The sequence below is a fragment of the Amycolatopsis balhimycina FH 1894 genome (genome assembly GCF_000384295.1).
Taxonomy (GTDB): Bacteria; Actinomycetota; Actinomycetes; order Mycobacteriales; family Pseudonocardiaceae; genus Amycolatopsis; species Amycolatopsis balhimycina.
The window spans coordinates 3678365-3792222 of the sequence record NZ_KB913037.1 but is presented as its reverse complement, the minus strand read 5'-3'; the positions used below and the strand labels follow the sequence as shown (position 1 = coordinate 3792222).

Annotated in this window: 104 protein-coding genes and 1 pseudogene (1 of these 105 cut by a window edge); 67 read left to right on the top strand and 38 right to left on the bottom strand. The window is 70.7% G+C overall.

What is annotated here, in order from left to right; all coding sequences use genetic code 11:
* The first annotated feature begins 110 nt into the window (after positions 1 to 110).
* From typA to A3CE_RS0116375, 6 genes are all read left to right on the top strand, one after another.
* On the top strand, positions 111 to 2036 hold the full coding sequence (gene typA, locus A3CE_RS0116400; protein ID WP_020641185.1) for a translational GTPase TypA: 1926 nt from the start codon (positions 111 to 113) through the stop codon (positions 2034 to 2036).
* A gap of 382 nt (positions 2037 to 2418) precedes the next feature.
* The gene (locus tag A3CE_RS0116395; RefSeq protein ID WP_020641184.1) at positions 2419 to 4155 is read left to right on the top strand and encodes an ABC transporter family substrate-binding protein; all 1737 of its coding nucleotides are present in this window, start codon (positions 2419 to 2421) and stop codon (positions 4153 to 4155) included.
* A gap of 285 nt (positions 4156 to 4440) precedes the next feature.
* On the top strand, positions 4441 to 6249 hold the full coding sequence (locus tag A3CE_RS0116390; RefSeq protein ID WP_020641183.1) for an ABC transporter family substrate-binding protein: 1809 nt from the start codon (positions 4441 to 4443) through the stop codon (positions 6247 to 6249).
* A gap of 189 nt (positions 6250 to 6438) precedes the next feature.
* Positions 6439 to 7455, top strand: coding sequence for an ABC transporter permease (locus A3CE_RS0116385; protein ID WP_020641182.1), 1017 nt, complete (start codon positions 6439 to 6441; stop codon positions 7453 to 7455).
* The gene (locus A3CE_RS0116380; protein WP_020641181.1) at positions 7448 to 8377 is read left to right on the top strand and encodes an ABC transporter permease; all 930 of its coding nucleotides are present in this window, start codon (positions 7448 to 7450) and stop codon (positions 8375 to 8377) included. The genes A3CE_RS0116385 and A3CE_RS0116380 overlap by 8 nt, the downstream gene beginning before the upstream one ends.
* Positions 8378 to 8456: 79 nt before the next feature.
* Positions 8457 to 9473, top strand: coding sequence for an ABC transporter permease (locus tag A3CE_RS0116375; protein WP_020641180.1), 1017 nt, complete (start codon positions 8457 to 8459; stop codon positions 9471 to 9473).
* Positions 9474 to 9577: 104 nt separating this feature from the next.
* Here A3CE_RS0116375 and A3CE_RS0116370 read toward each other — a convergent pair whose 3' ends face one another.
* Positions 9578 to 11359, bottom strand: a complete 1782-nt coding sequence (locus tag A3CE_RS0116370) for an ABC transporter ATP-binding protein (RefSeq protein ID WP_020641179.1) — start codon at positions 11357 to 11359, stop codon at positions 9578 to 9580.
* Between the two features lie 114 nt (positions 11360 to 11473).
* Between A3CE_RS0116370 and mshB the strand changes: the two genes are divergently transcribed.
* Genes mshB through A3CE_RS0116355 form a run of 3 tightly spaced genes read left to right on the top strand, consistent with a single transcriptional unit; the run spans position 11474 to position 13477 of the window.
* Entirely contained in the window at positions 11474 to 12316 is an 843-nt protein-coding gene (gene mshB, locus A3CE_RS0116365; protein WP_020641178.1) for an N-acetyl-1-D-myo-inositol-2-amino-2-deoxy-alpha-D-glucopyranoside deacetylase, read from the top strand.
* A complete protein-coding gene (locus A3CE_RS0116360) occupies positions 12313 to 12705 on the top strand; it encodes a hypothetical protein (RefSeq protein ID WP_020641177.1) in 393 nt (130 codons plus the stop codon). Before mshB ends, A3CE_RS0116360 begins: the two co-directional genes overlap by 4 nt.
* The gene (locus A3CE_RS0116355) at positions 12698 to 13477 is read left to right on the top strand and encodes a hypothetical protein (protein WP_026468548.1); all 780 of its coding nucleotides are present in this window, start codon (positions 12698 to 12700) and stop codon (positions 13475 to 13477) included. The genes A3CE_RS0116360 and A3CE_RS0116355 overlap by 8 nt, the downstream gene beginning before the upstream one ends.
* A gap of 28 nt (positions 13478 to 13505) precedes the next feature.
* Here the strand turns inward: A3CE_RS0116355 and A3CE_RS0116350 are convergent, their stop codons facing one another.
* Positions 13506 to 14267 (bottom strand): site-2 protease family protein, encoded by a 762-nt coding sequence (locus A3CE_RS0116350; RefSeq protein ID WP_020641175.1) that lies wholly within the window; start codon positions 14265 to 14267, stop codon positions 13506 to 13508.
* A gap of 264 nt (positions 14268 to 14531) precedes the next feature.
* Here A3CE_RS0116350 and A3CE_RS0116345 point away from each other — a divergent pair, with 264 nt between their 5' ends.
* Together A3CE_RS0116345 and A3CE_RS0116340 are read left to right on the top strand one after the other, a co-directional pair.
* A complete protein-coding gene (locus tag A3CE_RS0116345) occupies positions 14532 to 14819 on the top strand; it encodes a WhiB family transcriptional regulator (protein ID WP_167379630.1) in 288 nt (95 codons plus the stop codon).
* 292 nt (positions 14820 to 15111) lie between these two features.
* Positions 15112 to 18390, top strand: coding sequence for a glycosyltransferase family 2 protein (locus A3CE_RS0116340; RefSeq protein WP_020641173.1), 3279 nt, complete (start codon positions 15112 to 15114; stop codon positions 18388 to 18390).
* 67 nt (positions 18391 to 18457) lie between these two features.
* On the opposite strand, the gene A3CE_RS0116335 is transcribed toward A3CE_RS0116340, so the two are convergent.
* Complete coding sequence (locus A3CE_RS0116335; RefSeq protein ID WP_020641172.1) at positions 18458 to 18922, bottom strand: metallopeptidase family protein; 465 nt, start codon at positions 18920 to 18922, stop codon at positions 18458 to 18460.
* A 79-nt stretch (positions 18923 to 19001) separates the two neighbouring features.
* Between A3CE_RS0116335 and A3CE_RS0116330 the strand changes: the two genes are divergently transcribed.
* The 5 genes from A3CE_RS0116330 to manA all read left to right on the top strand — a co-directional run bounded on the left by A3CE_RS0116330 (position 19002) and on the right by manA (position 23455).
* Entirely contained in the window at positions 19002 to 19355 is a 354-nt protein-coding gene (locus tag A3CE_RS0116330; protein WP_026468546.1) for a DUF3499 domain-containing protein, read from the top strand.
* Between the two features lie 79 nt (positions 19356 to 19434).
* The gene (locus A3CE_RS0116325; RefSeq protein ID WP_026468545.1) at positions 19435 to 20790 is read left to right on the top strand and encodes a phosphomannomutase/phosphoglucomutase; all 1356 of its coding nucleotides are present in this window, start codon (positions 19435 to 19437) and stop codon (positions 20788 to 20790) included.
* An 84-nt stretch (positions 20791 to 20874) separates the two neighbouring features.
* Positions 20875 to 21096 carry a Trm112 family protein gene (locus A3CE_RS0116320; protein ID WP_020641170.1) on the top strand — a complete coding sequence of 74 codons (222 nt, stop codon included), beginning with the start codon at positions 20875 to 20877 and terminating at the stop codon, positions 21094 to 21096.
* Positions 21080 to 22174: a hypothetical protein gene (locus A3CE_RS0116315; protein ID WP_043790882.1), complete on the top strand. Its 1095-nt coding sequence runs from the start codon at positions 21080 to 21082 to the stop codon at positions 22172 to 22174. The genes A3CE_RS0116320 and A3CE_RS0116315 overlap by 17 nt, the downstream gene beginning before the upstream one ends.
* Before the next feature lie 54 nt (positions 22175 to 22228).
* The gene (gene manA / locus A3CE_RS0116310; RefSeq protein ID WP_020641168.1) at positions 22229 to 23455 is read left to right on the top strand and encodes a mannose-6-phosphate isomerase, class I; all 1227 of its coding nucleotides are present in this window, start codon (positions 22229 to 22231) and stop codon (positions 23453 to 23455) included.
* A gap of 256 nt (positions 23456 to 23711) precedes the next feature.
* On the opposite strand, the gene A3CE_RS0116305 is transcribed toward manA, so the two are convergent.
* Positions 23712 to 26642 (bottom strand): AfsR/SARP family transcriptional regulator, encoded by a 2931-nt coding sequence (locus A3CE_RS0116305; protein WP_020641167.1) that lies wholly within the window; start codon positions 26640 to 26642, stop codon positions 23712 to 23714.
* 133 nt (positions 26643 to 26775) lie between these two features.
* On the opposite strand from A3CE_RS0116305, the gene A3CE_RS0116300 reads away from it, so the two are divergent.
* The 5 genes from A3CE_RS0116300 (at position 26776) to A3CE_RS0116280 (ending at position 31014) form a co-directional block, all read left to right on the top strand.
* The gene (locus A3CE_RS0116300; protein ID WP_020641166.1) at positions 26776 to 27138 is read left to right on the top strand and encodes a type II toxin-antitoxin system RelE/ParE family toxin; all 363 of its coding nucleotides are present in this window, start codon (positions 26776 to 26778) and stop codon (positions 27136 to 27138) included.
* Positions 27135 to 27452 (top strand): helix-turn-helix domain-containing protein, encoded by a 318-nt coding sequence (locus A3CE_RS0116295; protein ID WP_020641165.1) that lies wholly within the window; start codon positions 27135 to 27137, stop codon positions 27450 to 27452. The genes A3CE_RS0116300 and A3CE_RS0116295 overlap by 4 nt, the downstream gene beginning before the upstream one ends.
* 83 nt (positions 27453 to 27535) lie before the next feature.
* A complete protein-coding gene (locus A3CE_RS0116290; protein ID WP_020641164.1) occupies positions 27536 to 28453 on the top strand; it encodes a cation diffusion facilitator family transporter in 918 nt (305 codons plus the stop codon).
* A gap of 98 nt (positions 28454 to 28551) precedes the next feature.
* Positions 28552 to 30069: an amino acid permease gene (locus A3CE_RS0116285; RefSeq protein WP_026468544.1), complete on the top strand. Its 1518-nt coding sequence runs from the start codon at positions 28552 to 28554 to the stop codon at positions 30067 to 30069.
* Between the two features lie 270 nt (positions 30070 to 30339).
* Positions 30340 to 31014 (top strand): LPXTG cell wall anchor domain-containing protein, encoded by a 675-nt coding sequence (locus tag A3CE_RS0116280; RefSeq protein WP_020641162.1) that lies wholly within the window; start codon positions 30340 to 30342, stop codon positions 31012 to 31014.
* A 51-nt stretch (positions 31015 to 31065) separates the two neighbouring features.
* Here the strand turns inward: A3CE_RS0116280 and A3CE_RS0116275 are convergent, their stop codons facing one another.
* Positions 31066 to 33336, bottom strand: a complete 2271-nt coding sequence (locus tag A3CE_RS0116275) for a hypothetical protein (protein ID WP_020641161.1) — start codon at positions 33334 to 33336, stop codon at positions 31066 to 31068.
* 92 nt (positions 33337 to 33428) lie between these two features.
* Between A3CE_RS0116275 and ahcY the strand changes: the two genes are divergently transcribed.
* From ahcY to A3CE_RS0116250, 5 genes are all read left to right on the top strand, one after another.
* Positions 33429 to 34901 carry an adenosylhomocysteinase gene (gene ahcY, locus A3CE_RS0116270; RefSeq protein ID WP_020641160.1) on the top strand — a complete coding sequence of 491 codons (1473 nt, stop codon included), beginning with the start codon at positions 33429 to 33431 and terminating at the stop codon, positions 34899 to 34901.
* A 110-nt stretch (positions 34902 to 35011) separates the two neighbouring features.
* Positions 35012 to 35299, top strand: coding sequence for a FitA-like ribbon-helix-helix domain-containing protein (locus A3CE_RS0116265; protein WP_020641159.1), 288 nt, complete (start codon positions 35012 to 35014; stop codon positions 35297 to 35299).
* The gene (locus A3CE_RS0116260) at positions 35293 to 35742 is read left to right on the top strand and encodes a type II toxin-antitoxin system VapC family toxin (RefSeq protein WP_020641158.1); all 450 of its coding nucleotides are present in this window, start codon (positions 35293 to 35295) and stop codon (positions 35740 to 35742) included. Before A3CE_RS0116265 ends, A3CE_RS0116260 begins: the two co-directional genes overlap by 7 nt.
* The gene (locus A3CE_RS0116255) at positions 35742 to 36083 is read left to right on the top strand and encodes a VOC family protein (RefSeq protein WP_020641157.1); all 342 of its coding nucleotides are present in this window, start codon (positions 35742 to 35744) and stop codon (positions 36081 to 36083) included. Before A3CE_RS0116260 ends, A3CE_RS0116255 begins: the two co-directional genes overlap by 1 nt.
* A 131-nt stretch (positions 36084 to 36214) precedes the next feature.
* Positions 36215 to 36640 carry a DUF2992 family protein gene (locus A3CE_RS0116250; protein ID WP_020641156.1) on the top strand — a complete coding sequence of 142 codons (426 nt, stop codon included), beginning with the start codon at positions 36215 to 36217 and terminating at the stop codon, positions 36638 to 36640.
* A gap of 173 nt (positions 36641 to 36813) precedes the next feature.
* On the opposite strand, the gene A3CE_RS0116245 is transcribed toward A3CE_RS0116250, so the two are convergent.
* Positions 36814 to 37812: a hypothetical protein gene (locus A3CE_RS0116245; RefSeq protein WP_020641155.1), complete on the bottom strand. Its 999-nt coding sequence runs from the start codon at positions 37810 to 37812 to the stop codon at positions 36814 to 36816.
* 247 nt (positions 37813 to 38059) lie between these two features.
* Here A3CE_RS0116245 and A3CE_RS0116240 point away from each other — a divergent pair, with 247 nt between their 5' ends.
* The 3 genes from A3CE_RS0116240 to A3CE_RS0116230 are packed head-to-tail and all read left to right on the top strand — an operon-like array spanning position 38060 to position 40098.
* Positions 38060 to 38635 (top strand): papain-like cysteine protease family protein, encoded by a 576-nt coding sequence (locus A3CE_RS0116240; RefSeq protein WP_020641154.1) that lies wholly within the window; start codon positions 38060 to 38062, stop codon positions 38633 to 38635.
* Complete coding sequence (locus A3CE_RS0116235) at positions 38632 to 39387, top strand: hypothetical protein (RefSeq protein WP_020641153.1); 756 nt, start codon at positions 38632 to 38634, stop codon at positions 39385 to 39387. The genes A3CE_RS0116240 and A3CE_RS0116235 overlap by 4 nt, the downstream gene beginning before the upstream one ends.
* Before the next feature lie 60 nt (positions 39388 to 39447).
* Positions 39448 to 40098, top strand: coding sequence for a dTMP kinase (locus A3CE_RS0116230; RefSeq protein ID WP_043790876.1), 651 nt, complete (start codon positions 39448 to 39450; stop codon positions 40096 to 40098).
* A 4-nt stretch (positions 40099 to 40102) separates the two neighbouring features.
* Here A3CE_RS0116230 and A3CE_RS0116225 read toward each other — a convergent pair whose 3' ends face one another.
* On the bottom strand, positions 40103 to 42172 hold the full coding sequence (locus A3CE_RS0116225; RefSeq protein WP_026468542.1) for an FAD-dependent oxidoreductase: 2070 nt from the start codon (positions 42170 to 42172) through the stop codon (positions 40103 to 40105).
* Between the two features lie 86 nt (positions 42173 to 42258).
* Complete coding sequence (locus A3CE_RS0116220; protein WP_051183769.1) at positions 42259 to 43083, bottom strand: IclR family transcriptional regulator; 825 nt, start codon at positions 43081 to 43083, stop codon at positions 42259 to 42261.
* 164 nt (positions 43084 to 43247) lie between these two features.
* Between A3CE_RS0116220 and A3CE_RS0116215 the strand changes: the two genes are divergently transcribed.
* The 8 genes and pseudogenes from A3CE_RS0116215 to A3CE_RS0116180 all read left to right on the top strand — a co-directional run bounded on the left by A3CE_RS0116215 (position 43248) and on the right by A3CE_RS0116180 (position 54903).
* Positions 43248 to 43562 (top strand): bifunctional 3-phenylpropionate/cinnamic acid dioxygenase ferredoxin subunit, encoded by a 315-nt coding sequence (locus A3CE_RS0116215; RefSeq protein WP_020641149.1) that lies wholly within the window; start codon positions 43248 to 43250, stop codon positions 43560 to 43562.
* 190 nt (positions 43563 to 43752) lie between these two features.
* Positions 43753 to 44430 carry an MtrAB system response regulator MtrA gene (gene mtrA / locus A3CE_RS0116210; protein WP_005150760.1) on the top strand — a complete coding sequence of 226 codons (678 nt, stop codon included), beginning with the start codon at positions 43753 to 43755 and terminating at the stop codon, positions 44428 to 44430.
* Between the two features lie 7 nt (positions 44431 to 44437).
* Entirely contained in the window at positions 44438 to 46162 is a 1725-nt protein-coding gene (mtrB, locus tag A3CE_RS0116205) for an MtrAB system histidine kinase MtrB (protein WP_020641147.1), read from the top strand.
* Positions 46159 to 47907 carry an LpqB family beta-propeller domain-containing protein gene (locus A3CE_RS0116200; protein ID WP_063714208.1) on the top strand — a complete coding sequence of 583 codons (1749 nt, stop codon included), beginning with the start codon at positions 46159 to 46161 and terminating at the stop codon, positions 47905 to 47907. Before mtrB ends, A3CE_RS0116200 begins: the two co-directional genes overlap by 4 nt.
* A gap of 168 nt (positions 47908 to 48075) precedes the next feature.
* The gene (locus A3CE_RS0116195; protein WP_020641145.1) at positions 48076 to 48759 is read left to right on the top strand and encodes a ComF family protein; all 684 of its coding nucleotides are present in this window, start codon (positions 48076 to 48078) and stop codon (positions 48757 to 48759) included.
* Positions 48760 to 49746: 987 nt separating this feature from the next.
* Entirely contained in the window at positions 49747 to 50433 is a 687-nt protein-coding gene (gene hpf, locus A3CE_RS0116190) for a ribosome hibernation-promoting factor, HPF/YfiA family (RefSeq protein WP_020641144.1), read from the top strand.
* 205 nt (positions 50434 to 50638) lie between these two features.
* Positions 50639 to 53191 (top strand): annotated as a pseudogene (gene secA / locus A3CE_RS0116185) (preprotein translocase subunit SecA); the annotation flags it as partial.
* A 497-nt stretch (positions 53192 to 53688) separates the two neighbouring features.
* Entirely contained in the window at positions 53689 to 54903 is a 1215-nt protein-coding gene (locus A3CE_RS0116180; protein ID WP_020641142.1) for a cytochrome P450, read from the top strand.
* A gap of 286 nt (positions 54904 to 55189) precedes the next feature.
* Here A3CE_RS0116180 and A3CE_RS0116175 read toward each other — a convergent pair whose 3' ends face one another.
* On the bottom strand, positions 55190 to 55630 hold the full coding sequence (locus A3CE_RS0116175) for an Rv3235 family protein (RefSeq protein WP_245589536.1): 441 nt from the start codon (positions 55628 to 55630) through the stop codon (positions 55190 to 55192).
* Positions 55631 to 55857: 227 nt separating this feature from the next.
* On the opposite strand from A3CE_RS0116175, the gene A3CE_RS0116170 reads away from it, so the two are divergent.
* Positions 55858 to 56232, top strand: a complete 375-nt coding sequence (locus A3CE_RS0116170; RefSeq protein WP_020641140.1) for an HAD-IA family hydrolase — start codon at positions 55858 to 55860, stop codon at positions 56230 to 56232.
* Between the two features lie 3 nt (positions 56233 to 56235).
* Here the strand turns inward: A3CE_RS0116170 and A3CE_RS0116165 are convergent, their stop codons facing one another.
* Positions 56236 to 56994: a TrmH family RNA methyltransferase gene (locus A3CE_RS0116165; protein WP_020641139.1), complete on the bottom strand. Its 759-nt coding sequence runs from the start codon at positions 56992 to 56994 to the stop codon at positions 56236 to 56238.
* Between the two features lie 34 nt (positions 56995 to 57028).
* On the opposite strand from A3CE_RS0116165, the gene A3CE_RS0116160 reads away from it, so the two are divergent.
* On the top strand, positions 57029 to 58435 hold the full coding sequence (locus A3CE_RS0116160; RefSeq protein ID WP_020641138.1) for a WS/DGAT/MGAT family O-acyltransferase: 1407 nt from the start codon (positions 57029 to 57031) through the stop codon (positions 58433 to 58435).
* A complete protein-coding gene (locus A3CE_RS58640; protein WP_020641137.1) occupies positions 58432 to 58923 on the top strand; it encodes a DUF6912 family protein in 492 nt (163 codons plus the stop codon). The genes A3CE_RS0116160 and A3CE_RS58640 overlap by 4 nt, the downstream gene beginning before the upstream one ends.
* A 166-nt stretch (positions 58924 to 59089) precedes the next feature.
* On the opposite strand, the gene A3CE_RS0116150 is transcribed toward A3CE_RS58640, so the two are convergent.
* From A3CE_RS0116150 to rsgA, 3 genes are all read right to left on the bottom strand, one after another.
* Entirely contained in the window at positions 59090 to 59842 is a 753-nt protein-coding gene (locus A3CE_RS0116150; protein WP_020641136.1) for an SCO4651 family lipoprotein, read from the bottom strand.
* Positions 59843 to 59911: 69 nt separating this feature from the next.
* Positions 59912 to 60808, bottom strand: a complete 897-nt coding sequence (locus A3CE_RS0116145; RefSeq protein ID WP_020641135.1) for an SCO4651 family lipoprotein — start codon at positions 60806 to 60808, stop codon at positions 59912 to 59914.
* Positions 60809 to 60909: 101 nt separating this feature from the next.
* Positions 60910 to 61932: a ribosome small subunit-dependent GTPase A gene (gene rsgA, locus A3CE_RS0116140; protein ID WP_020641134.1), complete on the bottom strand. Its 1023-nt coding sequence runs from the start codon at positions 61930 to 61932 to the stop codon at positions 60910 to 60912.
* Positions 61933 to 62048: 116 nt separating this feature from the next.
* Between rsgA and A3CE_RS0116135 the strand changes: the two genes are divergently transcribed.
* The gene (locus A3CE_RS0116135) at positions 62049 to 62807 is read left to right on the top strand and encodes an SOS response-associated peptidase (protein ID WP_020641133.1); all 759 of its coding nucleotides are present in this window, start codon (positions 62049 to 62051) and stop codon (positions 62805 to 62807) included.
* A complete protein-coding gene (locus A3CE_RS0116130) occupies positions 62804 to 63412 on the top strand; it encodes an alpha/beta hydrolase family protein (RefSeq protein WP_020641132.1) in 609 nt (202 codons plus the stop codon). Before A3CE_RS0116135 ends, A3CE_RS0116130 begins: the two co-directional genes overlap by 4 nt.
* Before the next feature lie 7 nt (positions 63413 to 63419).
* Here A3CE_RS0116130 and ybaK read toward each other — a convergent pair whose 3' ends face one another.
* Positions 63420 to 63896 carry a Cys-tRNA(Pro) deacylase gene (ybaK, locus tag A3CE_RS0116125; protein ID WP_020641131.1) on the bottom strand — a complete coding sequence of 159 codons (477 nt, stop codon included), beginning with the start codon at positions 63894 to 63896 and terminating at the stop codon, positions 63420 to 63422.
* Between the two features lie 192 nt (positions 63897 to 64088).
* Between ybaK and A3CE_RS0116120 the strand changes: the two genes are divergently transcribed.
* A complete protein-coding gene (locus tag A3CE_RS0116120; RefSeq protein ID WP_020641130.1) occupies positions 64089 to 64712 on the top strand; it encodes a sigma-70 family RNA polymerase sigma factor in 624 nt (207 codons plus the stop codon).
* Positions 64709 to 65029 (top strand): mycothiol system anti-sigma-R factor, encoded by a 321-nt coding sequence (gene rsrA, locus A3CE_RS0116115; RefSeq protein ID WP_020641129.1) that lies wholly within the window; start codon positions 64709 to 64711, stop codon positions 65027 to 65029. The genes A3CE_RS0116120 and rsrA overlap by 4 nt, the downstream gene beginning before the upstream one ends.
* Before the next feature lie 62 nt (positions 65030 to 65091).
* Here rsrA and A3CE_RS59890 read toward each other — a convergent pair whose 3' ends face one another.
* The gene (locus A3CE_RS59890; protein ID WP_371827656.1) at positions 65092 to 65166 is read right to left on the bottom strand and encodes a 50S ribosomal protein bL37; all 75 of its coding nucleotides are present in this window, start codon (positions 65164 to 65166) and stop codon (positions 65092 to 65094) included.
* A gap of 74 nt (positions 65167 to 65240) precedes the next feature.
* Here A3CE_RS59890 and A3CE_RS0116110 point away from each other — a divergent pair, with 74 nt between their 5' ends.
* Positions 65241 to 66761 (top strand): sensor histidine kinase, encoded by a 1521-nt coding sequence (locus A3CE_RS0116110; protein WP_020641128.1) that lies wholly within the window; start codon positions 65241 to 65243, stop codon positions 66759 to 66761.
* 488 nt (positions 66762 to 67249) lie between these two features.
* Here the strand turns inward: A3CE_RS0116110 and A3CE_RS0116105 are convergent, their stop codons facing one another.
* Together A3CE_RS0116105 and A3CE_RS0116100 are read right to left on the bottom strand one after the other, a co-directional pair.
* A complete protein-coding gene (locus tag A3CE_RS0116105) occupies positions 67250 to 67504 on the bottom strand; it encodes a WhiB family transcriptional regulator (protein WP_003059797.1) in 255 nt (84 codons plus the stop codon).
* A 274-nt stretch (positions 67505 to 67778) separates the two neighbouring features.
* Positions 67779 to 68765 (bottom strand): diacylglycerol/lipid kinase family protein, encoded by a 987-nt coding sequence (locus A3CE_RS0116100; RefSeq protein WP_020641126.1) that lies wholly within the window; start codon positions 68763 to 68765, stop codon positions 67779 to 67781.
* Positions 68766 to 69123: 358 nt separating this feature from the next.
* Between A3CE_RS0116100 and A3CE_RS0116095 the strand changes: the two genes are divergently transcribed.
* A complete protein-coding gene (locus A3CE_RS0116095; protein ID WP_020641125.1) occupies positions 69124 to 69594 on the top strand; it encodes a hypothetical protein in 471 nt (156 codons plus the stop codon).
* Between the two features lie 100 nt (positions 69595 to 69694).
* On the opposite strand, the gene A3CE_RS0116090 is transcribed toward A3CE_RS0116095, so the two are convergent.
* Complete coding sequence (locus tag A3CE_RS0116090) at positions 69695 to 70177, bottom strand: GNAT family N-acetyltransferase (RefSeq protein ID WP_020641124.1); 483 nt, start codon at positions 70175 to 70177, stop codon at positions 69695 to 69697.
* Position 70178: 1 nt separating this feature from the next.
* Positions 70179 to 70769 (bottom strand): acid phosphatase, encoded by a 591-nt coding sequence (locus A3CE_RS0116085; protein WP_020641123.1) that lies wholly within the window; start codon positions 70767 to 70769, stop codon positions 70179 to 70181.
* 83 nt (positions 70770 to 70852) lie between these two features.
* On the opposite strand from A3CE_RS0116085, the gene A3CE_RS0116080 reads away from it, so the two are divergent.
* Positions 70853 to 71326 carry a hotdog fold domain-containing protein gene (locus tag A3CE_RS0116080; protein WP_020641122.1) on the top strand — a complete coding sequence of 158 codons (474 nt, stop codon included), beginning with the start codon at positions 70853 to 70855 and terminating at the stop codon, positions 71324 to 71326.
* Here the strand turns inward: A3CE_RS0116080 and A3CE_RS0116075 are convergent.
* The 5 genes from A3CE_RS0116075 to rfbC all read right to left on the bottom strand — a co-directional run bounded on the left by A3CE_RS0116075 (position 71323) and on the right by rfbC (position 73637).
* A complete protein-coding gene (locus A3CE_RS0116075; RefSeq protein WP_026468539.1) occupies positions 71323 to 71991 on the bottom strand; it encodes a hypothetical protein in 669 nt (222 codons plus the stop codon). The two genes, A3CE_RS0116080 and A3CE_RS0116075, sit on opposite strands and share 4 nt — an antisense overlap.
* A gap of 70 nt (positions 71992 to 72061) precedes the next feature.
* Positions 72062 to 72496 carry a MarR family winged helix-turn-helix transcriptional regulator gene (locus tag A3CE_RS0116070; protein WP_020641120.1) on the bottom strand — a complete coding sequence of 145 codons (435 nt, stop codon included), beginning with the start codon at positions 72494 to 72496 and terminating at the stop codon, positions 72062 to 72064.
* Positions 72493 to 72813: an SRPBCC family protein gene (locus tag A3CE_RS53510; protein ID WP_020641119.1), complete on the bottom strand. Its 321-nt coding sequence runs from the start codon at positions 72811 to 72813 to the stop codon at positions 72493 to 72495. The genes A3CE_RS0116070 and A3CE_RS53510 overlap by 4 nt, the downstream gene beginning before the upstream one ends.
* Entirely contained in the window at positions 72810 to 72968 is a 159-nt protein-coding gene (locus A3CE_RS58635) for an SRPBCC family protein (protein WP_020641118.1), read from the bottom strand. The genes A3CE_RS53510 and A3CE_RS58635 overlap by 4 nt, the downstream gene beginning before the upstream one ends.
* A gap of 63 nt (positions 72969 to 73031) precedes the next feature.
* Complete coding sequence (gene rfbC / locus A3CE_RS0116060) at positions 73032 to 73637, bottom strand: dTDP-4-dehydrorhamnose 3,5-epimerase (protein WP_020641117.1); 606 nt, start codon at positions 73635 to 73637, stop codon at positions 73032 to 73034.
* 384 nt (positions 73638 to 74021) lie between these two features.
* Between rfbC and A3CE_RS0116055 the strand changes: the two genes are divergently transcribed.
* Positions 74022 to 75203, top strand: coding sequence for an NAD(P)-dependent malic enzyme (locus A3CE_RS0116055; RefSeq protein WP_020641116.1), 1182 nt, complete (start codon positions 74022 to 74024; stop codon positions 75201 to 75203).
* Positions 75204 to 75284: 81 nt separating this feature from the next.
* Here the strand turns inward: A3CE_RS0116055 and A3CE_RS0116050 are convergent, their stop codons facing one another.
* Complete coding sequence (locus tag A3CE_RS0116050) at positions 75285 to 76694, bottom strand: bis-aminopropyl spermidine synthase family protein (protein ID WP_020641115.1); 1410 nt, start codon at positions 76692 to 76694, stop codon at positions 75285 to 75287.
* 92 nt (positions 76695 to 76786) lie between these two features.
* Here A3CE_RS0116050 and A3CE_RS0116045 point away from each other — a divergent pair, with 92 nt between their 5' ends.
* Genes A3CE_RS0116045 through A3CE_RS0116030 form a run of 4 tightly spaced genes read left to right on the top strand, consistent with a single transcriptional unit; the run spans position 76787 to position 80095 of the window.
* Positions 76787 to 77872, top strand: a complete 1086-nt coding sequence (locus tag A3CE_RS0116045; RefSeq protein ID WP_020641114.1) for an ABC transporter ATP-binding protein — start codon at positions 76787 to 76789, stop codon at positions 77870 to 77872.
* Entirely contained in the window at positions 77869 to 78534 is a 666-nt protein-coding gene (locus tag A3CE_RS0116040; protein ID WP_020641113.1) for an ABC transporter permease, read from the top strand. The genes A3CE_RS0116045 and A3CE_RS0116040 overlap by 4 nt, the downstream gene beginning before the upstream one ends.
* Positions 78531 to 79214, top strand: coding sequence for an ABC transporter permease (locus A3CE_RS0116035; RefSeq protein ID WP_026468538.1), 684 nt, complete (start codon positions 78531 to 78533; stop codon positions 79212 to 79214). The genes A3CE_RS0116040 and A3CE_RS0116035 overlap by 4 nt, the downstream gene beginning before the upstream one ends.
* Positions 79211 to 80095, top strand: coding sequence for an ABC transporter substrate-binding protein (locus tag A3CE_RS0116030; RefSeq protein WP_020641111.1), 885 nt, complete (start codon positions 79211 to 79213; stop codon positions 80093 to 80095). Before A3CE_RS0116035 ends, A3CE_RS0116030 begins: the two co-directional genes overlap by 4 nt.
* 8 nt (positions 80096 to 80103) lie before the next feature.
* Here the strand turns inward: A3CE_RS0116030 and A3CE_RS0116025 are convergent, their stop codons facing one another.
* The 3 genes from A3CE_RS0116025 to A3CE_RS0116015 all read right to left on the bottom strand — a co-directional run bounded on the left by A3CE_RS0116025 (position 80104) and on the right by A3CE_RS0116015 (position 85496).
* Positions 80104 to 81084, bottom strand: coding sequence for an LLM class flavin-dependent oxidoreductase (locus tag A3CE_RS0116025; RefSeq protein WP_020641110.1), 981 nt, complete (start codon positions 81082 to 81084; stop codon positions 80104 to 80106).
* Between the two features lie 13 nt (positions 81085 to 81097).
* Positions 81098 to 81616, bottom strand: coding sequence for a GNAT family N-acetyltransferase (locus A3CE_RS0116020; protein ID WP_020641109.1), 519 nt, complete (start codon positions 81614 to 81616; stop codon positions 81098 to 81100).
* A 157-nt stretch (positions 81617 to 81773) separates the two neighbouring features.
* Entirely contained in the window at positions 81774 to 85496 is a 3723-nt protein-coding gene (locus A3CE_RS0116015; RefSeq protein ID WP_020641108.1) for a multifunctional oxoglutarate decarboxylase/oxoglutarate dehydrogenase thiamine pyrophosphate-binding subunit/dihydrolipoyllysine-residue succinyltransferase subunit, read from the bottom strand.
* A gap of 258 nt (positions 85497 to 85754) precedes the next feature.
* Here A3CE_RS0116015 and A3CE_RS0116010 point away from each other — a divergent pair, with 258 nt between their 5' ends.
* Positions 85755 to 86027, top strand: a complete 273-nt coding sequence (locus A3CE_RS0116010) for a hypothetical protein (RefSeq protein ID WP_020641107.1) — start codon at positions 85755 to 85757, stop codon at positions 86025 to 86027.
* On the opposite strand, the gene A3CE_RS0116005 is transcribed toward A3CE_RS0116010, so the two are convergent.
* From A3CE_RS0116005 to A3CE_RS0115990, 4 genes are all read right to left on the bottom strand, one after another.
* The gene (locus A3CE_RS0116005; RefSeq protein WP_020641106.1) at positions 86024 to 86500 is read right to left on the bottom strand and encodes a DUF4291 family protein; all 477 of its coding nucleotides are present in this window, start codon (positions 86498 to 86500) and stop codon (positions 86024 to 86026) included. The two genes, A3CE_RS0116010 and A3CE_RS0116005, sit on opposite strands and share 4 nt — an antisense overlap.
* 149 nt (positions 86501 to 86649) lie before the next feature.
* Positions 86650 to 90402 carry an ABC transporter ATP-binding protein gene (locus tag A3CE_RS0116000; protein ID WP_026468536.1) on the bottom strand — a complete coding sequence of 1251 codons (3753 nt, stop codon included), beginning with the start codon at positions 90400 to 90402 and terminating at the stop codon, positions 86650 to 86652.
* 96 nt (positions 90403 to 90498) lie between these two features.
* A complete protein-coding gene (locus A3CE_RS0115995; protein ID WP_020641104.1) occupies positions 90499 to 91386 on the bottom strand; it encodes an ABC transporter permease subunit in 888 nt (295 codons plus the stop codon).
* Positions 91386 to 92453: an ABC transporter ATP-binding protein gene (locus tag A3CE_RS0115990; protein WP_020641103.1), complete on the bottom strand. Its 1068-nt coding sequence runs from the start codon at positions 92451 to 92453 to the stop codon at positions 91386 to 91388. Before A3CE_RS0115990 ends, A3CE_RS0115995 begins: the two co-directional genes overlap by 1 nt.
* A gap of 335 nt (positions 92454 to 92788) precedes the next feature.
* On the opposite strand from A3CE_RS0115990, the gene A3CE_RS0115985 reads away from it, so the two are divergent.
* A complete protein-coding gene (locus A3CE_RS0115985; protein WP_020641102.1) occupies positions 92789 to 93466 on the top strand; it encodes a response regulator transcription factor in 678 nt (225 codons plus the stop codon).
* A 73-nt stretch (positions 93467 to 93539) separates the two neighbouring features.
* Here the strand turns inward: A3CE_RS0115985 and ald are convergent, their stop codons facing one another.
* Positions 93540 to 94655 carry an alanine dehydrogenase gene (gene ald / locus A3CE_RS0115980; RefSeq protein ID WP_020641101.1) on the bottom strand — a complete coding sequence of 372 codons (1116 nt, stop codon included), beginning with the start codon at positions 94653 to 94655 and terminating at the stop codon, positions 93540 to 93542.
* Between the two features lie 172 nt (positions 94656 to 94827).
* Between ald and A3CE_RS0115975 the strand changes: the two genes are divergently transcribed.
* Positions 94828 to 95763: a zinc-binding dehydrogenase gene (locus A3CE_RS0115975; RefSeq protein WP_020641100.1), complete on the top strand. Its 936-nt coding sequence runs from the start codon at positions 94828 to 94830 to the stop codon at positions 95761 to 95763.
* Positions 95764 to 95862: 99 nt separating this feature from the next.
* Here the strand turns inward: A3CE_RS0115975 and A3CE_RS0115970 are convergent, their stop codons facing one another.
* Positions 95863 to 96783, bottom strand: a complete 921-nt coding sequence (locus tag A3CE_RS0115970) for a zinc metalloprotease (protein WP_020641099.1) — start codon at positions 96781 to 96783, stop codon at positions 95863 to 95865.
* A 164-nt stretch (positions 96784 to 96947) separates the two neighbouring features.
* Positions 96948 to 98504 (bottom strand): PucR family transcriptional regulator, encoded by a 1557-nt coding sequence (locus tag A3CE_RS0115965; protein ID WP_020641098.1) that lies wholly within the window; start codon positions 98502 to 98504, stop codon positions 96948 to 96950.
* Between the two features lie 50 nt (positions 98505 to 98554).
* Between A3CE_RS0115965 and A3CE_RS55195 the strand changes: the two genes are divergently transcribed.
* Positions 98555 to 98728 carry a hypothetical protein gene (locus tag A3CE_RS55195; RefSeq protein WP_245589535.1) on the top strand — a complete coding sequence of 58 codons (174 nt, stop codon included), beginning with the start codon at positions 98555 to 98557 and terminating at the stop codon, positions 98726 to 98728.
* A gap of 396 nt (positions 98729 to 99124) precedes the next feature.
* Complete coding sequence (locus A3CE_RS0115955) at positions 99125 to 99526, top strand: hypothetical protein (RefSeq protein ID WP_245589534.1); 402 nt, start codon at positions 99125 to 99127, stop codon at positions 99524 to 99526.
* A gap of 67 nt (positions 99527 to 99593) precedes the next feature.
* Here A3CE_RS0115955 and rdmE read toward each other — a convergent pair whose 3' ends face one another.
* Positions 99594 to 101144 (bottom strand): aklavinone 12-hydroxylase RdmE, encoded by a 1551-nt coding sequence (rdmE, locus tag A3CE_RS0115950; RefSeq protein ID WP_020641095.1) that lies wholly within the window; start codon positions 101142 to 101144, stop codon positions 99594 to 99596.
* A 168-nt stretch (positions 101145 to 101312) separates the two neighbouring features.
* On the opposite strand from rdmE, the gene A3CE_RS0115945 reads away from it, so the two are divergent.
* On the top strand, positions 101313 to 102626 hold the full coding sequence (locus A3CE_RS0115945; RefSeq protein WP_020641094.1) for a bifunctional o-acetylhomoserine/o-acetylserine sulfhydrylase: 1314 nt from the start codon (positions 101313 to 101315) through the stop codon (positions 102624 to 102626).
* Positions 102623 to 103732, top strand: coding sequence for a homoserine O-acetyltransferase MetX (metX, locus tag A3CE_RS0115940; protein ID WP_020641093.1), 1110 nt, complete (start codon positions 102623 to 102625; stop codon positions 103730 to 103732). The genes A3CE_RS0115945 and metX overlap by 4 nt, the downstream gene beginning before the upstream one ends.
* A gap of 28 nt (positions 103733 to 103760) precedes the next feature.
* Here metX and A3CE_RS0115935 read toward each other — a convergent pair whose 3' ends face one another.
* Together A3CE_RS0115935 and A3CE_RS0115930 are read right to left on the bottom strand one after the other, a co-directional pair.
* Positions 103761 to 104261 (bottom strand): hypothetical protein, encoded by a 501-nt coding sequence (locus A3CE_RS0115935; protein WP_020641092.1) that lies wholly within the window; start codon positions 104259 to 104261, stop codon positions 103761 to 103763.
* Between the two features lie 46 nt (positions 104262 to 104307).
* A complete protein-coding gene (locus A3CE_RS0115930; protein ID WP_020641091.1) occupies positions 104308 to 104898 on the bottom strand; it encodes an SACE_7040 family transcriptional regulator in 591 nt (196 codons plus the stop codon).
* Between the two features lie 154 nt (positions 104899 to 105052).
* Between A3CE_RS0115930 and A3CE_RS0115925 the strand changes: the two genes are divergently transcribed.
* The 8 genes from A3CE_RS0115925 to A3CE_RS0115890 form a co-directional block, all read left to right on the top strand.
* A complete protein-coding gene (locus A3CE_RS0115925) occupies positions 105053 to 105865 on the top strand; it encodes an SGNH/GDSL hydrolase family protein (RefSeq protein ID WP_026468534.1) in 813 nt (270 codons plus the stop codon).
* Between the two features lie 139 nt (positions 105866 to 106004).
* Positions 106005 to 107618, top strand: coding sequence for a carboxyl transferase domain-containing protein (locus A3CE_RS0115920; protein WP_020641089.1), 1614 nt, complete (start codon positions 106005 to 106007; stop codon positions 107616 to 107618).
* Between the two features lie 2 nt (positions 107619 to 107620).
* Positions 107621 to 109615, top strand: coding sequence for an acetyl-CoA carboxylase biotin carboxylase subunit (locus A3CE_RS0115915; RefSeq protein WP_026468533.1), 1995 nt, complete (start codon positions 107621 to 107623; stop codon positions 109613 to 109615).
* A 52-nt stretch (positions 109616 to 109667) separates the two neighbouring features.
* On the top strand, positions 109668 to 110822 hold the full coding sequence (locus tag A3CE_RS0115910) for an acyl-CoA dehydrogenase family protein (RefSeq protein ID WP_020641087.1): 1155 nt from the start codon (positions 109668 to 109670) through the stop codon (positions 110820 to 110822).
* Between the two features lie 54 nt (positions 110823 to 110876).
* The gene (map, locus tag A3CE_RS0115905; RefSeq protein WP_020641086.1) at positions 110877 to 111644 is read left to right on the top strand and encodes a type I methionyl aminopeptidase; all 768 of its coding nucleotides are present in this window, start codon (positions 110877 to 110879) and stop codon (positions 111642 to 111644) included.
* Positions 111645 to 111653: 9 nt separating this feature from the next.
* On the top strand, positions 111654 to 112166 hold the full coding sequence (locus A3CE_RS0115900) for a GNAT family N-acetyltransferase (RefSeq protein WP_020641085.1): 513 nt from the start codon (positions 111654 to 111656) through the stop codon (positions 112164 to 112166).
* 59 nt (positions 112167 to 112225) lie between these two features.
* A complete protein-coding gene (locus tag A3CE_RS0115895) occupies positions 112226 to 113074 on the top strand; it encodes an SDR family oxidoreductase (RefSeq protein WP_020641084.1) in 849 nt (282 codons plus the stop codon).
* A 112-nt stretch (positions 113075 to 113186) separates the two neighbouring features.
* On the top strand, positions 113187 to 113858 hold the 5' portion of the coding sequence (locus A3CE_RS0115890) for an alpha/beta hydrolase (RefSeq protein ID WP_020641083.1). The gene runs 390 nt beyond the window's last position; only the first 672 of its 1062 coding nucleotides appear in the window; its start codon is at positions 113187 to 113189; its stop codon lies beyond the right edge, outside the window.

Below are 113858 nucleotides of genomic sequence, written 5' to 3'. Positions count from 1 at the left end.
AATGGGGCGGGAGGTATCCTTGGTGAGGTCCGCGTGTGACCAGAGCCGGTCACGAGACCCCCTGACGGGCTGACGCGGCCATCCAACCCTTGAAGTTCAGGAGTTCTCGCGTGCCCGCAGCCAGCGCTACCGTCGAAACCGGCCGGGCGACCGGTAAGACCCGGCCCGACCTGCGCAACGTCGCGATCGTCGCCCACGTCGACCACGGCAAGACCACGCTGGTGGACGCGATGCTCCGCCAGTCCGGCGCTTTCGCCGAGCGCGCCGAGCTCGTCGACCGGGTCATGGACTCGGGTGAGCTCGAGCGCGAAAAGGGCATCACGATCCTCGCGAAGAACACCTCGATCCACCGCCAGACGCCCGAGGGCTCGGTGACGATCAACGTCATCGACACCCCCGGCCACGCCGACTTCGGCGGCGAGGTCGAGCGCGGCCTGGCCATGGTCGACGGCGTCGTCCTGCTGGTCGACGCGTCCGAGGGCCCGCTCCCGCAGACCCGGTTCGTGCTGCGCAAGACCCTCGAAGCCGGCCTGCCGGTGATCCTGCTGGTCAACAAGACCGACCGCCCGGACGCCCGGATCGCCGAGGTCGTCGAGGAGACCCACGACCTGCTGCTCGAGCTGGCCAGCGACATCGAGGACGCCGACCACGACGCGATCCTCGACCTCCCGGTCGTCTACGCCTCCGCGCGCGCCGGCAAGGCGAGCCTGGAGCAGCCCGCCGACGGTGAGATTCCCGACAGCGAGAACCTCGACCCGCTGTTCGACACCCTGCTCCGGCACGTGCCGCCGCCCGCCGCCGACCTCGACGCGCCGCTGCAGGCGCTGGTCACCAACCTCGACGCGTCCAACTTCCTCGGCCGCATCGCGCTGATCCGCATCCACGCCGGCAAGCTGCGCAAGGGCCAGACCGTGGCCTGGATGCGCGAAGACGGCACCGTGCAGAACGTCCGGATCTCCGAGCTGCTGGTCACCGAGGCGCTCACCCGCGTCCCGGCGACCGAGGCCAGCGCGGGCGAGCTGGTCGCCATCGCCGGTATCCCGGACATCACCATCGGCGACACCCTCGCCGACTCCGACAACCCGGTGGCGCTGCCCCGGATCACCGTCGACGAGCCCGCCATCTCGATGACCATCGGCGTCAACACCTCGCCGCTGGCCGGGCGCAACGGCGGCGACAAGGTCACCGCGCGGCTGGTCAAGGCCCGCCTCGACCAGGAGCTGATCGGCAACGTCTCGATCCGCGTGCTGCCGACCGAGCGCCCCGACACCTGGGAGGTCCAGGGCCGTGGCGAGCTGGCGCTGGCGATCCTCGTCGAGCAGATGCGGCGCGAGGGCTTCGAGCTGACCGTCGGCAAGCCGCAGGTGGTCACGCGCATCATCGACGGCAAGGTGCACGAGCCGTTCGAGCGCCTGTCGATCGACTCGCCGGAAGAGCACCTCGGCGCGATCACCCAGCTCCTGGCCTCGCGCAAGGGCCGCATGGAGCACATGGGCGGGCACGGCTCCGGCCGGCTCAAGCTCGACTACGTCCTCCCGGCGCGCGGGCTGATCGGCTTCCGCACCGACTTCCTCACCGAGACCCGCGGCACCGGCATCGCGAACCACGTGTTCGAGGGCTACTTCCCGTGGGCAGGCGAGATCCGCACCCGCCACAGTGGCTCGTTGGTCGCCGACCGCACCGGCCCGGTCACCGCGTACGCGATGATCCAGCTGGCCGACCGCGGCACGTTCTTCGTCGAGCCGGGCGCGGAGGTCTACGAGGGCATGGTCGTGGGCGAGAACCCGCGGTTCGAGGACCTCGACATCAACATCACCAAGGAGAAGAAGCTGACCAACATGCGTCAGTCCTCCGCCGACGTGATGGAGACGCTGGCCCGCCCGCGCAAGATGGGCCTGGAAGAGGCCCTGGAGTTCTGCTCGGTCGACGAATGCGTCGAGGTCGCGCCCGAGGTCGTCCGGGTCCGCAAGGTCACCCTGGACGTCAACACCCGCGCGAAGGAGCGTTCGCGCGCCAAGAGCCGCGACAACGGCTGATCTTCCCGAAAGCCGAAAGGGCCTCCCGGTGTCTTCCGCCGGGAGGTTCTTTCGTTCCCGGTTCGCCACGCTGGGTAGACTGACGCCGAACCCGGCGTCACGAATTCCGCTGTCCTTCTCCTTATATCTTTATAGGGGCTCCGACGGACTCGGAGCCTGGTGCTCACCACCGACATGAACCTTTCTCGTGTCCGGCCCGTGTTCGTTCCGCCGTTCCGGAACAGTCCGGGAACCCGGACGGTGGTCCGCGCGTCCTTCCCCATAGCGGCACCACGGGGGCCCGCGCCCGGGTGATCCGGGTATGGGAATCTCGGTTCCGGCGGCGGAGGTGGTCGTGGGAGCATGGCTGCCCCGATCGGGGAGAATCTGGGAGGAACAGGGCGTGCGGGTGAATCGCAAAGCGGTGCCGGTACTGGCACTCGCGGCCGTGCTGCTCACCGCCTGTTCCAACACCCCGCCGCCCCCGGTCGTCTCGTCGTCGGTCGCGCCCGCGTCCACCACCGGCAAGACGCCGTCGCAGATCGTCGTCGGCGTCGACGACGTGCTCGGCGGGTACAACCCGCACAACCTCGCGGACTCGTCCCAGGTGACCTCCGCGCTGTCGCAGCTGCTGCTGCCCTCGGTGTTCCGCCAGAAGGACGACGGCAGCACCGAGCTCGACAAGAACCTGATGAAGGCCGCGCAGGTGATCTCGCAGCAGCCGTTCGTGGTCGCCTACGACATCCGGGCCGACGCGTCCTGGTCCGACGGCGCGCCCATCGCCGCCGAGGACTTCGACTACCTGCGCACCCAGATGCGCGACCAGCCCGGCGTGATCGAGCCCGCCGGCTACCGGCAGATCACCGACCTGCAGTCCCGCGAAGGCGGCAAGCGCGTCGAGGTCACCTTCGCCAAGCCGTACCCCGGCTGGCGGACGCTGTTCTCGGACCTGCTCCCCGCCCACCTGCTCAAGGACGCGCCCGACGGCTGGCGGGGCGCGCTCGCGTCGAACTTCCCCGCCATCGCCGGGCCGTTCTCGATCAAGAGCATCGACACCGCCCGCGGCGAGGTCATCCTCGAGCGCAACGAGCGCTACTGGGAGAAGCCCGCGGCGATCGACCGGATCGTCCTGCGCCGGGCGGACCAGAACACCCTGCTGCCCGCGCTGCAGAGCGGCAACGACCAGTTCGCGCTGGCCAGGACCGCCGGTGACGGGCTCAAGCGGCTCGGCGACCTCGGCCCGGCCGTGAAGCTGCACACCGTGGCCAGGCCGGTGGTGGCCGGCGTGTTGCTGCGCCCGGTCAGCGCCACGCTGCGGGACAGCCAGGTCCGGGCCGGCGTCGCCGCGCTGATCGACCGCGGCAAGCTGGTCGCCGAAGGCGTCAACGGCGGCCCGTCGTCGACGCTCCACGCCGACGCCCAGGTGAAGGCGCCGTCGGAGGCCGGGTACGCGGCGACCATCCCGCCCGGCCCGCCCACCGCGCCCGACGTCGCGAAGGCCGAAGAGTCGCTGAAGGCGGCCGGCTACGCCAAGACCGCGGGTACCTGGCGCAAGAACGGCAAGGCCCTTTCGCTGGTCATCGCCTCGCCGGCCACCCAGGAGCCGTACGCGACGATCGCGAAGGAGCTCGCCGCCGAGCTCGTCGCGCAGGGCATCGAGGTCAACGCGATCACGCCGCCGCCGCGAGACCTGTTCAGCGGCCTGCTCGCGATGCCGGTCGTCGACGGGGTCCAGCAGCCGTCCGGTGACTCGGCGGGCAACGTCGGGATCGACATCGCCGTCGTCCCGCAGGCAGTCGGCGGCGACACGGCGTCGGTGCTCGCGTCGACCTTCGGCTGCCGGCCGGAGCAGACCGCCTCGGGAACGGACAAGACCAAGCCGATCGTTCCGGGCAATTCCGCCGGGCTCTGCGTCCCGGCGCTGCAGCCGTCGATCGACACGGCGCTATCCGGATCGACGCCGATCGCCGAAGCTCTCACCACTCTTGAGCCTGAACTTTGGCGTCAGAACGTGGTAATCCCGTTGTTCCAATTGGCTGACACCCTGGCGATCGGATCGGGCATCTCGGGCGTTACCCCCGGTCCTCCGATGGTGGGCCCGTTCGGGTCCGCGGTGAACTGGACTCGCGGCCCGAAGTAATCACTTGGCTACGCATTCAGTACTACCGGGTGATCTTCACCAACGCGTTCGAGTGGGAGCTAGTGAATCCATGAGGTAACCGTCGTATTTCCGGATGTCGACTGGAAGTCACCCTTTGGTCACGATCGACCCTGAACTGGTGACTGTCGGTGCTTTTCCTTTCTAGCGTGCACCCGCAGTGCGCCAGTTGAGTGTCACTTGGCGTGTCGTAGGCTCCGGCATCAAACCGGAGCGGTGTGGGTCCTTGTCACAATTCAAGGGCTCAGTGCTAGGAGGGCACACTTCATGAGGAGAACCAAAGCAGTCTCCGCCTTTGCGCTCGTCGCAGGCGCCTCGCTGCTGCTGAGCGCCTGTACCAGTGGCGACTCGGGCTCGGGCAGCACCGACCAGAACGGATCGTCGACCGACGTCAAGTCGATGGCGGTCGGCAAGGCCGAGCAGGGCGACACGTTCAAGCTCGCGGACGTCAAGGGCTGGGACGGCACGGTCACGGTCGGGATCGACGACGGGTACTCCGGGTACAACAACACCACCCCGGACACCAACAGCTCGTACAACACCTACATCTTGACCGCCGTCCTCGAAGACGCGTTCGTCCTCGACGGCAACAACAAGATCCTGCTCAACAAGGACATCCTCGACTCGGTCGACGTGACCTCCAAGGATCCGCAGGTCATCACGTACAAGATCAAGCCGAACGTGAAGTGGTCGGATGGCGCGCCCTTCGACTGCAAGGACTTCTACCTGAGCTGGCTGTCGCAGAGCGGGCTGGCCAAGGGCGCGGACGGCAAGAACCCGTTCGACGCGGCCTCGACCACCGGTTACGACAAGATCAAGACCGCCACCTGCAAGGACAACCTGACCCTCGAGACGGACTTCAGCGAGCCGTACCTCGACTACAAGGGCCTGTTCAGCGGTGTGCAGATCCTGCCGGCGCACATCCTCGAGCAGAAGACCGGCATCGCGGACATCACCAAGCTCGCGCCGACCGGTGACCCGGCCCAGGTGGCCAAGGCCGGTGACTTCTGGACGAACAAGTGGAAGGGCTTCGACAAGGCGATCATGCCCGCGTCCGGCCCGTACATGATCACGGCGTTCGACGCCAACCAGAAGGCCGTCACGCTCGAGAAGAACCCGATGTGGGCCGGCGGCAAGGGCGGCCCGTCGAAGATCGTCGTCCGCGCCATGGAAGACACCAAGGCCATGGCGACCGCGCTGCAGAACGGTGAGATCGACGTCGCGGCGTCGACCCAGCCGGACGCCACCGCGGCCAACACGATGAAGGGCCTCGCGGCTCAGGGCGTCACCTACGGGTCGGCCTCGCAGCTGACCTACGAGCACCTTGACCTGCAGTTCAACCGCATGTTCAAGGACGACGCGCTGCGCAAGGCGTTCTTCGAGGTGGTCGACCGCAAGGCCATCACCGACAAGCTGCTCAAGGAAGTCCAGGCCGACGCGGCCCCGCTGAACTCGATCGTGTTCTTCCAGGGTGAAGAGGGCTACACCGACCTGTACGGCAGCAAGGCCGGCCTGGGTGCCGAGGCCGCGGCCAAGACCCTGACCGACGCCGGCTGGGTCAAGGGTGGCGACGGCATCTTCGCCAAGGGTGGCCAGCGCGCTTCGTTCAAGATCACGCACAACTCGAACGCCCGCCGCAGCCAGACCGTCGAGATCATCATCTCGCAGGCCAAGGCGGCCGGCATCGAGGTCAAGGACGAGACCGACGCCAACTTCCTCAAGGGTGGCCGCGTCTCGACCGGTGACTACGACATCGCGCTGTTCGGCTGGTCCTCGCCGCCGTTCAAGTCGCAGTCGCGCTCGATCTACGTCTGCCCGAACGCCGGTGGTGACCAGAACTACCAGAACCTCTGCGACCCGAAGATCGACGAGGCGTTCAAGACCGCGGTAGGCGCGACCGACGAGCAGGTCAAGCTGCAGGCCTACCAGGCTGCGGACAAGGCCATCGCGGACAAGTACGCGACCGTGCCGCTGTTCCAGACGCCGAGCATGTGGGCGTTCAAGGGCATCGACCGCGTGTACATGCAGTCCTACAACGGTGTCCTGTGGAACGCCGGCGAGTGGGAGAAGAAGTAGCAGGGCTAGCCCCGGCTCTTCTTTTCCCTCGTTCCAAATGACCTGGGAGGTACCGGGGCCCGGCCACGAGCCGGGCCCCGGTGCCCACCGGAAGTAGCTGTTGACCGTAGGGTCACCCCCACTACGGTAGACAACCGGGTAGCGGTCCAGCGCACTTCTGAAGACCAGGCCCGGATGAGGAGCAGTTCGTTGAACCTGGTGATCTACATCCTTCGCCGTTTGGCGATATCGATCCCCGTCCTGTTGGTCGGGACCTTTTTGTCGTTCGCGATGGTCGCCGCCACCGGTGACCCGCTCGGCGAGCTCCGGCACAACCCGAACATCAGCAAGGAAGCGCTGGCCTCGCTCTCCCACAAGCTGGGGCTGGACCAGGGCATCGTGCCGCGGTACTTCACGTGGCTCAAGGACTTCCTGTCGGGTGACTGGGGCACGTCCATCGCGCAGGGCAACGCGCTGCAGCCGGTCGCGCCGAAGGTGCTGGCCGCGTTCGGCGTCACCTTCAAGCTGGTCGTCGGAGCCGAGATCCTCGCGCTGATCATCGGGATCATCGTCGGCGTGCTCGCCGCCGTGAAGCAGTATTCGATCATCGACTACCTCGCCACCACGCTGGCCTTCCTGCTGTTCTCCATGCCGATCTTCTGCGTGGCGATCGTGCTGAAGAGCTACGCGATCGAGATCAACGGGTGGGTGCGCGACCTCGGCCTCCAGGACATCCTCGGCAATCCATGGCTACGCACGACGAGCCCGGAGCAGCTGAAAACCAGTGGCGTCGGCGACTTCATAGCCAGCACCATCGGCGCTTACCTGCTGCCGACCCTGTCGATCATGGCCATCAGCTTCGCGGCGTACAGCCGGTTCCAGCGGGCCTCGATGCTCGAGGTGATGAACTCGGACTACGTGCGCACCGCGCGGGCCAAGGGCCTCGGGAACGGCCGGGTCATCTTCCGGCACGCGTTCCGCAACGCCCTGATCCCCGTGACGACCCTGTTCTCGGTGAACTTCGGCTCGGTGCTCGCCGGCGCCATCATCACCGAAACGGTGTTCAACTGGCACGGTATGGGCACATTGCTGGTGGAAGCCGTCAACAAGAACGACACTCAGGTGATGATGGGCTGGCTCGTGGTCATCGCCACCAGCGTGATCGTCGCCAACCTGATCGCCGACCTGGTGTACGGCATCCTGGACCCGAGGATTCGCGTTGGCTGACTTGAACTCCCTCATCGCGAGCGAGACCGCGACCCTGGACGGAACGCTCCCCCCGGAAGCCCTGCCCGAACCCCGGAGCCAGGGCAAGCTGGTACTCCGGAAGTTCCTGCACCACAAGCTGGCCATGGCGTCGACCGCGGTGCTGGTGCTGATCATCCTGCTCAGCATCATCCTGCCGATCGTCTGGAAGCACGGCTACGAGGACAGCTCGTTCCCGTCGTTCGCCAAGCCGAGCGGCGACTTCCCGCTGGGTACCACGCAGGTCGGCAAGGACATGGTGTCGCAGATCCTGCGCGGCACCCAGTTCTCGCTGCTGATCGCACTGACGGTGTCGATCCTCTCCACCGTGGTCGGTGTGGTCCTCGGTGCACTGGCGGGCTACCTGCGCCAGTTCACCGACTCGGCGATCTCGCGGGTGACGGACCTGTTCCTGATCATCCCGCAGATTGCCGCGGCGGCCATCCTGGCGAAGGTGTTCGGGAGCGGCTCCTGGTACATCGTCGCGCTCGTGCTCGCGGCGTTCGGCTGGATGCAGATCGCGCGGATCACCCGTGCCGAAGCGATGTCGCTGGCCCAGCGCGAGTTCGTCGACGCGGCTCGCGCGTCGGGCGCCGGGACGTTCCGGATCATCTTCAAGCACCTGGTGCCGAACATGGTCGGCAGCATCACGGTCAACGCGACCCTCGCGGTCGCGCAGGCCGTGCTGGCGGAAGCCGCGCTGTCGTTCATCGGCCTCGGTGTCCAGCTGCCGGACACCTCGCTCGGCCGCGTCATCCTGGAGAACTACGCCCAGCTGCAGACGCGGCCGGCGCTGTTCTTCGGGCCGTTCATCGTGCTCGTGCTGATTTCACTGACGATCAACTTCATCGGTGACGGTCTTCGCGACGCCTTCGACCCGCGCCAGCGGAGAATGAAGGCTTGAACGCGCGACGCGGGGGTGACCGGTTCCGGTCGCCCCCGCGTCCGTTTCGCTCGAAGATCGCCGGACCTGGGGGTTTCGGATGCATCTCGTGCTCTACGTGCTCCGCCGGCTGGCCATCTCGGTGCCGGTCCTGCTGGTCGGCACGTTCCTCTGCTTCGTCATGGTGGCCAACACGGGCGACCCGCTCGGGGAGCTGCGGAGCAAACCCGGGATCAACGCCGAGGCCATCGCCGCCACCGAGCACAAACTGGGCCTGGACCAGAGCGTTTTCGCGCGCTACTTCACCTGGCTCGGCCACTTCCTGAGCGGCGACTGGGGCATCTCCATCGCCCAGGGCAACGCTCTCCAGCCGGTCGCGCCGAAGGTGATGGCGGCGTTCCGGGTGACGCTCGAACTGGTGCTGGCGGCCTCGGTGCTGGCCCTGGTGTTCGGCGTGCTGGTCGGCGTCCTCGCCGCCGTGAAGCAGTACTCGATCTGGGACTACGTCGCGACGACGCTGGCGTTCCTGATGTTCTCGATGCCGATCTTCTGCGTCGCCATCGTTCTCAAGAGCTACGCGATCCGCGCCAACGTCTGGGTGCGCGACCTGGGCCTCTCCGACGTCCTGGGCGACCCGTGGCTGCGGACGACGAGCCCGGAGAGCCTCTCGGCGACCGGCGTCGGCGACGCGCTCGCGAAGTACGTCGGCGCGTTCCTGCTGCCGACGCTGTCCATCATGGCGATCACGTTCGCCGCCTACAGCCGGTTCCAGCGGGCGTCGATGCTGGAGGTCCTGGGCGCCGACTACGTCCGCACAGCGCGCGCGAAGGGCGTCTCGAACAGCAGGGTGATCTGGCGCCACGCGTTCCGCAACGCGCTGATCCCGGTGATGACGCTGTTCTCGGTCAACTTCGGCGCCACGGTGACGGGCGCGATCATCACGGAGACGGTGTTCAACTGGCACGGCATGGGCACGCTGCTGGTGGAGGCGGTCAACAAGAACGACCCCCAGGTGCTGATGGGCTGGCTGGTGGTCATCGCGGCGAGCGTCATCGTGGCGAACCTGCTCGCGGACCTGATGTACGGCATCCTCGACCCTCGTATCCGGGTGGGCTGACGCCGGTTCTCAAACGCCCCAATGTGGCATTGGGGCGTTTGGGCCCGTGAGACGCCGAAGGCCGCCACCTGAGCCAGGTGGCGGCCTTCCGGGTGTTCAGGGGCTCAGTCGGCCACCGGGGCCAGCTTGCCGGCCTCCCAGGCCGCGCGGCGCTCGGCCTGCAGGATCGGGTCGGCGACCGGCGCCGCCGACAGCAGGCGCCGCGTGTAGTCCTGCTGCGGCGAGTGCAGCACCTGGTCACGCGTACCGACCTCGACCAGCTTGCCGTGCTGCATCACCGCGACTCGGTCGGCGAGCAGGTCGACCACCGCCAGGTCGTGGCTGATGAACAGGCACGCGAACTGCAGCGACTGCTGCAGGTCCAGGAACAGGTCCAGCACGCGGGCCTGCACCGACACGTCCAGCGCCGACGTCGGCTCGTCCGCGATGAGCAGCGCCGGGTCGAGCGACAGCGCGCGGGCGATCGCCACGCGCTGGCGCTGGCCGCCCGACAGCTCGTGCGGGTAGCGGTTCATGTAGTGGCCACCCAGCTCGACCTTGTCGAGCAGCGACCGCACGCGCGCCGACAGCTCCTTGCCGGCGAGCACCTTGTGCAGCACCATCGGCTCGGCGATCGACTCGCCGATCGTCATCTTCGGGTCCAGCGTCGACGCCGGGTCCTGGAACACGATCGAGAAGAACCGGCGCAGCGGGCGGATCTCCTTCGCCGACATCTTCGTGATGTCCTTGCCCGCGATCGCGATCGTGCCCTCGGTCGCGCGCAGCAGGCCGACGGCGCAGCGGCCGACCGTCGACTTGCCCGAACCGGACTCGCCGACCAGGCCGACGATCTCGCCCTTGGCGATGGTCAGCGAGACGTCGTCGACCGCGCGGTTCTTGCCCTGGCCGCGGCGGCCGGGGTATTCGAGCACCAGGTTCTTGATCTCGAGGGCCGGGGCGGCCTCCTCGATCACGGCCTCCAGCTCGGCGTCGGCCAGCCGGATCTCCTCGGCGATCTTGGCCGCTTCGGTGCTGTCGGCGTCGATGCCCGCGTCGTCGAGCAGGCGACGGCCCTCCGGGCGCTGGCCGAGGACCGGCACCGCGGCGAGCAGCCGCCGGGTGTAGTCCTCCTTCGGCGACGCGAACAGCTCGCGCACCGGGGCCTCTTCGACGATCTCGCCCTGGTACATCACGATGACGCGGTCGGCCATGTCGGCGACGACGCCCATGTCGTGGGTGATCAGCACGATCGCCGTGTCGAGGGTGTCGCGCAGCTTGCGCAGCAGGCCGAGGATCTCGGCCTGGACCGTGACGTCGAGCGCCGTGGTCGGCTCGTCGGCGATGATGACCTTCGGGTCGCAGGCGATCGCCATGGCGATGACGACGCGCTGGCGCAGGCCGCCCGAGAGCTGGTGCGGGTACTGCTTGAACCGCAGGTCCGGGTTCGGGATGCCGACCATGTCGAGCAGCTCGACGGCGCGCTTGTCGGCGGCGTCCTTGGAGATCTCGAGGTGCGAGCGCAGGGCCTCGCGCAGCTGCCAGCCGACCGTGTAGACCGGGTTCAGCGCCGTCATCGGCTCCTGGAAGATCATCGCGACCTGGTTGCCGCGGATCTTCTGCATGTCCTTCTCTTTGAGATCCGCCAGGTTGCGCTCGCCGAGGCGCAGCTCGCCGGCGATCCGGCTGGTCTTGGGCAGCAGGCCCAGCACCGACATCGACGTGACGGACTTGCCGGACCCGGACTCCCCGACCACGGCGACGATCTCGCCGGGCTTGACGTCGAACCCGATGCCCTTGACGGCGTCCACGACGCCGTCCTCGGTCTGGAACGACACGCTCAGGTCGGAGATGGACAGGACGGATCCCGACACGTCGGCGACGTTCGCCGAAGTTGCTTCAGTGCTCACCAAGATGGCCCTTCGTGGGGGTACAGACGGTCACGACGCGGCGGTCGCGACTCGCGCGAGGATAACCGAGGGTGTCCCCGACGAAGGTCGGAGCACGGGAATTACGCTCAACCCGTGATCTCCCCGGTATCGCGCAGGCTGCTGTTCGTCCACGCCCATCCCGACGACGAAAGCATCACCACCGGCGCCACGATCGCACGATACGCCGCCGAGGGGGCCGAGGTGGCCGTGGTGACCTGCACGCTGGGTGAAGAGGGCGAGGTCATGGCCGGCCTCCACGAGCTGGAGGGCCTGCGCGCCCATGGCGCCGACCAGCTGGGCGGCTACCGCGTCGCCGAGCTGAAGGCCGCCTGCGCCGCGCTGGGGGTGTCGAGGCACCGTTACCTGGGCGGAATCGGCCGGTGGCGGGACTCGGGCATGGCGGGCACGCCGTCGGCGTCGCACCCGCGGGCCTTCACCGGGGGTTCCGCCGGCGAGCAGGCCGCGCAGCTGGCGGAAATCCTCGACGAGTTCCAGCCCCAGGTCGTCGTCACCTACGACGCGTTCGGCGGCTACGGCCACCCCGACCACGTCCGCGCCCACGAGATCACGATGGCCGCGGCGTCGCGCGCGAAGCCGGTCGAGCGGGTGTTCCACACGGTGGCGTCGAGGAACGCGGTGCGCACCGGGCTGACCGCGTTGCGTGCCCACGATCCGATCTTCGACGTGCCCGCGGACGACGAGGTGCCGACGACGCCCGACGAAGAGATCACGACGGTGCTCGACGTCGCCGCGTATGTCCCCGCGAAGCTGGCCGCACTGCGCGCGCACGCGACGCAGCTCGCCGTGGTCGACGACGGCGTCCCGTACTTCGCGCTGACGAACGAGCTCGCCCAGCCGATCCTGGCGAAGGACTACTTCGTGCTGGCCCACGGCCCGGCCGAGGGTGCCGCGGACGACCTCTTCGGCGGGCTGTGACCGTGCCGCCACCGCTCACCTGGGACCAGCGGCTGCTTCTGCTGCTGCTCGCGTTCGACACGGTGCTGCTCGCCGTGCTGGAGCTGTTCTTCCTGCCGCTGCGGATCGGGGTGGTCCCGGTGCCGGTGATGGTCCTCGTCGGCGCGGTCACCACGCCGTGGCTGGTGTCGACGACGGCCAAGCTGGTGCGGCCCGGGCTTTCGTGGGTACCCCTGGCGGTGTGGGTGCTCGTGGTGTTCGGCGTCGGCATGCTCGGCCCGGGCGGTGACCTGGTGCTGATCCAGGACTGGCGGGCCCTGCTGCTGCTCGGCGCGAGCGCGCTGCCGGGCGCCATGGTGCTCGGCGGTGGGCTGGGCCGTACTGCGGGAAGGGGACCGGGACGTGGCTGAGGCGATCTCCGACCGGCAGGTCGTGGCCGTACTGCGGCCGTTCGTGCGGGCGTGCGGGCCGATGCTCGACGCGCTGCGCGAGTCCGACCCGTTCGGGCTGCAGGCGCGGGCGGAGACCGACCTGGCCGGCGTCGAATCGGGGCTGAAGGCGAAGCTGATCCACGGCGTCACGTCGGTGAAGGTCCCCGGCACGGCGGCGTGGGCGCGGATGACCGGCTACGACCGGTCGAGCTGGTGGATGAACCGCGTCGGCCGGTTCACGGCGCTGCTGACGTCCATCCCGGGCCTCGGCGGCGCACTCGCCGACCGGCTGCCGGTGCAGGACGCGCTGGGGTCGGCGTCGCAGGGCCTGCTGCTGTGCGCGATCGCCGGCGAGTACGGCGTCACCGACGTCGGCACGCGGGTGCGGCTCATCGCGTGGGTGCTCTTCGAGCGCGACATCGACCCCGACCTCGCGGCGGGCCGGCACGCGGAGCACGACGAAGCCGCGGAGGCGGACGAAGCGGCGAAGCTGACCGAAGAACTGACGGCGTCGGAGAAGAAGCACGGCAAGGCGACGGTGAAAGCGGCGGCGGGCACGCTCTGGCGGCTCGGCCGTGGCCTGCTCGCGATCACCGGAGAACTCGAGAAGCGGCCGCGCGGCAACATCCTGCACCGGGCGATCGGCATGTTGCCGGTCGTCGGCGCGGCGGGGGACTACTTCGGCGAGCGCTCGGGGTTGCGGGTCGTCTGGAAACGCGCGCACGTCTGGCTGACCGAGCGCCGCACCTGATCTTCCCGCGCGGCGCCCGGCCCAAACCTCACTTCCAGAACTGGAAGACGCTGAACCCGATCTGCGCACCGTCCACATAGCCCCCGAAGGCGCCGAAGAGCGCGTACGAGCCCTTCCACAGGGCCGCGTTCGCCGGCTGGACGAACCACAGGATCGCGAACAGGATGATCGGTGCCCACGGGCGGACCTGCGCGCCGATTTCCCGGGCCCGCGGGGGCAGGTACGGCTCGATCGCACCCCAGCCGTCGAGGCCCGGGATCGGCAGGATGTTGAGGATGAAGGTCACGATCTGAAGCAGCGCGAGGTAGGACATCGCGATCACCAGGCCGCCGGACATCGGGACCAGCGCGACCACCAGCGCCACCGCCGCGCCGACCGCGAGGTTGCTCAGCGGGCCGGCCAGCGACACCCACGACGACGTCCCGCGCGAGCGGAGCGCGCCGCGGTTGATCCAGACCGCGCCACCCGGCAGCGGGATGCCGCCGATGATCAGGAAGACCAGCGGCAGGATGATCGACAGGACGGGGTCGGTGTACTTCCGCACGTCCAGGGTCAGGTAACCCTTGTGGGCGACGCTGTAGTCACCGCCGCGGTAAGCGACCATCGCGTGGCCGAACTCGTGCAGCGACAGCGACGCCACCCAGCCGGCGGCGACGAAGATCACGACACCGGCGATGAGCAGCGGGTCGCGGTCGCGGACGAAAATCGTGTTGATGTCACCGAACGCGGCCATGACACCACCGGCGGCGGTGAGCGCGAGGATGCCGAGGAAGACCGGGCTGGGACGCACTGCTGACTTCTGCACGTGCTCCAGTCTTCCGTATGCCCGGTGTGAAGTTACCGGCGTGTCCCCTTGCGCGATCGGGCGCGGACGTCCCCCGAACTCGCTACTCCGCTTGACCTGACCGCACTACACGGGTGTAATCACAGTGATGTCATTCGCCGCCGAGAGGGGACGGCGAGTGTCGTTTCACCACCGCCAGCCTGGGGAGTGCTAGGGAGCGAGGAGGCGGACGTGCGGTTGGAAGCCGATGGGAAGGAATGGGGGCACGTCATGAGTTGGGGCGAGATCCCGGAGCAGGCTCTGGGAGATCTCACCGAGCTCATCGATGCCACCGAAGAAGAGCAGGATTGGCAGGAGCGCGCCCTGTGCGCGCAGACGGACCCGGAGGCGTTCTTCCCCGAGAAGGGCGGTTCCACCCGCGAAGCCAAGCGGATCTGCCTGGGTTGCGAGGTCAAGGACGAGTGCCTTGAGTACGCGCTGGCCCACGACGAGCGCTTCGGCATCTGGGGCGGTCTGTCCGAGCGGGAGCGCCGCAAGCTGAAGAAACGAGCTATCTAGGGAGAGGTGTGTTCGCGGAACGCGCGAACCATGCTCGCTCGTTTCAGCGTCTTCTGGGGGTGCAACCCCCAGACCCCGCCCGGGGGCAAGCCCCCGGACCCCCGCGCGTGGTCGAGTCCGCGTTGAACTCGTGTCTACGTCGCGTCCGCACAGTGGAACTGCGGAAATCGCCGGTGATGCTTGCGTCGCCGGCGATCTCCCTTTGGGGAAGTCTCGGCGTGGGTTCACCATCGGGTGACGGACCGGGGCCGTAGGGTGGCCGCACCGACTGCCGCCTGATCAGGAGCGTTCGTTGCCCCGCACCGCCGCGCCGCCCGCCCTGCGCACCGCCCCCGTTCTGGCCATTGTGGTCTGTCACAACGGCGAAAACTGGCTGCCGCTGGCGCTTTCCGCGTTGCGCCGCAGCACTGTCCGGCCCCGGCACGTCCTCGCCGTGGACACCGGTTCCACCGACGCGACCCCGCGGCTGCTCGCCGAAGCGGCCGAGGATCCCGGTCCCGGCTCGGCCCCCGTGCTTTCCGGTGTTGTCACGCTTTCGAGTGATGCCGGCTTCGCCGCCGCGGTCGCCGAAGCCGTCGAGCACGCCGCCGAGCGGTGGGGCGACGACCCGGGTTCGTGGCTGTGGCTGCTGCACGACGACTGCGCGCCCGAGCCGGACTGCCTCGCGGAACTGCTGGACGTCGCCACCAAGACGCCGTCGGCGACCGTGCTCGGCGCGCTCGGGCTCGACTGGACGGATCCGCGGCTGATCGTCGAAGCCGGCCTGTCCACCGACGCCTCGGGACACCGCCAGCAGGTCGCCGCGACCGGGGAGGACCCGCTGAAGGTGCTCGCCGTACCCAGCGCGGGCTCGCTCGTGCGCCGCGACACCTGGGACGCCCTCGGCGGGTTCGACCCGGATTTCCCGTTGCTGCGCGAAGATCTCGACTTCGGCTGGCGCGCGAACGCCGCCGGCGGCATCGTCCTGTCCGTGCCGGCCGCGCGGGTGCGGCACGCGCGTGCCCTCACCACCGGTCGCCGGACGGCGGACGCGGTCGCCGGGCCCCTGCCCACCGCGAACCGCGCCCACGGGCTGCGGGTGTTCCTGGTGAACTGCTCGCCGTTTTCCTTCTGGCTGGGCATGATCCGGCTCCCGCTCCTGTCGGTGCTGCGCGCGCTGGCCTTCGTCCTGCTGCGCCGCACCGGGGAAGCGCGGGCCGAGTTCGCCGCCGCCGCGTACCTCCTCAGTGGACGCGGCCGATTGCGTGCCGCGCGGGCCCATCGACGGCGGAATCCGCGGCCGGGCACGGTTCGCGGGCTCTTCACCGGCCGCTGGACGCGGTTGCGCAACGCCGTCCGCGCCGGCGTCATCGGCCTGGTGCGCCGCGGCGTCGAGAACGACGTCGCGCTCGGCCGGGTGCCCGAGACCGTCGAAACCGAATCGGCGTGGGTGACGCCGGAGGCGCTCGATGCCCGCGAGAACCGTCCCGTCGGGCCGGACGCGCTGCCCGCGGGCGCCCTGCGCGGGCTCAGCTCACGCGGGTCCGGGCTGCGCCGGCCGGGCACGCTCGTCGCCGTCGCGCTGCCGGAAACCCCGGCACCGGTTGCCGAAGAGACGCTCGAAGCCGGAGAGCCCGAAGCGGCGCCGGAGCCCGAACTCGTCTTCGTCGAGGTGAACCGCCGTCGCGTGCTCGCGGCCACGATCTTCGCGCCGCCGGTGGTGCTGCTCGTCGTGATGACCGCGCTCGGGCTGGTCGTCAACCGGGCCCGGCTCGGCCTCGACCTCTTCGGCGGCAAGCTGCTCCCCGTCGGCGGGCTGGGGGAGATCTGGTCGTCCTACCTCACGCCGTGGCACGCGATCGCGGGCGGCACCGGCGCCCCCGCGTCGGCGACGCTGCCGGTGCTCGGCACGCTCGGCGCGGCGTTCGCCCCGATCGGCGGTCCGGCGGCGCTGGTCGCCGTGCTGCTCCTCGGCGACATTCCCCTCTCCGCGCTGAGCGCGTATGCGGCGACGCGGCGGCTTCGCGTGCGTCGCTGGGTACGCGCTGTCGTCGCCGCGACCTACGCGCTGCTGCCGGCCGCGACCGCCGGGGTGGCCCAGGGCCGCCTCGACGTCGTCGTGGTGCACCTCGTGCTGCCGCTGGTGGCCGCGGGTATCGCCGGGCTGCTCACGCACGCGGACACGCGCTGGCTGCACGTGTCCGCGCTGTCGGCGTTCGGCGTCGCGCTGCTCGGCGCGTTCTCCCCGCTCGCGCACGGCCTCGCGCTGGCCGGGCTGCTGATCGGCTTCGTCGTGCTGCCCGCGCCGACCGGGCTGGCGCGGCGGATCGCGTCGGTCGGCATCGTGGTGCTGCTGCCACTGGCGCTGGTGCTGCCGTGGCCGACCGTGCTGCTGCGGCACCCGGAACTGCTGGTGCAGGGCCTGGGCGGCGCGGCTTCGGCGGTTTCCGGCACCGATCTGGCCGGGCTCGACCCGGGCGGGCCGGGCGCCTGGCCGATCGGGGTGGCCGTGATCGCCGCGGCGCTGGTGGCGCTGGTCGTGCGGCCGACGAAACTCGCCGCGGGCGGGCTCGCGCTGGCCGCGCTGGGCGCGGGCGGGCTGGTCCTGGTGCGGCTGGTGACCGCGACGCCGATGCAGGGCGGCACCGCGGCGCACGGCTACGCGGGCGTGCCGCTGCTGATCGTCGGCGCGGGGCTGCTGTGGGTCGTGCTGGGTTCGTGGCACCGCGGCGGCTCGGCCGGGATCCCGGCGACGTGGCTGCCGAAGGTGTTCGCGGTCGCCGGGGTCGTGGTGTTCCTCGCCTTGGCGGCCGGTGCGGTGGTCGTCGGCTCCCAGGGACCTCTTCGCGCGGGTGACCGGCCTTCGCTCGCGCCGGAGGTGGCGGCCGAGCTGGCCGCGTCCGGCCGGTCGGTGCTCGACCTGGCACCCGACGCGACCCGCCAGTCCGGGGGCCGCCTGCCCCACTACGGCGACGACGAGCTGGCCCCGACGCCCGGAACGCCCACCCGGCTGGCTTCGTGGCGCCGGGACCTCGGCCAGGGTGACGCGGCGGCCGTCCAGCGCGGGTTCGCTTCGGCCGCCGTGGCCGGCGTGCAGTACGTGGTGCTGCCGCCGGGCGTCGACCCGCAGGTGTACCTGCCGCTCGCGAAGGACATGGTTTCGGTGGCCGCCCCGACGTCGGACGGCCGCGGCGTGCTGCGCCTGCTGCCCCCGGCCGGTCAGGTGATCTTGATCTCGCCGGAGCAGGCGAAGGCGGCGGTCACGGGCGGCGGCGCGCCGGGCAACGCGCCGGGCGTGGCACCGGTGCGGGCGAGCCTGCCGGACGTCCGGGTGCGCGTGTCGGACGGCCCCACCGGGCGGCTGCTGGTGCTGGCCGCGGAGCAGGAGGCGGGCTGGAAGGCTTCGGTGGGCGGCAAGAGCGTGCCGATCGTGCCGGCGTGGGGCCACCAGGTGGCGGTGTCGGTGCCGCCGACGTCGTCGGAGGTGACGGTCGAGTACCCGGGCACGGAACGGAACCTGCTGCTGCTGGCCCAGCTGGCGGCGGTGCTGTTCACGCTCCTGACGGCGGTCCCGGCCCGGCGGCGCCCCTGAACCGCCATGAACGACTCGTTCATGTCGTCGGATGTCATGAACGAGTCGTTCACGACATCCGGTCGCGCTACTCGCCTTCGATGACGTCCGGTTCCACGCCGAGGTAGCCCGCGACCTGCTCCACCAGCACGTCGTGCACCAGTTCGGCCAGCTCCGACGGGTCCTTCGCCCGCGCCTCCAGCGGCCGCCGGTAGAGGACGATCCGGGCCCGCGTCGGCAGGCCCGTGCGGTCGACGCCCGCGGGGACCAGCCGCGACAGCGGCACCGCGCCGTCGTGCAGGACACCGTCCGCCGGGGTGTTGCCGTTTTCGCGGACCTCCGGCACGTCGTCGACCGCCACGTCGAGCTTCGTCAGCTCGTGGCGCCAGCGGGCCTCGATCGGCTCCAGCGCGTCGAGCACCAGGGCGTCGAACCGTTCCGCGCGGCTCGCGGCGGCGGGCAGGGTCGCCGGATACAGCGTCCCGCGCAGGCCCCGGCCGTGCCGGTCCCGTCGCGAGCGCCGCCGCTGTCGGTAATCACGAGCCGTCGCCACTCCGGAAGTCTATGCGGTCGGCGGGTCGCAGCGCGTGTCGCTCCTCCGACCTTGCGGCGACGCGCTATCGTTTCGACTCGTGCGGAGCGTACGGAAGTGTTCGCGTACTGGCTGTCTCGAGCCAGCAGTGGCCACGCTGACGTATGCCTACAGTGACTCCACCGCCGTCGTCGGCCCGCTGGCCACCGCCTCCGAGCCGCATTCGTACGACCTCTGCGAAGCACACGCGCTGCGGCTGACCGTCCCCAAGGGCTGGGAAGTCGTCCGGCACGAAGGCGCCTTCGCCGCACCGGACCCGTCGGCCGACGAGCTGACCGCGCTGGCCGAGGCCGTACGCGAGGCCGGCCGCCCCGGGAAACCCGCGCCCGCTCCCGAGCCGGAGGGCCCGTCCGGGCGCCGCGGCCACCTGCGGGTGCTGCCGGGCCGCGCCTGAACGCGTAACCCGCTCACACCGCCGGTAGGCTTTCCGCGCGGCGCAGCGGGCGCCAGGACGACTATTCGCGGGAGACGGCGTGCCAGACCTTTCGAGCATCGTTAAGGCCTACGACATTCGCGGCGTGGTCGGCGAGCAGCTCGATGCGGACCTCGTCCGCGACTTCGGCGCGGCGTTCGCCCTGCTCATCAAGCCGGAGGCGCCGTCGGTGGTGATCGGCCACGACATGCGCGACTCGTCGCCGGCCCTGTCCGCGGCGTTCGCCGAGGGCGTCACCTCGCAGGGCCTCGACGTCGTGAGCATCGGGCTGGCCAGCACCGACCAGCTGTACTTCGCGTCGGGCTCGCTGAACATGCCGGGCGCGATGTTCACCGCCAGCCACAACCCGGCCAAGTACAACGGCATCAAGCTGTGCCGCGCCGGCGCGTCCCCGGTCGGCCAGGACACCGGGCTCGCCGAGATCCGCGACACCGTCGAGCAGGGCGTGCCCGGGTTCGAGGGCCAGCGCGGCTCGGTGACCGAGCGGGACGTCCTCGCCGGCTACGCGGCCTACCTGAACAACCTCGTCGACCTGTCCGGCAGCCGTCCGCTGAAGATCGTCGTCGACGCCGGCAACGGCATGGGCGGGCACACGGTTCCGACCGTGTTCGCCGGGCTTCCGATCGAGGTCGTGCCGATGTACTTCGAGCTCGACGGCAGCTTCCCGAACCACGAGGCCAACCCGCTCGACCCGGCGAACATCGTCGACCTGCAGGCGAAGGTGCGCGAGGTCGGCGCGGACGCCGGGGTCGCCTTCGACGGCGACGCCGACCGCTGCTTCATCGTCGACGAGCGCGGCGAGCCGGTTTCGCCGAGCGCGATCACCGCGCTGGTCGCCGTCCGCGAGCTGGCGAAGGACCCCGGCGGCACGATCATCCACAACCTGATCACGTCCAAGGGTGTGCCGGAGATCGTCTCCGAGCACGGCGGCAAGCCGGTCCGCACCCGCGTCGGCCACTCGTTCATCAAGGCCGAGATGGCCCGCACCGGCGCCATCTTCGGCGGCGAGCACTCCGCGCACTACTACTTCCGCGACTTCTGGCGTGCCGACACCGGCATGCTGGCGGCGCTGCACGTCCTCGCCGCGCTCGGCGAGCAGAACGGCCCGCTGTCGGAGCTGACCAGCGCGTACTCGCGCTATGCGGCTTCGGGTGAGATCAACTCCACAGTCGACGACCAGGTCGCGAAGATGATGGCCGTCAAGGACGCCTTCGGTGCCCGTACCGGCGTCGAGATCGACGAGCTGGACGGCCTCACCGTGCAGCTGCCGGGCGGCGCCTGGTTCAACCTGCGCCCGTCGAACACCGAACCACTGCTCCGGCTGAACGTCGAGGCCGCGAACACCGACGCCGTGCGAGGGCTGGTGGACGAAGTACTCGCGCTCATCCGCAGCTGACCCGTCCACCGATGAGGGGCGGCCAGGACGAACTGTGTCCTGAAGTGCCCTTCATCACACCTCGCCGCGTGGTATGGAGGAACCATGGCCTTCACGCTCGACGCCCAGCTCCTCGAGATCTTGGCGTGCCCGTCGCCCGATCACGCCCCCCTTCGGCCGGGCGCGCCGGACGACCCCGAGGCCGACGCCTTGACCTGCACCGAATGTGGTCGCGTGTACCCCGTCCGTGATGGGATCCCGGTGCTGCTCCTCGACGAGGCGACGTTGCCCGGGGACCACGGAAAAACCGATGCCGACAGTGCTTGACGACTCGCTGCTCGACGATCCCGCGCGGCTGGCCGAGGCCGACAGCGCGGGGTTGCTCCGTGCCGCCGCGATGGCCGGCGCCCAGGTACGGGCGGCCGCCGAGCTGGCCGCGGAGCTGGGGCTGTCCGAGCGGCTCGACATGGGCCGCCCGCGCGCCGTCGTGCTGATCGACCGGCCGGGGGTGAGCCGTACGCTCACGCGGCTGCTGGCCGCCCTGCTCGCGCCGTCGTGCCCGGTCCCGGTGGTCGTCGCCGAGGTGGTGCCGAGCTGGATCGGCGCGCTCGACGTCGTGTTCGCGCACACCGACGACCCCGGTGACCGCGAGCTCGCCGCGTCTCTGGAGCGCGCCGCGCGCTACGGCGCATCGGTGGTGCTGTCGGCGCCGTCCGAAGGGCCGGTGGCGGCCGCCGTGGCGGGCAAGGGCCTGCTGCTGGCGCCGCGCATCCCGGTGCCGCCGGAGCTGGCGTTCCCGCGCGGCCTGGCCGCCGGGCTGCTCACCGCCAACGCGCTGGGTCTGCTGATCTCCGACGTCGAGTTGCTCGCCGACCAGCTGGACCTCGAAGCCGAGAAGGACTACCTGGCCCGGGACTCGTTCGAGAACCCGGCCAAGGCGCTCGCCCTGCGGGTCGCCGACCACGTGCCGCTGCTGTGGGGGCTGGACCCGGTCGCGGTGGCCGTCGGCGAACACGCTGCGCACGCGTTCGCGGCCCACGCGGCCACGGTGTGCGACGTCGAGGACTATCGTCAGGCCCTGGCGCGCCCCGCATTGCGGCGGGCAGCGCAATCGGGGGGCCGGGAGCGTGACATCTTCGCCGATCCGGACGATCCCTCTGGTGACATCCCCACCCGGGTGCTGCTCCTCTCGGTGCGGACCGGTCCGGCGACGGACGCGGCGCGCTACCAGGCCGAGGATCTGCTGCCGGGTGCGGACGTCATCGCCCCTGCCGAGGAGATCGAGGCCGACGAAATCGTGCGGGCCGCGGTGCTGGCACTGCGGTTCGAACTGGCGGCGGTCTATCTCGGGCTGGCGGCGGGCAGCATCGGCGGCGCGGGTCGCTTCGCGCCCGCGACGGCGTGAGACCCGCCGAGCACCGGCCGTGGCCGGTGCCGAAGGAGTGGAGTTGAGGTGACAGTGGAGCTGCTGCGCAACGCGGTGCGGCCCTACGCCTGGGGATCGCGAACGGCGATCCCCGAGCTGCTGGGCCGTCCGGTACCCGCGCCGCACCCCGAGGCCGAGCTGTGGATGGGCGCCCACCCGGGTGACCCTTCCCACGTCATCGGCCCGGACGGGACCGAGCGGAGCCTGCTGGAACTGGTGGACGCCGACCCGGTGACGCAGCTCGGCGAGCGGTGCGCGACGCGGTGGGGTGGGCGGCTACCGTTCCTGCTGAAGATCCTCGCGGCGGAGGAGCCCCTGTCGATGCAGGCGCACCCGTCGGCGGCGCAGGCGGCGGAGGGGCACGCCCGTGAGGAGCGGCTGGGCATCCCGCGGGACGCGTCGAACCGCAACTACCCGGACCCGACGGCGAAGCCCGAGCTGGTCTGCGCGTTGACGGAGTTCCACGCGCTGGCGGGGTTCCGGGCGCCGGACCGCACGGTCAAGCTGCTCAAGGCGATCGAGACGCCGGGGCTGGCGAAGTACACCGGGCTGATCGAGGCGCAGCCGGACCCGTCGGGGCTGCGGGCGCTGTTCACGACGTGGATCACGCTGCCGCAGCCGTCGCTGGACGCCCTGTTGCCGGAGGTGCTGGACGCCTGCATCCGGCACGTCCAGGAACACGGCGAGTTCGCGGCCGAGTGCCGGACGATCCTGGAGCTGGGCGAGGCACACCCGCGGGACGCGGGCGTGCTGGCGGCGCTGCTGCTGAACCGCCTGACGCTGCGCGCGGGCGAGGCGATCTACCTGCCGGCCGGCAACCTGCACCTGTACCTGCACGGCACCGCCGTGGAGATCCTGGCGAACTCGGACAACATCCTGCGCTGCGGCCTGACGCCGAAGCACGTGGACGTGCCGGAGCTGCTGCGGGTGGTGGACTTCGCGTGCGGCGAGATGCCGGTGCAGTGCGGTGACGTCGGTGACCGGATGGCGGTGTACCGCACGGACGCGCCGGAGTTCGAGCTGTCGCGGGTCGAGTGGGCCGAGGGCCAGGACGACGAGATTTCCGTGGACAGCGTGGGCCCGCAGATCCTGCTGTGCACGGCGGGCGCCCTGCTGGTGACGGCGGACGACGGCGAGCAGGTCGAGCTGCGCCGCGGCCAGTCGGTGTGGCTGCCGGCGGCGGACCCGCCGGTGAAGATCCGCGCCCGGGGCGGCGCGCGCTCCCAGCTCTTCCGCGCCACGGCGGGTACCTGCGACTGACCAGCCGCGGCAGATCGATCAGCTGCCGGGCCGGCCGTACTGGTGCGCGGCCGGCGGTTGTGTGCTGCGTTGGGGGTGGCGGTTTCTGTGTGCGTTCCGTGTGGTGGCTTCCGCCACGATCTACACCCGAGGGGATGACCCTGGTGCGCTGATGCGCGCCGCCGGCTCCCTGGGGGTGGCGCCGGTCGGGTTCGCCCGGCGTCCGTGGGGCTTGAGGTGGTGCCGCGAGGGGGCGGCACCACCTCGCGGCACCACCTCAAGCCGGTTCGGTGAGGGCGAACAGGACGCGCCGGACGGCGGCCGCGCTGGCGTCACGCGGGTCGGCCAGGCGCGCGGCCTCGGCGGCGGCTTCCGACGCCGCGGCCTCGTCGCCGACGGCCGCGTGGGCTCGGTGGAGGACGAACCAGGTGAGGCCGGTCGCGGCTTTGCCGCCCATTTCGCGGAATTCGTCGAGGCAGGCGCGGAGCACCGGGATCGCCTGCGCCGCCCGGCCTTCGCCGACCCAGCTCGCGGCGATCGCGCGGGTGCAGGAGAGCTCGCGCGGACGTTCGTCCAGCTCCCTGGCGATGCCGCGGGCCTCCTCGAACGCGGCCGTCGCACGGTCACGGGAGCCCGTCGCCGCCGAGATCGCGCCCAGCGTGCGCAACGACTTCGCCAGCGCCGAACGCGCCACCGTCTCGCGCAGCAGGTCCACCGACTCCGCGATGGCCGCCGCCGCTTCCGCGTGGTCGCCCGTGAGCAGCGACGACCACGCGAACTCGTGCAGCGCCGTGCCGATCTGCCGCGGGTCGCCGGTTTCCCGCGCCGACGCGCACGCGGCCCGGTCGACGTCCCGTGCTTCGGCCACCCGGCCGAGCCGGAGCAGCGCCGCCGACTCCGCGGCCCGGACTCCGGGCGCCTCCGGTTGACCGTCCACAGTGAACAGTTCGCGGGCCTCGGCCGCGGTCTGCAGTGCTTCTTCGGCGCGGCCCAGCCCGATCAGGCAGTGCGCCAGGTTCGCCGAAACCCACGCGTGGGTGCGGCGGTCGCCGTGGGATTCCAGCTCCTTCGCGCATTCGCGATACGAAGCGGCGGCCTCCTCGTACTGCCCCCGCGCGTGCTGCAGCAGCGCCAAGTGCGCCTCGGCGAGCACGGCCCGCCGTCGGTCGTCCGCCGTCGCCAGCACGGTCTCGTAGGCCGCGCGCAGGTCGGCGTAGTGCCCGTGCAGGTACAAGTACACGCCGAGCTTGTCCAGCAGCAGCAACGCTTCCCGCGTGCCCAGCGACCCGATGAGCCGCACGAGGTTCGCGCGCTCGGCCGCGAACCACTCGTCCGGACGTCCCAGCAGCCGGGCCACCAGCGCGTCCGGCAACGGCTGCGCGAGCGGCTCGTGGGCCATGGCCGGCATCGGCACCGTGCGCGGCAGGCGAGCCGCGGCCGCGTCGGCGAGCGCGAAGGTCGCGGCCAGCACAGTGTCGGCGCCCCCTTCTTCCGGCGGGCCTTCCGCGGCGTACAGCCGGACGAGGTCGTGCATCCGGTACCGGCCCTCGCCGGTCCGGTCGACCCCGTGCGCCTCCAGCAGGCTCGCCTCGACGAGCTCTTCGACCGCCTCGTCGGCGGCCGGGTCGCCGACGAGCGTCGTGACCGCCCAGGCCGGCAGGTCGGCCAGGCGGCACCGGCCGAGCAGCCGGAACGCGCGCCGCGCGGGTGGCCGCAGGCCTTCGTAGCTCAGCGCGATGCTGCTCCGGACGGCCAGGTCGCTCACCGTCAGCTCGTCGAGGCGGCGGACCTCGTCTTCGAGCCGGTCGGCCAGCTCGGCGAGCCGCAGGTGCGGGCGGATGGCCAGCCTGCTGCCCGCGATCCGCAGGGCCAGCGGCAGCCGAGCGCACGCCGCGACGATCCGTTCGGCGTCGGCGCCCTCCCGGGCCGCCCGCGTCCCGGCGAGCCGGTTCAGCAGCTCGGTGGCGTCGGCGCCGGAGAGCGGGCCGAGGGCCAGCCGGTGCGCGCCGGCGAGCCCGCTCAACCGGCGACGGCTCGTCACGAGCACCGCGCACCCCGGCGTGCCGGGCAGCAGGGTGCGGACGTGCTCGGGGTCGACGGCGTCGTCGAGCACCACCAGGACCCGCCGGTCGGTGAGGCGGCCGCGGAACACCGCCGCGCGGGCGCGCACGTCGTCCGGGACCGCCGGGCCGGGCACGCCCAGCGCGCGCAGGAGGTCGGCCAGCACGTCGCCGACGTCGCGGTCCGCCAGCGGCACGTACAGCTGGCCGTCCGGGAACCGCGCCCGCAGCCGGTGCGCCGCGCGCACGGCGAGGGTGCTCTTGCCCGCGCCCGGCTCGCCGCTGAGCACCGCGACCGGGACACCGGCGCCGCTGCCGAGCACGCCGGTCAGCTCCGCTAGCTCGGCGTCGCGGCCGGTGAAGTCCCCGATGTCCGGCGGCAGCTGGCACACCGGCCAGACGGGAGGCGGCAGCCGCGGCACGGGGTCTTCGCCACGCAGGACGGCGGCGTGCACCCGGCGGGCTTCCGCACCGGGCTCGACGCCGAGCTCGTCGACCAGCGTGGCCCGCAGCCGCCGGTAGACCTCCAGCGCGTCACCCTGCCGCCCGGCCCGGTGCAGCGCGGTCATCAGCTGCGCGGCCGGCCGTTCGCGCAGCGGGTGCTCGCCGGCGACGGCCTGAAGCTCCCCGATCAGCTCCCCGTGCCGCCCGGCGGCGAGTTCGGCGTCGACGCAGTCTTCGAACACGGCGAGCCGCTCGGACTCCAGCCGCGCGACATCGGCGTCGAGCCGGGGGACGTGCAACCCGGCCAGCACGGGCCCCCGCCACTGCGCGAGTGCCCGCCGGTAGTGCCGCGACGCCTCGACGGCGTCCCCGGCCTGCTGCGCTTCGGCGACGGCGGACCGGAACACGAGCAGGTCCAGCTCGTCCGGCTCGACGCGCAGCCGGTACCCCAGCGGCTCGTGCTCGATCCGGAGGCCGTCGATCTTCTCGCGCAGCCGCGAGAGGTAGGTGTGCAGGTTGGAGGCGTGCGACTTCGGCGGGCCGCCCGGCCACAGCGCCTCGACCAGCACGTCCACGTGGACGGGCCGGCCGGCGTGGAGCAGCAGCACGGCCAGCAGGGTGCGCTGGTGGTCCCCGCGCAGCGCGAGCCACCGCCCGGGCGGGCTCTCGACGGCGAGCGGCCCGAGCACGCCGAAGTGCGCCATGTCACCTTCTCCGGAGTGGTCGACTGGGAAAGCCACGGTAGCGAAGGGGTACGACAGAAACGGCGGCCGGGAAGGACAGCCGTGCTTGGCGTTCGCTCGTTGGGGTGAGTATAGTGATAGCTATACTCGCGCGATGGCGGGTCAGGACTGGGACATCTATGTCGTCGACGAAGTCCTCGAGTGGATCGAGCAATTGGACGACACGACGCACGCCCGTGTCGTCCAGGCGATCGATGCGTTGTCCGAAGGCGGCCCCGGTCTCGGGAGACCGCTGGTCGACAGCATTGTCGGGTCGAAGATCCAAAACCTGAAGGAGCTGCGGCCAGGCACCGTGCGCATCCTGTTCGTCTTCGACCCCTGGCGGTCGAGCGTCCTGCTCGTCGCCGGGGACAAGGCGGGCCAGTGGAACGCCTGGTATCGGGAAGCGATCCCGCTGGCCGAGGACAGATATGACCGTTATCTGAAGGAACGTCAGGCAGAGGAGGACCGACCATGACCGGGTACGCGCGCTGGAAGGACGTCCGCGCGGCGCACGTCGAACGAGCCGGTGGCGAGGCGGCGGTCGAGGCGGGCAAGCAGGAGCTTCTTGCCACGGTCCAGGGCCACCGCCTCGCCGAAATCCGCCGGAGCCGCGGCCTGACCCAGCAGCAGCTGGCGGAGCGGATGGGCGTGACGAAGGGCCGGGTGTCCCAGATCGAGCAGGGAAGGATCTCCGGTTTCGAAGTGCTCGCCCGCTACGCCGCGGCTTTGGGCGGCCGCCTGCATCAGGCGATCTACTTCGAGGACGGTGACATCGCCGCCATCGCCTGAGCGAAATCCCGGCCGGGGCGGTCCCAGGAGCGCGTTCCTATTAGGCTCCACCCGGACATTCAGGACCTACCAGGGGAGCGGTCGTGTCAGCTGGAGGCGGAACCAAGGCGATCATCGCGGCACTCGCGGCCAACGCCGGGATCGCGGTGGCGAAGTTCGCCGGCTTCCTCGTCACCGGGTCGTCGTCGATGCTGGCGGAGTCCGTGCACTCGCTGGCCGACACGTCCAACCAGGGGTTGCTGCTGCTCGGCCAGAAGACGTCGCGGCGGGAGGCGGACAAGGAGCACCCCTTCGGCTACGGCCGGGACCGGTACTTCTACTCCTTCATCGTCGCGCTCATGCTTTTCACCCTGGGCGCGGCCTTCGCCATCTACGAAGGCATCCACAAGATCGGCCACCCCGAACCGCTGGAGTCGCCGATCGTCGCGGTGATCATCCTGGTCCTCGCCCTGTGCCTGGAGGGCTACAGCTTCTTCACCGCGATCACCGAGTCGAAGAAGATCAAGGGCGGCGCGAGCTGGTGGGGCTTCATCCGGCAGTCCAAGGAACCCGAACTGCCCGTGGTGCTGCTGGAGGACGCCGGCGCGCTGCTCGGGCTCGTCTTCGCGCTGCTCGGTGTCGGGCTGGCGGTCGTCACCGGTGACCCGGTCTGGGACGGCGTCGGCACCCTCGCGATCGGCCTGCTGCTCGGCGTCATCGCGATCATCCTCATCGTCGAGATGAAGAGCCTGCTCATCGGCGAAGGCGCCAACGAGCCGGTGCTCGCGACGATCGTCGACGAGCTCGCCGCCGGCAAGGTCGAGCGCGTCATCCACATCCGCACCCAGTACCTCGGCCCGGACGAGCTGCTCGTCGCGGCGAAGCTGGCGCTGGTGCCGGGGCTCGACACGGCCGAGGTGGCCATGGCCATCGACGACGCCGAGGCCCGCGTCCGCGCCAAGGTGCCGGTCGCCAAGCTGATCTACCTCGAGCCGGATCTCGACCGGAGCCTCGCGCGATAGCCGAAGATCCACTTCGTGACTTTCGGCGAGCCGTCACGCGGGTGACCCGTTAGGGTGACTTACTGCGATACACGCAGGCCGGCCGCAGGAGGTCAACGGTGCCCGGAACGGGATTGTGGCGCACTAAAACGATCGAACAGTCCATTGCGGACACAGATGAGCCGGACACCAAGCTCCGGCGGAACCTCGGCGCCTGGGACCTCACGGTCTTCGGGGTCGCCGTCGTCATCGGCGCCGGCATCTTCACGCTGACCGCGCGCACCGCGGGCGACTACGCCGGGCCGTCGGTCTCGCTGGCCTTCGTGTTCGCCGCGATCGCCTGTGCGCTGGCCGCGTTGTGCTACGCGGAGTTCGCCTCGACCGTGCCGGTCGCGGGCAGCGCGTACACGTTCTCCTACGCCACCTTCGGCGAGTTCATGGCGTGGATCATCGGCTGGGACCTGATCCTCGAGCTCGCCGTCGGCGCGGCCGCGGTGTCCAAGGGCTGGTCGGTGTACCTCGAGACGGTGCTCGGCTACCTGTTCGGGAAGGGCACGAAGACGACGTTCGAAATCGGGAGCGTGACCGTCGACTGGGGTGCGCTGCTCGTCGTGGCGATCCTGACGACGCTGCTGGCCGTCGGCACGAAGCTGTCGTCGCGGGTGTCGATGGTGATCACCGGCGTCAAGGTCGCCGTGGTGCTGTTCGTGATCATCCTCGGCCTCTTCTACATCAAGGGCGCCAACTACTCGCCGTACATCCCGCCGGGCGAGACGGGCGGCGCCGGTCAGACGGGCGTCGACCAGTCGCTGTTCTCCCTGATCGCGGGCGGCGCGAGCAGCTCGTTCGGCGTCTTCGGCCTGCTGGCCGGTGCTTCGCTGGTGTTCTTCGCGTTCATCGGCTTCGACATCGTCGCGACCACCGCGGAGGAGACGAGGAACCCGCAAAAGGCCGTGCCGCGCGGCATCATCGGTTCACTGGTGATCGTCACCGTGCTCTACGTCGCGGTGTCGCTCGTGGTCGTCGGCATGACGTCGTACAAGGACCTCGCGACCAAGGCGGGCGACGGCAGCCACAAGACCCTCGCCACGGCGTTCTCCGCCAACGGCGTCGACTGGGCGGCCAACATCATCTCCTTCGGCGCGCTGGCCGGCCTGACCACCGTCGTCATGGTGCTGATGCTGGGCCAGGTCCGGATCATCTTCGCGATGTCCCGCGACGGCCTGATGCCGCGCGGGCTGGCGAAGACCGGCGAGCACGGCACGCCGAAGGGCGCGACGCTCATCGTCGGCGGCCTGGTCGCGCTCGCCGCCGGCTTCTTCCCGGCGGACAAGCTCGAAGAAATGGTCAACGTCGGCACGCTTTTCGCGTTCGTGCTCGTCTCGGCCGGTGTGCTGATCCTGCGCCGGACGCGGCCGGACCTGCCCCGCGCGTTCAAGGTGCCGCTGGTGCCGCTGATCCCGATCCTGGCGATCCTCGCCTGTCTGTGGCTGATGCTGAACCTGACCGTGCTGACCTGGCTGCGGTTCGTCGCCTGGATGGTGCTGGGCGTGGTGATCTACTTCGGGTACAGCCGCCGGCATTCGCTGCTGGGCAAGCGGCAGGCCGCCGAACCCGCCGAGGCGCCCGAAACCTGACTTGCGCGAGAAAAGCCCCGCCGTCCTGGATGCCCAGGTCGGCGGGGCTTTTTGCGTTTGGTTGCGCGGTGCGAGGTTACAGCTTGATCAAAAGGATCTTGCGATTCGTGTGCAATAGGGGACCCCGTGTAAGCGGTCGGGTGACGTGCGATACCTTTCGATCCTTCGTGTGCCACTGACGGGTGAATTACAGCCGCGTGATTCCCACAGGCAGTGGTAGCACGGTCCCCCGATTTTGCCGTTCCTCCCCCGTTCGGTACTGGAGAACTCATGCGCAGACGTTCCTTCCGCGGCGCCGTGGCGGTCATGGCGCTCACCACCGCTGCCCTGATCGGGACCGCCGGTTCCGCCCTGGCCTGCTGGAGCCCCGACGACCGCTCGAACCCGATCCCGGACCGCAACTACTCGAAGTGCGCGGACGGCCAGGACAAGGTCACCCAGGACGACGTCGACTTCACCGGTGGCGTCGGCCAGAAGACCCTGACCATCTCGAAGGTCCACGATGGCGTGACCGTGAACCGCATCGTCGTGATCGGCGGCAACGACGGCTTCAACGAGTACATCCCGGGCAAGAAGAAGCTCTCGCCGACGGCGCCCTGGAAGGACCTGAAGCCGACGCTGACCAGGGACCGCAAGGAAACCACGATCGACAAGTGGTTCTTCTGCGGTACCAAGACCACGAAGCCGACCGAGACCACCCCGGCGACCAAGTCGTCGACGCCGACGACCACGAAGCCGGCCGCTCCGGTGTCGGAGACCTCGGTCTCGCCGACCAAGACCACCGCTCCGGCCGCCGTGCCGGCGGGCAACGAGTCGGGCACCGGTGGCGGCCTGGCCAACACCGGTTTCGACAACAGCTGGCTGATCTGGGTCGCCGGCCTGTTGCTGGTCGCCGGTGGCGGTCTGCTCGCGCTGCTGAAGTTCCGTCGCAAGGCTTCCGAGTGAAGCTGAGCTAGCTCACGGCTGAAGGCCCCTCGCTCCGCGCGCGAGGGGCCTTCACCGTTTCGGGGGGAAGTCGCCGAACAGCGAACCCTGCTCGCCGCAGGCCGGTTTGCCGAGGCCGGCGGCCATCGCGACGGCGTGGTCCCATTCCGCGTCGACCACGTAGTCCTGGTGCTTGAGCACCCCCGGCGCCCAGCGGTGCCGCCCGGTCGGCCCGCGCAGCGGGTCCGGCAGCCAGTGGTCGCCGCCGAGGATCAGGACGCCGTTCTCGTCGGCGGTCGCCGACACCGGGCCGCAGCCGCCGTCCGGCAGGAACCCGACGCCGTGCAGCCGCCGGTCGGCGACCGAGTGCCGCCAGGTCGTCACGCCGCCGCCGAAGATGTCGGTCCCGCGGCACAGCGCCCGCCACCGGCCGTCGAGGTCGGCGAACAGCCGTTCCAGCGACTCCTGCGGCAGCAACGCCGGGAACGCCCGCTGGTAGCCCCACTGCAGCGGCGACCCCGCGGTGAGCACGCCGACGCGCTCGAGGTCCGCCTCCGGCAGCTCGGCCGCCAGCCGCGCGGCGGCCATGATCGTGAGCAGGCTGCCGAGGTTGTAGCCGGAGAGCACCACCCGCGTCGACGGCTCGGCGAGGTGCTCGCGCGCCCGTGCGGCCAGTTCCGGGACGACTTTCAGCGCGTAACACGGCGGGACCGTCGGGTGCGCGGCCCGCGGCCAGAAGCAGACCAGGTCGGCCAGCGCGCCGAGGTGACGGCTGCGCTGCGGGGTCCGCGCGGCCGTGTAGACCACGCGCAGCAGGCCGGCGGCCAGCGCGCCGAGCGCGACGACCCCGATCGCGGACAGCGGCCCGAACCAGCCGGGCACCAGCCCGAACCCGAAGCGCAGCACCAGCAGTGCCGCGCCGCCGGCGGACATCGCCGACGCCACCGCCAGCGCGAGGTGGTGCAGGTGCCGCCGTTCCCACGCCGACCGTGCCCACGCCGCCGCAGCCTGGGTCTCCTGCTGTTCGTCGAGTTCCATCAGCCCGACGATCTCCGGGATGCCCCGCCGGAGCCGGCGCACCGGGACAGCGACCGCGAAACCCAGCACGCCGAGCACCGCGGCGAGCGCCAGCCCGGCGCCCCACAGCACCGTGACCAGCAAGTAAGTGTCGGGAACGCGCAGGGTCCCCGCGCCGGAAAGCCGCCGGACGGCTTCGGCGAGGCCGGCGCCGAACCCGCCGCCGAGCAGGCCGGCCAGCGCGAGCACCGGCGCGGCCGCCCAGCCGCCCATCCACGGCCGCAGCCGCCGCGGCTTGTGCTTCCACCCGGGCCGGGCCAGCAGCGCGGCCGGGGCCAGGAACAGCGCGAACAGCACCGTGACGCCGACCAGTGCCGCGCCGAGGCCTTCGACGACGCCGTTCGTCCCCGGCAGCGGGCCGGCTCCCGGCCCGTTTGAAAGCACCAGCCGCACGGCGGCCACGACGACCAGCAGCCCGGCGAAGGTGAGCACGCCGGGCCGGGCGAACCGGCCGGTGTCGACGCCGATCGCGGCCGCGACGGCGGTGGCGAGCACCACGGCCAGCGTGACGATCCACACGACCAGGCCGAAACTGTCGTCCGGCACGCGGAACGGCCCGCCCAGCAGCAGCAACGCGACCGACGCCAGCGCCGCGACGGTGTGCAGGCAGCGCAACGCCGGCGTTTCCGGGTCGGCCCGCATCCGCAGCGGCCCGCCGGTCAGGTCGCCGTCGGCGTGCACCGCCCAGGTCGCCGAAGAAATCCGGTGCTGCACGAAGATCACGATCAGCAGCGGCAGCACGCCGAGGGCGATCCGCGCGGGGACCGAGCGGACCGCGTCGGGGATCGCGGGCAGGCAGCCCGACGCCGGCGCGAGGCACTGCGCGGCGAACAGGTCGAGCGCGATCGCCGCGAGCTGGCCCATCAGCAGCATCGTCAGCAGCAGGGCGGCGACGCGCAGCAGGCCGCGGCACACGGCGCCGAGGACGCGCGCGAGACGGCGGTCCGGCGGGACCGGCGGCAGCATCCAGAACGCGACGTTGGCCAGGGAGAACGGGAACAGCAGGGCCCAGGTGGCCTTCGCGGCGCCGCCGGACGTCATGCCATGCCACAGGTAGCCCTCGAGGGTCCGGGGGATGGTCCGGCCCAGCGCCGGCAGCACCGGTCCGGGCGCCGGCCGCCGCAGCCGGTCGGCCGGGCGGATCACGCGGCCCAGGCCGTCGCCGGCGACGTCGACGGTCGAAACCGCGTCGAGCAGCGTTTCCCCGCTGGTGCCCACGAGCCCGGCGACGCGGATTTCCACGACGCGGGTGTCCGGACCGGGCATGGGCACGGTAAGGGCCTCCTAACACTTTTAGGGACAGTCGAGCGGACAACGGTAGTGTTCGGGTGTCATCGAGTCTTGGAGGAATCGCCACTATGACCCCCGAAAGCGTTGCGAAGCGGCACGAGACCCGCAACGGCATCGAATTCGCCGTCGCCGACCTCGAGGCCGCCGAGTTCGGCCGCAAGGAGATCCGCCTCGCCGAGCACGAGATGCCGGGACTGATGACGCTGCGCCGTGAATACGCGGAGGTCTACCCGCTCCGCGGGGCGCGCGTCTCGGGCTCACTGCACATGACCGTGCAGACCGCGGTGCTGATCGAGACGCTGGTGGCGCTGGGCGCGGAGGTGCGCTGGGCGTCCTGCAACATCTTCTCGACGCAGGACCACGCGGCCGCGGCGATCGTCGTCGGCCCGCACGGCACGCCCGAGGAGCCCAAGGGCGTCCCGGTGTTCGCGTGGAAGGGCGAGTCGCTCGAGGAGTACTGGTGGTGCACCGAGCGGATGCTCACCTGGGACGGCGAGGGTCCGAACATGATCCTCGACGACGGCGGTGACGCCACGATGCTGGTGCACAAGGGCACCGAGTACGAGAAGTCCGGCGTCGTCCCGACCCCGGACGAGAACACCTCGGACGAGTTCCGCGTGTTCCTCGAGCTGCTGCGCACCTCGGTCGCTTCGGACAAGGACAAGTGGACGAAGATCGGCGCGGGCATCCGCGGCGTCACCGAGGAGACCACGACCGGCGTCCTGCGGCTCTACCAGCTCGCCGCGGCGGGCGAGCTGCTGTTCCCGGCGATCAACGTCAACGACGCGGTGACGAAGTCGAAGTTCGACAACCGCTACGGCATCCGCCACTCCCTGATCGACGGCATCAACCGCGGCACCGACGTGCTGATCGGCGGCAAGGTCGCGGTCGTCTGCGGCTACGGCGACGTCGGCAAGGGCGCGGCGGAGTCCCTGCGCGGCCAGGGTGCGCGCGTGATCGTCACCGAGATCGACCCGATCTGCGCGCTGCAGGCGGCGATGGACGGCTACGCGGTCCGCAAGCTCGAGAGCGTGCTGCCCGAGGCCGACATCATCATCACCACCACCGGCAACAAGGACGTCGTGCTGGTGGAGCACATGGCGAAGATGAAGCACCAGGCGATCCTGGGCAACATCGGCCACTTCGACAACGAGCTCGACATGGCGGGCCTGGCGCGTTACCCGGGCATCCGGCGGATCAACATCAAGCCGCAGGTCGACGAGTGGATCTTCCCGAACGGCAACACGATCATCGTGCTGTCCGAGGGCCGGCTGCTCAACCTCGGCAACGCGACCGGGCACCCGTCGTTCGTGATGTCGAACAGCTTCTCCAACCAGGTGATCGCGCAGGTCGAGCTGTTCACCAAGCACGAGGAGTACGACAAGGAGGTCTTCCGCCTCCCGAAGAAGCTCGACGAGAAGGTCGCGAAGATCCACCTTGACGCGCTCGGTGGCGAGCTGACGAAGCTGACCAAGGAACAGGCGGAATACATCGACGTGGACGTCGAAGGCCCGTTCAAGGCGGACCACTACCGGTACTGAGTTCTTTGCGTTTTTGCTGGTCAGGGCCGCCCCGAAAGTGTTCGGGGCGGCCCTTTGTGCTGCACCTCGAACAGTGATAGCACAAATGGGTGACGTGTTATCATGGAGTCGTGAAACAGTTGATCACGAGGATCGACGACGAGCTGCACGCCCGGCTGAAGGCGCGGGCCGAAGCCGACGGGCGCAGCATGAACGACCTGGTCACGGAAGCGTTGAGGGGCGTTGTGGCGAAGACCGAAACCCGAGCGGAATGGAAGCGGCGGCTGATCGCCGAAGGCAAGGTCGTGCACGTGGAGCCGCCGGCTCGCGTGCCGACCCTGGACGAACTCGAAGACCTGTCACGGGGTTGGGGCACGGCTGTGAGTGAAGCGCTCGACTGGACCCGAGGGGAGTGGTGACCGTGCTGTACGTCGACACCAGTGCGCTGGTCACAGCTTACCTTCGGGACGAGCCGGAGCACGACAAGTTCCGCAAGCTGCTCCTCGAGGGCGATGCCCCGGTGGTAAGCAGCGACTTCACCCGCGTCGAGTTCGCCGGTGCCATGACGGCCGCCAAGCGGACCGGCCGGATTCCCGATCCCGCGGCGATGCTGGCGCACTTCGATCACCTCGCCTCCCCGGATGGGGACTTGGTGCTCGTCCCCTTCGACCCGAGCCGGGTCATTCCCGCCGCGCGACGGCTGGTCGCCGAGAACTACCCGGTGCGCACCCTGGACGCGATCCATATCGCGGTCGCGATGCACTCCACGGCCGAACTCACCGGTGGCGAGCCGGTCACCTTCGTCACCCGCGACGAGCGTCAGGCCGATGCGGCCAAGGCCAACGGGTTCGAGGTGCTGTGATGGTCGACCTGATGGCGGGGGTGGCCGTGCTCGACTACGAGCGAGCGCTGGCCTGGTACGAGAAGCTTTTCGGCTCGCCGCCGACGTTCGTCGTCAGCGAGACGGAGGCGTTGTGGGAAGTCACCGAGTACGGCGCGGTGTTCATCGAGCGCCGGCCGGAGCGGGCCACCGGCCACGCCATGCACGTCCTGTTCGTCGGTGACCTCGACGAGCGCGTCGCGGCGATTTCCGAGCGGGGCATCGAGCCCGCGGACCAGGAGGTCTACGCCAACGGCGTGCGGAAGATGCTTTACCGCGACCCCGAGGGAAACGAGATCGGCATCGGCGGTCGTCCCGCGTAGTCTGGGGGTCGTTCTTGGCTTCACGAACCTCACGGCCCGGTGGGTAGTCCGGGCGGTCCGCGCAGGGCTCGTTGTCCCGTCAAGGGAAACCGGTGACGCCAGGCTTGATCCGTCACGCCTGGAGGTTCCCGATGCGCGGGGTGTTCACGCTGTACCACGACGGCCGATTCTGGGTCGGCGTCTACGAAATCCACGAAGACGGCCTGGTCCGGGCCGCTCGCCATCTCTTCGGCAGCGAGCCCAACAACGCCGAACTGGCCGCCTTCGCCGCCGGCCGCGACTTCGTGCGCCTGGCCGACGAAGCGCGCAAAGCCCCGCCGGTCGCCGCGGAACAGCGGCCGACCGCCCGCCTCAACGCCAAGCGCCTCGCGAAGCTGGCGAAGAAAGCCCAGGAAGACGAGGGCATCGGCACGGCCGCCCAGCGCGCGCTGAGCGACGCGGTCACCCAACGTGCGGCAGAGAACAAAGCGGCCCGCAAGCGCCGGGTCGCGGCCGAGGCGACCCGCCGCCGGACCCTGACGAAAGCAAAGTCCCGAGCCAGGCACCGCGGCCACTGAGCGGCCGTGTCGACCCCTCAATCACGTGTGTCGACCTCTGAATCACGTGTGTCGACCCTTCCGGCGCAGGAGTCGCCGGGTCGGCCGTGATCAGAGAGCCGTCGCGCGTGATCTGAGGGTCGACACGTGTGACTGGCGAGTCGACACGCGTGATTGGAGGGTCGACACGGTGATCAGTTCCACTCCACCGCGACCCCGGCCAGCCCCGGCCCGGCGTCGCTGAAGAACGCGCTGCTCACCCCGCCCATGTCGCACGCCAGCTCCTCCGCCACCACCGGCAGGGCGTCGTCGCGGGCCCGGACCTGACGCGTGCAGCGCGCCGGCAGCGCGTTGCGGTCGAACCGCAGCTGGACCAGGTAACTCGCGCAACGGTCCCGCAGCATCCGGTAGTAGCCCGGCGACGCCGACCCCGAATCGTCCCGGACCTCGTAACAGAACACGTGGATGTCGCCCTCGGCGAGCTTGCGGTCGAAGAGCAGCTCGGTCGCCATCGTGTCGGCGTCGGGGTTGCGGCGCATCCGGCCGATGCGGCAGCCCTCGTCGGTGATCAGCTCGACGTCGTCGATGCGGCAGCCGGGGTCGCCGTTGTACACCGTCAGGTACCGGTCCGGCCCGTGGCGCCGGGCGCGTGTCACCAGCCGCGTGCGCAAGCTGACCTGGCGGTGTTCGGCGTCGAACGTGATCGTGTCGTGCACCGACAGCAGCTCGAGGTCGGCGTTGTAGTGGTTCGACGACGGGTACGCGCCGAGCTCGGCCAGCAGGTCCTCCACGATCGACCCCATGTCACCGGAGCGCAGGTCGTGGAACGACGCCGCCGGCTGGTGGCCGCGCCGGACCAGGCGCGGCCCGATCAGCACGACCAGGGCGTCCGCCGGCAGCTGGAGGACCGATTCCAGGGCCCGGACCGCCGGCAGCGCCTTCGGCACCTCGGGCTGGCGCAGCCCGCGCTGCCAGTAACTCAGCGTCGACTGTCCGATTTGGACGCCGCGCAGCGCGAGGTGGGCGCGCAACCTGGCCAGCGAGAGGCCGCGGTAGGCGATCGCGAGTCGCAAGGCGTGGTGGAACTCACCCGTGCGGAGCGCCTCGGTCAGCTCTTTCGGCAGCTCGGCGACCGATGCCCGGGTCGTGCGGGCGCCATCGATGATCAGTGGGAGGTTCCCGTCTTGTACCACCGCTCGTCCCTTCACCCGACCAGTGTGTGCGCTGGGCGTGAACACCGCGGAACGTTCACGTTAGCAGCGTAGGGTGGACGTGCCGACCCCCGTTCAGGGTGGTTGGCCACGTAAGGCCGGCTGTTCCGCGTTCCGGCAATGACCCGGAACGGTCCGTTGGTCCGGATGGCGTTCTTGCTCCGGGTGACCGCGTTGTTCACCGTTGTGACCACCGCTGGTTCGCCTACTCCTCAGCAGGAGGCCGTTCGTGCTGGTGAAGTCGAGCCGGGTTCACGCCTTACTGGCCGTGAGCCTGATGTTCTGCCTGGTCGCGCCGGCCACCGCCGTAGCCGCGCCCGGAGTGCCTTCGACGTACCAGGACCGGATCGTGCTGCAGCTCCAGCAGAAGAACCAGTGGTGCTGGGCCGGTGCGGGCAACACCATCGCCGCCTACCACGGCGCGGTCGTCAGCCAGACGCGGTTCTGCCAGCTCGCGCACGGCGAGACCGGCCAGGACTGCGCGAACCTGACCGGCACCCTCGCCGACGAGCAACGCGCCTTCGCCCAGCTGGGCTTCGCCTCGCCGGGCCGCTACCTCGACCGGAGCGTCTCCTTCGCGGCGATCCGGACGGAGACCGCGGCGAACCGGCCGGTGGCGACCCGCGTCGGCTGGCGCTCGGGCGGCGGTCACGTGCAGGTCCTCCACGGCTACGACACCAGCGGCGACTGGGTGTTCTGGAGCGATCCGGGGCCGGCCAAGCGCTACAACTGGTCGACCTACGGGTACTACGCGCACAACTCGTCCTTCTCCTGGACGCACACGCTCACCGGGATCGCCCGATGAGCAGGCGGGCGCTGGCGCTCGCCGTGCTGACCGGCGCGGCGCTGCTGATGACGGCCCCGGTGTCAGGCGCGGCCCAGGCCGCCGGCATCAGCAGCGCCGACGCCGTGGCCGCGCACGACGCGGCCGCCGGGGTCCAGGACGTCCTGGTCCGGTTCTTCGCGCAGGCACCGGGCGCCCAGGGGCCGGTTTCGGTGCAGATCGCGGCGGACGCCTTCCCGGTGTACGAGCTCTCGCCGGACTTCGTCGCGGGCAAGCCGGGCGCGGCGCCCGGCGAGTTCGCCTACTTCGCGATCCCCGTGCGGGCCTCCGACGGCCGGACCGCGACGCTCTGGTCGGTCCGCGGCGGCGACGGTGCCTGGCAGGTCGGCAACATCGCCTCGGGCGACGTCGAGACGGCGTTCGCGCGCCAGCTGCCCGCGGGCGCCCAGCTGCTGCACGAACCCCAGGCCGACGCCTGGTACGCGGTGCGCGACGGCCGTGTGACGTCGCTGTCGGACGGCAAAGCGGTCACCGTCGCCGACTACCGGCGAACCGTCGAGACGCGGTACGCGGACAAGCTCCCCGGCTCGGGCTACGCCCGCGACGGCGAAGCCGGCGGTTACGACGCCGCTTCCCAGGTGATGCCCCGCGGTGACGGCAGCCCGGCGCCGTCCGGCCACGACACCGGCTGGGTGCCGCTGCTGATCCTCGCCGGCGTGCTGGCGGTCAGCGGCGCCGGTTACGTCTTCCACCTGCGGCGGCACGCCGCCTGAGACGAACCGGCGGGCCCGGTGCCGATCCCTTCCACCGGGCCCGCCGGTCCACCACCGATAATGACGTCCGTGGGTCGACTTGTGGTGATCGAAGGGCTCGACGGCGCGGGCAAGCGCACGCTGGCCGACGGGCTGACGGCGGAACTGCGCGCGAAGGGCGCGAGCGTGGCTTCGCTCGCTTTCCCGCGCTACGGCAAGAGCGTGCACGCCGACCTCGTCCGCGAGGCACTGCACCGCGGGCACGGCGACCTCGCCGACTCCGTGTACGGCATGGCCATGCTCTACGCCCTCGACCGCAGCGGCGCCGCCGACGAGATCCGCGGGCTGCGGGAGGCGCACGACGTCGTCCTGCTCGACCGCTATGTCGCGTCGAACGCCGCGTACGCGGCCGCGCGCCTGCGGCAGGACGCGGCGGGCGAAGTCGTGAAGTGGGTGTGGGAGCTGGAGGTCGACCGCTTCGGCCTGCCCCGGCCGGACGCGCACCTGCTGTTGCGTGTCGCCCCCGCCGTCGCGGCCGAGCGCGCCGAACGCCGTGCGGAGGCCGAGGCCGGCCGGGAGCGCGACGCCTTCGAAACCGACGACGGCCTCCAGCGGCGGTGCGCGGCGGTGTACGACGAGCTGGCCGCGTCGGGCTGGCTGGCGCCGTGGCACGTCCTGGACGGCGTCGCGGGCGTGGACCTCGAAGCGCTGGCGACGTCGCTGCTGCACTGACCGGTCACGTCACCGTCCCCGGGACGCGCGTGCCGAAGTGCTCGACCTCCACCGGCGTCCCGGGCCCGCCGTACTCGACCGGAAGCCACGCGTAGGCGATGTTTTCGCCCACGGTGTGGCCGCGCCCGGCGCTGGTGACGTACCCGGCCGGGCGGCCTTCGGCGTACACCGGTTCCTTGCCCAGCACGACGGCGTCGGTCGTCAGGCGCGTCAACCGGCGGCTCACCGTGGCTTCCGACCGCCCCGCCAGCGCGTCGCGCCCGATGAAGTAGCCCTTGTCCATGCGGACGGCGAAGCCCAGGCCGGCTTCGTACGGGTCGTGTTCGGTGGTGAAGTCGACGCCGGGGGTGCGCGCACCGGCCTCCAGCCGCAGGCCGGCGAACGCCTGGTGCCCGGCGACGGCGACGCCGTGTTCCCGGAGCGTGTCCCACAGGCGGCGGCCGAGGTCCGCCGTGGTGTGCAGTTCCCAGCCCGGTTCGCCCACAGTGGACAGTCGCAACGCGACGACCGGGACGTCGCCGACGTAGGTCTCTTCGACCGAAAAGTCCGTTGTGGACAGTTCTGGTAGGACGTCGCCGGCGAGCGGTCCCCACAGGCCGAGGCAGCACGTTCCCGGTGTGGTGTCGTGGATCTGCACGGTGCCGTCGCCCGGCCGGTGCCGCCGCAGCCAGTCGAAGTCCAGGCGCCCGCCGGCGCCGACGTGGAACCGCTCGTCGCCGAGGCGAGCGACGACCAGTTCGCCGCGCACCCCGCCGTCCTCGCCGAGCAGCAGCGTGTTCGTCACGGTGCCCGGTGCTTTCGCCAGGTCGTTGGTCGTCATGGCCTGCAGGAACGGCAACGCGCCCGGACCCGTCACCGAGAGCCGCGGCACGGGCGTCAGGTCGAACATCGCGACCCGGCTGCGAGTCACGAGCGCTTCCGCGACGACCGGCGGTTCTTCGCCGGCCTGGTACCACTCCGGCCGAGCCCAGCCGTCCGTGGCCCCGAAGGACGCACCGAGCGCGGCTTGCCTTTCGTAAAACGGACTGGCCCGTACCGGTTCCGCGGTGAACCCGGCGGGCCCGAACCGGGCGAGGTCACAGCCGTGCAGGGCGAGCGACGGCTGGCCGTCGACGAGCCAGCGCGCCAGTTCTCGCGCGACCCCCGCGGAGTGCTCGACGCGGACGGCCTCGGCCACCCAGAAGCCGTCGAGGTCCGGGTGCTCGCCCAGCAGCGGCCGCCCGTCCGGGGTGCCGGGGAGCACCACCGTCGTGGTGGTCTCGACCTCCGCGTCGCGGAGCGCGGGAACGAGACCGGCGGCCCGGGTCACTCCGACGCCGAGCCGGTCGACGTGCTCGCGGACGTACATCCCGGTGTCGAGGTGCCGCAGCACGGGCTTGCCCGCCTGCACGTGTTCGTCGTTGTGGCCGGCCAGTTCCGGCAGCGGTGACGTCAGCGCGTACTCGTGGGGCAGTGGCTCGTGCGGGACGCGCAGGCCGACGAGTTTCCCCGCGTCGCCACACGACACGACGACGTCGGCGCGGAACAGCCCGGCCGTGGTGACGACGCCGGTCACCCGCCCGCCCGACCGGTCGACCGCCACGACCTCCCCGGCGGCGAACCGGGCTCCCCGGGCCTGCGCCCGCCGTGCCTGGGCTTCGGCCGCGCGGCGCGCGTGCAGCAGACCGTCGCCGGGGACGTGGAACCCGCCCAGCACCCGGGTCGCGTCGAGGAGCGGGTGCAGGTCCGCGCACTCGGAGGGCGTGCGCAGGTAGCCGCGCACGCCCCACGACGTCGCCCAGCCGTGGTGCTGCTTCAGGTCCTCGAGCCGCTCCGGCGTCGTCGCGATTTCGAGGCTGCCGACGGGGTTGAAGCACCACTCGCCGCCGAGACCTCCGTACTTCTCGACGGTGTACTTCGCGAACTCGGTCAGCGTGCGGTCCGCATGGGTCCGGAACACCAGCCCCGGGGTGTCGTCCTGGCCGGCGGCGCCCAGGACCGTGACGTCGGTCCAGCCGCGCTCGGTCAGCTCGTCGGCGAGCGCGCAGCCGGTGAGACCGGCGCCGAGGACGACCACCCGGGGCCGTGCTGCCATCGCGGGGTCCTTCCGGGCGAAGTTGCGTCTTCGGCAACAAAGTGCGTCATGCGAGACGCACTGTCAAGGGCCCGAAACCTGTACGGCTAGTCCCGGAAGTAGCCCAGCTGCGCGGAAAGCTCGTCCGCCGCTTCGGTCATCGGCTTCACGATCTGCTTCACCCGCTGCTTCGAAAGCCGGTACGACGGCCCGGAAGCGCTCATCGCCGCGACGACGTCCCCGCCGGGGCCGTGGATCGGCACGGCCACCGCGTGCATGCCGAGTTCGAGCTCCTCGTAGCAGGCCGCATAGCCGTCCTCGAGCACTCGTTCCAGTTCGGTCATCAGCTCTTCCGGCTCGACCGTCGTGCGCGGGGTGTACTGCTCCAGCTTCCGCTTGAGGACCCGCTTGCGCTCGGTTTCGCCCATGTACGCCAGGAGGATCTTGCCGCTGGACGTCGCGTGCAGCGGCGTGCGCTGGCCGGTCCAGTTCTGCGTGGTGATCGCCGCCGAGCCGCGGGCCTGGCTGATGTTGATGGCGACGCCGTCGTCGGCGATCGCGATGTTCACCGTCTCGCCCAGCTCTTCGGCCAGCACCAGGCAGCTGGCCCGGCCCAGTTTCGCGAGGTCCATGCGGCCGGTCGCGGCGCCGGCGAGCCGGACGACGCCGAACCCGATCGCGTACTTCCCGCGTTCGCCGAGCTGCTCGACCAGGCCTCTCGCCTCCAGGACGCTGAGCAGGCGCGACGCCGTCGACTTGTGGACGCCCAGCTCGCCCGCGATCTCGGTGATGCCGGTTTCGCCGTTGCGGGCGAGCAGCTCCAGCACGCTGATCGCCCGGTCGACCGATTGCACCTGGCTCTGAGTTGCGTTGCCACCAGCCGAGGCACGCTTTCCCGTCGAGGTTGCGTCAGCCGAGCCCTGGTTCCGCATAGCGCAACAGTATCCGTTTCGCGGCGTTCCTATCGGCTGAGTGGGCGAATCTCTTGACGGGGACGCCGCCGAAGCCGGATTGTTGCGCAGGAAGCGCAGAGTCGCGCAATGCGCAACTTTCACGAACCGTTCCGGCATCTCGTCAGTCGTTCCCGGAGGCCCTGATGATCCGCGCCTGCGCCGTCGCCGACCTGCCCGAAGGCGAAGCTCTCCGCCTCGACGGTCCCGTCCCGATCGCGGTGTTCCACACCGAGCACGGCTTCTACGCCGTCGACGACACCTGCACGCACCAGGACGCTTCGCTCGCCGACGGCTGGCTCGAAGGCTGCTTCGTCGAATGCCCGCTGCACGCCGCGCAGTTCGACCTGCGCACCGGCGTGCCCACCTGCCTGCCGGCGAAGAACCCGCTGCGGACGTACCGCGTGGTCGTCACCGACGGCGTCGTGTACGTCGCCGCGCCGGTCCCGGCCGTCCCCTGAGCTTTCCCTCGCAGGTCCATGAGGGGCACCCTGATGGCTGTAAGAGCCATGAGGGTGCCCCTCATGGACCGTCCAAAGCTGCCGGTACGCCACCCGGATGGAGCAGGGAGGGGTCGCGATCTTGATCTTTCTGGTGGTCAAACACGCGGGTCGTGCGTGCGGGCGTTCGAACTAGTGCGAATATGTGGACATGAAGGCACGTGTTCTCGTGGTCGACGACGACCCCGCCCTCGCGGAGATGCTCACCATCGTGCTCCGTGGGGAGGGGTTCGACACGGCCGTGGTCGCCGACGGCTCACGCGCGCTGCCCGCGCTGCGTGAGCTGAAGCCCGACCTCGTCCTGCTCGACCTCATGCTGCCCGGGATGAACGGGATCGACGTCTGCAAGGCGATCCGCGCCGAGTCCGGGGTGCCGATCGTCATGCTCACCGCCAAGAGCGACACCGTCGACATAGTCCTCGGCCTGGAGTCCGGCGCCGACGACTACGTCGTCAAGCCGTTCAAGCCGAAGGAGCTGGTCGCGCGGGTCCGGGCCCGCATGCGCCGCACCGAGGCCGAGCCGGCGGAGTCGCTCACCATCGGCGACCTGGCGATCGACGTGCCGGGCCACGAGGTCACGCGTGAGGGCAAGGCCATCCCGCTGACCCCGCTGGAGTTCGACCTGCTGGTGGCGCTGGCCCGCAAGCCACGTCAGGTGTTCACCCGCGAGGTGCTGCTCGAGCAGGTGTGGGGCTACCGGCACGCGGCCGACACCCGGCTGGTGAACGTGCACGTCCAGCGGCTTCGTTCCAAGGTCGAGAAGGACCCGGAACACCCCGAGGTGGTGTTGACCGTTCGCGGTGTCGGGTACAAGGCCGGCCCGCCGTGATCACCCGATGACAGCGGAGACCGTCAGACGGCTCCCCGCCTCCGCGCGCTCGACGGCACGCCTGGTCCGGCGTGTCGTCGTTTTCGCGCGTCGTCGGGCGGTCGCGTTCAACGAGCTGTGGAAGCACTCACTGCAGTTCCGCGTCACCGTGTCGACGCTCGCCCTGTCCTCGGCCGTGGTCTTCGTGCTGGGCATGGTGCTGCAGAACCAGATCACCGAACGGCTGCTGGACACCAAGCGCGACGCGGCGATCGCGCAGACCCGCGCGGCGGCCGACACGGCGGCCGGTGAGCTGGTCGGCCTCGGCGGCGAGTCGGCCGACGCGCTCGCCAACCGGCTCCAGAACGCGCTGAAGAAGATCGCGATCACGCCGACCAGCCAGGACGCGGCGGGCTCGGCCGCGGGCACGTTCGTCCCGGTGCTCGCCAGCGGCGGTCACGACCAGTCCGGCGAGGATCCCGTGTCCGCCGGGCCGTTCGAGAACGTGCCCCCGCGGCTGCGGCAGTTCGTCGAAGCCAACGAAATGAGCCGCGTCGAACACACGGTCACCGACGCGGACGGCGGCCGCACGACGTACCTGATCGTCGGCACGCCGCTCAACACCGTCGCCACCCCGCTGCAGCTGTACTTGCTGTTCCCGTTGACGACCGAGCAGAACACGGTCTCGACCGTGCAGAACACGCTGCTCGTCGGCGGGCTCGTGCTGCTGCTCCTGCTGGCAGGCATCACGAACCTGGTGACGCGCCAGGTGGTGCGGCCGGTCCGGCAGGCGGCCGCGGCGGCCGAGCAGTTCGCCGGCGGCGACCTCGACCAGCGTCTCGCCGTGCTCGGCGAGGACGACCTGGCGAAACTCGCCGTGTCCTACAACGAAATGGCCGCCAGCATCCAGCGCCAGATCCGCCAGCTCGAGGAGTTCGGCGGGCTGCAGCGCCGGTTCACCTCCGACGTCTCGCACGAGCTGCGCACCCCGCTGACCACCGTCCGGATGGCCGCGGACGTGCTGCACGCGTCCCGCGAGCAGTTCCCGGCCGGGCTCGCGCGCTCGACCGAGCTGCTGGTCGACGAGCTCGACCGGTTCGAGGCGCTGCTCGGCGACCTGCTGGAGATCAGCAGGCTCGACGCCGGCGTCGAGGAGCTGGCCGCGGAGTTCATCGACGTCCGCCCGATCGCCACCCGCGCGGTCGAGCAGGTGCGGGTCATCGCCGGCAACGCGGGCAGCTCGGTCGAGCTCGTACTGCCCGACGAAGAGGTGATCGCCGAGGTCGACGCCCGGCGCGTCGAGCGGATCCTGCGCAACCTGCTCGCCAACGCCGTCGACCACAGCGAAGGCAAACCGGTGGTGCTCGCCGTCGCGGCGAACGAAACCGCCGTCGCCATCACGGTCCGCGACCACGGCGTCGGCCTACGGCTCGGCGAGGCGGACCTCGTGTTCAACCGGTTCTGGCGCGCCGACCCGTCCCGCAACCGGCGCACCGGCGGCACCGGGCTCGGCCTGGCGATCAGCCAGGAGGACGCCCGCCTGCACGGCGGCGAGCTCGACGCGTGGGGTGAGCCCGGCCACGGCGCCTGCTTCCGGCTGCTGCTGCCGCGCAGCCAGGACGTGCCCGCGGGCGACTCGCCGCTGGTTCTGCCGCCGCCCGACCGGCTGGCATCCGAGCTGCCGCTCGGGGTCATCGACGTCACGCCGGCGCCAGAGGCGATCTTCGCCGAACGTGAGGGAATCGGTCAGTGAATCCAGTTGTTTTCCGGGGGGCCGGGCGGCGCTCCCGGCTGTCGCGGCTCCTGCTTCCGGTGTTGTGCGTGCTGGTCCTCGCCGGTTGCGCGAACGTGCCGCTGGAGTCGCAGCCCCAGGTGGTCCCGGGCGAGCGTCAGGGGCCGGGCTCGGGTGACGTGGTGCCGGATCCGCAGCCGAACATCGACCCGCTGAGCCTGGTCCGCGCCTTCGTCGGCGCGACGCTCAAGCCGGGGCAGAACTACGCGGCCGCCCGCGCCTACATGGACGAGCAGAGCCGGGTGAACTGGCGGCCGAGCCGCAGCCTGACGATCATCCAGAACACCTTCGGCACGGTCTACGACACCAACCCGAAGCCGGACCCGAACACCCAGATCGTCAACGTGCGCGGGAGCGAGCTCGGCACGCTGGACCAGAACAGCGCGTTCGTGCCGGGCTCCGACTCGGCGTTTCTCCAGCTGAAGGTGCGCAAGCAGGCGACCGGTCAGTGGCGGATCGTCGACCCGCCCCCGGACCTGTATGCGACCGAGTCCGACTTCAGCGAGAACTACACGCCGGTGCCGGTGAGCTTCTACTCGGACTCGGGCACCTTCGTCCCCGATCGGCGCTACGTCGTCGCGAAACCGCAGTCCGGGTTGCCGGGCAAGGTGATGGACCTGCTGGTCAGCGGGCCGTCGCCGAGCCTGGCCGGTGCGGTGAAGAACCTGCTCGGCGAGCCGGTCGAGATCGACACCAACGTCAAGAACCTGGACGACGGGACGCTGGTGGTGCCGCTGACCGGGGTGACGGGGGTGACCGACGACGTCCGGAAGCTGATGGCCGCGCAGATCGTCCTGTCGCTGCAGTACGTCACGAACGCGCGGATCCGGATCCTCGCCGACGGCGCCCCGCTGGTGCCGAACCACCCGGACTGGCGGGCGAACGAGCTGCCCTCGTACAGCGTGTCGGTGTCGCCGGGCATCGAGCAACTGGGGATGGCGACGGTCGGTGGCCGGATCCGTTCGCTCAGCGACGGCAACCCCGTCCCCGGTCCGGCGGGCAACGGCGGGTACGACGTCGTCAGCGCCGCCCAGTCGCTCGACGGCAAGCGGCTCGCGGTGGTCGAGCGCAGCGGCGGCGGAGTGCGGCTGCGGATCGGGGACGTCGGGCACGAGCTGCCGCCGGTCGACATCGGCGGCAACACGCTGAGCCGTCCGACGTGGCGCTCGGGCACCGGCGAGGTGTGGACGGTGGTCGACCAGTACTCGGTGGGCCGGATGGTGGTGGGCCCGACCGGCCAGTGGACCCCCCTGGGGGTCAACGCGACGGACCTGGTCCAGCAGGGCGGCATCACGGAGCTGCGCTTCGCCCGCGACGGCGCGCGCGTCGCCGCGGTGATCAAGGGTCAGCTGTGGGTGGCGTCGGTGGTCGGCAGCGGCGACTCGGTGTCCCTGCGCGAACCGCGTCACCTCCAGCCGCGCGACCTCGAAGACGTTCTCGACGTCGACTGGGACGCCCAGGACAACCTGGTGGTGGTCACGAAGTCGCCGTCGCAGCCGGTGGTCCGGGTGACGATGGACGGCCAGCGGATGGACGCGTTCAACAGCTCCAACCTGACGCCCACAGTCCACGGCGTGACGGTGGCCCCCGGTCGTCCGATCGTGGTGGCGGACGCGAACGGGCTGTGGATCGCCTCGGTGCTGGGCGAGGTCTGGCGGCCCCACGGCCACACGATGAAGGACGCGGATCCGTTCTACCCGGGCTGAGTTTTCATTCGTTCGGGTTACTAATCCGGCCAAAAGTAGGCCGACCCCCGCGCGGCACGTAACTGTTGCTACAAAGCCATTCGGCCGTGGCTGTGGTCGGATTGGTAACGACCGGCACAGTACGTCCGGGCGTTCGAAACTGTCGGTGCCGGTCGGGACACTGTCCGTGTGCTGAAGAAACTGCTCGACCTCTTGATCCCCAGCCGCTGCGCCGCCTGCGGAGCCCGCGGCGAGCCCTGCTGCGCCCGATGTGCGGGCGCGTGGGGCTCGGCCGCCGAGGTGACCCGCGCGCCGGCCACGGGGCTGGTGCGGGTCTTCGCGCTGGCCCGCTACCGCGGCGTGGCCCGGCGGTTGCTGATCGCGTACAAGGAGCGAGGCCGTCGGGATCTGGCGGAGCCCCTGGGGCGGGCCTTGGCGGAGGCGCTGGTCGTGCTGCCGTTGACGGGGACTGGTCGAGCGGCGCGCACGATCCGCCCGGCCCGGGCGATCTGCCTCGTCCCGGCCCCGAGCCGCCCCTCGGCGGCGAGGGTCCGCGGCGGCCCGCACGTCGAGCGCCTGGCGAACGAGGCGGCGAGCGTCCTCGCCGCTCGAGGCATCGAAGTCGCGGTCGCCCCGGCACTGGAACTGGCCGGCGACGCCCGTGACGCGGTCGGCCTCGGCCGCGAGCAACGCGTGGCCAACCTGACCGGGCGGCTACGGTTCCGCGAGGCAGGCCGTCCCCCGCCGGGATATCCGATCGTGGTGCTGGACGACGTGGTCACCACCGGCGCCACGGCCGCGGCCTGCGCGCGAGCGCTCGCGGCGGAGGGGTTCACGGTCTCCGCCGTCCTGACCCTGCTCGCCGCGGGGTGAACCGAGCACGCGTCCCCGCTGTTCGCGGCGGGCTGCTGTCGAGCAGGCCGGCTGCCCGGTCTCTCACCTCCGGCAGATCCATGATCACCACCGTGACACCTTCGTGGGAGGCGCGCACGCCGGGCCGCCACTGGCACGTGCGCGCGGTAGCGGTCCGTGGTCGAGCCACGGCCCGCCGGCCTCCGCTGGGGCGCGCCCGACCGAACCAACCGCCTGCCTCGAGCCGGCGTCCGGCCGGCCTTCCCGCGCCCGAGACTGGCGCACCCGGATACCAAGACCAGCCGAGCCGAAGCACAGCCGCGCGCGTCTCGAACATCGTGGTACCGGTTCCGCCAACGCCTCGGCCAATCCCGCCTCACCCCGGGCGAAGACCTCGGGCAACCAGAATTCCCGCAGGTCGAGCGAAGAAAAGAACCACGACCCCGACACTCCCTCGCGCCCGGGTGACCCGCCTGTCACCTACACGAGTGACATCGGCCGGGAACGCGAACGGGGCGATGCCCGTTGTCGGGGCATGAGGGTGTCGATCACGATCACTCGGCCGCCGCACCACTCCACCGGAGTGGCGGCTGCGGCGGACCCGGCCGTCACCCTCGGCGTTCACCAGCCGGCAGCGATGCGCCGTCCGTGTGAAAGCACGACGACCGCGGCGCGCCCGACCAGCGGGTGTTTTGTGGTGCCCGTCCCGCGATCACTGCGCGGGGTGACGGAGTCTCATCCCCTGACATCCCCCGGCTCGGGGGCTGTTGTAACGGGCGTGAGGAAGCTAACGTGCACCGCAATCAGCAATCCCCGCAGGCAGGGAGGTGACGAGCCCATGTCCCTGGCGCCGGAGGTGCGCTGAGTCCGCGCTTGGTCACCGGAACGAGACGTCGTCCACCGTTTCCGAGTTCCTTCTCAGCCCGCGATCCGGGCTTACGTCCCCGCAATACCGGCGCCGTGTGAAAACACAACAGCTCGCAGTCATCTCAGCGAGGGAGGTCGTGTATGGACATCGTCGTTAAGGGCCGCAACGTGGAGGTGCCCGACCACTATCGGGCGCTTGTCAGCGAAAAGCTGGCCCGGCTCGAGCGCTACGACAGGAAAGTCATCCGGTACGACGTGGAACTGTTCCACGAACCCAACCGGCGCCAGGCCAAGAGTTGCCAACGCGTCGAAATCACCGGAAAGGGGAGGGGCCCGGCCGTACGCGCCGAAGCGTGTGCCGCCGACTTCTACGCAGCGCTCGATTCCGCAGTCACCAAGCTGGAAAACCGGCTGCGGAGGACGCACGACCGGAGGCGCGTGCACTACGGCCGCAGCCGCCCGGAATCGGTCGCCGAAGCGACCTCGGCCCTGCCGGGTGGTGGATCCCCGGTCGCAGCCAGTCCCGCCGCGCGTACCGCGGTGTTGGACGCACCCGAAGCCGAACCGCAGACGAACGGCTTCGCGAGTGCCGACGAGATCCACCTGCCCCACCAGCAGAGCTGGGCCGACGACGACCTGGGTCACCAGCCCGGCCGCGTCGTTCGCGAGAAGCAGCACACCGCGGAGCCCATGACGGTGGACCAGGCTCTCTACGAGATGGAGCTGGTCGGCCACGATTTCTACCTCTTCAACGACTCGGAAGCGGGCCGGCCCAGCGTGGTCTACCGGCGGAAAGGCTTCGACTACGGCGTGATCCGGCTCGGCTGAGCCGGTCTTAAGGAGGCCTTGCCGGGTGGCCCGTACGCGCTCGCGTACGGGCCACCCGCATGTCAGGACGTACGGCGTGTGCACGCGACGGCCACCGTTCCCTACGATGGGGTGGGACGGTGGCGCCGAACACGGCTGCCGCCGCGGGAGAACCTGCCCGGGACCGGCCTGGGCGCGCTCAAGATCAGCTAGTGAGGTCGACCGGATGGTGCTGAACCGCCTGCTCCGCGCGGGTGAGGGCAAGATGGTGAAGCGGCTGCGCAACATCGCCGATCACATCAACACCCTCGAAGACGACGTCAAGGACCTGACCGACGCCGAGCTGCGGGCCAAGACCGATGAGTTCCGCAAGCGGCATGCCGACGACGAATCCCTCGACGAACTGCTGCCCGAGGCCTTCGCGGTCGTCCGGGAGGCGGCCAAGCGAGTGCTCGGCCAGCGCCACTTCGACGTGCAGCTGATGGGTGGCGCGGCCCTGCACCTCGGCCAGGTCGCCGAGATGAAGACCGGTGAGGGCAAGACGCTGACGTGCGTCCTCCCGGCCTACCTGAACGCCATTCCCGGCAAGGGCGTGCACGTCGTCACGACGAACGACTACCTGGCCAAGCGCGACTCGGAGTGGATGGGCCGCATCCACCGCTTCCTCGGCCTCGAGGTCGGCGTCATCCTCTCGGAGCAGCAGCCCGATGTCCGGCGCGCCCAGTACAACGCCGACATCACCTACGGCACGAACAACGAGTTCGGCTTCGACTACCTGCGCGACAACATGGCGTGGAGCCTCGACGACTGCGTGCAGCGCGGGCACTACTACGCCGTCGTCGACGAGGTGGACTCGATCCTCATCGACGAGGCCCGCACGCCGCTGATCATCTCGGGCCCGGCGGACCAGTCGTCGCGCTGGTACGTCGAGTTCGCGCGGCTCGCCCCGCTGATGAACGGCATCGACACCACCACGATGGGGTCGCGTGAGCGGGTCGAGAAGACGAACCTGATCAACTCGAAGTACCACTACGAGGTCGACGTCCGGAAGCGCACGGTGGCCGTCACCGAGAAGGGCGTCCGGTTCGTCGAGGACCAGCTGGGCATCGAAAACCTGTACGAGGCCGCGAACACGCCGCTCGTCGGGTACCTGAACAACGCGCTGAAGGTGCAGGAGCTCTTCCACCGCGACAAGGACTACATCGTCCGCAACGGCGAAGTCATGATCGTCGACGAGTTCACCGGCCGCATCCTGGTCGGGCGCCGCTACAACGAGGGCATGCACCAGGCGATCGAGGCCAAGGAAAAGGTCGAGATCAAGGCCGAGAACCAGACCCTGGCGACGATCACGCTGCAGAACTACTTCCGGCTCTACGACAAGCTGTCCGGCATGACCGGTACGGCCGAAACCGAGGCCGCGGAGTTCCACCAGACCTACAAGCTGGGTGTGGTGCCGATCCCGACGAACCGGCCGATGGTCCGCGTCGACCAGGCTGACCTGATCTACAAGACCGAAGAGGCGAAGTACGAGGCGGTCGCCGAGGACATCGCCGAGCGGCACGAGAAGGGCCAGCCGGTGCTGGTCGGCACGACGAGCGTCGAGAAGTCCGAGCGCCTGTCGAAGCTGCTGGTGAAGCTGAGCGTCCCGCACGAGGTGCTGAACGCGAAGCACCACGACCGGGAGGCGCTGATCGTCGCGCGCGCCGGCCAGAAGGGCGCCGTCACGGTCGCCACGAACATGGCGGGCCGCGGTACCGACATCGTGCTCGGCGGCAACCCCGACCTCATCGCCGACCACGTGCTGCGCGAGCGGGGCCTGGACCCGGTCGAGCACTCCGAGGAGTACGAGGCCGCCTGGCCCGAGGTCCTCGAGCAGGTCAAGGCGGAGTCCAAGGCCGAGGCCGAGGAGGTCCGCGAGGCGGGCGGGCTCTACGTGCTGGGCACCGAGCGGCACGAGTCGCGCCGCATCGACAACCAGCTCCGCGGTCGTTCCGGCCGTCAGGGCGACCCGGGCGAGTCCCGCTTCTACCTGTCGCTCGGTGACGAGCTCATGCGCCGCTTCAACGCGACGATGGTCGAGCGCGTCATGACGACCATGCGGCTGCCCGACGACGTGCCGATCGAGCACAAGATGGTCTCCAAGGCCATCAAGAGCGCGCAGACGCAGGTCGAGCAGATCAACATGGAGCAGCGCAAGGACGTCCTCAAGTACGACGAGGTCATGAACGAGCAGCGCAAGGTGATCTACGCCGAGCGCCACCGCGTGCTCGCCGGCGAGAACCTGCGCGACCAGATCGAGGGCATGCTCGAGGACGTCGTCAACGCCTATGTGGACGGTGCGACCGCCAACGGGTACGCCGAGGACTGGGACCACGAGAAGCTGTGGACGGCGCTGAAGCAGCTCTACCCGGTCAGCATCGACTGGGACGACCTGGTGGAGGACGGCGACCTCGACGCGAACGGCCTGCGCGAGGCGCTGCTGCAGGACGCCCGCAACGCCTACGACAAGCGCGAAGCGGAGATCAACGAGCTGGTCGGCCCGGAGGGCATGCGGACCCTGGAGCACCAGGTGATGCTGACGGTCCTCGACCGCAAGTGGCGCGAGCACCTCTACGAGATGGACTACCTCAAGCAGGGCATCGGCATGCGGGCGCTCGCGCAGCGCGACCCGCTGATCGAGTACCAGCGCGAGGGTTTCGACATGTTCCGCGCGATGCTCGACTCGCTGAAGGAGGAAGCCGTCGGCTTCCTGTTCAACCTGCAGGTCGAGCGGGCCGAGGCGCCGCCCGCCGAGGACGCCGCCGCGCTGCCGACGGGTGTCTCCTCCGGCAACGGCCAGGCAGCGGAAGGACGGCACGCGCGTCCGGCACCGCCGCAGCCGCCGACGACCGACACCGAGTCCGTCCCGGCCGCCCTGCGGGGCAAGGGCCTCGGCGGCGGTGGCCAGCAGCCGGGCGTGACGTTGTCCGGCCCGGGTGAGGACGGCGAGGTCGAGTCCCACGCCGACGGCGGGGCGCAGGCCGCGGGCGGTGGCGGTGGGGGTACCCGCCGGGACCGTCGCGCCGCCCAGCGTGACGCCGCGAAGAAGGGCAAGAAGGGCCCGCGTCGCTGACGTGGACGTACTGTGCCGATCGTTACCAATCCGACCACAGTCACGGCCGATGGCTTTGTAGCAACGGTTACGTGCCGCGCGGGGCGGCCTGCTTTTGGCCGGATTGGTAACCCCGGGGCGCGCGGCTGGTCCGCGCGCCCCGGAGTCATGAATGGGGGGTGGCCATGACGGCGACGGCGGATCCGCAGGAGTTCTTCGCGCTGTTCGGCGCCGAGCGGCGGCCGGACCCGTACCCGCACTACCGGCGGTGGCGCGAGCGCCTGCCGGTCGCGGCCCTGACCGAGGGGATGTTCGCGGTCAGCGGCCTCGCCGAGGCCACGCAGGTGCTGCGCGACCCGGCCTTCGGGCACCCGGAACCCGAGTACCTGGACCCGGCGGACCGGCTCCCGGACCAGCCGGTCGACGAGTCGGGACGCGTGGTCCGGGCGTTCCTGTCGCTGAACCCGCCGGACCACACGCGGCTGCGGCGGCTGGTGGCGAAGGCGTTCACACCGCGGATGGTCGACCAGCTCGCGCCGCGGATCGAAGAGATCGCCGCCGAGCTGATCGACCGCGCACCGGCCGAGTTCGACGTGATGACGGCGCTCGCGAAACCGTTGCCGGTCGAGGTGATCGCCGAGCTGCTGGGCGTGCCGCTGGACGACCGCGAGCGGTTCGCGGAGTGGTCGCACGCGATGGCGCGGGCGCTGGATCCGCCGTTCCTGCAGCACCCGGACACGGTGGGACCTGCGGTCCGGGCGCGGCAGTCGTTCGTCGGCTACTTCCGCGAACTGGCGGAGCGGCGGCGGCGCGAACCGGGGGAGGACCTGCTGTCCGCGCTGGTCGCGGTGTCCGACGCCGGCGACGTGCTCAGCGAGGGCGAGCTCCTGGTGACGCTCACGCTGCTGCTGATCGCGGGCCACGAGACGACGACGAACCTGATCGGCAACGGCGTCCTGGCGCTGTCGCGCCACCCCGACGGCCTGAAGCCGCTGGGCGTGGACGGCGAACACGCGGCGCAGGTGGTGGAGGAGGTGCTGCGCTACGACTCACCGGCCCAGCTGACGTCGCGCACGGCGCTGCGAGACACGGCTGTCGGCGCGGTGACGGTCCCGGCGGGCAGCCAGGTGATCGTCCTGATCGGAGCGGCCAACCGCGACCCGGCGACGGGCCCGGCCCCGGAGTCGTTCGACCCGGCCAGGGCGCCGGGCCGTCATCTGGCGTTCGGCCAGGGCATCCACTTCTGCCTGGGCGCACCGCTGGCGAGGCTGGAGGGCCGGATCGCGTTCCGCGAACTGGCCCGCCGCCGCCCACGGCTGACGCCGGCGGGAACCCCGCAGTGGAACCCGACAACGACCTTGCGCGGCTTGTCGGCCCTGCCGGTGGTGAACGGCGGTTAACGGGCTCGCGACGGCGGGTAAACGATCGTTCACGCGGGCTCAGCCTGGGCCGCGGGTTCGCGGGCTTGGCGGGTCGTGCCGGGCCGGTTCGCCCGGAAGGTGAGATTGCGGCTCACTTCGCGTCGCGATTCGCGGGCCGCGGTGAGTCGAGTGCAGTCGCGCGCGGTGGGGACCGCGGTGCTCGGGTTCTCCTTGGCCTCGGGATCGCCGGGCCTTGGTCAGTCACGCCGCACAGCTTCACCGGCGATACCGAACGGAGGCGGGGCCCGGGCCGCGCCGCGGTGCCTCATGCCGCTCGCCGGCTCGGCTGGCCGGGATGTTGCGGCTTCAGCAGCGCGAAGCGCACGCACCGCCAGCCCGTCGGCGTGCGGGTGAAGCGGGCCGCCAGTGCGAACGACCGGCCGTCCGCCTCCACGCGGGCGCAGGCTTCGACCACGCCCGGCACCGGGGTGCACGTGTGGATCGTCTGCGTCCGGTGCCGCGGCAGCGCCAGGCGCGGCCCGCTGAGGCCCGCGTAGACCTCCGGTGCCACCAAAGCGCGGACCTGCGCCGCCGGGCGGCGGCCGTCGTACGCCTCCAGCAGCATGTTCAGCAGGCGGCCCACCTCACTCGCTTCGAGCTGCCTCGGCACCGGGCACCGGGACCCGCCGCGGCGGTGCTCCCGGGCTGTCACCGTCTCCGGCCGGTCCGCCCGGCGAGGCTCCTCGTAGTGCAACAGCGTTCTCAAGCGGTGTTCCTCGATCATTTCCTCCCCTCCCGGACTCGGCATTTCGCCGCCTCCGACCGCTTAGAGGGGCGCACCGGCCAAAAAGGAGACAGGAATCGCACGATCCGGGGAAGAATCGCCGAAGCCGTGGATTCCCGGAAGCCGATGCGCTAGGCCTGGCATCATTGCGCCGAGCGAGACGCCGCGACACCGCCCCGGCTATGGTGTGCGGGGTGCTTAAAGGACTATTGGTCGATTTCGCCGGAGTTCTCACCGACCCCGACGCCGGCCGGTTCTACGACTACCTGGCGACCGCGCGCGAACGAGGCATCCGCACCGCGTTGCTGTCCAACGCCTCCGGGGCGTCGAACGAGGTCAAGAACACGATGTTCGGCTATTTCGACGCTCTGGTGTTCTCCGGCGAGGTCGGCGTGGCCAAGCCGGACCCGGCGGTCTACCTGCTGGCGGCCGACCGCCTCGGCCTGCCCGCCGCGCGCTGCGCGTTCGTCGACGACTCCGCGGCGAACGTCCGCGGCGCCGTCCAGGCGGGCATGGTCGGGGTGCGGCACCAGTCGGTCGAAGAGACGCTGGCGGAGCTCGCCGTGCTGTTCCCGGCCGGGTGAGGATCAGCGCGCGCGGCGGACCAGTTCGAACGCCAGCACCGCGGCGGCGGCCGAGACGTTCAGCGACTCGACCTCGCCCGGCATCGGGATCGACAGCCACTCCGTGACGAGCTCGCCGACCTCCCCGCCGACCCCGGCCGTCTCGCCGCCGAGGACGAACGCGGCGCGCTGCGGCAGGTCGACGTCGAACACCGTCGTCTTCGCCGACGCGCCCAGCGCGTAGAGCCCGTAGCCCGCTTCGCTGAGCATCTCCGCGGCGTCCCGCGCCGAGCCGCAGCGCAGCACCGGGGCGCGGAACGCCACCCCGGCCGACGCCTTGACCACCAGCGGGTCCAGTGCCGCGACGCCGCGGCGTGGCACGATCACGCCGTCCAGCCCGGCGGCGGTCGCCGTCCGCAGGATCATGCCGACGTTCGCCGGCGTGGTGATGCCGTCCAGCAGCAGCACCCGTGACGGCGGCCGCCGGTCGGCCAGCGCGGCGTCGAGCGCGCGCATCCGCGGCGCGACGACGTCGGCGAGCACGCCCTGGTCCTGCTTGCCGTTGCCGGCGAGGACCTTGACCCGGTGGGCGCTGGCGCGCTGCACCGGCACGCCGGCGGCCTGCGCCGCGCGCTGGATTTCCGCCGCGCCGGGGCCGCGGGCGGTGTCGGCGAGGATCACCTTGTCCACGCGCAGGCCGTCGTCCGCCAGTGCCTCCAGCACCGGCTTCCGGCCGTACACCGTCAGGAAGCGGTCCTTCGGCGAAATCGAGTCATCACCCACACCGGGCAGTCTCGCATTGTGTAAGGATCGGCCCATGCCCGACCGCCTTTCCGCGCTGGACGCCTCGTTCCTGTACCTCGAGGACCACGCGACGCCGATGCACGTCGGCGGGGTGGCGATCTTCGAGCGGCCGCGGTCCGGGTTCGGCTACGCGCAGCTGCTCGACCTGATCGGCGGACGGCTGGCGTTCCTGCCGCGGTACCGGCAGCGCGTGCTGGAGGTGCCGGGTCACCTGGCGCGGCCGGTGTGGGTGGACGACGTCGACTTCGACCTGAACTACCACGTCCGGCGCTCGGCGCTGCCCCAGCCGGGCAGCGACGATCAGCTGTTCGACCTGGCCGCGCGGCTGATGTCGCGGCGGTTGTCGCCGGAGCGGCCGCTCTGGGAGGCGTACTTCATCGAGGGACTGGCCGGCGACCGGGTGGCGCTGGTGACGAAGACCCACCAGTCCGTTGTGGACGGTGTCGGCACGATCGAGCTGGGGCAGCTCATCCTCGATCCGACGCCGGCCGAGCCGGAGCCGTTCGAGGACATCTGGACGCCGCGCCGTGAGCCGAGCCGCACGCAGCTGGTGCTGGACGCGATCAGCGAAGGCGTGCAGCGGCCGGGCGAGGTGGTGGAGAACGTCCGGTCGGCGGCGAACGACGCGGTCGCGTCGGCGGGGAAGTTCGCCGAGACCGTCGGCGGCGTCGCGTCGGCGCTGCGCACGCTGGTGAGCCCGGCGCCGCCCGGACCGCTGAACGTCCGGGTGTCGAGCGGCCGCGTGTTCTCCGTGGTGCGCACGCGGCTGGAGGACTTCCGGAAGATCCGCGCGGCGCACGGCGGCACGGTCAACGACGTCGTGCTCGCCGCTGTCACGGGCGCGTTGCGCGAGTGGCTGCTTTCGCGCGAGGAGCAGCTGACGCCGAACACGACGGTCCGCGCGCTGGTACCGCTGGCGGTGCGCGACGCCGAGACGGCGGAGTACTCGACGCCGGCCCTGATCGGCAACCAGGTGGCCGCGTACCTGGTGGACCTGCCGGTCGGCGAGCCGAACCCGGTGCTGCGGCTGCAGCACATCGGGCACGCGATGGCCGAACACCTCGACTCGGGCCGCCCGGTCGCCGCGCGCGGGCTGCTCAAGGTCGGCGGGTTCGCCCCGGCTACCCTGCACTCCCTCGGCGCGCGAGCGGCGGGGTCGCTGTCCGGGCGCATCTTCAACGTCATGGTGACCAATTCACCGGGCCCCCAGGTGCCGATGTACGCGGGAGAGGCCAGACTGGTCGAGATGTTCCCGGCGATGCCGCTGATGCGCACCCAGGCGCTGGCGATCGGGGTGACGTCGTACCACGGCGGCGTCTACTTCGGACTCAACGGCGACCGCAAGGCCGCCTTCGACGTCGACCTCCTGGCCGGGATGATCGAAGAATCCCTGGAAGAACTGAAGGGTGCGCACTGGTGAGGGTCTATCTGCCTGCGACCATCGCGATGCTTCGCGACCTCGAGTCTTCGGGGGAGTTCCGCGCCCGCAGCGGGACGGCGTTCGCGCTGACGCCCGCGTTGCGCGAGGCCTACTCGAGCGGGTCGGACGAGGAATTGGAGTACGCGGCGCTGCTGGACGCGGCGCGCGCGTCGTTGCGCCTGATCGCGGCGGAGGAGAAGGGCGAGCCGCGCCGGGTGGTGGTGTCGGCGGACGTCGCGGGCGTGACATTGCGCCCGGACCTGGACGCCCCGGTGGTCCGCATCGGCGGCCCGATCCCCCTGTCGGCGGTGGCGGCGATCCACGTGGACGCCCCGGAGGCGGCGGACGCGGTGACGGCGGCGGCCGCGGTGATCGACGCGGCGGACCTCGGCGACCTGGACGCCGAGTTCACTTTGGGCGACGCCGAGGACCACGAGCTGGCCTGGTACGCGCCCCAGGAACTGCCGTTCCTGCTGGAACTGCTCTGATTTTCTGAAGGTGCTCGGAGTTGTCCACAGGCGCCAGCGCTTGTGGACAACTGCGGCTGAGCCGGGGTTTCCGTCGGGGGTGGCCGGTAGACTGGACCTGGGGACGCCCCCCGGGAAGGGTGGGGGCTGCCCTGGGGTCTGCGCTGAGCGGCACCAGGCTGCGTGACTAGCCCACCTCGCCCGGCGGCGGTGGCTGGACGTCGACCGGTGCGCCCCAGTCCGTGTAGTGGGTCGTGATCCGGGCTTCGGCGCCCTGCAGGATCGGGGACAGGTCGAGCACGATCTGCAGTGGGCGGTGCGCGTCGTCGAGCCAGAGCTGGACCGGGAACTTGCCGCCCAGCCTGCCTGCCTCGTCCGCCGACAGGCCCGCGGGCAGGTCGGTGCCCAAGCGCGCCAGGTCGAGTTCCACGCGGTAGTGCTCCGCGGCCACTCCGCCGAGGTCGGTGCGCTCCGCCGAGACGATCGTGCCCGCCGTCCGGATTTCGCCCAGTGTGTGCGCCGGGTCGTTCTGCGCCGTCAGCTGGGCCAGGCTGCCGCCGAGCACCTGGGAAAACGGGTCGCTTCCGTCCGCTGCCACCACCACCCACGGCTTGCCCGCGCCGACCTCGTCGCGGGAACCTTCCGGCACCTTCGCGTACAGCTTCCCGCCCACCAGCCGCACCTCCATCGGCTCGCCGATGAAGTCGGTCGTCATCACCTGGGCCGTCCCGCCGGCGCCGAACCGCGCCTGACCCTGGCCCTTCGACCGGACCGAGCCGACGGCGACGTCCGTGCCGAACTTCGCCGAGCCGCCGCTCGTCGTGGCCGCCGTGGCGGCGTCGGCCAGTGCTCGCGCGTCGCCGAACGCGGGGGGTGGTGGTGGATCCGAACACCCGCCTGCCAGCAGGGCCAGCAGCAGCACGACGGCGGCTTTGCGCATGGGGCAACAAAAACACAGCGCCTCCCCCGAACTCGTTCGGGGGAGGCGCCGCTACTGTCCGTCGCTCGGTCAGCGACCGGCCTTCTTCATCAGCTCGCCGAGGTCGACGACCTGGTCGGCCGGCGGGGCCGCCACGTCGACCTGGGTGCCCCAGTCGGTGTACTTCGCGGTGAACTTCGCCTCGCCGGAGCCCGGCGCGCCCAGCGCCTTCATCATCGGGCCCTGGTCCATGGTCACCTGCACCGGCAGGTTGTCCTTGTTCACCCACAGGTCGGTCGGGATCTTGACGTCCTTGCCCTTGATCATCTTGGTGAACTTGTCGCGGGCCGCGGCCGGGACCTGGCCGGCGAACTGGTCGACGGCCTTGGCGACGTCGATCTCCACCTTGTAGTGGTTGACCTGCTCGCCGTTCAGCTGCGTCTGGTCGGACGAGACGATCCGGCCCGCCTTCGAGATCTGCTCGAGCATCTTGCTCGGGTCGCTCTGGTCGGCCGACTGCGACAGCGCGCCGCCCAGCGCCTGTGAGAGCGGGTCGGTGCCGTCCGGCGAGATCTTCGCCCACGCCTTGTCCGTGCCCAGCTGCTTCCGCTGGTCGGCGGGCAGCTTGATGTACATGACCTTGTCGACCAGCCGCATCTCGGTCGTCTGGCCGGCCGCGGTGCTGGTCATCGACAGCTTGGTGCCGTCGCTGCCGGTGCTGACCGCGCCGTTCATGCTGATCGTCTGGCCGGCGGCGGTGCCCTCCATGGTGAACTTCGCCGACTTGGACTGCTCGGTGCCCTTCTTCGACGCAGACGCCAGCTGGATCGCGTCGGTGAACGGCGAAGCCAGGCCGCGGCTGCCGCCGTCCTGGGACTGCCCGCCCGCGGCCGCCGGCTGTGCGGTGCCGGTGGCGGAGTTGCCGCTGCACGCGGTCAGCGTGAGCACCAGCGCGGCGCCCGCCGCGACCAGGGTGGTCTTGCGCATTGAGTTCCCCTCGGAGTCGGATCTTCCGCTCGGCATATCGCCTGATCGGGTGATTGGTTACCGATGTGACGGGAACGATCGGCGTTCGGTTCCCGGTTGCCTCAGGCGTCTGTGACGCGGGTCACATCATGGCCACCGCGAGAAGCCAGCAGCCGCCGCAGCGACGCCAGCCGCTCGGGGAGCGCCGTGCCATCGGTGACGACGTCGTCGAGCGCGCAGTCCGGGTCTTCCGGCGGGCCCAGGTGCCCGCAGCCCGACGGGCACTCCTCGGCGGCCGCGGCGAACTCCTCGAAGGCGTCGACGATGTGGTCCGCGGTCACGTGGGCCAGCCCGAAGGACCGCACGCCGGGGGTATCGATGACCCAGCCGCCGTCCGGGAGCGGCAGCGCCACCGCGGCCACGGACGTGTGCCGCCCCTTGCCGACCGCGCTCACCACACCGACGGCCAGCTCGGCGTCCGGGACCAGGCGGTTGACCAGCGTGGACTTGCCGACGCCGGAGTGCCCGACCAGCGCCGTCACGCGGTCTTTCAGCATCTCCGCGAGGCCCTCGGGTTCTTCGTCGTAGCGGGTCACGATCGCCGGGATGTCGAGGCCGGCGTAGCCCGCGAGGAGCTCGTCGGGGCTGGCCAGGTCGGCCTTCGTCAGGCACAGGACCGGCTCGACCCCGCCCGCGTAGCAGGCGACCAGGCAGCGGTCGATGAAGCCGGTGCGCGGCGGCGGGTCGGCCAGCGCGGTGACGATCAGCAGGCGCTCGGCGTTGGCGACGACCAGCCGCTCGTACGGGTCGGTGTCGTCGGCCGTGCGCAGGAGGGAGCTGGTGCGCTCGTCGACCCGGATGATCCGCGCGAGGGTGTCCGGCTTGCCGGAGACGTCGCCGACGATGCCGACCCGGTCGCCGACGACGACCGGCGTCCGGCCCATTTCGCGGGCCCGCATCGCGGTGATCACCTGGGTCGGATCGGCGTCGATTGCGCAGGTCCAGCGGCCGCGGTCCTTGCCGATGACCATGGCGGTGACGGCGTCGGCGTGCTCGGGACGGCGCTTGCTGCGAGGCCTGGTGCCCTTGCCGGGGCGTACCCGGACGTCGGACTCGTCCAGCTTGCTCCAGTCGTTGCGCGCCAAAGGTCCTCCTCCCGTGCACCGGTGCCCACCCGAATGATCCCATGCCGCTCGCCACGGCCCTGGCCTGCGTGTAACGATGGCGTCCCGGACGTTTCTCACGCGCGAGGAGGTTGGCGATGTGCGGCCGCTATGCCGCCACCAAGGACCCGGCGAAGCTGATCGAGGAGTTCGACGCGATCGACCTCACCGAAGGTCACGCGCGAGCCGACCACAACGTCGCGCCGACGAAGAACGTCGTGACGGTCGTGCAGCGGCACCCTCGTGACGAAGAAGGCCAGGTCCTCGAGGACGAGCCCGCCGAGCGCTCGCTGCGGATGATGAAGTGGGGCCTGGTGCCGTTCTGGGCCAAGGACCCGTCGGTCGGCTCGCGGATGATCAACACGCGGGCGGAGACGGCCGCGGAGAAGCCGGCTTTCCGTCGCGCGCTGACGTCCCGCCGCTGCTTGGTGCCCGCGGACGGCTGGTTCGAATGGCGCCGCACGGGCAAGGAGAAGGAGCCGTTCTACATGACGGCTCCCGACGATTCGTCGATCGCGTTCGGCGGGATCTGGGAGACCTGGCGCCCGAAGGACGACGACGACGCGGCACCGCTGATCACGTTTTCGATCATCACGACCGACGCCGCCGGCCAGCTCACCGACGTCCATCACCGGATGCCGCTGATCGTGCCCCGCTCGCACTGGGACGGCTGGCTGGACCCGGACCGCGACGACGTCACCGACCTGCTGGTGCCCACGCCGGACGACATCGTGGCTTCGCTGGAGCTGCGGCCGATTTCGAGCCTGGTGAACAACGTCCGCAACAACGGGCCGGAACTGCTGAACCGGGTCGACCCGGCGCAAGAGAGCGCGCTGTTCGACGTGCCGAAGTCATGACCGCCGTCCCGATCGACACGGAGTACGGCCCCGCGCGGGTCTACCTGCACTGTGCGGAGGAGGGCGTCGCGGTGCTGATGCTCGGCCACGGCGCGGGCGGCGGCCTCGGGGCGAAGGACCTGGTGGCGGTGACGCGGGCGGCACAGGCGGCCGGCGTGCACGTGGCGCTGGTCGAACAGCCGTACCGGGTGGCGGGGCGCCGCGCCCCGGCCCCGGCGAACCAGCTGGACGCGGCGTGGCTGACGGTGGCGGAGGACCTGTCGGCCCGTTTCGACTCGTTGCCCTTCGTGTTCGGCGGCCGTTCTTCGGGCGCGCGGGTGGCCTGCCGGACGGCTTCGGCCGGTCAGGCGGTGGCGGTGCTGTGCCTGGCGTTCCCGGAACACCCACCGGGCAAGCCGGAGAAGACGCGCCAGCCGGAGCTGGACGCGGTCGAGGTCCCGGTGCTGGTGGTGCAGGGCGAGCGGGACCCGTTCGGACGGCCCGCGGCGGGACCGCACCACGAGATCGTGCTGGTCGACGGCGACCACACGCTGTCAGCGGATTTGGAGAGCGTTTCCCGGGCGGCGACCGAGTGGTTGTCGCGGGTGTTGCGCCCGCTGGCCTGAGTGCTGCTCAGGCCGCGATCGGCGCCACCACCGCGCCGGTCAGCCGGATCAGGTCCGCCGGCGCCAGTTCCACTTCCAGACCCCTGCGCCCGGCCGAGCAGAACACCGTCTCGAACTTCTCCGCGGACGCGTCGATCACCACCGGCAGCCGGCTCCGGTGGCCCAACGGCGAAATCCCGCCCAGCACGTACCCCGTCGCCCGCTGGGCCGCCGCCGGGTCCGCCATCTTGGCCTTCTTGCCGCCCGCCGCGGCCGCCAGGGCCTTCAGGTCCAGTTGGCCCGTGACCGGGACCACGCCGACCGCCAGGCGGCCGTCCACCTCCGCCACCAGCGTTTTGAACACCCGCGCGCGGTCCAGGCCCAGCGCCTCCACGGCCTCCAGCCCGTACGATTCGGCCCGCGGGTCGTGGTCGTAGGCGTGCAGCGTGTGCGCCACCTTCTGCTTCGTCAGAGCCGCGGTCGCCGGGGTGCCCTTGCCAGCCATGGCGGAAGTCTAGGGAATGCGCGATCACCCCGAACGGTTGTACGGGACGTGACCACAACGCTCGCCACCACACGCTCACGCAGCCGCCGCAGTTCCCAGGCACCGGCGAACCGCGGCGTGCCCGGTCCCCGCGTAAACTCGGGTCCGCCGTATGCGCGCACGCGCATCGACGCCGAGCGGGAAGGGAACGGTTTGCCGAGCACGGAGAACTCAGCGCCGGAAGAAGCGACCGAGGCCGAGCGCGCCGAGCGTTTCGAGCGGGACGCGATGCCGCTGCTCGACCAGCTGTACTCGGCCGCGATGCGGATGACCCGCAACCCCGCCGATGCCGAGGACCTGGTCCAGGAGACGTATCTGAAGGCGTACGCCGCCTTCGCGTCGTTCAAGGCGGGGACGAACCTCAAGGCGTGGATGTACCGCATCCTGACCAACACCTACATCAACGGCTACCGCAAGCGGCAGCGGCAGCCGGTGCAGGCGCCCACCGAGGAGATCACCGACTGGCAGATCGCCAAGGCGGAGAACCACACCTCCAGCGGGCTGCGGTCGGCCGAGGTCGAGGCGATGGACAATCTGCCCGACACCGACGTCAAGGCCGCCCTGCAGAGGCTTCCCGAGGAGTTCCGGCTGGCCGTCTACCTGGCCGACGTCGAGGGCTTCGCGTACAAGGAGATCGCCGAGATCATGGACACGCCCATCGGCACCGTGATGTCCCGCCTGCACCGCGGCCGCGCCCAGCTGCGCGACCTGCTCGCCGACGTCGCGCGGGAGCGCGGCTTCATCCGCGGCGCCAAGGAGGAGGTGGCCGGGCGATGAACGACATGTGCGAGGGCGCGTCCGACAAGGTCCGCTGCGAAGAGGCGCTGGCCGACATCTACCTGCTGCTCGACCGAGAGTGCAGCGCGGAGCGTGACGCCGCCTTGCGCGCCCACATCGATGACTGCCCGCCGTGCCTCGAGGAGTACGGCATCGACGAGCACATCAAGCAGCTGCTGGCCCGCAAGTGTGGCGGTGACCACGCGCCGGCGGAGCTGAAGAGCCGGCTGCGCGCGTCGATCCGCCAGACCGTCGCTTCCCGCGGCGGCGTCACCGTGGAACGCACCGAGATCACCCTCGAGCAGCGCTCCGAGTAGCCCGAGCACGACAAAGGCCCCCGCGCAGGAGTGCGGGGGCCTTTTGCGTGCCGACGCCGGGTTCAGGAGTTGGGCTTACCGCCGTGGTTCGCGCTGTTCTTCTTCCGGCTGCGACGCTTGCGGGCGCGCTTCGACATGTTCACTCCTCGTCGTCAAAGCTGGTCAACCTCTCAAGTGTGTCATGACGTCCCGCTCTGGTTGGATGGGGTGCGTGTCCACGCTCGCCGAACTGCTCGCCGACAACACCGGCCTCCCCGGGGAGGCGGCGGACCACCTCCAGACCGTCGTCGCCGAGTGGCAGCTGCTGGCCGACCTGTCCTTCGCGGACTTCCTCCTGTGGGTCCCGGTGACCGAGGAACTGCAAGCGGACGGCGGCGACTTCGTCTGCGTCGCGCACGCGCGGCCGACGACGGCGCCCACCGCGCACCCCGAGGACGTCGTCGGGACGCGGTTCACCGTGGAGGAGCACCCGCAGCTGGCGAAGGCCATGCGCGAGGTGCGGATCTGCCGCGAGGAGGACCCGCACTGGTCCCGCGACCTGCCGATGCGGCGGGAGGCGATCCCGGTGCGGTTCCACGACGACGTCATCGCCGTGATGAGCCGCGAGACGAACCTGGCGGCGCCGCGGGTGCCTTCGCCGTTGGAGATCGCGTACCTGGGCAGTGCCGGCGACCTGTGCCAGATGATCGTCGACGGCACGTTCCCGCCGAACGGCACCAACGCGACCGACACCCACACCTCCCCGCGGGTCGGAGACGGGCTGATCCGCCTCGACTCGAGCGGCACGGTGGTGTTCGCCAGCCCGAACGGCCTGTCCGCCTACCACCGGATGGGGCACGAGTCCGACCTGGTCGGGACGCGGCTGGCGCCGCTGACGCGGTCGCTGATCCGCGACCCGTTCGACGCGACCGAGGTGTCCCACCGGATCATCGAGGCCCTCGACGGGAAGCCGTCGAGCCGCACGGAGGCCGACTCGCGGCGAGGGGCCGTGGTGCTGTTCCGCGCGCTGCCGCTGCGGCCGGCGGGGCAGGCGGCGGGCGCGCTGGTGCTGGTCCGCGACGTCACCGAGGTGAAGCGCCGCGACCGCGCGTTGCTGTCGAAGGACGCGACGATCCGTGAGATCCACCACCGGGTGAAGAACAACCTGCAGACGGTGGCGGCGCTGCTGCGGCTGCAGTCCCGCCGGACGACGTCGGAGGAGGCGCGGCTCGCGCTCGCCGAGTCGGTGCGCCGGGTGACGTCGATCGCGCTGGTGCACGAGGCGCTGTCGATCTCGGTGGACGAGCGCGTCGACCTCGACAAGCTGCTCGACAACGTGCTGCCGATGGTCGGCGAGGTCGCCACGGCGGAGTCGCAGGTCGGGATGTCGCGGAAGGGTTCGTTCGGGGTGGTGGTCGCGGAGATCGCGACGCCGCTGGTGATGGTGCTGGCCGAGCTGGTGCAGAACGCGATCGAGCACGCGTTCCCGGCGGGCCGGTCGGGCAAGGTCGAGCTGATCGTGGAGCGCTCGGCCCGCTGGCTGGACGTCGTTGTCCGCGACAACGGGCGCGGCCTGCCGTCGGGGTTCTCGCTGGAGCGTTCGGACGGGCTGGGCCTGCAGATCGTGCGGACGCTGGTGGAGTCCGAGCTGCGGGGCTCGCTGTCGCTGCGGAAGGTGCGGACGGAGGCGTCGTCGACCCGCGTGACGGGGACCGAAGCGGCGCTGCGCATCCCGCTTTCCCGCCGCCTCTGACCAGCCGGCCCTACCTGGTCGGCCGACACGAGGTCTCGTCGTGTCGACCTCTCAATCACGAGTGATGCCCCTTCAATCACGCTTGATGACCGCTCAATCACGCGTGATGCCCTTTTGCGCACGAGCGCAGCCGCGGCGAGGCGGGTTGCCGCGTGATTGAGCGCGTGACTCGCGTGATTGGGTGCGGATCTCGCGTGATTGGGTGCGTGACTCGTGTGATTGGGGAGGCATCACGTGTGATTGAAGGGGCATCACACGTGATGGGAGGGACGACACGATGAAAGGCCCGGCACCAGGTGCGTGGTGCCGGGCCGTTCAGCGCTTCGCGGGAGGAGTTGAAGTCCCGGTGAGGTTTCACCGCACCCGTCGCCAGGTGGTTTCGCCTCGCTTGTTAAGCTCAAGCCGAGTAGGTATCACCCCAGACGGCGTGGGCACGACAAATGCCCGCCGGGTGAAGTTCTACTCGGCTCGGGTGGATCTCGAGAATCTCAGGCGTTGGTACGCGTGCCGATGTGCGTACGGCGGCGCTTGAGGGCGCGTCGCTCGTCCTCGCTCATTCCGCCCCACACACCCGCGTCCTGTCCGCTGGCCAGAGCCCAGGCCAAGCAGTCAGAAGCGACGGTGCAGCGGTGGCACACGGCCTTCGCCTGCGTAACCTGCGACAGAGCCGGACCGCTGGTTCCCACCGGGAAGAACAGCTCGGGGTCCTCGTCTCGGCAGGCCGCGTCGTGGCGCCAGTCCATGTTCGTGAGCTCCTTCATATGGCGCGGGAGGGCCGCGCCACAGTCGTCAATGGCGGTCGTGTTCTTGGGTGCTTGTGAATGCTTTCACGAAGCACCGCTTTCGACAAGTGTTTCCGGGAGATCGGTGAGTCAGGTCACCCGGCCGAGCGACCCCTCTGACCTGCGGTTTCTCTCCGAGACGACCGTCCGAAGGGAAGGCTGATGCGCTGAGCGGAGCTTCTCCGTCGACGAACGGCACCTGCTACTTTGCCGCAGGCGATCAGCAGTCTGGTCGTCACACGATTACCGTGAGTGCATCCGGGACGCTGAAGAATTCCACCCTGGTCCGCTGGCCGACGAGGTCGCCGTCCACCTGGAAGTTTACCGGTTCAGCTGCGTCAATGCGGATCACCGGCAGGTCATCGTGACGCACGAGACGTCGCCCGCGCTGGTTGCTCTTCGTAGCCAAAGCTTGGCGTACATGCTTGAACACGGTCGGCAACCCCAGACCGCTCAGCGCGAACAAACCCAATCCCGACTCGAACGAGCAACCCGGGTTGAGGTGGATCGCACGCTCGCCCAGGTAGCTCCACGGATCGGTGTTCGACACGAAAGCGGTCAACGCCTCGATCGGGTCCTCGCCCGGGATGCGGATAGTCAGGGCCGGCCTGCCCAGCGGCGGCCGGAAGTAGGAGCGGACAGCGGCCCGCATGTAGAGGCCGGCGGTGGTCTGCTTGCCGCGGCGCTTGGCCACCCGGCCGACGACGTCGGCGTCCCAGCCGAGGCCGGAGTTGAAGGTGAACCAGTGCCCGTCGGCCAGGCCGAGCCCCACCCGGCGTGAGCGGTCGTTCTCCAGCGCGTTGAGCAGCTGGTGGGTGGCCTCGAAGGAGTCCGCGGAGATGCCGAGGGCGCGCGCGAAGACGTTGGCCGAGCCGCCGGGCACGACGCCCAGCGCGGGCACCCGCCCGATCTCGGCGGGGTCGCCACTGCCGCTTACCGGGGTCCGGGTGGCGGAGCCCCCGGCCCGGGGCGAAGACCCGGATGTTACAGCGTCGGCCAGCAGGCCGTTGACGACCTCGTTGACCGTGCCGTCGCCGCCGTGGGCCACCACCAGGTCGATCCCGTCCCGCGCGGCCGAGCGCGCGACGGCCATCGCGTGGCCGCGGTAGTCCGTCTCGACCACGTCGAGCTTGACCTGGCTGGCGAGCGCGTGCGCCAGCACGTCCCGGCCACCGGCGGTGGTCGACGTGGCCTGGGGGTTCACGACGAGGATTGCACGCATTACCGCAGAGTAAGTGACTTCCGGCGGCCCGAGAACCTCCCGGCGCCGCATGGTGACGGGCGCAACCCTGGGACAGCATCTTCGAGACCCTGTGCCGGGCGGCCTCCTTCGCGCACGAGTGTCCGCTCGTCGTGACAAGTGCACCCGGGCCGACCGCCCGCTCATCGACGACACCTGAAATTTTCGTTGCCCGGGCGTCTCGGGAAAACGGCCGACCGGGTGGCATACGATCGATTTGGCTCACGCACGGTGACGCGCCGAGGTCGGGTCCACGTCGGGAGCCACTGTCGGGAGTCATTGTCGGGAGTCATTGTGCACCCGCAAAGCACCTCCGCCCGCTCTCCGGAAGGCCGCCGCAGTGAAGCTCTCGCCCGCTCCCCGTGAGGTCCGGCTGGCCGGCGTCGTCACCGCGGTGCCGTCGCTCGCCCTGCTGGTGTTCGGGGTGATCGTGCTGGTGAACGGCCTGCGTTCGCCGGCTCAGCCGGGCAACAACGTCTTCGCCGAGTCGGGCACGTTCATCGTGGTGGCGCTGGCGTTCCTGGCCGCGTCGGCCGGGCTGGTCCTCGGCCAGACCTGGGCGCGCTCGCCCGGAGTGGTGATCGCGCTGATCGTGATCGGGCTCGGCTGGTACCTGCTCGGCCCGTCGGGCCTGCCGGCGTGGGGCGTGCCGGTCGCGCTGTTCGGCATCGCCGCGCTGGTGCTGCTGTTCCGCCGCCCGTCGCGGGCCTGGGCACTGGACCTGCGCGAAGGCGAATCCGAGACGGAGGCCGCCGAACGCGGCGGCCTCGCCGGCCGCCGCGCCGAGCGCGAAGGCCACGACGAGGACTGAACCCGTAACTCGCGTGATCAGGCCCGTAACTCGCGTGATCGGGGCCGTAACTCGCGAGATCCGGCTTCAATCACGCGAGTTACGGTTCTGATCACGTGGGTTACGCCTGGGCGGCGAGGGCTCGCAGGGGTTCGTCGGTGAGGCGGTTGACGGTCCACTCGTCCATCGCGACCGCGCCGAGGGCCTTGTAGAACTCCGTGGCCGGGTTCCAGTCCAGCACCGACCACTCGAGGCGCGCGTAGCCGTTCGCGACGCACTCGGCCGCGAGGGCCGCGAGCAGGGCCTTGCCCAGCCCGGAACCGCGTTGGGCGGGGAGGACGAACAGGTCCTCCAGGTAGATCCCGTGCACCCCGCGCCAGGTCGAAAAGTTGAGGAACCAGACCGCGAAGCCGACGATCTCGCCGTCCACTTCGGCCACGTGCCCGAACAGCTTGGGGTTCTCGCCGAACAGGGCGTCGCGCAGCTGCGGCGCCGTCAGGTGGCACTCGCCGGGCGCCCGCTCGTAGTCGGCGAGGGCGTACGCCAGCCCGACGGCGGCCTCGACGTCGTCGGGGCGGATGCGGCGGATGCGGTCGTCGGGCACGTCAGTCCTCCAGAGCCGGCGGCAGGTTGAGGTGTTCGATCTGGGGTTCGCCGCGCTCGTCGCCGAGCACCGCGATGCCGGCCGCGTCCAGTCCGAAGTGGACACCCGAGGTGGCGGGCAGGCCGAGCCAGCGCGCCACCAGCACGCGGCTGAAGTGCCCGTGCCCCACCAGGATCACGTCTCCGGCGTCGATGTCGCGGCGGGCGCGGTCCAGCACCCGGTCCGCACGCGCGGAGACGTCCGAAGCGCTTTCGCCGCCGGGGATCGGGTGGGTCCAGACCGTCCAGCCGGGCACGGTTTCCCGGATCTGCGGCGTGGTGATGCCCTCGTAGTCGCCGTAGTCCCATTCGGCGAGGTCCTCGGTGACTTCGTCGACGCGCAGGCCGGCCAGCGCGGCCGTGCGCAGTGCCCGTGCGCGGGGGCTCGACACCACCAGCGACGGCCCGCCGACCAGGCTCCTGAGCGTGCCGCCCGCGGCCAGCGCCTGGCCTTCCCCGGCCGGGGTCAGCGGGATGTCGGTGCGGCCGGTGTGCCGTCCGTTCACCGACCATTCGGTCTGGCCGTGCCGGAGGAGGAAGAGACGGTTCGCCACACGGGCGAATATATCCGGCGGTTTGCCTCGCGGCTGGGCGTCTGCTTAGCTACTGAACGGTAGCTTAGTTCGAGGAGGCGCCCATGTCCCCGACGCCGACGTTCGCTCTGTGGCACAAGCTGGCCGCGAAGCCGGGCGGAAAACAGCTGTTCAGCGCCGCGATGTGCCTGCGCGTGCCGTACTTCCGCACGGTGCTGCCCTCGGTGCGCGAGCTGCGTCCGGGCCGCTGCGAGGTGACCGCGCCGAAGTGGTGGGGTGTTTACAACCACATCCGGACGTTCCACGCGATCGCCGCCTGCAACCTCGCCGAAATCGCGATGGGCATGCTGGCCGAGGCCACCGTCCCCACCACGCACCGCTGGCTGCCGAAGGGCATGAACGTCCAGTACGTCGCGAAGGCCGAGACGGGCCTGCGTGCGGTCGCCGCGCTGCCCGAGCTGCCGGAGTTCGGCGACGAGGGCTTCGGCCTCGAAGTCCCGGTGACCATTTCGGACACGCATGGCAAGCCCGTGGTCACCGGGACGATCACCATCTGGGTGACGCCGAAGAAGCGTTAGAGCGGCTTGTACTGCACGTACGTCGTCTGGTGGAACGTGTTCTGACCGGACGGCGACGGCAGGCCCAGCTTCCGGTCGACGAGCTTGCCGAGCGGGCCGCAGCCCTGCGTGGCCGGCAGCGCCAGGTCCGGGTCGACGACGCCGAAGTGGAAGGTCGGCGGGTTCTTGGAGAGCACTGTCGGCGGCAGCGCCGGGTCGTCGTGGACGACGGTGTGCAGCGGTGCCGCCGCCGTGCCGATGCTGCATTCCTTGCGCAGCAACGGATGCCTCAGTACCGCGTAGACGTCGAGCTCGCCACGCCGCACGTCGTTGCCCTGGAAGTCCGAATAGCCGCCGTAGCGCAGCTGGATCGTCGTTCCGGCCAAGCCGGGCACGCGCACCGGCGTGTGCCGCAGTGCGCCGAACACCTGCGCGTACTGGCCGTTGACGCGGCCTTCGCTGAACGCCAGCCGCATCTCGCCGAGCGGGATCTCCTCGTCGCCGATCGTCAGTTTTCCTTGGGATACAAAGGATTCGCAGCGCCACGTGCCCGGGTCCGCGTTCGACGGCGGTGCCGGGCAGTCGCTGAAGTCGAACGCCGGGAGTTCGTCGGCGGACGCGGTCGCGGGCGTCAGCGTCAGCGCGGCCATAGCGACCGCGGCCGCCCCCAGTGCGAGAAGTTTCATGGCGGTGAGCCTGCTCGCGCCGCGACGCCGGGACATCCGGGATCGCACCCAGGGGAGACCCGAGATTTCGTCAGGGGGCGAGCCGGGCCAGTGAGTCGGCGAAGCCGCTGTCGGTGGCCGAGAAGAACTCGGCATCGGCGGCTTCGACGTCCTTCAGTGCCTTCGCGACCAGCTCCAAGCCGGCGGGGGTGACCTCCAGCCGCTTCGCGCGGGCGTCGGCCGGGTCGTCGGCGCGAGCCAGCAGGCCGCGGCCGGCGAGCTTGCGGACCACCTGGCTGGTCATCATCGTGTCGGTGCCGGCCTGGTCGGCGAGCTGCCGCTGGGTCGGTGGCTCGCCCGAGCGGGTGAGCCACCACGTCGTCGTCAGCAGCACGAACTGGACGTGCGTGAGGTCGTGCGGGGCCAGCGCGGCCCGCATCGCCCGCTGCCAGGCCAGCGTCACGCGCCACAGCAGGAAGCCGGGGCTGCGCTCGGGGCCGGGCAGGCGGGACTCCGGAGCGGTCATACTCGCGAGCTTGCTGTGACATCCGGGGCCTCGCCCCGGGCCGGGGGCTCCGCCACCCGGGCCCCCGTAAGAGCTGCCTCGGCAAGCCTGGCCAGCGCGCGCATGGCGTCGGGAGTGTCCGAAGTGACCTGCGGGCCGAAGCCCTCCGGGCCGTCGATGGTGACGCGGTAGGTGATCCGCGTGCCGCCGTCGACGTCGGTCAGGACGTGCTCGAACCGCAGGTACGCGTCGGGCAGGCGCGTCTCGTCGGTGAAGCTCCGGCCCTCGGTGACCTCGGTGAGGGTGAACGGGATCGGCGGCATGCCGTCCATCGTCATCGTGCCGCTGGTCCCGACGGCGAAGGGCCGTCGATGACCACCGACCGGACGCCCGCGTCCCACTCCGGCCAGCGGCCGGTGTCGGCCCAGAGCGGCCAGATCGCGGCGGCGGGGGCGGTGGACAGCTCGCTGTGTTCGTACTCGTAAAGTGCCATGCGAGCAGACTATATGCGCGCATACTATCTGCGCAAGGGCCTCTGTTACCGGGGCGGTGGTGGTCAGTTCGCCGAGCGCAGCTTGTCGTAGTAGGCGACGCAGTCGCTGTAGAGCGGGAGCAGGCCGCTGTCGCGCGCTTCGGCGAGCGTCGGCGCGGTGCGGTCCTTGCCCGAGAGGACCGGCTCGATACCGGCCGGCCACGGCAGGTCCAACGCCGGGTCGAGCGGGCTGATCCCGTGTTCGCCCGATGGTGTGTACGGCTCGGAGCAGAGGTAGCTCATCACGGTGTCGTCTTCGAGGGCGATGAAGCCGTGCCCGAGGCCTTCGGCGATGTAGATGGCGCGGTACTCGGTCGAATCGAGCCGGAGCGCGTCCCACTTGCCGAACGTCGGCGAACCGACGCGGAGATCCACGACGATGTCGAGCATCGAGCCGCGCGGGCAGTAGATGTACTTCCCCTGGCCGGGCGGTGTGTCGGCGAAGTGGATGCCGCGGAGGGCGCCGCGCCGGGAGACGCTGTGGTTGGTCTGGCCGAGCCGCATCGGGTGGCCGACCGCCTCGCGAAAGGCCGTCTCCTGGAAGGGGGCGACGAACAGGCCCCGCTCGTCGGGGAACGCCCGGGGAGAGAACTCGTAGGCGTCCGGGACGCTCAGCCGGCGGAATTGCATGACGGCATCATATCGGGTGCCAAGAAAACCGGACAGACGTCTTGGGAATTGCCGCAATTCGCCGCGGATGTGACATCAACCGCACCGAGGGGTCACGGGCGCGGGCGGACCTGTCACAATGAACGAACCGCCGCGTCCGCGGTCATCGCCAGACCCACGGCCAGACCCATGGCCCCGATGGCCGACGTGACGCCTCGCCGACAGGCCGGCGCTACCGCGCTGGGCTGCCGTGCCGGAGGAAGTTCCCACGTCAGCAGGGTGCGCCTTCTCCCGCTGTCGTGGTCCCCCGCTCGCATGCCCAGGAGAATTCCAGTGACCCACGTTCGATCCGCGAGTTCCGTCATTCCCACTGGAGGAATGACGGAAACGACGACAGGAAACCCCATGAGCGACCCCACCGGCACTGTCGCGCCGGTCACCGACGAAGAGATCTTCACCGGGCACGAGGGCGGCAAGCTCTCGGTGGCGGCCACCCGGCCGATTTCCAGCCCGCGTGACCTTTCGATCGCCTACACCCCGGGTGTGGCGAAGGTGAGCCGCGCGATCGCCGAGGACGCGGCCAAGGCCAAGCGCTACACGTGGGCGGACCGGCTGGTCGTCGTGGTGAGCGACGGGACGGCGGTGCTCGGCCTCGGCGACATCGGCGCCAGCGCGTCGCTGCCGGTCATGGAGGGCAAGTCCGTCCTCTTCAAGACCTTCGGCGGGCTCGACTCGATCCCGCTGGTGCTCGACACCACCGACGTCGACGAGATCGTCGAGACGCTGGTGCGGCTGCGGCCGTCGTTCGGCGCGGTCAACCTGGAAGACGTCTCCGCGCCGCGGTGCTTCGAGCTGGAGGACAAGCTCAAGGAGGCGCTGGACTGCCCGGTCATGCACGACGACCAGCACGGCACGGCGATCGTCACGCTGGCCGCGCTGCGCGGCGCCAACCTGGTGCTCGACCGGGCGATCGCCGACCAGCGCGTCGTCGTCTCCGGGGCCGGCGCGGCGGGCGTGGCCTGCGCGAAGATCCTCCAGGAGGCCGGCATCGGCGACGTCACCGTGCTCGACTCGCGCGGCATCATCCACGAGGGCCGCGACGGCCTGAACCCGGTCAAGGCGCGGCTGGCCGCGACGACGAACAAGGCCGGCCTGCGCGGCGGGCTGGCGGAGGCCCTGGAAGGCGCGGACGTGTTCCTCGGCCTGTCCGGCGCCACGATCGACGAGTCCCTGCTGGGCCGGATGGCCGGCGGCGGCATCGTCTTCGCCCTGTCCAACCCGGACCCCGAAGTTCACCCGGACGTGGCCGCGCGGTACGCCTCGATCGTGGCCACCGGGCGCAGCGACTTCCCGAACCAGATCAACAACGTGCTGGCGTTCCCCGGCGTGTTCCGCGGCGCGCTCGACTCCGGCGCGCGGGCGATCACGGAGAACATGAAGCTGGCGGCCGCCGAGGCGATCGTTTCGGTGGCGCTGGACGACCTGGGCCCGGACCGGATCGTCCCGAGCCCACTCGACCCGCGCGTGGCCCCGGAGGTCGCGGCCGCGGTGGCGAAGGCCGCTGAAGCGGACGGCGTCACGGCCTGACCCCCTCAGCACAAAGCGGCACTTTCACGTGAAAGTGCCGCTTTGTGCTGTAAAGCGTAGCTTTCACGTGAAAGTGGCGGTTCAGCTCAGGAGTTCGGCGAGGCGGTGGCGGGGGACGTCGACCAGGCGCAGCTCGACCAGGTCCCCGGGGACGGTCAGGGAGACGTTCGCCAGGCGGGCGTGGGCGCGGGTCAGGATCTCGTCCTGGTGCTCGACCGCGTCCGCGACCACCACCGCGTGCCGGTTGTCCGGGGCGCTCCGCAGGTACCGGAGGGTGTACTTGCCGCGGATCAGCGCGGCCAGCGCCGTCTGGGAACGCTCGTCCGCCAGGTCCGGGTGCGCGTTCGGCACCAGCAGCGCCAGCCGCCGGGCGTTCGTGCCCAGCAGCGTCCGCAGCAGCCACGGGCCCGGGTCGGCCGAGAGGTCCATCGCGACCGCGTCGCCCTCGGGGCCGGAGATCGACCAGTCCACCGGCCGCGACTCCAGCGAAAGCCCGTCCGCCGTGGCGATCTCCTTCAGCTTCTCCAGCAGGGCCGGTTTCGTCCCGGCGGCCTCCACCGACTGCGGCCCGTGCGTGTAGATCGCCTTGCCGCTGCGCATCTTCTTGGCCTTCGCCGTCGGCTGGCAGACGTACAGGTCCGCCGCACTGCCGATCGCCTGCGCCCCGAGGTACCGGTTGAAGCCCGGCAGGATCGCCTCGAACGTCAGCCCGAGTGTGGCCAGTGACCGCTGCACCTGCGCGCCCAGCGCCGGGTGCCGCGGGCTGTAGCCGTAGGCCAGCAGCAGCCGTCCCTCGCTCGGCTCGCGCAGCGCCTGCACCCCGCGAGCCGCGAACAGTCCCATGCCTTCGGGCGTGTACGGCGGATCGCTGAACACGAGGTCGAAGCCACCCGAGAGCGAGGGCGGCAGGCCGACGCGCAGGTCAGCGTGCACCGTCCGGATTTCGCGGCCACCGCGATCGTCGAGGTAGGCGAGGACGCGCTCGTCCAGGTCGACGACCGTGAGCGACGCCGACGGGCAGACCGCGCGCAGCGCCAGCGACGTCAGGTCGTGGTCGCCGAGGAACAGCAGCCGCGTCGAGGCGAGGTCGTACTGCGCGTCCAGCCACAGGGCGCGGCGCAGCACGGTCTCCGGCGTGGCCTGCACGTGGTCGAGCGCGGCCAGCGGCGACGGCACCTCCGCCACCCACTCGGCGACCTTCGGCAGCAGCTCGTGCGTGGCCACGGCTTCGTCGAGCGGGTCGGCGTAGCGCGGCGCGCGGTACTGCAGGTACGACGCCGCGACGCCGGGGGCGATGCGCAGCCGGTCGCCGCTGCGGTCCAGGTCGTCGCCGAGGGCGGCGAGGACGGCCTCCACGCTGCGCCGGGGCGCCGTCGACAGCCGGACCAGCTCACCGAGGTCGTGGTCGCCGGTGCGGAGCAGGTCGATTACGCGGTACAGCGGGCGGACGCCGACGCCGTGCGCGGCGAGGACGTCGTCGAGGGCCTTCACGGGACACGAGCCTAGCTACCAGCCCCCGGAACAGCGTGCCAACCACCGCCGACTCGGCTACGGTCGGACGGACCGGGACATGGGGAGTGGCAGTGACCATCGAATTCCGTGACGTGACCAAGCAGTATCCGGATGGGACGGTCGCCGTCGACAAGCTGAACCTGACGGTCGAGGACGGCACGATCACCGTGTTCGTCGGCCCGTCCGGCTGCGGCAAGACGACGTCGCTGCGGATGATCAACCGGATGGTCGAGCCGACCGCCGGGCAGGTGCTGCTGGACGGCAAGGACGTCGCCGAGGGTGACCCGGCGCTGCTGCGCCGCGGCATCGGCTACGTCATCCAGCACGCCGGTCTCTTTCCACATAGGACAGTCCTGGACAACATCGCCACCGTGCCGCTGTTGTCGGGCTGGGACAAGGCGAAGGCGCGCAAACGGGCGGCCGAGCTGCTGGAGATCATCGGCCTGCCGGTCGAGCTCGGCAAGCGGTACCCGGCCCAGCTCTCGGGCGGCCAGCAGCAGCGCGTCGGCGTCGCCCGTGCGCTCGCCGCGGACTCGCCGGTGCTGCTGATGGACGAGCCGTTCTCCGCCGTCGACCCGATCGTGCGCGAAGGCCTGCAGGACGAGCTGCTGCGGCTGCAGTCGCAGCTGGGCAAGACGATCGTGTTCGTCACGCACGACATCGACGAGGCCGTCCGGCTCGGCGACAAGGTCGCGGTGATGCGGGTCGGCGGCAAGCTCGCCCAGTACGGCACGCCCGCCGACGTGCTGCGGCACCCGGTGGACGACTTCGTCGCGTCGTTCGTCGGCCGGGACCGCGGTTACCGCGGCCTGTCGTTCCTCTCCGCCGACGGCGTCGAGGTCAAGGAGCTGGAGCTGGTCGAGATCGGCTCCACCGTGCCCGCGAGCGACGGCTGGCGGCTCGTCGTCAACACCGAGAAGCAACCCCGCGGCTGGCTCCCGCCGGACTCCACAGTGGACGGTCCGCTCAGTGAAGACGGCCTCGTGGCGGGGGGTTCACTCTGGGTGCGGGGGACGCCGATCCGCGGCGCGCTCGACGCCGCGCTGTCGTCACCCGCCAGCCTCGGCGTGGTCGTGGACGAAGAGCACCGGGTACTGGGCGCCGTGGTCGCGCGGCAGGTTTTGGACGTCATCGAGGGCACGCCCCAGGCGTCATGAGCTTCTTCGAGGAACTCGGGCGGTACCTGAGCAGCGCGAACAACCGCGTCCAGATCCTCGGCGACCTGGGTGATCACGTCTACCTGGCGCTGCTCCCGCTGGTCGTCGGGATCGTGCTGGCGATCGCGGCGGGCTGGCTGGGGCACCGCTGGCGGCCGGCCCGGCAGGTGGTCATGGTGCTCGCCAACCTGCTCTACACGATCCCGTCGCTCGCGCTGTTCGTCGTCATCCCCGGCCTGATCGGGTCGAAGATCCTGGACAGCGTCAACGTCCTCGTCGCGCTGACGATCTACACCACGGCCCTGCTCGTCCGCCCGGTGCTCGACGCGCTGGACGCCGTGCCGCCGCCGGTGGTCGCCGCCGCCACCGCCGTCGGGTACAAGCCGCTGCGCCGGTTCTTCGCCGTCGAACTCCCGCTGTCGGTGCCGGTGCTCGCGGCCGGCGTGCGGGTGGCGTCGGTCAGCAACATCAGCCTGGTCAGCGTCGGCGCGCTGATCGGCACCGGCGGACTGGGCGTGCTGTTCACCGACGGCTTCCAGCGCGAGTACTTCTCGCCGATCGTCGTCGGCATCGTGCTGACACTGCTGCTGGCGCTGGTCGTCGACCTCGTGCTGGTCGGCTCGCGAAACCTGCTCACGCCGTGGACCCGGGTGGCCGCATGATCAACGATCTCTTCCGCTGGTTCGGCGACCCGGCCCACTGGTCGGGCCCCGACGGCGTTCCGCAGCGGCTGCTGGAACACCTCGGCTACACGTTCCTGGCACTGGCGATCGCGCTGGTCATCGCCGTCCCGCTGGGGCTGTTCGTCGGCCACACCGGACGCGGCGGCGTCGCGCTGGTCAGCGCCGGCAACGCGATCCGCGCGCTGCCGACGCTCGGGCTCGTCACGTTCCTGTTCCTGCTCTTCACCGAAAGCGTCACCTCGACGATCATCGGGCTCGTCGTGCTGGCCGTGCCGCCGATCCTGGCCGGGACGTACGCCGGGCTGCAGGCGACCGACCACGGCGTGGTCGACGCCGCCGAAGGCGTCGGCATGACCGGCTGGCAACAGCTGTGGAAGGTCGAAGTGCCGATCTCGCTGCCGCTCGTGCTCGGCGGCATCCGCAACGCCGTCCTCCAGCTCGTCGCGACCGCCGCGGTGGCCGCGTACGTCGGACTCGGTGGCCTGGGCCGGTTCCTGCTCGACGGACTGGCCATTTTGGACTACTCCGAGGTCATCGCGGGCGCGCTGCTGACGACGGTGCTGGCCATCGTCCTGGATCTGGTCTTCGCGGTGCTGAACCGCGCACTGGTGCCCCGGGGTGTCCGGCTCGCCGCGGCCGTGAAGAAGGTGACGGCGTGAAGCGGCTGGTCTTGGTGGTGGTGCTGGTGCTCGCGGCCGGCTGTGGCAACCCGCTGGCGGGCGGCGGCGAGGGCGGCGCGACGGGGGACATCATCATCGGCGCGTCCGACGTCGGGGAAAGCCTGCTGCTGGCCCAGATCTACGCCGGCGCGCTGCGGAACGCGGGTGCCACGAACGTGACCGTGCGGCCGCCGGTCGGCAGCCGCGAGGTCGTCGTCAAGGCACTGCAGGACAAGTCGCTGTCGGTCGTGCCCGACTACAGCGGCAACCTGTTGCGGTACTTCGACAAGGACACCACCGCGACGACACCTCAGGACGTCTACGCGCAGCTGCGCCGGAAGATCCCGGCCGGGTTCGAGGTGCTGGACCAGGCGCCCGCCGAGGACAAGGACCTGCTCGTCGTCGGGCCGCAGCCGGCTTCCGCCGGGGTGAAGACGTTCTCCGACCTCGGGCCGCGCTGCCGCGAGCTGGTGTTCGGCGGGCCGGGCCAGTGGAGCAGCCGCTGGAAGGACAAGATCAAGTCCCTGTACGGCTGCGAGTTCAAGGAGATCCGCACGACCGACACCGGCGGCCCGGTGACGGTGGCGGCCCTGAAGTCCGGCGATGTGCAGGTGGCGGACCTGTTCAGCACGTCGTCGACGATCGCAGCGAACGGGTTCGTGCCGCTGGTCGACGACAAGAACATGTTCCCGGCGCAGAACATCGTGCCGCTGGTGGCGCGCGGGACGCTGTCCCCGGCCGAGGTGGCCGCGCTGAACCGGGTGTCGGCGGTGCTGACCACCGAGCAGCTCACCCGGCTCAACGTCGAGTTCACCGAAGAAAAGCGCAACCCCCTCGACATCGCCGAGGACTTCCTCGCCCGCAACAACCTCAAGTCCTGACGGCGAGGTCAGCCGCGTAGAGCTGCCGCGACTCGGCCCGCGTCCTCGATGCCCCGCTCCGGCGGCTCCTCCGGCAGCGGCAGCAACACGACCGAACCGCTGCCCGCCTCGTGCAGGGACCGGACCGCTGCCACACATTCGTCGAGCGAGCCGCAGATGGCCAGGCGGTCGATCCACTCCGGGTGCAGGCCCGCCGCCAGTTCGTCCACTGTGGACGCCGAGTCGACCAGCTCCAGCAGTTCCGCGGCGAACGGCAGGTCCTGCACCTGGACCAACGCGCCCGGCGTCAGGGACTCCGCCACCGTCCGGCGGGCTCGCTCGCGGTCGCCCAGCGCCAGCCAGTTGTACGTCACCACTGCGTGATGGGGCGGCGCGGCCTCCGAAGAGCGTCCGGGTGCGATGCCCGCCAACGCCGTCCGGACGTACTCCGGCGGGGACGGCTCGGCCAGGATCGTCCCGTCCGCCGTCGCGCCCGCGATCGCCAGGGACTTCGGGCGGCGGACACCCGCCACCAGCGGGGGCGGCGACGCCGGCGGGAAGACCAGCTCGACCGCGTCGAGGTTGACATGCTTGCCGGTCACCGAGACCCGGTCGCCCGCCAGCAGCCGCCGGACCGCCACCAGCGTCTCCTCGAGCGCCGCCAGCGGTGACGCCGGGTACGCCCCGATCTGCCGCATCCACGACGCGACGCCGTGCCCGAACCCGGCGATCAGCCGGTCCGGGTGCAGCTCGGCCAGCGCGGCGATCTCCATCGCCGCGATCGCCGGGTTGCGCGCGACCGCCGGCAGCACCCCGATGCCCACCTTGATCGTCGACGTCACCGCCAGCGCCGTCGCGACCGTGGCGATGCCGGCCGCCCAGAAGCAGTCCTCGACCAGCCAGACTTCGTCCAGTCCCGCGTCTTCGGCCTGCTTCGCCAGCTCGATCAGCTTGGCCGGCGGCTGTTCGCGGTTGATCCGGACACCGATCGACGTCGTGGGTGCGTACACGCGCGGCTCCTGTTCAGATCCGGGAGAACGCGGGCGCGTATTCGAAGGCGCCCGCCTGGGTGGGTTCGTACGCGGCCAGCGTCCGCGCCTGGAAGTGCTTGCCCCACTGCGGGTCCGGGGCGGTGATCGCCAGGTCCGACGCCGTGACGAACCCGAACCGCGAGTAGTAGGCCGGATTGCCGAGCAGGACGACCAGGCCGTGGCCGAGGGCGTCCGCCGCGCCGACCACGGCGTGCACCAGCGCAGAGCCGACGCCGCCGGCCTGGTGCGCGGGCAGCACACCGAGCGGGCCGAGACCCACGGCGGTCTTGGCGTCGTCGCCGAGGCGGGCGCGGCTGCAGCAGACGTGCCCGACGACGGCGCCGTCGCGGACGGCCACGAGTGAGAGAGGGTTGATCAGGTCGCCTTCGGCGCGCAGTTCGTCCACGAGCGGCGCCTCGATCGGGGTCACGCCCTCTTCGCGCCGGAACGCCGCGCTGTGGACGGCATGGATCGCGGCCTGGTCGGCGGGTGTTTCCCGGCGGATCAGCATGATCGCTACCTTGCCGTGAACCGGTGGTGGAGGGCAATCGGTTTGGGCTGCGCCCCCGGTTTCCACGCTACCGGAGGGCACCGACAGTTCCGGGCGCGCGAACGACGAAGGCCTCCTCCCGGCGGACCGGGAGGAGGCCTTCGTCGTGGTCAAACGATCACTCGAACGCCTTCGAGATCAGGGCCTTCTGCTCCACCTCGTGCACCTTCGACGAGCCGGCCGACGGGGCCGCCATCGGGCGGCGCGAGACGACCTGCAGGCCCGAGAGGACCTCCGGGAACTTCCGGGGCAGGTTCAGGCCGAAGAACGGCCACGCACCCTGGTTCTCCGGCTCCTCCTGGACCCACGCGACCTGCGTCGCGTTCGTGTAGCGCTCCACCGCCGCCACCAGCTTCTTCTTCGGCAGCGGGTAGTACTGCTCGATGCGCACGATCGCGACGTCGTCGGCCTCGCGCTTCGTCCGCTCCGCCACCAGCTCCCAGTACAGCTTCCCGGAGGTCAGCAGCACCTTGCGGATCTTCGCCGGGTCCGGTGTGACGTCGTCGATGACGGACATGAACCGGCTCTCGCCGGTGAAGTCCTCGGTACCCGACGTCGCGGCCTTGTTGCGCAGCATCGACTTCGGCGTGAAGACGACCAGCGGGCGCTGGATGCCGTCGAGGGCGTGGCGGCGCAGCAGGTGGAAGTAGTTCGCCGGGGTGGACGGCACCGCCACCGTCATCGAGCCCTCCGCGCACAGCGAGAGGAACCGCTCGATGCGGCCGGACGTGTGGTCCGGGCCCTGGCCCTCGTGGCCGTGCGGCAGCAGCAGCACGACGTCCGAACGCTGGCCCCACTTGGCCTCGCCCGAGGAGATGTACTCGTCGATGACGGTCTGCGCGCCGTTGACGAAGTCACCGAACTGCGCTTCCCACATTACCAGCGACTCGGGGTTGGCCACCGAGTAGCCGTACTCGAAGCCGACGGCCGCGTACTCCGACAGCGCCGAGTCGTAGATCATCACGCGGCCCTGGCCGTCGGCCAGGTTCTGCAGCGGCGAGTACTCCTGGCCGGTCTTGCGGTCGATGAACACCGAGTGCCGCTGGGTGAACGTGCCGCGGCGCGAGTCCTGGCCCGACAGCCGGACGAGCCGGCCCTCCATCGCCAGCGACCCGAACGCCAGCAGCTCGCCGAACGCCCAGTCGATGTCGCCTTCGCGGGACATCTTGTGACGGCGTTCCATGACCGGCTTGACACGCGGGTGCGGGGTGAAGCCGTCCGGCACGTTCACGAACGCGTCGCCGATGTGCTCGAGCGCCGCGCTGGTGATCGCCGTCGCGACCTTGGCCGGCACCTGCTGCTCCTCCTCGACCGAGGGGCTCGCCTTCGCCGGGTGCTTCTCCAGCTCCCGGACCTCGTTGAAGACGTGCTCCAGCTGGCTCGAGAAGTCGCGCAGCGCGGCCTCGGCCTCTTCGACGGAGATGTCACCGCGGCCGATCAGCGACTCGGTGTAGGTCTTCCGCACCGAACGCTTGGTGTCGATGATGTCGTACATCGCCGGCTGCGTCATCGAGGGGTCGTCGCCCTCGTTGTGGCCGCGGCGGCGGTAGCAGATCAGGTCGATGACGACGTCCTTGTGGAACGCCTGGCGGTACTCGACGGCCAGCTTGGCCACCCAGTGCGCGGCTTCCGGGTCGTCGCCGTTCACGTGGAAGATCGGCGAGCCGATCATCTTCGCGACGTCGGTGGCGTACTGCGACGAGCGCGAGTGCTCCGGCGCGGTCGTGAAGCCGACCTGGTTGTTGACGATCACGTGCACGGTGCCGCCGGTGCGGTACCCGCGCAGCAGCGACAGGTTCAGCGTCTCGGCGACGACGCCCTGGCCCGCGAAGGCCGCGTCGCCGTGCATCAGGACCGGCAGCACGGTGTAACCCTCGCCGCCCTTGTCCAGGAGGTCCTGCTTCGCGCGGACGATACCCTCGAGCACCGGGTCCACGGTCTCCAGGTGCGACGGGTTCGCCGTCAGGGAGACCTTCGTCTCGCCGTCGCCGAACATGCGGAAGTACTTGCCCTCGGCGCCGAGGTGGTACTTCACGTCACCGGAGCCGTGCGCCTGGCCCGGGTCGAGGTTGCCCTCGAACTCCTGGAAGATCTGGCTGATCGGCTTGCCGACGATGTTGGCCAGCACGTTCAGCCGGCCGCGGTGCGGCATGCCGATGACGACCTCGTCGAGCTCGTGCTCGGCGGCCTTGTCCAGCAGCGTGTCGAGCAGCGGGATCGCCGTCTCGCCACCCTCCAGCGAGAAGCGCTTCTGGCCGACGTACTTGGTCTGCAGGAACGTCTCGAACGCCTCGGCGGCGTTCAGCTTCGAGAGCACGTACTTCTGGACCGCGGGGTCCGGCTTCTCGTGCGGGATCTCGACGCGCTCCTGGATCCAGCGGCGCTCCTCGGGGTCGAGGATGTGGGTGTACTCGATGCCGACCGTGCGGCAGTACGAGTTGCGCAGCACGCCCAGGATGTCGCGCAGCTTCATCCGCTCCTGGCCGGCGAAGCCGCCGACCGGGAACTCGCGGTCGAGGTCCCAGAGGGTGAGACCGTGGGACAGGACGTCCAGGTCCGCGTGGCTGCGCTGGCGGTAGTTCAGCGGGTCGGTGTCGGCCATCAGGTGGCCGCGCATCCGGAACGCGTCGATCAGCTCGATCACGCGGGCGGTCTTGTCGACCGGACCGTCCGGGATGTCGGCGACCCAGCGGATCGGCTCGTACGGCAGGCGCAGGCTGGTGAAGACGTCGTCGTAGAAGCCGTCTTCGCCGAGCAGCAGCTCGTGGATGCGCTTGAGGAACTCGCCCGACTCCGCGCCCTGGATGATGCGGTGGTCGTAGGTCGAGGTCAGCGTCATGATCTTGCTGATGCCGAGGTCGACCAGCGTCTTCTCGCTGGTGCCCTCGAAGGCGGCCGGGTACTGCATGGCGCCGACGCCGATGATCGCGCCCTGGCCGGCCTGCAGGCGCGGCACCGAGTGGTTGGTGCCGATGCCGCCCGGGTTGGTCAGCGAGATGGTGGTGCCGGAGAAGTCGTCGGCCGTCAGCTTGTTGTTGCGGGCCTTCTTGACGATCTCCTCGTACGCCTGCCAGAACTGCAGGAACGTCATGTCCTCGACGCCCTTGATCGAGGCGACGACGAGGTTGCGCGAGCCGTCCTTGCCCTTCATGTCGATCGCGAGGCCGAAGTTGACGTGCTCCGGCGTGATCGCGAACGGCTTGCTGTCGATCAGCTGGTAGTGCCGGTTCAGGTTCGGGAAGTTCTTCAGCGCCCGCACCATGGCGTAGCCGATGAGGTGCGTGAACGAGATCTTGCCGCCGCGGGTGCGCTTGAGGTGGTTGTTGATGACGATGCGGTTGTCCGCCATCAGCTTCGCCGGGACCGCGCGCACGCTGGTCGCGGTGGGGACGCTCAGCGAGGCGTCCATGTTCTTGGCGATGGCCGCCGCGGCGCCGCGCAGCTGCTTCGACTCCGGCTCTTCCTTCTTCGCGTCGGCCTTCGGCTCGGCCTTGGGCTCCACCTTCGCGGCGGGCCTCGGGGCCGGCTTGGTGGCCGGCTTCGCGGGGGCCGCCTTGGCCGGGGCCGGCTTCGTGGCCGACTGCTTGGCCGCCGACTCCGCGTTCTGCACGGCCTTGGCCGAGGGCTGCGCCGCCTGGCCGTTGGTGGACGACTTGACGTCGGCCTGCTTCTGCCGGGCGGTGTCCGCCTTGGCCTGCGCGTTCTGCGTCGGCTTGAAGTCCGCGAAGAAGTCGTGCCATGCGGCATCGACTGAGGAAGGGTCTGCGAGGAACTGGTCGTACATCTCTTCGACCAGCCACTCGTTGGGGCCGAACTGTGACGCAGGGCTGCTGCTGGACACGGCTGGGGCTCGCCTCTATCCGTCTCGATCTCGATCTTGAATCCGCTGATGCGCCTACCAGGCTAACCCCCTCGGTGACCGCGATGTGATGGAACCGGCCTGTGTGAGGCGTGGCGCACTAGGGGATCGGTCACTGACTCGATCAAGATGTGCTAAGGGAACGTTAAGCGCTGGACCCGGTACAGGGTTTCCGGGCTCTTTTTCCCGGGTTCGTCCTCTGGCCCGTGGACGTTCATCGGGGTGGGTTCTCCTGGAAGGATGTGGCTGGTCGAATGTCCTTCGTTCTGGGACCAGGGCCTGGTGCGGCCGCTGGTCACCGAGTCCGGCACGGTCGTGCTGCGGTGCGACTCGTGCTCCGCGGTGTGGCCGACGCTGGCCGACTTCGAGGAGATGGAGTGGGTCGAGCCGGACGAGCCGGACTGGCTGGTCGGCGCCGGGGTGCACGTCCGGCCGGGCACGGTCCGCTGGGCGTCGCGGCCGGACGTGGAGGCGGCGGGGATGGGCTCGCTGAAGTGGCGGGCACTCCCTTAGCCGGCTTGTAGCTCGTATGGCGGCTCGTGGGGGACGAGCTTGACGGCCAGGTGCAGCTGGTCGGTGGCCAGCAGTCCGGCGATGTCGCGCATCACAGGTGTGACGTCCGTGATGGTGGTGATCCACTCGTCGGCGAGCTCGCCGACGATCCGGATCGCCTGGAAGTTCAGCGCCGTGTGGTCGAGATCTCGCTCCGGTACCCACTCGGTGTGCTCCAGGAGGGCTCGCTCGAAGCCTTCGCGGGTGATGTCGACGGCCAGGACACGCTCGTGCTCCGGCTTGCGCCCGTTGCCGCTGAGGTAGGCCGCCACGCGGAACGACGGCACGAACCCCGTGGCCCCGCCCCGCTCGAAGACCTGCTTCCCGAGCGCGGCGTCGGCGTCGGCGGGCGAGCAGGCCAGGTAGACCCGGACGGTCGTTTCGGTCCGCATGGCCCGGACCTGCCGGTCGGGAACCCGCCGCTCTTCGAACATGCCCGCCATGCTCCCAGCGCGGGCCGGCCCGGCGAGACAATTGCCGTATCTCGCGTGATCGGGGACGTAACTCGCGTGATCAAGGCCGGAACTCGTGAGTCACGTGTCCAATCACGCGGGATACGGGCTGAATCACGCGAGTTACGGGTTCAGCCGAGGGCCCAGAGGCGGGCGTAGTAGCCCTTGGCCGCCAGGAGTTCGTCGTGGGTTCCCGTTTCGACGATGCGGCCGTGGTCCATCACCACGATGCGGTCCGCGCGGGCCGCTGTGGCCAGGCGGTGGGCGACCACGAACGTCGTGCGGCGGCGGGCCACGGTCTCCGTTGCGCGGAGGACCGCCGCTTCCGTCGACGGGTCCAGCGCCGCCGTCGCCTCGTCGAGTAGCAGGATGTCCGGGTCGACCAGTTCCGCCCGGGCCAGCGCGACCAGCTGGCGCTGACCCGCCGACAGCGACCGGCCGCGTTCGCCCACCGGCTGCAGGAAGCCCGACGACAGGGCCGCGACGCCGTCGAGCGCGCCCACCGCCCGCACCGCGGCTTCCACCTCCGCGTCGGTCGCCGACGGGCGGCCGTAGCGGACGTTGTCGGCCACCGTGCCCGAGAACAGGTGCGCCTCCTGCGGCACCACGCCCATCCGGCGCCGCACCCCGGCCAGCTCGTACTCGCGGACGTCCGTGCCGTCGATCCGGACCTCGCCGCCGGTGGCGTCGTAGTAGCGCGCCACCAGCTTCACCGCCGTCGACTTCCCCGCGCCGGTCGCGCCGACCAGCGCGATCGTCTCTCCGGCCGCGACGTCCAGCGAGAACTGCTCCAGCGCCTTCGTTTCGGCGCCGGTGTAGGCGAAGTCGACTTCCTTGAACGAGACTTCGCCGCGCAGCCGCTCGGGCGCCGCCACCGGGTGCTCGGCCGCCGGCACCGACGTCGGCGTCCGCAGCAGGTCGCCGATGCGGTTCAGGCCGACGCGCGCCTGCTGGTAGCCGTCGAACACCGCCGACAGCTGCTGGATCGGCGAGAAGAACTGCTGCAGGTACAGCAGGAATGCGAGGAGCACGCCGGCCGACAGGGTGCCCGCCGAGACGCGGTTCGCGCCCGCCACCAGCACCGTCGTCGTGGCCAGGTCCGACAGCAGCGCCACCAGCGGGAAGTACGTCGCGACGTACCGCTGGGCCCGCAGCCGCGAGCGCCGGTAGTCGTCACTGCGCGAAGCAAACGCTTCCGCGGAGCGGTCTTCGCGCGTGTACGCCTGCGCGACGCGCAGCCCGCTGACGTTCTCCTGCATGTCCGCGTTCACGACGCTGACCCGCTCGCGGGCCTCGTTGTACGCCTTCGACGCCGACCGCCGGAAGATCACCGTGGCCACCGCCAGTACCGGCACCATCGCCAGCGCGTACAGCGCCAGCCCGGCGTCGGTGACCAGCAGCGCGGCGGTGATCCCGGCCAGCGTGAGCGCGCTCACCACCGCGGTGGCGAGCCCGGTCTGCAGGAACGTCGAGAGCGCGTCGACGTCCGTCGTCATCCGGGTCATGATCTTCCCGGACAGCTCCCGCTCGTAGTAGTCGAGCCCGAGCCGCTGCAGGTGCGCGTAGCTGCGGACGCGCAGCGCGTACAGCACCGTCTCACCCACCCGTGACGTCAGCCGCGTCTGCGCGAAGACCACCAGCCAGTCGGCCGCGATCACCGCGGCCCCGATCCCGGCGGCCAGCCAGATCATCCACTCGACGCCGGTGCGGACGCCGTGGTCGACGCCGAACTGGTACAGCCCCGGCAGCGCGATCGACGCCAGCGCGTCCGCCGCCACCAGCCCGATCACCAGGGCCAGTGGCCGGCGGACCGGCCGCAGCAGCCCGGTCAGCCGGAACTTCGGGTCGGGCGCGGTGACGTCCACACCGGGCAGCTGCGGCTCGTCGACGGCCGGCGGGAGCTTGCGTACGCCCTCGATCAGCTCCGGCGTCGGCGGCACGTCGAGGCCGCCGCCCCCGCCGCCGCCGACGAACCCGCTGCTGTTCGGGTCGCCGCTGCGCATTCGCGCGGCTTCGGCCAGTGCGTCGACCTCGTCGCGGCTCTCGTCCCGCGGCCAGAGCGCGGACGTGACCCCGGCCGGGCCGCAGTCCAGGCCCTCGCAGCGGTGCTTCTCTTCGACGTCGTCGCCCGGGCCCGCCACCAGTTCGCGGAACAGCGGGCAGCGCGCCATCAGCTCGGCTTCGGTGCCGACGTCGACAACGCGGCCTTCGTCCAGCACCGCGATCCGGTCGGCCAGGGCCAGAGTGGAGCGCCGGTGGGCGATCAGCAGGGTGGTCCGGCTCGCGGTGACCGACCGCAGGGTGTCGTGGATCGCCGCCTCGGTCACGGTGTCGATGGCCGACGTCGCGTCGTCGAGGACGAGGATCCGCGGGTCGGTGATCAGTGCCCTGGCCAGCCCGAGGCGCTGCCGCTGACCGCCCGAGAGCGTGAGCCCGCGCTCGCCGACCAGCGTGTCGTAGCCGTCCGGCAGCGCCCGGATGAAGCCGTCCGCCTCGGCCGCGCGCGCCGCCGCGACGACTTCTTCGTCGCTCGCGTCCGGGCGGCCGTAGGCGATGTTGTCCCGGATCGACGAGGAGAACAGGAACGCCTCTTCGAACACCACGCCGATCGCCTGCCGCAGCTGCCGCAGCGGGACGTCACGGATGTCAAGGCCGCCCACCCGCACCGCGCCCTCGTGCACGTCGTAGAACCGCGGCAGCAGCAACGAGATCGTCGACTTCCCGGAGCCCGCGGTGCCGACCAGCGCGAGGGTTTCGCCCGGGTTCGCGGTGACCGAAAGGCCGTCCAGCACCGGTTCGCTGCGGGTGTAGCCGAACCGGACGCCGTCGAGCTCGACGCCGAGCGGGCCGTCCGGCAGCGGCCGCGCTTCGGCTGAGTCGACGACCTCCGGCTGCGCGTCGATCAGCTCGTACACCCGCTCGGCGCCGGCGCGGGTCAGCTGGGCCTGCACGACCAGCCCGGACAGCATCCGGGCCGGGCCGATCAGCGTCGCGAGGTAGGTGGCGAAGGCCAGGAACGTGCCGAGCGTGATGGACCCGTTCAGCGCGAGGACGCCGCCGATGCCGAGCACGGCGACCTGGCCGGCGGCGGGCAGGGCGGCGGTGGTCGCCGTCGGGATCGCCGACAGCTTCGCCGCGCGAAGCCGCTCCCCGAACAGCTTGCGCGCTGTCCCTTCCAGCTTCGAGACTTCCCGCGTCTCCTGGCCGAATCCCTTGACCACCCGGACGCCGGTGACGGTCTCTTCGACCTGCTGCGCGACGTCCGCCGCGCGCTGCTGCGCCGACCACGTCGCCGGGAAGAGGCGCTTGCGGCTGCGCGCCACGATGATGCCGACCGCCGGCGTGACGACCAGCGCGATCAATGTCAGCACCGGGGACAGCCACAGCATCGCGATGAACGACAGCAGCGCGAAGACCACCGAGCCGAACGACAGCGGGACCTGCATCAGGATGCCGGTCACCAGCTGCAGGTCGGAGATCGCACGCGAGGCGACCTGGCCGGTGCGCAGCGCGTCCTGCTTGCCGCCGTCCAGCCGTGAAACGGCGTTGAACACGCGCTGCCGCAGGTCGTGCTGGACGTCGAGGGCGAGCTTTCCGCCTAGGTAGCGGCGCGCGAACGCGGTGCCGAAGGCGATCAGCTGCAGCGTGATCAGGAAGACGGCGATCCCGGGCAGCCCGCCGGTCCGCCCGGCCACCGCGTCGTCCACCGCCGTGCGCACCAGCAGCGGGCTCGCGGCCTGCACGCCGACACCGAGAGCGGCGGCGAGCAGCGACAGCACGACGAGCACGCGGTGCTCCCACGCCGCGGCGGACAGCCGGCGGATCCAGCCGGTTGTCTCGGCGGGTGGGAGCTCTTGACGGGAGCGAGGCGAAGCGACAGTCACGTTGTGACAGTAAGCGCCACCACCGACAAAATATTTCCCCGAACGCGGAGAAGGCCACCTCGAGCTGCTCGAGGTGGCCTTCACGAACTGCGGGAACTACGTGATGTCGCGCTTCTGGTTGCCCGCCCAGCCGAGGCCGAAGAAGAGCATCGTCCACGCGAAGAAGATCAGCGCCGAAGCCCACCACGAGAGGACGCCGGGTGCGCCCGCCGTGAGCTGCAGCACCAGCTGCGATCCGGAGCCCACGCTGGCCGGCAGGGCGAGCGAGTTGAACCCGAAGGCGTCCGCCGCGATGCCGCCGACGATCCCGTTCGCGGTGCCGTTCGGCAGGATCCCGCCCAGGATGCGGACGTCCGCCCAGCCCCAGAACGCGATCACCAGGACGTTCTCCACGATCAGAAACCACACCAGCAGCAGCACGACCGCCAGCGGCACACTGCGCAGCACCGCGCCGAAGCCGATGCCGAACAACGTCACCAGCACCGCGGCCAGCACCGTCCCGCCGAGCGCGGCCAGCCACTGGCCGGTGGTCGGCCAGCGGCCCGAGTCGACCGACGTCATGACCGCGACCGCCGAGACGCCGAAGCTGACCACGCCGTAGATGGCGCCCCACACGACGTAGGTGAGCATCTTCGCGGTCAGCGCCGAGATCCGGTTCGGCGCGGTGAGGAACGTCGTCGTGATCGTCTTGCTGCGGTACTCGCCGGCCAGGGCGAAGACGCCGAACAGCGCCGGGACGAGCTGCGCGATGTTGACGCCGTGTGCCAGCGCCAGCAGCCCCACCGGGATCTTGTCCGGGTCGAGGCCGATCGATTCGCTGACCTGCTTGGCGTCGCCGCTGCCCAGGAAGTCCGCGAAGTTGTTCGTGAGGCTGCCCCACGCGAAGGTCAGCCAGAACGCCACCAGCACCAGCGGGATCAGCAGCACCCACCACGTGTTCAGCGAGAGCGTCTTGCGGAACTCCGCCTTGATCAGGTTGCCCATCACTGCTGCGGACCTCCCCAGTACTGCTGCTGTTGCTGCTGGTGCTGCGGACCCGGCGGCGGGCCCTGCTGGTAGTGCTGCTGCGGCGGATAGCCGGGCGGCGGCCCCTGGTACTGCGGCTGCGGCGGGTAACCCGGCGGCGGCTGGCCCGGCGCGCCGGTGTACTGACCCTGCGTCAGCTGGAAGAACATCCGCTCCAGGTCGGCGTGGTCCTCCTGCATCCCGTAGACCGCGATCCCGGCCTTCGCGGCGATGTCACCGATCTGCTGGACGCTCGACCCGGCGACCGAGACCCGGCCGTCCGGCGTCGGTGAAACCCCGGTGATGCCGTTCTCCTGCAACGCCTTCACGAGCGCCGACGGGTCCGCCGGCTGCACCAGCACCCGCGACTGCTGGCTCCGGCGCAGCTGCTCCAGCGGGCCGTAGTAGCGCGTGACGCCCTGGCTGATGATCACGACCTGGTCGATCAGCTGCTCGACCTCGTTGAGCAGGTGGCTCGACACCAGGACCGTCCGCCCCTGCTCGCGGGCGTACGACCGCAGGAAGTTGCGCAGCCAGAGGATGCCCTCCGGGTCGAGGCCGTTCGTCGGCTCGTCGAGCACGAGGACCTGCGGGTCACCCAGCAACGCCGTCGCGAGCGCCAGCCGCTGCCGCATGCCGAGCGAGAACCCGCCGGCCTTCCGGTCCGCGGCGCTGCCCAGGCCGACCAGGCCGAGCACCTCGTCCGCGCGCCGGTCGGGCACGCCGATGGCCGCGGCGTACACCCGGAGGTGTTTGCGCGCCGTCCGGCTCGGGTGGAACCCCTCGTTTTCGAGCACCGAGCCGACCACCCGCGCCGGGTTCCCCAGCTGCGAATGCGGGCGGCCGTTGATCGTCGCCGTCCCCGATGTGGGTGTCACCAGTCCGAGCAGCATGCGCAACGTCGTCGTCTTGCCGGCGCCGTTCGGACCCAGGAAGCCCGTCACCGAACCCGGCTCGACCGTGAAGCTGAGGTTCTGTACCGCGTTCACCGCGCCGAACTGCTTGCTCAGGTTCTGCACCACAATCCGGCCACTGCCGTCGTGCATACCGTCCCCTAACGTTCCCCGCTGATGCGGCGTCATCCTGCCCTACCCACGCCGGCCGTGCGCACGGAACGCGCGAACCCGCGGAGAGCGACCTTCGTCACGTTCCGCTACTGCCGGGAGCGTTGACCTGAGGTTTCCCGGACCGGGTCAGATCAACTTGGTAAAGAATTCGTGCGACTTGCCGACCCGGTGCAGCGAAGTCGCCGCCAGCCCTCTAAGCTAGGAATCGGCGGCCCGCTCCCAGTGACCCCCAGGCTGGTTGAGCGGGTCGCCCCTTTTTGTCCGGAAGAACCCGGACTTTCCGCGTCACCGCAGGTCTGTGGCATCGTGACGCGATGCGGATCTTGCTCGTGGAGGACGAACGGCGGCTGGCCGAGGCGCTGCGGGCCGGGCTGACCGCCGAGGGGTACGCCGTCGACGTCGCCCACAACGGGCGGGACGCCCTCTGGCACGCCACCGAACACCCGTACTCCGCGATCATCCTGGACATCATGCTGCCGGGGCTGAACGGCTATCGCGTCTGCCGGCGGCTGCGGGAGCAGGGGAACAGCACTCCCATCCTGATGCTCACCGCCAAGGACGGCGAGGACGACGAGATCGAGGCCCTCGACACCGGGGCCGACGACTTCCTCCCGAAGCCCTTCTCCTACGGCGTCCTCCTCTCCCGCCTGCGCGCCCTGATCCGCCGCGGCGGCGCCACCCGGCCGGGCGTCCTCAAACTGGGGGACCTCGAACTCGACGAGGCCGGCCGGACCTGCCGGCGCGGCACGGCCGACATCACGCTCACCGGCAAGGAGTTCGCCCTCCTCGCCTACCTCATGCAGCGGCCCGGGCAGGTCGTCACGAAGGCCGAACTGGTCGACAACCTCTGGGACTTCGCCGCTTCCGCCACGGCCAACCTGGTGGAGGTGCACGTAAGCGCGCTGCGGCGCAAGATCGACGTCCCGTTCGGGGCCGAGACCATCCGGACGGTCCGCGGCGCCGGTTACCACGTGGTGACCGCGGGCGCCTGACTTCTGGCGGTGGCCGGAAAAGGGGAGCGGGCCCCTGCCGGTGAACGACAGGGGCCCGCTCGGGTCGGATAGTTCAGGCGAGGACGGTGTCCAGCGGCGTGTGCGGCAGGTCGTGGGCCACCGCGACCGGGCCGTTCGTCAGGGCGCCCGCGTGCGTGTTGAGGCCCTTCGCGAGCGCGGCGTCGGCCTGCAGCGCGGCCTTCCAGCCGTGCTCGGCCAGCTGGACCGCGTAGGGCAGCGTGACGTTCGTGAGGCCGTAGGTCGACGTCCGCGGCACCGCGCCGGGCATGTTCGCGACGCAGTAGAAGAGGGACTCGTGCACGGTGTAGGTCGGGTCGTCGTGCGTGGTCGGACGCGAGTCGGCGAAGCAGCCGCCCTGGTCGATCGCGATGTCGACGAGCACGCTGCCCGGCTTCATGCGGGCTACCAGGTCGTTCGAGACCAGCTTCGGTGCCTTCGCGCCCGGCACCAGCACCGCGCCGATGACCAGGTCGGCCTGCAGCACGGACTCCTCGACCGACAGCCGGTTCGACGTCACCGTGCGGATGCGGCCCCCGAAGTCGTTGTCGATCTGGCGGAGGCGGTCGACGTTGGTGTCCAGGATCTCGACGTCCGAGCCGAGGCCGAGTGCGACGCGGGCGGCGTTCAGGCCCGCCACACCGCCGCCGATGACGACGACGCGCGCCGGGTGCACGCCGGGGATGCCGCCGGGCAGCACACCGCGGCCGCCGCTGGGCTTCATCAGGGAGAACGCGCCGACCTGCGGGGCCAGCCGGCCCGCGACCTCGGACATCGGGGCGAGCAGCGGAAGGGCGCCGCTCGCGGTCTGCACCGTCTCGTAGGCGATCGCGGTGGTGCCGGCGGCCAGCAGCGCTTCGGTCAGCGGCCGGTCGGCGGCGATGTGCAGGTAGGTGAAGAGGACCTGGCCGGCGCGCAGCCGGGGGTACTCCTCGGCGATCGGCTCCTTGACCTTGAGGACGAGCTCGCCCTCGGCCCAGGTCTGGTCGGCGGTGGCGAGGATCTTCGCGCCGGCGTCGACGTACTCCTCGTCGGTGATCGAGGAACCGGCCCCGGCGCCCGTCTCGACGAAGACGTCGTGTCCGCGGCTGACCAGCTCGTGCACCCCGGCCGGGGTCAACGCGACCCGGTACTCGTGCTTCTTGATTTCACGGGGAACGGCGATACGCACGGTCGGCCTCCTGGGTCGGTCTGCGTCCGGAATCGGTGCGGTGTTGCCACTCACGGTGAGCCACCCGGACGGCGGTGTCATCGTGCTGAGCGGACAGTTCTTCCGGCCATTCATGGTGCTCTTCGGACAAGGTCCTTGACTTCGACTTCACTTGAAGTTGCAGCGTGGGGCCATGCGCGCGGTGTGGTTGAGAGAGTTCGGTGGTCCGGAAGTGCTGGTCCCGGGGGACGCGCCGGATCCGGTGGCGGGGCCCGGCCAGGTGCTGGTGGAGGTGGCGTTCGTGAACACCACGTTCGTCGAAACGCAGTTCCGGGCGGGCGCTCCGGGGCCGTTCCGGGCTTCGCTGCCGGTGATCCCGGGCAACGGCGTCGGCGGCCTGATCAGCGCGGTCGGCGCGGGCGTGGACCCGGGGCTGGCCGGGCAGCGTGTGGTCACGTCGACGGGCGGGTCCGGCGGGTACGCCGAGCGCGTCGCGGTGGACGCGGCGACGGTGTTCGAGGTGCCATCCGCGCTGTCGCTCGACGCGGCGGTGGCGCTCCTCGCGGACGGCCGGACGGCGACCGGCTTGGTGCATGCGGCCAGGGTGCGCCCGGGCGATCGAGTCCTGGTCGAGGCGGCGGCGGGTGGTGTCGGCGGCCTGCTGGTCCAGCTGGCGAAGGCGGCGGGAGCCACGGTGATCGGCGCGGCGGGCGGGCCGGGGAAGGTGGCTCGCGTGCTCGGGTCCGACGCCGTCGTCGACTACCTCGCGCCGGACTGGACGTCTTCGGCCGGCGAGGTGGACGTCGTGTTCGACGGCGTCGGTGGCGCGATCGGCACGGCGGCGTCCGGCCTGCTGCGCCGCGGCGGCCGGATGGCGATGTACGGCCTAGCGGGCGGCGCGTGGGCCGATGTGTCCGAAGAGGACGCCGAGGCGCGGGGAATTTCGCTGGTGCGGTCGATCGGGGGACCGGAGGAGATGCGGGCGTTCACGGAGTCGGCGTTGGCGGAGGCGGCGGCGGGCCGGCTGGTCCCGGTGATCGGCCAGCGTTTTCCGCTGGAGAAGGCCGCCGACGCCCACGCGGCGATCGAATCCCGCGCCACGGTGGGAAAGACGCTCCTGGTCGTCTGAGTGACCTGCTCGCCGGCTCGCTCTGTGCCGTGAAGGCCACCTTCAGGAACTTAGAGTTCCTGAAGGTGGCCTTCACGGACTTGCCGTGGGAGCGGGGGGTCAGGCGCGGTAGGCCGTCCACGAGTTCTTCATCCGCGTGGCCTGGCCCGCGGTGAACTCGTACATGCAGCCGTCGTAGCTGTAGTCCATGAAGTTGTGGACCGGGTCCTTGCCCGTCGAGGTGCAGGTGTCCTTGTCCGCCGGGCAGCCGGACGTCGCCGTCGCTTCGGCCGGGGTGTCCGACACGTAGTCGCCCGAACCGGAGCAGCCGCCCTGGAACGTGTGGTAGAGCCCCATCCAGTGGCCGACCTCGTGCGTGGCCGTGTCACCTTCGTTGTAGTTCGCCGCCGAGCGGCCGGGCAGCGACTCGTCGAGGATGACGACGCCGTCCAGTTTCGGCTGCGAGGCGTAGCTCGACGGGAACGTCGCCCAGCCGAGCAGGCTGTCACCGAGGTTGGCGGTGTAGATGTTCAGGGCGTTCTTGCCGCCCTTGCGCAGCGCGTTCTTCATGTTGCGCTCGGCCGACGTGCCGTCGGTGATGCCGGTGTACCAGGTGGAGTTGTTCGTGTAGTCGGTGCTGACCAGCGAGAAGCTGAAGCCGCTGGAGGAGTACGCGCTGTTGAGCACCGAGATCTGCTTGCTGATGGTCGACGCCGGCAGGTTGCCGGTCGAGCCGCTGGTGATCACGTGGAAGTACACCGGGATCGACACGGCCGCCGTCGCGTCCGCCGCACGCGCGGTGCGCTTGCCGGCGAGCTTGCTCTGCATGTCGGCCTCGATGCGGGCCGCCTCCGCCGGGGACACGCTGTCGGCGTGGCCGTCCTTGCTGCGGTCCGCGGCGTGGGCAGGGGTGAAGCAGTCGCCGCTGGGCGCCGCGACGGCGCTCCCGGCTGTGGTCCCCGGGACGGCCAAGGCGACCAGGGAGAGTGCGGACACCGCACCCAGCTTGACGGCCCTGGCGAACCGCTCCGAACTGCTCATGGAGGAACTCCTCTTGCAACGACCCGGCTACCCGGGGTGGTGAAGAGAAAATGCGGCACGCGATCTTCGGAAACCACCATCTTTCGGCTGGAAAAGACAATCCGAACGATCGGCGCGATCCATGCGGAGTAACGCATGGGACGGGCGTTGGGCCGAATGGCCCATCAGCTCCAGTGCAGGGCGACGAGCTGGGTGAGCAGCGCCAGCCGGACGTCGGGGTCGTCGAGGTCCAGCGGCACCAGCTCCAGGAGCTTCCGCATTCGGTACCGCAGGGTGTTCGGGTGGATCCGCAGCTCCCGCGCCGCCGCCCGCGGGTCGCCGGGGTGCCGCAGCCACTCGTAGAGCGTCTCGACGTAACCGGCCTTGCTCGTCTCGTCGTGGGCGCGCAGGGCGCCCAGCGGGCCGAGGTCGGCGACCTTCGCCGCGGCCGCCGCCGTCGCGCCGCGGTGCAGCGTCAACGCCGTCCAGGCTTCGTCGAAGGCGATCACGCGCTCGCCGGTGAGCTCGGCGCGCAGCAGGCCGAGGGCTTCGTCGGCCTGGGCACGCGACGCCGAGAGGTCGCCGATCTCGCCGGGGGCGCCGGCCGCCGCCCGCGGAGCACCAGTGCGACGAGACGGTCCCGTCGCGACGAGAGCCTTGCGCAGTTCCGCCCAGCCGCCGGGGCCTGGCCGGTCCGGCACCACGGCGTAGAGCAGCCCGCCCAGCTCGGTCGCCACCGGACGGGTGCCGATGCCCTGGGAGATCCGTTCGAGCAGGGCGAGCCGCAGGCCCTCGGCGTCGCGGCCGTCGCCGCCGGTGACCTCGATGACGACCACGCGGTGCGGCTCGTCGGCCAGGTCCAGCTCGGCCATCGCCTTGCGCGGGTTCGCCCGGCCTTCGAGCATCGCGCGCAGCAGCTCGGCCGACGCGCGGCGCTGCGCGTCGGTGTGCGCGCGGCGCCGCAGCAGGTGCAGCGCGACGACCGGAGCGGCGTCGGCGAACGCGGCCGCGCGCTCGTCGGACACCGGCCCGGCGACCACCGCCCACATCGAGCCGAGCAGCTCGCCGCCCATCCGGATCGGCACGATCAGCCGCGGCAGCGTGCCGTCGCGCTGGGCGGGCACGAAGATCGTCTGGCGCCCGCGGGACAGCTCGCGGAACACCCCGCGCGACCTGAACCGCGCGAGGACGTCGTCGGGGATGCGGCGACCCATGATCGTGGCCACGCGTGCGGGGTCGGTGAGGTCCTGGCGCGCGGAGTAGGCGAGCACGCGCGAGTTGGTGTCCTCGATGGTCACCGGCGCGTCGACGACGCTCGCGACGGCGTCGGCCAGCCGGAACAGGTCGCCGGAACCGGGGTCGAGGTCCTCGGACTCGTCGGCGAGGGCGTCGAGGACGGTCCGCAGCAGCCAGACGAGCTGGGCCCACGACGTCGCCGCGTGCACCTGGATGAGCGCGATCCCGCTGGCCTTCGCGGCCCGTTTCACGGCGGGTTTCGCGGCCACCGGCGGCTTGAGGAGCACCGCGGCCGCGCCCTGACCGGCGCTCTGTTTCACCAGCTCGGCGGCGTCTTCCGGGCCGACCGTGGCGACGCCGAGCACGAGGTCGCCGGCGGACAGGGTGACCGCGCCGCCGGGCTCGGCGATCACGACGTCGGCGACCGCGGGCGAGTCGTCGGGCACCTGGAGCGCGTGGAGCAGCGTCGGCCCCACCCGGTCGACCACGCTGCGTACCGAGACCACGGGATCATTCTGGCCGAGAAACCGCTCGAAGGCTCGGTAGGGTCGCCGGGGTGAGGGATGCCCGGCGGATCGTGGAAAGCGGTTACGACAGTGTGGCTGAGCGGTACCTCGAGTGGAGCGCCCGGATTCCGGACGACCCGCGGCGGCGGTTCGCCGCGGAGCTGACCGGCCGCCTCGACGACGGTGCCCAGGTCCTCGACCTGGGCTGCGCGACCTTCCACTGAGTGCTCGGCCGGCGCTGAGTGCCGCCGAGACCGGGCCTGCCGGGGCGGTGGCGGGCGGACGCGCCGCCCCGGCAGGCGTTCAGGGGGTATCGCTCACGGGGCTCCCGGGATTTCGGAAATGCCGGACCGCTGATCGATCCCGGGTCCGGGGAGGCGCCGACTCTATGTCATCGACGCAAGCTTTCCCAGCCGGTTCCCCCATTCTTCGCAATGGTGGAAAACTCTTGCCGGGAATTCTGGGAGAGCGAAAAGAAACCGTCCGGGACGCGGGAAGCCCTTGTGGCAAGGGAAACCCACCCCGGTGTGCGCCCGGGTCGGGCGTATGGCATCCTCTCGCGATCAACCGGAAGGTTTCGCCGGGGAAAGTGCGAGGTGGTCGGCTTGTACGGACGTGACGTGGCGGAATGGCAAAAGATGATCGACGCGGGCAAGGCGATTCTGATCGCCCGCGCGGTCGTGGACCGGACGATTTCCTTCGGTGAATTCGCGGCCGCGCTGACCCGGCGAACCGGGGTTGCCGGGTTCGACTTCACCACCAGTGCCGGCCGCGCGAGCATGGCGTACCTGCTCGACCGCATCTCCGAAGCCGCGTTCGACGAGGCGGGCGGGCGGCTGCTCGGCGCGCTCGTCCGGAACCTCGGTGCCGACGACGCCGGGCCCGGCTTCTACCGGCTCGCGAGCCGCAAGGGCGTGGCCGTGCCCCGCACCCGCGGCGGGCGCCGGCTGTTCTGGGCCCAGCACGTCCGCGAGCTGCACGAACACTTCGCCGGAGTCGGCAGGCGGCCGGCCGCAGGCTGATCGGGCAAGTGTCGTCCGGGGCTCCGCCCGGCTCCGAGGGGAACCGCCTCGCGCTGCAGCAGCCCGGCTAACGCGACAGGACCGCGGTCAGGACCCGCCACAGCTCGCCTGCCGGGTCCTCGGCCGGCTGCCGGGAACGCCACGCGACGATGCCGTCGGGACGCACCAGCGAAGCCCCGCCCGCCGAAAGGCCGTACCGGGACGCGAACGCGTCGCCGCCGACCACGTGGCAGTCGAGGCGGACGCCCAGTTCCGCCGCGATGTCCGCCGCGGCCGGACGCCACCGCGTGTCGTCGGCGGCGCACAGCAGCACCCACGATTGCCCGATAAGGTCCAAAGTGGACCCCAGGACCGGCGCCCGGAAGCCGGGCCGCCCGGTCGGCGCGTGGACGTCCTCGACGCGCTCGCCGTCGTCCGGTCCTTCCGGCAGCACCGCCGTCGAGCGGTAGCGGAACCCGAGCTGGATCCCCAGCGGGTCCTCGGCTTTCGTCAGCCCGGAGACGTCGAGATCGGGATGCATGCGCTGCTTCATGTTGTGCAGCGACGCGTCGATGATCATCCGCGCGATCGGCTTCCGCTCGGCTTCGTAGGTGTCCAGCAACGCCGGACCCGCTTCACCGCGCAGGACCGCGGCGAGCTTCCACGCGATGTCCGCGCCGTCGCCGACCGCCGTGTTGCCGCCCATCCCGCCGGTCGGCGGGGTCACCTTCGCCGCGTCGCCGGCCAGGAAGACCCGGCCGGCGGAGAACTTCTCGGCGAGCCGCGCGGCGATCTCCCACGGGCCGGTCCAGACGATCTCGGGTTCCAGGCCGGGCAGGTCGGTGGCGGCGCGGATCATCGCGACCAGCCGGTCGTGGGGGAAGTCCGCCGGGCTTTCGCCCCGATCCGGGTGGTAGTCCGGCGCGAAGACGTACCGGTCCGGCACGTCGGTGTTCACCAACGCGGCCGAGAAGTCCGGGTGCTGCAGGTAGAACAGGTCGGCCAGGCCGGGCTTGACGCGGTCGCCGAGGTCGGCGTCGAACACCACGCCGAGGCAGTGGCCCAGCGCGTCCGGCCCGGTGGTCCCGATGCCGAGCCGCCGCCGGATGCCACTGCGGCCGCCGTCGGCCGCGACGACGTACTCGGCGCGCACCACCGTCTCCTCGCCCGAATCCCGGTGCCGCAGCGCCGCGGTGACGCCGTCGTCGTCCTGCGTCAGCTCGACGAGTTCGGTCCGGAACCGCACCCGCGCGCCGGCTTTCTCGGCGTGGGCCAGCAAGATCGGTTCGACGACGTCCTGCCCGGCCGTGCCGGCGGGCAGCGTGGTCGAGGCCGAGACGTCGAACTCGCTGCCGTCCTCGACGATCCGGTGCAGGACGTGGCCGGCGAGGCTGGTCGCGACCGTGATCCGCATGCCCCCTGACGCTCGCGGGCTCGCGGCCAGGACCTCGCGGTCGATGCCCGCCCAGTGGAACAGCTCCATCGTGCGCCAGCTCTGCCCGGCGGCGCGAGGGTGGACCGACGTCCCGGGGTGCCGTTCCACGGTCAGCACTTCCACTCCTTCGCGCGCCAGGAACAGCGACGCGGTCAGCCCGCCCAGCCCGGCCCCCACGACCAGGACCTGCACTCGCTCCGTCATGACTTCCTCCCTGTCCATGAATCTCATTTGTCAAATATCTTAGCTACAGAGAGACCTTGTCGGCAAGTAGGCTGGCTCCCAGGACGTGGGAGCAGTTGGGTGCTCCGTTCGGCCGCAGTAGCTTCGCCTGGCAGCCCTCCAGAACCCTTGAGCCGCAAGGAGAAACCGATGGCCGAGACTTCGGCGTGGTCGTTCGAGACCAAGCAGATCCACGCGGGCGCCGCGCCGGACCCGGCCACGGGCGCGCGGGCCACCCCGATCTACCAGACGACGTCGTACGTCTTCCGCGACAGCCAGCACGGCGCGGACCTGTTCAGCCTCGCCGAGCCCGGCAACATCTACACGCGGATCATGAACCCGACCCAGGACGTGCTGGAGCAGCGGCTCGCGGCGCTCGAAGGCGGCGTCGCGGCGCTGGCGTTCGCGTCCGGCTCGGCCGCGACCACGGCGGCGATCCTGAACCTCGCGGGCGCGGGCGACCACTTCGTCTCGAGCCCGTCGCTCTACGGCGGCACCTACAACCTCTTCCACTACACGCTGCCGAAGCTCGGCGTCGAGGTCACGTTCATCGAGGACCAGGACGACCTGGAGCAGTGGCGTGCCGCCGTCCGGCCGAACACGAAGCTGTTCTTCGCCGAGACGCTGGCCAACCCGGGCAGCAACGTCTTGGACATCCGCGGCGTCGCCGACGTCGCGCACGAAGCGGGGGTCCCGCTCGTCGTCGACAACACCGTGCCGACGCCGTACCTGCTGCGCCCGATCGAGCACGGCGCCGACGTCGTCGTGCACTCCGCGACGAAGTACCTCGGCGGGCACGGGACCACCGTGGCCGGCGTGCTGGTCGACGGCGGCACGTTCGACTTCGGCAAGGACCCCGGGAAGTTTCCGGGCTTCAACGAGCCGGACGCGAGCTACCACGGCCTGAAGTACTGGGAGGCGCTCGGCCCGGGCGCGTACGCGGCCAAAGCGCGCGTCCAGATCCTGCGCGACACCGGCGCGGCGATCGCGCCGCTGAACAGTTTCCTGATCCTGCAAGGCATCGAGACGCTGTCGCTGCGCCTCGAGCGGCACGTGGCGAACGCGCGGGCGCTGGCCGAGTGGCTCGAACAGCGTGACGAGGTCGAGAAGGTGTACTACGCCGGCCTGCCGTCGAGCCCCCACTACGCCAACGCGCGCAAGTACCTGCCACGCGGTGCGGGCGCGGTCCTGTCGTTCGAATTGCGCGGCGGCGACAGTGCTGTTGCGGCAGGCCGCAAGTTCGTCGACGGCACCGAGCTGCACAGCCAGCTGGTGAACATCGGTGACGTCCGCAGCCTGATCGTGCACCCGGCCTCGACCACCCACAGCCAGCTGACGCCGGCCGAGCAGCTGTCCAGCGGCGTCACGCCCGGGCTGGTCCGGCTCGCCGTCGGGCTGGAGGGGATCGAGGATCTCAAGGCCGATCTCGAGGCCGGATTCCGGGCGGCCAAGGCCGAACTGTGAGTGTCACCGGCGCCTGGCGGATCGGCGATCCGCCAGGCCGCCGGAAGTTCGTCACCGGCCCCGGCGCGCTCGCGCTGGAGGCCGGTGGCGTGCTGCCTTCCTTTTCGCTCGCGTACGAAACCTGGGGGACCCTGAACTCCGACGCGTCCAACGCGATCCTCGTCGAGCACGCGCTGACCGGCGACAGCCACGCCGCCGGGCCCGCCGAGCCGGGGCACCCCAGCGCGGGCTGGTGGGACGGGCTGATCGGGCCGGGGAAGGCCCTGGACACGAGCAGCTGCTTCGTCGTGGTCCCGAACGTGCTGGGCGGCTGCCAGGGGTCGACCGGGCCGTCGTCGCCGGATCCGGCCGGACGGCCCTGGGGCAGCCGGTTCCCGGCGGTGACGGTGCGCGACCAGGTCGCGGCCGAAGCGGTGCTGGCGGACGCACTGGGCATCGACCGGTGGGCGGCGATCGTCGGCGGGTCCATGGGCGGGATGCGTGCCCTCGAATGGGCGATTTCGCTGCCCGCCCGGGTGGCTTCGGTACTGGTGCTGGCGTCGGCCGCGCGGGCGTCGGCCGAGCAGATCGCGTGGGCGGCGCCGCAGCTGCACGCGATCCGCGGCGATCCTTCTTTTCACGGCGGTGACTACTACTCGGCGCCGTCCGGGCCGCATGTCGGCCTGGGCATCGCGCGGCGGATCGCGCACGTCACCTACCGCAGCGAGCCGGAGCTGGCCCGGCGGTTCGGCCGGGCGGCCCAGGACGGCGAAGACCCCTTGCGAGGCGGACGGTTCGCCGTCGAGTCCTACCTGGATCACCACGCCGGCAAGCTGGCACGCCGGTTCGACGCGAACAGCTACCTGGTGCTGACGGAGTCGATGAACACCCACGACGTCGGCCGCGGCCGCGGCGGCGTGGCGGCCGCGCTGGGCCGGGTGACGGCGCGGGCGGTGATCGGCGGCGTCGACAGCGACCGGCTCTACCCGCTGTACCAGTCGGCGGAGATCGCGGCCGCGCTCCCGGGCGCGCCCGAGCCGTCGGTGGTGTCGTCGCCGTACGGCCACGATTCGTTCCTCATCGAAACCGGGCAGATCTCGGCCCTGGTCAAGGCCTTGCTGGGCTAGCGCGGTCAGTCCTGGCCCAAGCGGCGAGTCAGTCCGAGACGGCTTCCGAGATCCAGGGGGCCACCGGCAGGTCGCGGTCCAGGCACTCCACCGACAGCCGGATCGTCCAGCGCAGTGCCTGCAGCACCAGGCTGTCGACCTCCTCCGGTGCCGCGTTGGCCAGCGCGATCTCGACCTGCTCCTGCGCGGCTTCGGTGTTGCCGTGCACCTCCGCGAGCAGTGTCCGGACCGCGGTCCGGACCGGCGGGTCGGCCTGGTCGATCGAGACCTCTTCGCCGTCCTCGTCGAACACCTGGACCTTCACCGGCGCGCTGCCCCCGTCGCCGAGGGTGGAGACCATCGCACTGCACTCGCCGAAGAGCAGCAGCATCAGCGCCTTCGTCTCGTCCGCGCGAGCCTGCGGTTCGACGGCCGTCGGCGCGACCTCGACGAGGGCTTCGGCGTCGTCACCGAGGCTCAGCGCGGTCAACGCGCGCTGAGCCTTCTCGACGAGCTCCTGCTCGTTCCAGTCCGCATCCACGTGCCCCATCAAACACCAGCGACGCCACTCGTGGGGATACCTTGATCCGGGTCGGTCATCCGGCCGCGCGAAGGGCACCCAGCGCGAGCCGGCTGAGCAGTTCGGCGAGTTCACCGTCACCGAGATGGCGGTTGTACGGCGTCGAGTTGATCAATCCGAACACGGCGTGTGCCGCCGACCGGGCCTGCAGTTCTCCCAGGCCAGGGACCGCTTCGCGGATCACGCGCACCCACACCTCGACGTACTGGCGCTGCAGGGCGCGCACCTGCTTGCGGTCGGCGTCGGTGAGGTTCGCGAGGTTGCGCTCCTGGACGGTGATCAGGGCCGGGTGCGCGAGCGCGAAGCCGACGTGGAACGCCACCAGCCCGGCCAGCGTGTCGTCCGCGTCGCCCGGCCGGCTCGCCCACGTCGTGCCGCCGTCGAGCAGGTAGCGGCTGATCGAGTTCAGCATCTCGCCGAGGATCGCGTCCTTGCTGCGGAAGTGCCGGTAGAGCGCCGGGCCGGAGATGCCGACCGCGGCGCCGATGTCGTCGATGCCGACGCCGTGGAAGCCGTGGTGGGCGAACAGTTCGGCGGCCGCGGACAGGATTTGCTCGCGCCTGTTCGCCTTCTCGCCGTTCACGAGCGGCGTGGGGTTGGCCGACATCCCGCCATATTAGAGCGGCAGGTTAGCGAGCGCTAACACGCGTTCCCGCCTTCCGACGTGAGCCGAGTGGGTTACTTACTGGTAACCGGCTCTTCCTTGTGGGGCTTCCACCTGCTGTTCTATTTGGGTCGGCCCTGTCACAAAGGAGTGACCCATGGCTGTTCCCACCCGTAATTTCCGGCGATCCCTCCTACGGTTGAGCACGGCCCTGGGGGCCGTCGTTCTTGCTTCTCTCGGCGTCACGGGCCTCGCCCAGGCCGCCGGGACCGTCTACGCCGCGCTCGGCGATTCCTACTCCTCGGGAGTCGGCTCCGGCAGCTACGGCAGTTCCGGGAGCTGCTACCGCAGCTCGAAGGCCTATCCGCAGCTGTGGGCCAACGCCCACAGCGGCACGTCGCTCACCTTCCTCGCCTGCTCGGGGGCGAAGACCGGTGACGTGATCAACCAGGCGAACTCGATCCCGGCGTCGGCCACGCTCGTCACGGTGACCGTCGGCGGGAACGACGCCGGCTTCAGCGACGTGATGACGACCTGCACCCTCGGGAGCGACTCCGACTGCGTCAACCGCGTCAACACGGCGAAGACGTACGTCAACAACACGCTGCCGCCGTTGCTGACCAACACCTACAACGCGATCAAGGCCAAGGCGCCGGGGGCCCGGCTCGTCGTCCTGTCCTACCCGCGCTTCTACACCGTGCCCGGCTCCTGCTGGGTCGGGCTGAGCGACACCAAGCGCACGGCGATCAACTCGGGCGCGGACGCGCTCGCGGCGGTCACCCAGCAGCGCGCCGCGGCGGCCGGGGCGACGTTCGTCGACGTCCGGCCGTCGTTCGCCGGCCACAACATCTGCTCGTCGGCCGACGACTACCTGCACAGCCTGACCTGGCCGGTGATCGAGTCCTACCACCCGACCGCGGCCGGGCAGTCGGGCGGCTACTTCGCCCCGCTGCGGGCAGCCATCGGCTGAGTGCACTGTCATGAAGGGCACCCTCATGGCCTTTATGTCCATGAGGGTGCCCTTCATGGCATTCCGGTGACTGGACACCCACGTTAGCGGTCGCTAACATCGAAACGGAGGTTAACGCCCGCTAACTTCGAGGGAGCTCATGGACACGCCGGCACTGGGGACTTCGGCTGCCCCGGACAGCGAGGCCTATGCCCGCAACGCCACATCCCACGCGGAGCTGGTCGAGGACCTCCGCAAACGTCTGTCGAGCGCCCGGCTCGGCGGCCCGGAGAAGTCCCGCGCCCGGCACGTCGAACGCGGCAAGCTGCTCCCGCGCGACCGCGTCGACACGCTGCTGGACCCGGGTTCGCCGTTCCTCGAGCTCTCGCCGCTGGCCGCGAACGGACTCTACGACGACGAGGCGCCCTCCGCCGGGATCATCACCGGGGTGGGACGGGTCTCCGGCCGCGAGTGCGTGGTCGTCGCCAACGACGCCACCGTCAAGGGCGGCACGTACTACCCGATGACGGTGAAGAAGCACCTGCGCGCCCAGGAGGTCGCGCTGCACAACAACCTGCCGTGCGTCTACCTGGTGGACTCCGGCGGCGCGTTCCTGCCCAGGCAGGACGAGGTCTTCCCGGATCGTGAACACTTCGGCCGGATCTTCTACAACCAGGCGACGATGTCCGCGCGCGGCATCCCGCAGATCGCCGCGGTGCTCGGTTCGTGCACGGCCGGCGGCGCGTACGTCCCGGCGATGAGCGACGAGGCCGTGATCGTCCGGAACCAGGGCACGATCTTCCTCGGCGGCCCGCCACTCGTGAAGGCCGCGACCGGCGAGGTCGTGACGGCGGAGGAACTCGGCGGCGGCGACGTCCACGCGCGCCAGTCCGGCGTCACCGACCACCTGGCCGACGACGACGCGCACGCGCTGCGGATCGTCCGCTCGATCGTCTCGACGCTCGGGCCGCGCACGCCGCGTCCTTGGGATGTCCTGCCGACCGAAGCGCCCGCGGTCGACCCGGCCGAGCTGTACGGCGTCGTGCCGACCGACCCGCGCGTGCCCTACGACGTCCGCGAGGTGATCGCCCGGATCGTCGACGGCAGCCGGTTCGGCGAGTTCAAGAAGGAGTACGGCGCGACGCTGGTCACCGGGTTCGCCCGGATCCACGGCCACCCGGTCGGCATCATCGCGAACAACGGCGTGCTCTTCGCCGAGTCGGCGATGAAGGGCGCGCACTTCATCGAACTCTGCGACAAGCGCTCGATCCCGCTGCTGTTCCTGCAGAACATCACCGGGTTCATGGTCGGGCGGGCGTACGAGGCCGGCGGCATCGCCAAGCACGGCGCGAAGATGGTCACCGCGGTGGCCTGCGCGCGGGTGCCGAAGTTGACCGTCGTTATCGGCGGCTCCTTCGGCGCCGGCAACTACTCGATGTGCGGCCGGGCCTACTCGCCGCGGTTCCTCTGGATGTGGCCGAACGCGCGGATCTCGGTGATGGGCGGCGAGCAGGCGGCGTCGGTGCTGTCGACGGTCCGCCGCGACGCCATCGAAGGCCGCGGCGGCGAGTGGTCCGCCGAGGACGAAGAGGCGTTCAAGGACCCGATCCGCGAGCAGTACGAGGCGCAGGGCAGCCCGTACTACTCGACCGCGCGGCTGTGGGACGACGGCGTGATCGATCCCGCGGACACCCGCACGGTCCTCGGCCTGGCCCTCTCGGCCGCGGCCAACGCGCCCCTGTCCGAGGTCAACTACGGCGTCTTCCGGATGTGATGATGTTCGACTCAGTGCTGGTAGCGAACCGGGGCGAGATCGCGGTCCGGGTCATCCGCACCCTGCGGGCCCTCGGCATCCGCGCGGTCGCGGTGTACAGCGATGCCGACGCCGACGCGCGGCACGTCCGCGAGGCGCACACCGCGGTGCGCATCGGCCCGGCGGAAGCCGCTCGCAGCTATCTCTCGATTCCGGCCATCGTGGACGCCGCCGTGTCTTCGGGTGCGCAGGCCGTGCACCCGGGTTACGGCTTCCTGGCGGAGAACGCCGAGTTCGCGCGCGCCTGCGAGGCCGCCGGGCTCGTGTTCATCGGCCCGCCGGTCGCGGCGATCGACGCCATGGGCGACAAGATCCGCGCGAAGGCGACGGTCTCGAAAGCCGGAGTCCCGGTCGTGCCTGGTGCGTCCGATGTGGACATACCCGAAGGCGGCTTCGCCGAAGCCGCCGCGAAGGTGGGATACCCGTTGCTGCTCAAGCCGTCCGCCGGTGGCGGCGGCAAGGGCATGCGGCTGGTGCACGCTCCTGATGAGCTCGACGCCGCGATCGAGTCCGCGCGGCGCGAGGCCAAGGGGTCCTTCGGCGACGACACGCTGCTCATGGAACGGTTCGTCACGACACCGCGGCACATCGAGATCCAGGTGCTGGCGGACACGCACGGGAACGTGATCCACCTCGGCGAACGCGAATGCAGCCTCCAGCGGCGGCACCAGAAGATCATCGAGGAAGCGCCGTCGGTGCTGCTCGACGAGGTCACCCGGGAGAAGATGGGCTCGGCGGCGGTCGAGGCCGCGCGTTCGGTGGGTTACGTCGGCGCGGGCACCGTCGAGTTCATCATGTCGGCGAAGAGCCCGGACGAGTTCTTCTTCATGGAGATGAACACCCGGCTGCAGGTCGAGCACCCGGTCACCGAGCTGGTCACCGGTCTCGACCTGGTCGAATGGCAGGTCCGGGTGGCGGCGGGCGAGGAGCTTTCCCTCAGTCAGCAGGACGTCACTTTGACCGGTCACGCCGTCGAGGCCCGCGTGTACGCCGAAGACCCGGCGCGTGGCTTCATCCCGACCGGCGGGACGGTCCTGGCGGTGCACGAGCCGTCCGGCGACGGCGTCCGCGTCGACTCCTGGATGACGTCCGGCGCGGTGGTCGGCTCGAACTACGACCCGATGCTGGCCAAGGTCATCGCCTGGGGCCCGGACCGCGCGGCGGCCCTGCACCGGCTCGACCTGGCGCTGGCCGACACGGCGTTGCTGGGCATCGGCACGAACACCGCGTTCCTGCGCGGGCTGCTGGCCGACGCCGACGTCCGCGCCGGTCGTCTCGACACCGAGCTCGTCGACCGCAATCTGTCCACTTTGGTCTCTTCGGACGTACCCGCGGAGTTCTTCGTCGCGGCCGCGCTGGACCGGTTCCTGGAGCTGCAGCCGGCCGGGCCCGTGGTGGACCCGTGGGACGTGCCGGACGGCTGGCGGATGGGCGGCTCCGGCGGGGTGACGTTCCGGCTGAAGTCCGGCGCCGCCCGCGCGGTGGTCCGCGTGCAGGGCACCCCCGCCGCGGCGACGGTGTTCGTCGACGACGCCGCGCCGGTCCAGGTCACGGCCCGGCGCGACGGCGACGTGCTCGAGATCCGGCACGCGGGCGGCTTCCACCGCTACCGCCAGGCCTGCGCTGCCGACCGGACGGTCTGGCTGGCGCGCGACGGGCTCAGCTTCCCGTTCGGCGAGCAGGAGTTCGTGCTGGCGTCGCGCGGCGAGGCCGCCGGGGCCGGTCCGGTCACCAGCCCGATGCCGGGCACGGTGCTCGTCGTGAAGGTCGCCGCGGGTGATGTCGTGAAGGCCGGAACGCCGTTGCTGGTCGTCGAAGCGATGAAGATGGAGCACACGGTCACGGCGCCGATCGACGGCGTCGTCAGCGAACTCCCCGTCCGGGCCGGCCAACAGGTCGCGCTGGACGAAACCCTTGCCATAGTTACCAATCCGGCCAAAAGTAGCCTTCAGTCGTGACTGTGGCCGGATTGGTAACCATCAGCACAGTCACGCCCCAGAAGGAGCAGCAATGATCGACTTCCGTCTGGACGAGGAGTACGAGTCCCTCCGCAAGACCGTCGAGGACTTCGCGCACGCCGAAGTCGCGCCCGTGATCGGCGAGCTGTACGAGAAGGAGGAGTTCCCGTACGCCATCGTCGCGAAGATGGGCGAGATGGGCCTGTTCGGCCTGCCGTTCCCCGAGGAGTTCGGCGGCATGGGCGGCGACTACTTCGCGCTGTGCCTGGCGCTGGAGGAGCTGGCGCGCGTCGACTCGTCGGTCGCGATCACCCTGGAAGCCGGTGTCTCGCTCGGCGCGATGCCGATCTTCCGCTTCGGGACGCAGGAGCAGAAGGAGAAGTGGCTGCCTTCGTTGTGCGAGGGCACCGCTCTCGGCGGCTTCGGCCTGACCGAGCCGGGCGGTGGCTCGGACGCCGGGGCGACGCGCACGCGTGCTTCCCAGGACGGTGACGAGTGGGTCATCAACGGCAGCAAGGCGTTCATCACCAACTCGGGCACCGACATCACCCGGCTGGTCACGGTCACGGCGGTGACGGACGTGATGGAGAACGGCCGCAAGGAGATCTCGGCGATCATCGTGCCTTCGGGCACGCCGGGGTTCCAGGTGGCGCCGAAGTACTCGAAGGTCGGCTGGAACTGCTCCGACACGCACGAACTGTCCTTTGCGGACGTCCGGGTGCCGCTCGAGAACCTGGTCGGCGTCCGTGGCCGCGGGTACGCGCAGTTCCTGTCCATTCTGGACGAAGGCCGGGTCGCGATCGCGGCGCTGTCGGTGGGCCTGGCCCAGGGCTGCGTCGACGAGTGTCTCAAGTACGTGAAGGACCGCGTCGCGTTCGGCAAGCGGATCGGCGAGTACCAGGCGATCCAGTTCAAGATCGCCGACATGGAGGTCCGCACGCACACCTCGCGCCTGGCGTACTACCAGGCGGCGTCGAAGATGCTGCGCGGCGAGCCGTTCAAGAAGGAGGCGTCGATCGCGAAGCTGGTGGCCTCGAACGCGGCGATGGACAACGCCCGCGACGCGACCCAGATCTTCGGCGGCTACGGCTTCATGAACGAGTTCCCGGTGAGCCGCTTCTACCGCGACGCGAAGATCCTCGAGATCGGCGAGGGCACCAGCGAGGTCCAGAAGATGCTGATTTCGCGGCACCTCGGGGTCGCCTGAGCCGGTCCGGGCGCCGAGCTCGACAACGATAACTATACCGGTATAGTTATCGTCATGGTTGAGATCAAGACGGAGTCCGAGCTGGCGATCATGCGCGAAGCCGGACGAGTGGTGGCGAAGACCCTGGAAGCGGTCAAGGAGGCCGCCGCGGCCGGCGTCTCCCTGCGTGAGCTGGACGAAGTCGCCGCGCAGTTCATCAGCGACGCCGGGGCGAAACCTTCGTTCCTGGGCTACCAGCCGCGGTCCGCGCCGACGCCCTACCCCGGCGTGCTCTGCACGAGTGTCAACGATGTCGTCGTGCACGGGATCCCGACGGCGTACCGCCTCAAGGACGGCGACCTGGTCAGCATCGACTGCGGGGCGATCGTCGACGGCTGGAACGGCGACGCCGCGATCAGCTTCGTCGTCGGCGACGCCGACCCGGCCGACCTCGCGCTGATCGAGGCGACCGAGCGGGCACTGGCCGCGGGGATCGCCGCCGCCCAGCCGGGCGCGAAGCTCGGCGACATCTCGTACGCGATCGGAGTCGCCGGCCGCGCGTCGGGCTTCGGCATGGTCGAGGACCACGGCGGCCACGGGATCGGCCGGGCCATGCACGAGGACCCGCACCTGCCGAACGAGGGCCGCGCGGGCCGCGGGATGCGCCTGAAGCCGGGGCTCGCCCTGGCGATCGAACCCATGCTCGTCGCGGGCGGGACCGACGCCTACCGGTACGCCGAGGACGGCTGGTCGATCCTCACCGTGGACGGCAGCCGGGCCGCGCACGTCGAGCACACCATCGCGATCACCGAAGACGGCCCGCGGGTGCTCACCGTGCGGTAGACAGGGTTCATGAGCCACATCGTCATACGATCGGGTGATTCCGGGGACGCTGACACGCTGCTGTGCTTCTTCGATGAAGCCGTGGAATGGCTGGTGGCCCGCGGCAGCTCGAAGCAGTGGGGGACCGAGCCGTGGAGTGCGGTCCCGAAGCGCGTCGAGCGGGTGAAGGGCATGGCGGCGGACCCGGGTCTGCGCATCGCGGTGGTCGACGGCGAACCCGCCGGCGCGCTGGTCGTCTCCGAGGAACACGACCGGCACGTGCCGCCGGTTGACGAGCGTGAACTGTACATCCGGCTGCTGATCACGTCGCGGCGGTTCACCGGCCAGCGCGTCGGCGGCCGCCTCGTCGAGTACGCGCTCGACGAGGCGCGGCGGCGTGGGATCGACCTCGTGCGCGTCGACTGCTGGGCCGGCGGCGACGGTGGCCTGCAGCGGTACTACGAGAGCCAGGGGTTCTCGCCGACGGTGCGGTTCACCGTCGACGACTGGGTCGGGCAGGTGCTGGAGCGGCGCCTGGGGTAGCGGGATCCGGTGGCGCGGGTGACACTGTTGACGCGTTGCCAACAGACGAAGGAGTCGCCATGGCCGAGGAACTCGCGGGCAAGGTCGTCGTCATCACCGGCGGCGGGCAGGGGATCGGCGCGGCGACCGCGTCCGCCCTCGCCCGGCTGGGCGCGAAGGTGGTGATCGGCGACCTCGACCAGGTCCGGGCCGAGAAGACGGCCGGAGAGCTGGGCGCCGACGCGCTGCCGCTGGACGTCACCGACATCCGCGGGTTCACCGGGTTCCTCGACGAGGTCGAGCGGCGCCACGGCCGGATCGACGTGCTGATCAACAACGCCGGCATCATGCCGCTCGCCGCCCTCGAAGAGGAGAGCGACGCGACCACCCGGCGTCAGCTGGAGATCAACGTCCACGCCGTCATCCACGGCACCCGCGAGGCGGTGAAGCGGATGCGGCCGCGGGCCGGCGGGCACATCGTCAACGTCGCGTCGTTCGCGGGCAAGGCCGGCTTCCCCGGCGCGGCGACCTACTGCGCCACCAAGCACGCCGTCGTCGGGTTCTCCGAAGCGGTGCACCTGGAGCTGCACGGCAGCGGCGTCCACGTCTCGTGCGTGATGCCGGGCATCGTGCGGACGGAGCTCGCGAGCGGCCTCGGCGAGGCGAAGATGTTCAAGTCGGTGCGGCCGGAAGATGTGGCCGACGCCATCGTATCCGCGCTGCGCAAGCCTCGTTTCGACGTTTTCGTGCCCCGGTCGCTGGGCACTATGGGCAAGCTCACGCGGCTGTTGCCGCGCCGTGCGGGCGAAGCGTTCGCACGAGCGTTGAAGGCGGACCGGCTTTTGGCTTCGGCAGCCCATTCCCCGGCCCGTGCGGCGTACGAAGCGCGGGCCGCGGAGAGCGGGCCCGGGGTAACTCGGACGGACTAGCGACTGTCCGAATTGGACGTGCTTGCGGGGTGCTTGCGGGCGTGGTGATGTTGAGTCCGCTCGCCCGGCCCGGCAAGATTGCCCCCGAATCCGCTTTTGGGAGGCACGAGAAATGGCTTCACCACCCGCACGGCTGGCCGCCGCGGCGTCGAACGTGGTCGGCAAGGTGCTGCACGGCGGCGTCGCCGACCTGCGCCCGATGCCGCGGGTGCTGATCGACCAGGGCCCGAACCGGTCGCTGTACCGGATGACGCACAGCAGCCGCCCGGTGTCCGGGCCGCCGATCCTGCTGGTGCCGCCGCTCGCCGCGCCGGCCATCTGCTTCGACTTGCGCCGCGGCTGCAGCCTCATCGAGCACCTGGTCGAGGGCGGCCGCAACACCTACCTCGTCGACTACGGCATGGTCGCCTTCTCCGACCGGCGCCTGGGCATCGAGCACTGGATCGACGAGGTGCTGCCGCGGGCGATCCGCAAAGTGAGCCTCGACGCGGGCGGCCAGGACGTGCACCTGGTGTCGTGGTCGCTGGGCGGGATCTTCTCGCTGCTGGTGAACGCCGACCGGCCGGACCTGCCGATCGCGTCGATCACCGCGATCGGCTCACCGGTGGACTTCACGGCGATCCCGATCGTGGCGCCGTTCCGCCCGCTGGTCGACCTGACACGCGGCCACCTGCTGACCCCGATCTACCGCGCGTTCGGCGGCGCACCGTCCTATTTGGTCAGCCGCGTCTTCCGCGCGACAGGCATCAGCAAGGAAATCACGAAACCCCTGGCGATCCTGTCT

Coding starts and splice junctions, on each gene's coding strand:
- ahcY (WP_020641160.1), top strand. CDS start 33,429: ATGACCCCCGAAAGCGTTGCGAAGCGGCACGAGACCCGCAACGGCATC.
- A3CE_RS0115915 (WP_026468533.1), top strand. CDS start 107,621: ATGTTCGACTCAGTGCTGGTAGCGAACCGGGGCGAGATCGCGGTCCGG.
- A3CE_RS53510 (WP_020641119.1), bottom strand. CDS start 72,813: ATGACGATGGACGGCATGCCGCCGATCCCGTTCACCCTCACCGAGGTC.
- A3CE_RS0116070 (WP_020641120.1), bottom strand. CDS start 72,496: ATGACCGCTCCGGAGTCCCGCCTGCCCGGCCCCGAGCGCAGCCCCGGC.
- A3CE_RS0116020 (WP_020641109.1), bottom strand. CDS start 81,616: ATGCTGATCCGCCGGGAAACACCCGCCGACCAGGCCGCGATCCATGCC.
- A3CE_RS0116215 (WP_020641149.1), top strand. CDS start 43,248: ATGATCCGCGCCTGCGCCGTCGCCGACCTGCCCGAAGGCGAAGCTCTC.
- A3CE_RS0116145 (WP_020641135.1), bottom strand. CDS start 60,808: ATGCGCAAGACCACCCTGGTCGCGGCGGGCGCCGCGCTGGTGCTCACG.
- A3CE_RS0116220 (WP_051183769.1), bottom strand. CDS start 43,083: ATGCGGAACCAGGGCTCGGCTGACGCAACCTCGACGGGAAAGCGTGCC.
- A3CE_RS0116130 (WP_020641132.1), top strand. CDS start 62,804: ATGACCGCCGTCCCGATCGACACGGAGTACGGCCCCGCGCGGGTCTAC.
- ybaK (WP_020641131.1), bottom strand. CDS start 63,896: ATGGCTGGCAAGGGCACCCCGGCGACCGCGGCTCTGACGAAGCAGAAG.
- A3CE_RS0116035 (WP_026468538.1), top strand. CDS start 78,531: ATGATCAACGATCTCTTCCGCTGGTTCGGCGACCCGGCCCACTGGTCG.
- A3CE_RS0116225 (WP_026468542.1), bottom strand. CDS start 42,172: ATGGCAGCACGGCCCCGGGTGGTCGTCCTCGGCGCCGGTCTCACCGGC.
- A3CE_RS0116375 (WP_020641180.1), top strand. CDS start 8,457: ATGCATCTCGTGCTCTACGTGCTCCGCCGGCTGGCCATCTCGGTGCCG.
- A3CE_RS0116250 (WP_020641156.1), top strand. CDS start 36,215: ATGCGCGGGGTGTTCACGCTGTACCACGACGGCCGATTCTGGGTCGGC.
- A3CE_RS0115970 (WP_020641099.1), bottom strand. CDS start 96,783: ATGAGCAGTTCGGAGCGGTTCGCCAGGGCCGTCAAGCTGGGTGCGGTG.
- A3CE_RS0116150 (WP_020641136.1), bottom strand. CDS start 59,842: ATGCGCAAAGCCGCCGTCGTGCTGCTGCTGGCCCTGCTGGCAGGCGGG.
- mtrB (WP_020641147.1), top strand. CDS start 44,438: ATGACAGCGGAGACCGTCAGACGGCTCCCCGCCTCCGCGCGCTCGACG.
- A3CE_RS0116055 (WP_020641116.1), top strand. CDS start 74,022: ATGAGCGACCCCACCGGCACTGTCGCGCCGGTCACCGACGAAGAGATC.
- A3CE_RS0116280 (WP_020641162.1), top strand. CDS start 30,340: ATGCGCAGACGTTCCTTCCGCGGCGCCGTGGCGGTCATGGCGCTCACC.
- A3CE_RS0115985 (WP_020641102.1), top strand. CDS start 92,789: ATGCGGATCTTGCTCGTGGAGGACGAACGGCGGCTGGCCGAGGCGCTG.
- A3CE_RS0116345 (WP_167379630.1), top strand. CDS start 14,532: ATGAGTTGGGGCGAGATCCCGGAGCAGGCTCTGGGAGATCTCACCGAG.
- A3CE_RS0115975 (WP_020641100.1), top strand. CDS start 94,828: ATGCGCGCGGTGTGGTTGAGAGAGTTCGGTGGTCCGGAAGTGCTGGTC.
- A3CE_RS0116075 (WP_026468539.1), bottom strand. CDS start 71,991: ATGAAACTTCTCGCACTGGGGGCGGCCGCGGTCGCTATGGCCGCGCTG.
- A3CE_RS0116080 (WP_020641122.1), top strand. CDS start 70,853: ATGTCCCCGACGCCGACGTTCGCTCTGTGGCACAAGCTGGCCGCGAAG.
- A3CE_RS0116235 (WP_020641153.1), top strand. CDS start 38,632: ATGAGCAGGCGGGCGCTGGCGCTCGCCGTGCTGACCGGCGCGGCGCTG.
- A3CE_RS0116135 (WP_020641133.1), top strand. CDS start 62,049: ATGTGCGGCCGCTATGCCGCCACCAAGGACCCGGCGAAGCTGATCGAG.
- A3CE_RS0115930 (WP_020641091.1), bottom strand. CDS start 104,898: ATGTCGGCCAACCCCACGCCGCTCGTGAACGGCGAGAAGGCGAACAGG.
- A3CE_RS0116040 (WP_020641113.1), top strand. CDS start 77,869: ATGAGCTTCTTCGAGGAACTCGGGCGGTACCTGAGCAGCGCGAACAAC.
- A3CE_RS0116305 (WP_020641167.1), bottom strand. CDS start 26,642: ATGGCGCACTTCGGCGTGCTCGGGCCGCTCGCCGTCGAGAGCCCGCCC.
- hpf (WP_020641144.1), top strand. CDS start 49,747: ATGGACATCGTCGTTAAGGGCCGCAACGTGGAGGTGCCCGACCACTAT.
- A3CE_RS0115920 (WP_020641089.1), top strand. CDS start 106,005: ATGGACACGCCGGCACTGGGGACTTCGGCTGCCCCGGACAGCGAGGCC.
- A3CE_RS0115895 (WP_020641084.1), top strand. CDS start 112,226: ATGGCCGAGGAACTCGCGGGCAAGGTCGTCGTCATCACCGGCGGCGGG.
- A3CE_RS0116105 (WP_003059797.1), bottom strand. CDS start 67,504: ATGGACTGGCGCCACGACGCGGCCTGCCGAGACGAGGACCCCGAGCTG.
- A3CE_RS0116315 (WP_043790882.1), top strand. CDS start 21,080: ATGCCGACAGTGCTTGACGACTCGCTGCTCGACGATCCCGCGCGGCTG.
- A3CE_RS0116390 (WP_020641183.1), top strand. CDS start 4,441: ATGAGGAGAACCAAAGCAGTCTCCGCCTTTGCGCTCGTCGCAGGCGCC.
- A3CE_RS0116275 (WP_020641161.1), bottom strand. CDS start 33,336: ATGCCCGGTCCGGACACCCGCGTCGTGGAAATCCGCGTCGCCGGGCTC.
- mtrA (WP_005150760.1), top strand. CDS start 43,753: ATGAAGGCACGTGTTCTCGTGGTCGACGACGACCCCGCCCTCGCGGAG.
- A3CE_RS0115925 (WP_026468534.1), top strand. CDS start 105,053: ATGGCTGTTCCCACCCGTAATTTCCGGCGATCCCTCCTACGGTTGAGC.
- A3CE_RS0116300 (WP_020641166.1), top strand. CDS start 26,776: ATGGCGGGTCAGGACTGGGACATCTATGTCGTCGACGAAGTCCTCGAG.
- A3CE_RS0116010 (WP_020641107.1), top strand. CDS start 85,755: ATGTGGCTGGTCGAATGTCCTTCGTTCTGGGACCAGGGCCTGGTGCGG.
- A3CE_RS0116180 (WP_020641142.1), top strand. CDS start 53,689: ATGACGGCGACGGCGGATCCGCAGGAGTTCTTCGCGCTGTTCGGCGCC.
- rdmE (WP_020641095.1), bottom strand. CDS start 101,144: ATGACGGAGCGAGTGCAGGTCCTGGTCGTGGGGGCCGGGCTGGGCGGG.
- A3CE_RS0116100 (WP_020641126.1), bottom strand. CDS start 68,765: ATGCGTGCAATCCTCGTCGTGAACCCCCAGGCCACGTCGACCACCGCC.
- A3CE_RS58635 (WP_020641118.1), bottom strand. CDS start 72,968: ATGGCACTTTACGAGTACGAACACAGCGAGCTGTCCACCGCCCCCGCC.
- A3CE_RS0116160 (WP_020641138.1), top strand. CDS start 57,029: ATGCCCGACCGCCTTTCCGCGCTGGACGCCTCGTTCCTGTACCTCGAG.
- rfbC (WP_020641117.1), bottom strand. CDS start 73,637: ATGCAATTCCGCCGGCTGAGCGTCCCGGACGCCTACGAGTTCTCTCCC.
- A3CE_RS0115990 (WP_020641103.1), bottom strand. CDS start 92,453: ATGCACGACGGCAGTGGCCGGATTGTGGTGCAGAACCTGAGCAAGCAG.
- A3CE_RS0116230 (WP_043790876.1), top strand. CDS start 39,448: ATGACGTCCGTGGGTCGACTTGTGGTGATCGAAGGGCTCGACGGCGCG.
- A3CE_RS0115935 (WP_020641092.1), bottom strand. CDS start 104,261: ATGGGGCACGTGGATGCGGACTGGAACGAGCAGGAGCTCGTCGAGAAG.
- A3CE_RS0115900 (WP_020641085.1), top strand. CDS start 111,654: ATGAGCCACATCGTCATACGATCGGGTGATTCCGGGGACGCTGACACG.
- map (WP_020641086.1), top strand. CDS start 110,877: ATGGTTGAGATCAAGACGGAGTCCGAGCTGGCGATCATGCGCGAAGCC.
- A3CE_RS0116320 (WP_020641170.1), top strand. CDS start 20,875: ATGGCCTTCACGCTCGACGCCCAGCTCCTCGAGATCTTGGCGTGCCCG.
- A3CE_RS0115910 (WP_020641087.1), top strand. CDS start 109,668: ATGATCGACTTCCGTCTGGACGAGGAGTACGAGTCCCTCCGCAAGACC.
- A3CE_RS0116295 (WP_020641165.1), top strand. CDS start 27,135: ATGACCGGGTACGCGCGCTGGAAGGACGTCCGCGCGGCGCACGTCGAA.
- A3CE_RS0115945 (WP_020641094.1), top strand. CDS start 101,313: ATGGCCGAGACTTCGGCGTGGTCGTTCGAGACCAAGCAGATCCACGCG.
- A3CE_RS0116005 (WP_020641106.1), bottom strand. CDS start 86,500: ATGTTCGAAGAGCGGCGGGTTCCCGACCGGCAGGTCCGGGCCATGCGG.
- A3CE_RS0116255 (WP_020641157.1), top strand. CDS start 35,742: ATGGTCGACCTGATGGCGGGGGTGGCCGTGCTCGACTACGAGCGAGCG.
- A3CE_RS0115995 (WP_020641104.1), bottom strand. CDS start 91,386: ATGGGCAACCTGATCAAGGCGGAGTTCCGCAAGACGCTCTCGCTGAAC.
- rsrA (WP_020641129.1), top strand. CDS start 64,709: ATGAACGACATGTGCGAGGGCGCGTCCGACAAGGTCCGCTGCGAAGAG.